Annotated in this window: 104 protein-coding genes, 1 tRNA gene and 1 pseudogene (2 of these 106 cut by a window edge); 41 read left to right on the forward strand and 65 right to left on the reverse strand. The window is 71.8% G+C overall.

Annotated elements, in window-relative coordinates; all coding sequences use genetic code 11:
• Together Sspor_RS15485 and Sspor_RS15490 are read left to right on the forward strand one after the other, a co-directional pair.
• Nucleotides 1–406, forward strand: partial view of an ArsR/SmtB family transcription factor gene (locus Sspor_RS15485; RefSeq protein WP_202199674.1) — the final stretch only. The gene continues 590 nt to the left of window position 1, outside the view; 406 of the gene's 996 nt are visible here — the last part of the coding sequence; the start codon falls outside the window, past its left edge; the stop codon is at nt 404–406.
• 100 nt (nt 407–506) lie between these two features.
• Nucleotides 507–1,547 (forward strand): glycoside hydrolase family 6 protein, encoded by a 1,041-nt coding sequence (locus Sspor_RS15490; RefSeq protein ID WP_202199675.1) that lies wholly within the window; start codon nt 507–509, stop codon nt 1,545–1,547.
• Here Sspor_RS15490 and glxA read toward each other — a convergent pair whose 3' ends face one another.
• The 7 genes from glxA to Sspor_RS15525 form a co-directional block, all read right to left on the reverse strand.
• Entirely contained in the window at nt 1,548–3,539 is a 1,992-nt protein-coding gene (gene glxA, locus Sspor_RS15495) for a radical copper oxidase GlxA (protein WP_202199676.1), read from the reverse strand.
• 2 nt (nt 3,540–3,541) lie between these two features.
• Nucleotides 3,542–5,302, reverse strand: a complete 1,761-nt coding sequence (locus tag Sspor_RS15500) for a glycosyltransferase family 2 protein (RefSeq protein ID WP_202199677.1) — start codon at nt 5,300–5,302, stop codon at nt 3,542–3,544.
• Nucleotides 5,303–5,455: 153 nt separating this feature from the next.
• Complete coding sequence (locus Sspor_RS15505; RefSeq protein ID WP_202199678.1) at nt 5,456–6,085, reverse strand: TetR/AcrR family transcriptional regulator; 630 nt, start codon at nt 6,083–6,085, stop codon at nt 5,456–5,458.
• Nucleotides 6,082–6,771, reverse strand: coding sequence for a DUF4166 domain-containing protein (locus Sspor_RS15510; protein ID WP_202199679.1), 690 nt, complete (start codon nt 6,769–6,771; stop codon nt 6,082–6,084). Before Sspor_RS15510 ends, Sspor_RS15505 begins: the two co-directional genes overlap by 4 nt.
• The gene (locus Sspor_RS15515; RefSeq protein ID WP_202203674.1) at nt 6,768–7,466 is read right to left on the reverse strand and encodes a hypothetical protein; all 699 of its coding nucleotides are present in this window, start codon (nt 7,464–7,466) and stop codon (nt 6,768–6,770) included. The genes Sspor_RS15510 and Sspor_RS15515 overlap by 4 nt, the downstream gene beginning before the upstream one ends.
• 174 nt (nt 7,467–7,640) lie before the next feature.
• Nucleotides 7,641–7,937, reverse strand: coding sequence for an MTH1187 family thiamine-binding protein (locus tag Sspor_RS15520; protein ID WP_202199680.1), 297 nt, complete (start codon nt 7,935–7,937; stop codon nt 7,641–7,643).
• A complete protein-coding gene (locus Sspor_RS15525; protein ID WP_202199681.1) occupies nt 7,934–8,278 on the reverse strand; it encodes a DUF3817 domain-containing protein in 345 nt (114 codons plus the stop codon). Before Sspor_RS15525 ends, Sspor_RS15520 begins: the two co-directional genes overlap by 4 nt.
• Nucleotides 8,279–8,476: 198 nt before the next feature.
• On the opposite strand from Sspor_RS15525, the gene Sspor_RS15530 reads away from it, so the two are divergent.
• The 5 genes from Sspor_RS15530 (at nt 8,477) to Sspor_RS15550 (ending at nt 11,850) form a co-directional block, all read left to right on the forward strand.
• Nucleotides 8,477–9,115, forward strand: coding sequence for an AIM24 family protein (locus tag Sspor_RS15530; protein ID WP_030009698.1), 639 nt, complete (start codon nt 8,477–8,479; stop codon nt 9,113–9,115).
• Entirely contained in the window at nt 9,115–9,765 is a 651-nt protein-coding gene (locus Sspor_RS15535) for an AIM24 family protein (RefSeq protein ID WP_030720825.1), read from the forward strand. The genes Sspor_RS15530 and Sspor_RS15535 overlap by 1 nt, the downstream gene beginning before the upstream one ends.
• A gap of 11 nt (nt 9,766–9,776) precedes the next feature.
• Complete coding sequence (locus Sspor_RS15540; protein WP_202203675.1) at nt 9,777–10,580, forward strand: AIM24 family protein; 804 nt, start codon at nt 9,777–9,779, stop codon at nt 10,578–10,580.
• A 65-nt stretch (nt 10,581–10,645) separates the two neighbouring features.
• Nucleotides 10,646–11,149, forward strand: a complete 504-nt coding sequence (locus Sspor_RS15545) for a MarR family winged helix-turn-helix transcriptional regulator (RefSeq protein WP_202203676.1) — start codon at nt 10,646–10,648, stop codon at nt 11,147–11,149.
• 128 nt (nt 11,150–11,277) lie between these two features.
• Nucleotides 11,278–11,850: a PepSY domain-containing protein gene (locus Sspor_RS15550; protein WP_202199682.1), complete on the forward strand. Its 573-nt coding sequence runs from the start codon at nt 11,278–11,280 to the stop codon at nt 11,848–11,850.
• A gap of 84 nt (nt 11,851–11,934) precedes the next feature.
• Here Sspor_RS15550 and meaB read toward each other — a convergent pair whose 3' ends face one another.
• Together meaB and Sspor_RS15560 are read right to left on the reverse strand one after the other, a co-directional pair.
• On the reverse strand, nt 11,935–12,897 hold the full coding sequence (gene meaB, locus Sspor_RS15555; RefSeq protein WP_202199683.1) for a methylmalonyl Co-A mutase-associated GTPase MeaB: 963 nt from the start codon (nt 12,895–12,897) through the stop codon (nt 11,935–11,937).
• A 60-nt stretch (nt 12,898–12,957) separates the two neighbouring features.
• Entirely contained in the window at nt 12,958–14,157 is a 1,200-nt protein-coding gene (locus Sspor_RS15560) for an acetyl-CoA C-acetyltransferase (protein WP_202199684.1), read from the reverse strand.
• A 135-nt stretch (nt 14,158–14,292) separates the two neighbouring features.
• Between Sspor_RS15560 and mce the strand changes: the two genes are divergently transcribed.
• From mce to Sspor_RS15595, 7 genes are all read left to right on the forward strand, one after another.
• A complete protein-coding gene (gene mce / locus Sspor_RS15565) occupies nt 14,293–14,721 on the forward strand; it encodes a methylmalonyl-CoA epimerase (RefSeq protein WP_008738238.1) in 429 nt (142 codons plus the stop codon).
• Between the two features lie 191 nt (nt 14,722–14,912).
• Nucleotides 14,913–19,469 carry a polarized growth protein Scy gene (gene scy / locus Sspor_RS15570; RefSeq protein ID WP_202199685.1) on the forward strand — a complete coding sequence of 1,519 codons (4,557 nt, stop codon included), beginning with the start codon at nt 14,913–14,915 and terminating at the stop codon, nt 19,467–19,469.
• Nucleotides 19,470–19,664: 195 nt separating this feature from the next.
• The gene (locus Sspor_RS15575) at nt 19,665–20,603 is read left to right on the forward strand and encodes a coiled-coil domain-containing protein (RefSeq protein WP_030386920.1); all 939 of its coding nucleotides are present in this window, start codon (nt 19,665–19,667) and stop codon (nt 20,601–20,603) included.
• Nucleotides 20,604–20,705: 102 nt separating this feature from the next.
• Nucleotides 20,706–21,701 carry an ABC transporter ATP-binding protein gene (locus Sspor_RS15580; protein WP_202199686.1) on the forward strand — a complete coding sequence of 332 codons (996 nt, stop codon included), beginning with the start codon at nt 20,706–20,708 and terminating at the stop codon, nt 21,699–21,701.
• A 2-nt stretch (nt 21,702–21,703) separates the two neighbouring features.
• On the forward strand, nt 21,704–22,480 hold the full coding sequence (locus Sspor_RS15585; protein ID WP_202199687.1) for an ABC transporter permease: 777 nt from the start codon (nt 21,704–21,706) through the stop codon (nt 22,478–22,480).
• A 153-nt stretch (nt 22,481–22,633) separates the two neighbouring features.
• On the forward strand, nt 22,634–23,767 hold the full coding sequence (locus tag Sspor_RS15590) for an ABC transporter ATP-binding protein (protein WP_202199688.1): 1,134 nt from the start codon (nt 22,634–22,636) through the stop codon (nt 23,765–23,767).
• Nucleotides 23,764–24,600, forward strand: coding sequence for an ABC transporter permease (locus Sspor_RS15595; RefSeq protein WP_202199689.1), 837 nt, complete (start codon nt 23,764–23,766; stop codon nt 24,598–24,600). The genes Sspor_RS15590 and Sspor_RS15595 overlap by 4 nt, the downstream gene beginning before the upstream one ends.
• 29 nt (nt 24,601–24,629) lie before the next feature.
• Here the strand turns inward: Sspor_RS15595 and Sspor_RS15600 are convergent, their stop codons facing one another.
• Nucleotides 24,630–24,956, reverse strand: a complete 327-nt coding sequence (locus tag Sspor_RS15600) for an Rv1322 family protein (protein WP_030009607.1) — start codon at nt 24,954–24,956, stop codon at nt 24,630–24,632.
• 229 nt (nt 24,957–25,185) lie between these two features.
• On the opposite strand from Sspor_RS15600, the gene Sspor_RS15605 reads away from it, so the two are divergent.
• On the forward strand, nt 25,186–26,217 hold the full coding sequence (locus Sspor_RS15605) for an LLM class flavin-dependent oxidoreductase (protein WP_202199690.1): 1,032 nt from the start codon (nt 25,186–25,188) through the stop codon (nt 26,215–26,217).
• A gap of 91 nt (nt 26,218–26,308) precedes the next feature.
• Here Sspor_RS15605 and Sspor_RS15610 read toward each other — a convergent pair whose 3' ends face one another.
• On the reverse strand, nt 26,309–26,701 hold the full coding sequence (locus Sspor_RS15610; protein ID WP_030009605.1) for an SCO5389 family protein: 393 nt from the start codon (nt 26,699–26,701) through the stop codon (nt 26,309–26,311).
• Between the two features lie 220 nt (nt 26,702–26,921).
• Here Sspor_RS15610 and nucS point away from each other — a divergent pair, with 220 nt between their 5' ends.
• Nucleotides 26,922–27,593 (forward strand): endonuclease NucS, encoded by a 672-nt coding sequence (gene nucS, locus Sspor_RS15615; RefSeq protein WP_189743080.1) that lies wholly within the window; start codon nt 26,922–26,924, stop codon nt 27,591–27,593.
• Between the two features lie 55 nt (nt 27,594–27,648).
• Here nucS and Sspor_RS15620 read toward each other — a convergent pair whose 3' ends face one another.
• The 3 genes from Sspor_RS15620 to Sspor_RS15630 form a co-directional block, all read right to left on the reverse strand.
• Nucleotides 27,649–30,189 carry a P-loop NTPase family protein gene (locus Sspor_RS15620; protein WP_202199691.1) on the reverse strand — a complete coding sequence of 847 codons (2,541 nt, stop codon included), beginning with the start codon at nt 30,187–30,189 and terminating at the stop codon, nt 27,649–27,651.
• Nucleotides 30,190–30,381: 192 nt separating this feature from the next.
• Nucleotides 30,382–30,705 (reverse strand): STAS domain-containing protein, encoded by a 324-nt coding sequence (locus tag Sspor_RS15625; protein WP_030764081.1) that lies wholly within the window; start codon nt 30,703–30,705, stop codon nt 30,382–30,384.
• Between the two features lie 175 nt (nt 30,706–30,880).
• Nucleotides 30,881–31,729 carry a 3-hydroxyacyl-CoA dehydrogenase family protein gene (locus Sspor_RS15630; RefSeq protein WP_202199692.1) on the reverse strand — a complete coding sequence of 283 codons (849 nt, stop codon included), beginning with the start codon at nt 31,727–31,729 and terminating at the stop codon, nt 30,881–30,883.
• A 321-nt stretch (nt 31,730–32,050) separates the two neighbouring features.
• Between Sspor_RS15630 and Sspor_RS15635 the strand changes: the two genes are divergently transcribed.
• Nucleotides 32,051–32,623, forward strand: a complete 573-nt coding sequence (locus Sspor_RS15635; RefSeq protein ID WP_202199693.1) for a cob(I)yrinic acid a,c-diamide adenosyltransferase — start codon at nt 32,051–32,053, stop codon at nt 32,621–32,623.
• A 17-nt stretch (nt 32,624–32,640) separates the two neighbouring features.
• Here Sspor_RS15635 and Sspor_RS15640 read toward each other — a convergent pair whose 3' ends face one another.
• Nucleotides 32,641–33,210 (reverse strand): hypothetical protein, encoded by a 570-nt coding sequence (locus Sspor_RS15640; RefSeq protein WP_202199694.1) that lies wholly within the window; start codon nt 33,208–33,210, stop codon nt 32,641–32,643.
• Nucleotides 33,211–33,372: 162 nt separating this feature from the next.
• Between Sspor_RS15640 and Sspor_RS15645 the strand changes: the two genes are divergently transcribed.
• From Sspor_RS15645 to Sspor_RS15655, 3 genes are all read left to right on the forward strand, one after another.
• Nucleotides 33,373–34,557: a sensor histidine kinase gene (locus Sspor_RS15645; protein ID WP_237403877.1), complete on the forward strand. Its 1,185-nt coding sequence runs from the start codon at nt 33,373–33,375 to the stop codon at nt 34,555–34,557.
• A complete protein-coding gene (locus tag Sspor_RS15650; RefSeq protein ID WP_202199696.1) occupies nt 34,554–35,207 on the forward strand; it encodes a response regulator in 654 nt (217 codons plus the stop codon). The genes Sspor_RS15645 and Sspor_RS15650 overlap by 4 nt, the downstream gene beginning before the upstream one ends.
• A 124-nt stretch (nt 35,208–35,331) precedes the next feature.
• Nucleotides 35,332–37,233: a glycoside hydrolase family 18 chitinase gene (locus Sspor_RS15655; RefSeq protein ID WP_202199697.1), complete on the forward strand. Its 1,902-nt coding sequence runs from the start codon at nt 35,332–35,334 to the stop codon at nt 37,231–37,233.
• A gap of 97 nt (nt 37,234–37,330) precedes the next feature.
• Here Sspor_RS15655 and Sspor_RS15660 read toward each other — a convergent pair whose 3' ends face one another.
• From Sspor_RS15660 to Sspor_RS15780, 25 genes are all read right to left on the reverse strand, one after another.
• Complete coding sequence (locus Sspor_RS15660) at nt 37,331–37,777, reverse strand: DUF2550 domain-containing protein (protein WP_202199698.1); 447 nt, start codon at nt 37,775–37,777, stop codon at nt 37,331–37,333.
• Between the two features lie 164 nt (nt 37,778–37,941).
• Nucleotides 37,942–38,313 carry a F0F1 ATP synthase subunit epsilon gene (locus Sspor_RS15665; protein ID WP_030008701.1) on the reverse strand — a complete coding sequence of 124 codons (372 nt, stop codon included), beginning with the start codon at nt 38,311–38,313 and terminating at the stop codon, nt 37,942–37,944.
• Nucleotides 38,314–38,478: 165 nt separating this feature from the next.
• Nucleotides 38,479–39,921, reverse strand: coding sequence for a F0F1 ATP synthase subunit beta (gene atpD / locus Sspor_RS15670; protein ID WP_030386949.1), 1,443 nt, complete (start codon nt 39,919–39,921; stop codon nt 38,479–38,481).
• Entirely contained in the window at nt 39,921–40,838 is a 918-nt protein-coding gene (locus tag Sspor_RS15675; RefSeq protein ID WP_202199699.1) for a F0F1 ATP synthase subunit gamma, read from the reverse strand. The genes atpD and Sspor_RS15675 overlap by 1 nt, the downstream gene beginning before the upstream one ends.
• Nucleotides 40,839–40,858: 20 nt before the next feature.
• Nucleotides 40,859–42,454, reverse strand: a complete 1,596-nt coding sequence (gene atpA / locus Sspor_RS15680) for a F0F1 ATP synthase subunit alpha (protein ID WP_030857153.1) — start codon at nt 42,452–42,454, stop codon at nt 40,859–40,861.
• Nucleotides 42,455–42,584: 130 nt separating this feature from the next.
• On the reverse strand, nt 42,585–43,400 hold the full coding sequence (locus Sspor_RS15685) for a F0F1 ATP synthase subunit delta (protein WP_202199700.1): 816 nt from the start codon (nt 43,398–43,400) through the stop codon (nt 42,585–42,587).
• On the reverse strand, nt 43,397–43,942 hold the full coding sequence (locus tag Sspor_RS15690; protein ID WP_030008696.1) for a F0F1 ATP synthase subunit B: 546 nt from the start codon (nt 43,940–43,942) through the stop codon (nt 43,397–43,399). Before Sspor_RS15690 ends, Sspor_RS15685 begins: the two co-directional genes overlap by 4 nt.
• A gap of 40 nt (nt 43,943–43,982) precedes the next feature.
• Complete coding sequence (locus tag Sspor_RS15695) at nt 43,983–44,231, reverse strand: ATP synthase subunit C-like protein (protein ID WP_030008695.1); 249 nt, start codon at nt 44,229–44,231, stop codon at nt 43,983–43,985.
• A gap of 74 nt (nt 44,232–44,305) precedes the next feature.
• Entirely contained in the window at nt 44,306–45,142 is an 837-nt protein-coding gene (gene atpB, locus Sspor_RS15700) for a F0F1 ATP synthase subunit A (protein ID WP_189743241.1), read from the reverse strand.
• A gap of 210 nt (nt 45,143–45,352) precedes the next feature.
• Nucleotides 45,353–45,802: a Cg1360 family ATP-synthase-associated protein gene (locus tag Sspor_RS15705; protein ID WP_202199701.1), complete on the reverse strand. Its 450-nt coding sequence runs from the start codon at nt 45,800–45,802 to the stop codon at nt 45,353–45,355.
• Between the two features lie 275 nt (nt 45,803–46,077).
• Complete coding sequence (locus tag Sspor_RS15710) at nt 46,078–47,412, reverse strand: MraY family glycosyltransferase (protein ID WP_237403878.1); 1,335 nt, start codon at nt 47,410–47,412, stop codon at nt 46,078–46,080.
• A 116-nt stretch (nt 47,413–47,528) separates the two neighbouring features.
• Entirely contained in the window at nt 47,529–48,758 is a 1,230-nt protein-coding gene (gene glyA, locus Sspor_RS15715; protein WP_202199702.1) for a serine hydroxymethyltransferase, read from the reverse strand.
• 94 nt (nt 48,759–48,852) lie between these two features.
• A complete protein-coding gene (locus Sspor_RS15720) occupies nt 48,853–49,509 on the reverse strand; it encodes an arsenate reductase/protein-tyrosine-phosphatase family protein (RefSeq protein WP_181382876.1) in 657 nt (218 codons plus the stop codon).
• Nucleotides 49,506–50,153, reverse strand: a complete 648-nt coding sequence (locus tag Sspor_RS15725; RefSeq protein ID WP_030720925.1) for an L-threonylcarbamoyladenylate synthase — start codon at nt 50,151–50,153, stop codon at nt 49,506–49,508. The genes Sspor_RS15720 and Sspor_RS15725 overlap by 4 nt, the downstream gene beginning before the upstream one ends.
• A 49-nt stretch (nt 50,154–50,202) precedes the next feature.
• The gene (gene prmC, locus Sspor_RS15730) at nt 50,203–51,048 is read right to left on the reverse strand and encodes a peptide chain release factor N(5)-glutamine methyltransferase (protein WP_202199703.1); all 846 of its coding nucleotides are present in this window, start codon (nt 51,046–51,048) and stop codon (nt 50,203–50,205) included.
• Nucleotides 51,049–51,096: 48 nt separating this feature from the next.
• Nucleotides 51,097–52,176, reverse strand: a complete 1,080-nt coding sequence (prfA, locus tag Sspor_RS15735; protein ID WP_030008687.1) for a peptide chain release factor 1 — start codon at nt 52,174–52,176, stop codon at nt 51,097–51,099.
• A gap of 127 nt (nt 52,177–52,303) precedes the next feature.
• Complete coding sequence (rpmE, locus tag Sspor_RS15740) at nt 52,304–52,522, reverse strand: 50S ribosomal protein L31 (RefSeq protein ID WP_030708126.1); 219 nt, start codon at nt 52,520–52,522, stop codon at nt 52,304–52,306.
• Between the two features lie 183 nt (nt 52,523–52,705).
• Complete coding sequence (locus tag Sspor_RS15745) at nt 52,706–53,806, reverse strand: LCP family protein (protein WP_202199704.1); 1,101 nt, start codon at nt 53,804–53,806, stop codon at nt 52,706–52,708.
• A gap of 219 nt (nt 53,807–54,025) precedes the next feature.
• The gene (gene rho, locus Sspor_RS15750; protein WP_202199705.1) at nt 54,026–56,113 is read right to left on the reverse strand and encodes a transcription termination factor Rho; all 2,088 of its coding nucleotides are present in this window, start codon (nt 56,111–56,113) and stop codon (nt 54,026–54,028) included.
• A gap of 432 nt (nt 56,114–56,545) precedes the next feature.
• The gene (thrB, locus tag Sspor_RS15755) at nt 56,546–57,472 is read right to left on the reverse strand and encodes a homoserine kinase (protein ID WP_202199706.1); all 927 of its coding nucleotides are present in this window, start codon (nt 57,470–57,472) and stop codon (nt 56,546–56,548) included.
• Between the two features lie 345 nt (nt 57,473–57,817).
• Nucleotides 57,818–58,888 carry a threonine synthase gene (thrC, locus tag Sspor_RS15760; RefSeq protein WP_202199707.1) on the reverse strand — a complete coding sequence of 357 codons (1,071 nt, stop codon included), beginning with the start codon at nt 58,886–58,888 and terminating at the stop codon, nt 57,818–57,820.
• Between the two features lie 6 nt (nt 58,889–58,894).
• Nucleotides 58,895–60,184: a homoserine dehydrogenase gene (locus tag Sspor_RS15765; protein ID WP_202203678.1), complete on the reverse strand. Its 1,290-nt coding sequence runs from the start codon at nt 60,182–60,184 to the stop codon at nt 58,895–58,897.
• A 127-nt stretch (nt 60,185–60,311) separates the two neighbouring features.
• Nucleotides 60,312–61,703, reverse strand: coding sequence for a diaminopimelate decarboxylase (gene lysA / locus Sspor_RS15770; protein WP_202199708.1), 1,392 nt, complete (start codon nt 61,701–61,703; stop codon nt 60,312–60,314).
• 19 nt (nt 61,704–61,722) lie between these two features.
• Nucleotides 61,723–62,661, reverse strand: a complete 939-nt coding sequence (gene nrtL / locus Sspor_RS15775; protein ID WP_202199709.1) for an ArgS-related anticodon-binding protein NrtL — start codon at nt 62,659–62,661, stop codon at nt 61,723–61,725.
• A gap of 85 nt (nt 62,662–62,746) precedes the next feature.
• Nucleotides 62,747–63,226 (reverse strand): response regulator, encoded by a 480-nt coding sequence (locus Sspor_RS15780; RefSeq protein WP_373318903.1) that lies wholly within the window; start codon nt 63,224–63,226, stop codon nt 62,747–62,749.
• 100 nt (nt 63,227–63,326) lie between these two features.
• On the opposite strand from Sspor_RS15780, the gene Sspor_RS15785 reads away from it, so the two are divergent.
• Nucleotides 63,327–63,398 (forward strand) — tRNA-Arg (locus Sspor_RS15785).
• Nucleotides 63,399–63,587: 189 nt separating this feature from the next.
• Nucleotides 63,588–64,253, forward strand: a complete 666-nt coding sequence (locus Sspor_RS15790; RefSeq protein ID WP_202199710.1) for a DUF4145 domain-containing protein — start codon at nt 63,588–63,590, stop codon at nt 64,251–64,253.
• Nucleotides 64,254–64,476: 223 nt separating this feature from the next.
• Here Sspor_RS15790 and Sspor_RS15795 read toward each other — a convergent pair whose 3' ends face one another.
• The 3 genes from Sspor_RS15795 to Sspor_RS15805 form a co-directional block, all read right to left on the reverse strand.
• Nucleotides 64,477–65,574 (reverse strand): beta family protein, encoded by a 1,098-nt coding sequence (locus Sspor_RS15795; protein WP_237403879.1) that lies wholly within the window; start codon nt 65,572–65,574, stop codon nt 64,477–64,479.
• Nucleotides 65,575–65,715: 141 nt separating this feature from the next.
• Complete coding sequence (locus Sspor_RS15800) at nt 65,716–66,180, reverse strand: hypothetical protein (RefSeq protein WP_202199711.1); 465 nt, start codon at nt 66,178–66,180, stop codon at nt 65,716–65,718.
• A gap of 73 nt (nt 66,181–66,253) precedes the next feature.
• A complete protein-coding gene (locus Sspor_RS15805; protein ID WP_202199712.1) occupies nt 66,254–66,805 on the reverse strand; it encodes a hypothetical protein in 552 nt (183 codons plus the stop codon).
• Nucleotides 66,806–67,120: 315 nt separating this feature from the next.
• On the opposite strand from Sspor_RS15805, the gene Sspor_RS15810 reads away from it, so the two are divergent.
• Nucleotides 67,121–68,107, forward strand: coding sequence for an XdhC family protein (locus tag Sspor_RS15810; protein ID WP_202199713.1), 987 nt, complete (start codon nt 67,121–67,123; stop codon nt 68,105–68,107).
• A gap of 15 nt (nt 68,108–68,122) precedes the next feature.
• Here the strand turns inward: Sspor_RS15810 and Sspor_RS15815 are convergent, their stop codons facing one another.
• Entirely contained in the window at nt 68,123–68,446 is a 324-nt protein-coding gene (locus Sspor_RS15815) for a plasmid stabilization protein (protein WP_202199714.1), read from the reverse strand.
• Between the two features lie 147 nt (nt 68,447–68,593).
• On the opposite strand from Sspor_RS15815, the gene Sspor_RS15820 reads away from it, so the two are divergent.
• Nucleotides 68,594–68,989 (forward strand): DUF6479 family protein, encoded by a 396-nt coding sequence (locus Sspor_RS15820; protein ID WP_202199715.1) that lies wholly within the window; start codon nt 68,594–68,596, stop codon nt 68,987–68,989.
• Nucleotides 68,990–69,032: 43 nt separating this feature from the next.
• On the opposite strand, the gene Sspor_RS15825 is transcribed toward Sspor_RS15820, so the two are convergent.
• Nucleotides 69,033–69,917: an ATP-dependent DNA ligase gene (locus tag Sspor_RS15825; RefSeq protein ID WP_202203681.1), complete on the reverse strand. Its 885-nt coding sequence runs from the start codon at nt 69,915–69,917 to the stop codon at nt 69,033–69,035.
• A complete protein-coding gene (gene ligD / locus Sspor_RS15830) occupies nt 69,917–70,801 on the reverse strand; it encodes a non-homologous end-joining DNA ligase (RefSeq protein ID WP_202199716.1) in 885 nt (294 codons plus the stop codon). The genes Sspor_RS15825 and ligD overlap by 1 nt, the downstream gene beginning before the upstream one ends.
• 31 nt (nt 70,802–70,832) lie before the next feature.
• Between ligD and ku the strand changes: the two genes are divergently transcribed.
• Nucleotides 70,833–71,942, forward strand: a complete 1,110-nt coding sequence (gene ku / locus Sspor_RS15835; RefSeq protein ID WP_202199717.1) for a non-homologous end joining protein Ku — start codon at nt 70,833–70,835, stop codon at nt 71,940–71,942.
• Nucleotides 71,943–72,257: 315 nt separating this feature from the next.
• Here ku and Sspor_RS15840 read toward each other — a convergent pair whose 3' ends face one another.
• Nucleotides 72,258–73,076 (reverse strand): nuclease-related domain-containing protein, encoded by an 819-nt coding sequence (locus Sspor_RS15840; protein WP_202199718.1) that lies wholly within the window; start codon nt 73,074–73,076, stop codon nt 72,258–72,260.
• Nucleotides 73,077–73,262: 186 nt separating this feature from the next.
• On the opposite strand from Sspor_RS15840, the gene Sspor_RS15845 reads away from it, so the two are divergent.
• The 3 genes from Sspor_RS15845 to Sspor_RS15855 all read left to right on the forward strand — a co-directional run bounded on the left by Sspor_RS15845 (nt 73,263) and on the right by Sspor_RS15855 (nt 76,036).
• Nucleotides 73,263–73,940: a hypothetical protein gene (locus Sspor_RS15845; protein WP_202199719.1), complete on the forward strand. Its 678-nt coding sequence runs from the start codon at nt 73,263–73,265 to the stop codon at nt 73,938–73,940.
• Nucleotides 73,941–74,024: 84 nt separating this feature from the next.
• Nucleotides 74,025–74,804 (forward strand): hypothetical protein, encoded by a 780-nt coding sequence (locus tag Sspor_RS15850; protein ID WP_202199720.1) that lies wholly within the window; start codon nt 74,025–74,027, stop codon nt 74,802–74,804.
• Nucleotides 74,801–76,036, forward strand: coding sequence for a histidine kinase dimerization/phospho-acceptor domain-containing protein (locus Sspor_RS15855; RefSeq protein ID WP_202199721.1), 1,236 nt, complete (start codon nt 74,801–74,803; stop codon nt 76,034–76,036). The genes Sspor_RS15850 and Sspor_RS15855 overlap by 4 nt, the downstream gene beginning before the upstream one ends.
• A 352-nt stretch (nt 76,037–76,388) precedes the next feature.
• Here the strand turns inward: Sspor_RS15855 and Sspor_RS15860 are convergent, their stop codons facing one another.
• From Sspor_RS15860 to Sspor_RS15870, 3 genes are all read right to left on the reverse strand, one after another.
• Nucleotides 76,389–76,658 carry a DUF8847 domain-containing protein gene (locus tag Sspor_RS15860; RefSeq protein ID WP_202199722.1) on the reverse strand — a complete coding sequence of 90 codons (270 nt, stop codon included), beginning with the start codon at nt 76,656–76,658 and terminating at the stop codon, nt 76,389–76,391.
• Between the two features lie 10 nt (nt 76,659–76,668).
• Nucleotides 76,669–77,382, reverse strand: a complete 714-nt coding sequence (locus tag Sspor_RS15865) for a TetR/AcrR family transcriptional regulator (RefSeq protein ID WP_202199723.1) — start codon at nt 77,380–77,382, stop codon at nt 76,669–76,671.
• 75 nt (nt 77,383–77,457) lie between these two features.
• Nucleotides 77,458–78,387, reverse strand: a complete 930-nt coding sequence (locus Sspor_RS15870) for an AurF N-oxygenase family protein (RefSeq protein WP_202199724.1) — start codon at nt 78,385–78,387, stop codon at nt 77,458–77,460.
• Nucleotides 78,388–78,555: 168 nt separating this feature from the next.
• Between Sspor_RS15870 and Sspor_RS15875 the strand changes: the two genes are divergently transcribed.
• Nucleotides 78,556–79,671, forward strand: coding sequence for a ferritin-like domain-containing protein (locus tag Sspor_RS15875; protein ID WP_202199725.1), 1,116 nt, complete (start codon nt 78,556–78,558; stop codon nt 79,669–79,671).
• Nucleotides 79,672–79,697: 26 nt separating this feature from the next.
• On the opposite strand, the gene Sspor_RS15880 is transcribed toward Sspor_RS15875, so the two are convergent.
• Together Sspor_RS15880 and Sspor_RS15885 are read right to left on the reverse strand one after the other, a co-directional pair.
• The gene (locus tag Sspor_RS15880; RefSeq protein WP_202199726.1) at nt 79,698–81,158 is read right to left on the reverse strand and encodes a penicillin-binding transpeptidase domain-containing protein; all 1,461 of its coding nucleotides are present in this window, start codon (nt 81,156–81,158) and stop codon (nt 79,698–79,700) included.
• Nucleotides 81,155–82,525: an FtsW/RodA/SpoVE family cell cycle protein gene (locus Sspor_RS15885; RefSeq protein ID WP_237403880.1), complete on the reverse strand. Its 1,371-nt coding sequence runs from the start codon at nt 82,523–82,525 to the stop codon at nt 81,155–81,157. Before Sspor_RS15885 ends, Sspor_RS15880 begins: the two co-directional genes overlap by 4 nt.
• 106 nt (nt 82,526–82,631) lie before the next feature.
• Here Sspor_RS15885 and Sspor_RS15890 point away from each other — a divergent pair, with 106 nt between their 5' ends.
• The gene (locus Sspor_RS15890; protein WP_202199727.1) at nt 82,632–83,039 is read left to right on the forward strand and encodes a DUF6325 family protein; all 408 of its coding nucleotides are present in this window, start codon (nt 82,632–82,634) and stop codon (nt 83,037–83,039) included.
• A complete protein-coding gene (locus tag Sspor_RS15895) occupies nt 83,039–83,515 on the forward strand; it encodes a hypothetical protein (RefSeq protein WP_202199728.1) in 477 nt (158 codons plus the stop codon). Before Sspor_RS15890 ends, Sspor_RS15895 begins: the two co-directional genes overlap by 1 nt.
• 6 nt (nt 83,516–83,521) lie before the next feature.
• Here the strand turns inward: Sspor_RS15895 and Sspor_RS15900 are convergent, their stop codons facing one another.
• Nucleotides 83,522–83,974, reverse strand: a complete 453-nt coding sequence (locus tag Sspor_RS15900; RefSeq protein WP_202199729.1) for a hypothetical protein — start codon at nt 83,972–83,974, stop codon at nt 83,522–83,524.
• Between the two features lie 260 nt (nt 83,975–84,234).
• Between Sspor_RS15900 and Sspor_RS15905 the strand changes: the two genes are divergently transcribed.
• The 4 genes from Sspor_RS15905 to Sspor_RS15920 all read left to right on the forward strand — a co-directional run bounded on the left by Sspor_RS15905 (nt 84,235) and on the right by Sspor_RS15920 (nt 89,563).
• Nucleotides 84,235–85,236, forward strand: coding sequence for an alpha/beta hydrolase (locus Sspor_RS15905; protein WP_202199730.1), 1,002 nt, complete (start codon nt 84,235–84,237; stop codon nt 85,234–85,236).
• An 80-nt stretch (nt 85,237–85,316) separates the two neighbouring features.
• Nucleotides 85,317–85,790 (forward strand): carboxymuconolactone decarboxylase family protein, encoded by a 474-nt coding sequence (locus Sspor_RS15910; protein WP_202199731.1) that lies wholly within the window; start codon nt 85,317–85,319, stop codon nt 85,788–85,790.
• Between the two features lie 77 nt (nt 85,791–85,867).
• Nucleotides 85,868–86,791 carry an RNA polymerase sigma-70 factor gene (locus tag Sspor_RS15915; RefSeq protein WP_202199732.1) on the forward strand — a complete coding sequence of 308 codons (924 nt, stop codon included), beginning with the start codon at nt 85,868–85,870 and terminating at the stop codon, nt 86,789–86,791.
• Between the two features lie 1,539 nt (nt 86,792–88,330).
• The gene (locus tag Sspor_RS15920; RefSeq protein WP_373318784.1) at nt 88,331–89,563 is read left to right on the forward strand and encodes a C40 family peptidase; all 1,233 of its coding nucleotides are present in this window, start codon (nt 88,331–88,333) and stop codon (nt 89,561–89,563) included.
• Here Sspor_RS15920 and Sspor_RS15925 read toward each other — a convergent pair.
• Genes Sspor_RS15925 through Sspor_RS15945 form a run of 5 tightly spaced genes read right to left on the reverse strand, consistent with a single transcriptional unit; the run spans nt 89,488 to nt 95,266 of the window.
• A complete protein-coding gene (locus Sspor_RS15925; RefSeq protein WP_202199733.1) occupies nt 89,488–90,774 on the reverse strand; it encodes a styrene monooxygenase/indole monooxygenase family protein in 1,287 nt (428 codons plus the stop codon). The two genes, Sspor_RS15920 and Sspor_RS15925, sit on opposite strands and share 76 nt — an antisense overlap.
• Nucleotides 90,775–90,800: 26 nt before the next feature.
• Nucleotides 90,801–91,433 (reverse strand): GTP-binding protein, encoded by a 633-nt coding sequence (locus Sspor_RS15930; RefSeq protein ID WP_202199734.1) that lies wholly within the window; start codon nt 91,431–91,433, stop codon nt 90,801–90,803.
• Entirely contained in the window at nt 91,414–91,803 is a 390-nt protein-coding gene (locus tag Sspor_RS15935; protein WP_202199735.1) for a DUF742 domain-containing protein, read from the reverse strand. The genes Sspor_RS15930 and Sspor_RS15935 overlap by 20 nt, the downstream gene beginning before the upstream one ends.
• Nucleotides 91,800–92,285: a roadblock/LC7 domain-containing protein gene (locus tag Sspor_RS15940; RefSeq protein WP_202199736.1), complete on the reverse strand. Its 486-nt coding sequence runs from the start codon at nt 92,283–92,285 to the stop codon at nt 91,800–91,802. Before Sspor_RS15940 ends, Sspor_RS15935 begins: the two co-directional genes overlap by 4 nt.
• Entirely contained in the window at nt 92,282–95,266 is a 2,985-nt protein-coding gene (locus Sspor_RS15945; RefSeq protein WP_237403881.1) for a sensor histidine kinase, read from the reverse strand. Before Sspor_RS15945 ends, Sspor_RS15940 begins: the two co-directional genes overlap by 4 nt.
• A 397-nt stretch (nt 95,267–95,663) precedes the next feature.
• Here Sspor_RS15945 and Sspor_RS15950 point away from each other — a divergent pair, with 397 nt between their 5' ends.
• The gene (locus tag Sspor_RS15950) at nt 95,664–96,455 is read left to right on the forward strand and encodes a protein phosphatase 2C domain-containing protein (protein WP_202199738.1); all 792 of its coding nucleotides are present in this window, start codon (nt 95,664–95,666) and stop codon (nt 96,453–96,455) included.
• Between the two features lie 12 nt (nt 96,456–96,467).
• On the opposite strand, the gene Sspor_RS15955 is transcribed toward Sspor_RS15950, so the two are convergent.
• The 5 genes and pseudogenes from Sspor_RS15955 to Sspor_RS15975 form a co-directional block, all read right to left on the reverse strand.
• Nucleotides 96,468–96,908, reverse strand: a complete 441-nt coding sequence (locus tag Sspor_RS15955; RefSeq protein WP_033218751.1) for a MarR family winged helix-turn-helix transcriptional regulator — start codon at nt 96,906–96,908, stop codon at nt 96,468–96,470.
• Nucleotides 96,909–97,023: 115 nt separating this feature from the next.
• Entirely contained in the window at nt 97,024–99,429 is a 2,406-nt protein-coding gene (lon, locus tag Sspor_RS15960; protein ID WP_202199739.1) for an endopeptidase La, read from the reverse strand.
• Between the two features lie 285 nt (nt 99,430–99,714).
• Nucleotides 99,715–100,290: pseudogene (locus Sspor_RS15965) on the reverse strand (DUF4097 family beta strand repeat-containing protein); the annotation flags it as partial.
• A 91-nt stretch (nt 100,291–100,381) separates the two neighbouring features.
• Nucleotides 100,382–101,263 carry a sulfurtransferase gene (locus tag Sspor_RS15970; RefSeq protein ID WP_202199740.1) on the reverse strand — a complete coding sequence of 294 codons (882 nt, stop codon included), beginning with the start codon at nt 101,261–101,263 and terminating at the stop codon, nt 100,382–100,384.
• A gap of 118 nt (nt 101,264–101,381) precedes the next feature.
• Nucleotides 101,382–102,776 carry a glycosyltransferase family protein gene (locus Sspor_RS15975; RefSeq protein ID WP_202199741.1) on the reverse strand — a complete coding sequence of 465 codons (1,395 nt, stop codon included), beginning with the start codon at nt 102,774–102,776 and terminating at the stop codon, nt 101,382–101,384.
• Between the two features lie 36 nt (nt 102,777–102,812).
• On the opposite strand from Sspor_RS15975, the gene Sspor_RS15980 reads away from it, so the two are divergent.
• A complete protein-coding gene (locus Sspor_RS15980; RefSeq protein WP_202199742.1) occupies nt 102,813–103,436 on the forward strand; it encodes a hypothetical protein in 624 nt (207 codons plus the stop codon).
• On the opposite strand, the gene Sspor_RS15985 is transcribed toward Sspor_RS15980, so the two are convergent.
• Complete coding sequence (locus Sspor_RS15985) at nt 103,433–104,095, reverse strand: TetR/AcrR family transcriptional regulator (protein ID WP_202199743.1); 663 nt, start codon at nt 104,093–104,095, stop codon at nt 103,433–103,435. The two genes, Sspor_RS15980 and Sspor_RS15985, sit on opposite strands and share 4 nt — an antisense overlap.
• Nucleotides 104,096–104,221: 126 nt before the next feature.
• Here Sspor_RS15985 and Sspor_RS15990 point away from each other — a divergent pair, with 126 nt between their 5' ends.
• The 4 genes from Sspor_RS15990 to Sspor_RS16005 all read left to right on the forward strand — a co-directional run bounded on the left by Sspor_RS15990 (nt 104,222) and on the right by Sspor_RS16005 (nt 112,196).
• Complete coding sequence (locus tag Sspor_RS15990; RefSeq protein WP_202199744.1) at nt 104,222–106,036, forward strand: glycoside hydrolase family 3 protein; 1,815 nt, start codon at nt 104,222–104,224, stop codon at nt 106,034–106,036.
• Between the two features lie 166 nt (nt 106,037–106,202).
• Nucleotides 106,203–106,943, forward strand: a complete 741-nt coding sequence (locus Sspor_RS15995) for a response regulator transcription factor (protein WP_202199745.1) — start codon at nt 106,203–106,205, stop codon at nt 106,941–106,943.
• Nucleotides 106,940–108,025, forward strand: a complete 1,086-nt coding sequence (locus Sspor_RS16000; RefSeq protein WP_372499738.1) for a HAMP domain-containing sensor histidine kinase — start codon at nt 106,940–106,942, stop codon at nt 108,023–108,025. The genes Sspor_RS15995 and Sspor_RS16000 overlap by 4 nt, the downstream gene beginning before the upstream one ends.
• 271 nt (nt 108,026–108,296) lie before the next feature.
• Nucleotides 108,297–112,196, forward strand: a complete 3,900-nt coding sequence (locus tag Sspor_RS16005) for a multifunctional oxoglutarate decarboxylase/oxoglutarate dehydrogenase thiamine pyrophosphate-binding subunit/dihydrolipoyllysine-residue succinyltransferase subunit (protein WP_202199746.1) — start codon at nt 108,297–108,299, stop codon at nt 112,194–112,196.
• 184 nt (nt 112,197–112,380) lie between these two features.
• Here the strand turns inward: Sspor_RS16005 and fxsT are convergent, their stop codons facing one another.
• A protein-coding gene (gene fxsT / locus Sspor_RS16010; protein WP_202199747.1) for an FxSxx-COOH system tetratricopeptide repeat protein crosses the window boundary here: on the reverse strand, nt 112,381–114,038 show its 3' portion. It continues 1,366 nt past the right edge of the window; only the last 1,658 of its 3,024 coding nucleotides appear in the window; its start codon lies off the right edge, out of view; its stop codon occupies nt 112,381–112,383.

Genomic DNA, 114,038 nt, shown 5'->3' on the forward strand with positions numbered 1-114,038 from the left:
GCCCAGTCACCACGAGCGCGTCCTGGGCGGCCAGGGGCTGCTCCTGATGCCGAGCGCCTTCATCTGGCCGGGCATCGCGGGCGGCTTCGACCCGCCCTGGCAGCCCACCATCGTCTACCCGGCCCGCGGGATCGGCGCCCTGTGGACCCCGGCCCAGGAGAACACCCCCGACGCGCTGGCCCGGCTGCTGGGCCGGGGCCGGGCCGAGGTGCTGTGCGCGCTGGAGGAACCGGCCTCCACCACGGCGCTGGCCCACCGGCTCGGGCTGGCCCCGTCCACGGTCTCGGCCCACCTGGGGGTCCTGCACGCGGCGGGGCTGCTCATCTCCGCCCGCCACGGCCACCAGGTCCGCTACGAGCGCACCCCGCTGGCGATCGCGCTCACCACGGGCGACCCGGCCCGCTGAACCCGCCGCCCGGTGTCGCACAGCCATGCCAACTGTCCGACATGTCAACATATCCCGGTATCTCGCTCCGCTGCCCGACCCTTCGTCCCGAGGAAGCCGGATGCCCCCCGCCGCTCGCAGGCCGCGTTTTCGCGCCACCGCCCCCGTCCTCGGCCTCCTCGCGCTCCTCGCCGCGGCCCCCGCCTGCAGCGGCGAGCCCACGCCCGAGCCCGGAACCCCCGCCGCCACGACCGCGGCGCCCTCCCCCATCGTCGCGGCCGAGGAGTCCCCGTTCTGGGTGGACCCGCACAGCGACGCCGCCCGGCAGGTCGCCGCCTGGGAGGCGGCGGGCCGCGACAGCGACGCCCAGGTCCTGCGCAGGATCGCGGACCGCCCGCTCACCCTGTGGGGACCCGGCGGCGATCCCGGCCCCGAGATCCGCCGGGCCAGGGCGGGGGCCCGGGCCACCGGGCGGACCCTGCTGCTCGCCGCGTACAACATCCCCTACCGGGACTGCGGGCAGCACTCGGCCGGCGGCGCCCCCGACGCCCAGGCCTACCGCAGCTGGATCGGCGCCTTCGCCGACAACATCGAGGACACCAGGGCCGTCGTGGTCCTGGAGCCGGACGCGATCGCGCACATCGTCGACGGCTGCACCCGGCCCGAGCACCATGCCGAGCGCTACCAGCTCCTCTCCGAGGCCGTCGACCGGCTGAAGAGGAACCCCAACACCAAGGTCTACCTGGACGCCGGCAACCCGGCCTGGATCCCCAACCCGATGGACCTCGTCGAGCCCCTCTTCAAGGCCGGCCTGGACCGCGCCGACGGCTTCGCCCTCAACGTCTCCAACTTCCAGCCCGACGCGGCCACCCGGGCCTACGGCGCCAGGATCTCCCGGGGCACCAGCGGCAAGCACTTCGTCATCGACACCAGTCGCAACGGCGACGGACCGCTGCCCGGCGACCGCGCCCAGGCCTGGTGCAATCCGCCGGGCCGTGCCCTCGGGGCGCCGCCGACCGACCGGACGGGCGACCCGCTCGTCGACGCGTACCTCTGGGTCAAGCGGCCCGGCGAGTCCGACGGGACCTGCCGCGGCGGTCCGTCGGCGGGCACCTGGTGGCCGGACTACGCCCTGGGGCTGGCCCGTCGGGCCAGGGAATGACTACGGGGCCGCCGGCTGCGGCGCCGGTGGCGGCGGGGCCTTGACCCGGAGCCACTTCGCCTCGGAGGGCGTCCCCTCGTCGTCGGTCACGAACAGCATGTACCAGCCCGGCGGCACCAGCGTCGGGTCCTGCGGCACCTCGACCGTGACCGAGCCGTCCGTCCTGGTCAGCCCGAGCTCGATCGAGCGCTGCTCCACGTCCGTGGTGTGCGTGACCGCACTCGGCCGCATCAGGCGGGCCCGCTCGATCCGCTCCGGGTGCGCGGTGGCGAAGGTGGCCCGCCCGTTCGCGTCCGGCTCCTCGGGTCCGGTGCCCAGCACGGGCCGCCGGGCCGGGTCCCGGTAGAGGTACGGCGGCGTGTACACCTCCAGCCGGTGTTCGAACTTGCCGAGCCGGGTGTTGTCCTTGTCCGCGAAGAGCGGGTCCGAGCCGAAGGTCGCCACCCGCCCGTCGGGCAGCAGCAGAGCCTCGGAGTGGTAGTTGCGGCCGACGGTCGGATCGGCGGCGGCCACGAAGGAGTCGGTGCGCGGATAGTAGAACTGCGCCTTGTGGATGTCGCTGGCGCTGCGGCCCCGGTAGTCGGCGGAGCCCCCGGTGGTGAAGACCGAGTCGTCCGGCAGCAGCACGCTGCTCAGGTAGCGGGTGGCGCGCGGCAGCCGCGCCGAGGACCGGAAGACCGGGTTGTCCTCCTTCAGGTCCACGATCGCGGTCCGGCTGGAGGAGAGTGCCGACTCGCCGACCCCGCCGCCGCCGAGGACCATCACCTTCTGGTCCTGGGCGGGCGGGAGCAGGAGCGAGGAGGAGGTCTCCAGCCGGTCCGCCTCCGTGAGCCCGCCCACCTTCTTGAACTCGTTGGTGTCGAGGTCCCACACGCCCGGCTCGCGCCCCTTGGTCTTCGGGCCGTAGCCCGCGTTGGAGCCGGTGTAGAGGAGCTTGCCGCCCTGCATGAGGAAGAGCGCGGGATAGGTCGGGAAGTAGTGGAAGGGGGCCTTCGACCACTTCTTCGTGCGCGGGTCGTAGTACTCGTTGTCGCCGGGCACCACGTCGCCCACGTCGTTGAGCCCGGAGACCGCGAGCACCCGCCCGTCCTCCAGGGTCACGAGCGTCGGGTACCAGCGGGCGTCGCCCATCGGGTCGACGCGGAGGTACTTCTCCGCCTCCGGGTCGAACTCGTACGCGGACTTGATGCCCTGGAAGTCCTGCTTGTCGGCGCTCAGCCGTTCCGCGAGCCCGTAGACGTTGTCGGCGTCCTTGCCCTTCAGACCGACCACCTCGTACTGCGCGGCCTCCGTCGTCAGCCCCTCGGCTCCGGGCTTCACCGCCTCCACGAAGACCCTCGACTCGGCGGCGATCACGGTGGTCTTCCACGGCATGACCTGCCCGCCGCGACCGTAGGTGATCTCGAACTTCTTCCTGGCCTTCGGCACGACCACGTCGAACTTCGCCTCGTACTCCACCCCGGACGGGGACCGGAACCGGGTCCCCTTGCGCAGCTTGACGGCCTTGTCGGGGTTCTCGTTCTTGACCCGCATCCGGCCGCCCGCCCGGGTGACCTTCCCCCGGAGCACCTCGTACCGGGCGGTGCCGCCGGCCACCAGCAGACGCCCGTCGGGGAGTTGGCTGTGCCCGGCGCAGAAGAAGTCCTCCGGCGTCGGGATCTTCTTGAAGCTGTTGTCCTTCGGGTCCCACAGGACGGTGTCGAAGGTGCCCTTGTCGAAGTTCTTCTGGTTGTTGCCGCTGCCGGCGATGAGGAGCACCTTGCCCGTGTGCAGCAGGGCCGCGTGCATGGCGTTGATCCGGTACTCCTCGGGGAGCCCGACCAGGCCCCACGACCCGTACCGGATCCGGTAGCTGGGCTGTCCGATCTTGTACGCGTGGTACTTGTCCTCGGCGAAGGAGATCGCGGCGGGCGCGTTGAGCGCGACGAGCACCAGCACGGCGGCGGCGCCCAGGGCGGTCTTCTTGAACTTCTTCGACGGCCGGTAGCCCATGTTCAGTTCCCTCCTGTCGCCCGGACGTACGCCGGCTCCTCACCCGGCTCGGAGCCGCCGTCCGCTCCGCCCCCGGTGCCCGCCCGGCCGCGCGTCGCACACCACACGGCGACCGGGGCGAGCGCGATGGCCAGGGCCAGCACCGCCCAGACGCGCATGGCGACGTGGGTGTGGTCGAAGCGGACGGACGCGAGGAGCGAGACGATCAGGACGGCTCCCCAGAAGAGGTGGATACGGAAGGTCGCCAGGCGGTCGGGGCTGGCGTCCCCGCCTTTGGGGGTGACGACGAAACGGCCCTCGGTGCGCAGCACCGCCGAGCCGAGTGACCTGAGGTAGACGGGGGCGCAGACCGCGGACAGGGCCATGCCGGCGACACCGCCGGAGCCGGCCGGTTCGTGGGGCGAGACGTTGTGGCGGCGGTTCCACAGGTAGAGGCCCACCTGGAGGGCGGCCGCGTCGGCGTAGAGCATCAGCCAGACCTTGGAGGAGACCTGGGTGCCGGAGGCCCCGAACCACAGGAAGAGGGTGCAGCTGAGGATGCCGAGCAGCCAGTTCACGGCGGTCATCGGGTAGTAGACGAGCATCAGCGTGTAGTTGAGCCGGCGCCCGGCGGGCATCGTGAAGAGGCTTTTGCCGTACTGCTTGAACAGGGTCTCGTAGGTGCCCCGGGACCAGCGCAGCTGCTGGGTGAAGAGGTCGGTCCAGGAGGCGGGCCCCTCACCGACGGCCAGCACGTCGGGGGTGTAGACGGAACGCCAGAACCGCCCCGTGGCCGGGTTCCTGCTGCGGTGCAGCTCGAATCCGGTGGCCATGTCCTCGGTGATGGAGTCGTAGAGTCCGCCGATCTGCCGCAGGGCTCTGATCCGTACGGTGTTGTTGGTGCCGACGAACATGGGGGCGCCGTACCGGTTGCCGGCGCGCTGGATCAGGGCGTGGAAGAGGTACTGCTGGGACTCGGCGGCCTTGGTGACGGCCTCGGTGTAGTTGCCGTAGACCTGGGGGCCGACGACGAAGGCGACGTCGGGGTCGCGGAAGAAGCCGAGCATCCGCTCCAGGTAGTTCGCGAGCGGGACGTGGTCGGTGTCGACGCAGGCGAAGAACTCGTAGTCGTCGCCGTGCCGTGCCAGCCAGGAGTTGTAGTTGCCGTGCTTGGTCTTCGCCCGGTGGGGGCCCTTGGCCGTGTTCCACTCGGGTACGCCCTTGCGGGTGAAGTGCCGTACGCCGAGTCTCGCGCACAGTGCCCGGGCCCGGGGGTCGTCGCCCTCGTCCAGCAGCCACACGTCCAGCGGCCCGTCGTGGCGCACGCGCCGCGCGCCCCGGAGGGTGGCGCTCACCATGGCGAGGGGCTCCTTGCCGGGGACGTAGGTGGTCAGGAACGCGACCCGGGTGCCGGGCTCGGGCGGTACGGGGAGGGGGTCGCGGGCCGCCATCGTGGCGTGCGCGATCGACACCACGTTGACCAGCGTGAACAGCATGATCAGCGCGATGGAGCAGAGCATCGTGGCATCGAGGACGACCAGCCAGCGGGCGGCGCCCTCCCGGACCGTCCAGTGGCTGGGCCAGACCAGGTAGAGCAGCAGTCCCGCCGCGGCCACCGGGGCGAGCGTCATGAGGGCGATCGCCCGTATTCGGGTGCGGACCTCCTCGCGCGAGAGCAGGGAGCGGTACTCCACCCGGTACACGCCGTCGGGGCCGGGGGCCGGCTGCGCGAACGGACCGGCGAGGCGGCTGTGCGTCTCGTAGTCGAAGCCTTCCGGCGCCACGGTCCCTCCCGGTGCTCGATCCCGAGGCCGACATCCCTACGAAAGGCGACAACCCCGGTCGTGTCGAACGGGGCTCGGCCGACCGGGCGGTCCTTCCTCAGGTCGGGCCGCGTAGGGCCGTACGGGTGATGCGCGCGGGCGGCGCGGCCCGGGTCAGCGGGTGCCGCGCCGCAGGCCGTGCCGTACCACGCGCTGGCTCAGGGAGCCGAGCCCTTCCAGCACGGCGGCCAGGCCGGCGAGCTGTTCCAGCGCGGCGAGCGCGCTGCCGGCGCCCTGCGGGTCCACCCCTTCGTACAGTTCGATGCCGATGAAGGAGGCGGCCGTGGCCCGGGCCAGCCCGGCCGGGTCCGCGTACCCCTCCAGCGGGGTCGCCGCCAGCAGCCGGGTGAGGACCTTCTCCAGCTCCTCGATCCACAGCCCGAGTCCGTCGGCGGTGGCGGCGGCGAGGACCGGCGAGCTCTGCCCGGCGGCGAGCAGCTGTCCGAGCAGGGCGACGTTCCCGGCGGCCCGCTCCTCCTCGTGCATCGCGCGGGCGAACTCCAGCAGTTCGGTGAGGCTGCCCAGGGCGGCGAGCCGGTCGCGGTAGCGGGCCACGCGCTGCTCGGCGCCGAACCGGCAGGCCGCGGCGAGCAGCTCGTCCACGGAGCCGAAGTGGTAGAAGATCAGGCCCTGCCCCACCCCGGCGGTGGTCGCGATGGTGCGCGCGGAGGCCTTGGCGATGCCCTGCTCGGCCAGGGTGCGCAGGGCCCCTTCGAGCAGCTTCTCCTTGGTGGCGGCGCTCATGCCCGGACCTCCTCGCGGACCGGCCGCAGGTCGCCGCAGAGGCCTGTGGCCCACCGGTCGCGGGCGTCGACGTACTCCGCGGTGAAGGAGCCCTCGTAGCCGAAGAGCGGTCCGAAGCGGCGGTTGACCACCCGCACCCGGATCCGGAACCGGCCGGTGGCGTCGTCGAAGGACTCGCGGACCTCGGCGTCGCCGCCGATGAGGTCGGGCACGCGGACGTCGACGGGGCCCTCGCGGAAGCGGTGTTCGCCGGAGCGGATGAGCAGCGAGCCGTCGGGCTCGGCGCTCATGTGGAGGTCGCTGGCGAGGTGCTGGTGGGTGCCCAGGTAGTCGAGGACGCAGTCGCGCTCGGGGCTGTGGACCATCGTGGCGTCGAAGCGGTGGGGTCCGCCGGGCAGCTGGAAGGTCCGTACGAAGGTGACGGTCTCGCGCCCGAAGGAGTCGAGGTAGGGGAGGTTCTCGATGACGAAGGGGACGTCGCGTCCCTCGCGCGGCACCAGGATGTTGCGCATACCGCCGAGCCTGAGGAAGGGCTTCACATAGCCGGGGCCGTGCCATATCCGCTCCATGGTGCCGCGGCCGACGCAGCCCTCGCCGCTGGTGAGCCCGACCGAGAAGCGGCGCTGGATCTGCGGGTGCAGCCGGTCGAAGTCGGCGCCCATGTGGGCCCGGAAGATGGAGGTCATGACGGCTCCAGGGTGCTGAGCAGGCGGGGCGCGGAGACGGGGGTGCGGCCGGGCGGGGTGCGCAGGCAGCGGCGGGCGGCCGGGGTGCCGGGCAGCGGCGGCAGCAGCAGGGCGGCGGCCAGTACGAACAGGGCGGCGGGCAGCGGCGCGTACAGCAGGGCGGCCACGGACAGCAGTACGCGCAGGGCGCTCTCGCCGGCCGCGCGGGCGAGGGCGCGGCCCGGGGTGGTCCCGCGCTCGCACCACAGGCGCAGCCGGTCGAAGGACCAGGCGGTGGCCCAGCCCATGAGCGGGCGGAACACCAGCCGGTCGGCGAGGGCCCCGAAGCGGCCCCAGCGCGGGCGGTAGTCGTAGCCGGTGAGGAAGCGGATGCCGTCGGGGCCGGGTACGTAGCGCCAGTAGCCGCTGCCCTCGGCGAGCAGCGACAGCGGGTGCTGCGAGGCGAACCGCAGGGCGGAGACCCGGGTGCCGTCGGCCCGCCGGCGTTCCCCGGCGGAGATCCCGGTCCCGTCGACGGAGAGGAACGGCAGCACGCGGGTCGCGTACCGGAACCGCTGGGGTTCGCCCTCGGCGCGCGGGAGGTAGTCGATGGAGGTGAACCTCAGGTCCCACCGCTGGTGCTGCGCCGGGTCCTGGCTGCGGTCCCAGAGCTCTTCCATGCCGGCCCGGATCCGCGTCTCGACGTACAGGCCCATCTCCACCCCCGTTTCCCGTGTTGAGCGATCGCTCAACCGGCACCTTAGGGGAATTTGAGCGATCGCTCAAACGGGGTCCGCCGGCTCCCCGGGACACGCGAAAGCGCCCCCGGCCGGGTGGCCGGGGGCGCTTTCGGATGAATCGGTGCAAGTCCGGAGGCCGGTGAGGGCGCCTCAGCCCTCGGCGAGGTGCCGGTCGACCGTCTCGACCTTGGAGGTGATCCCGTCGTGGACCCCGGGGCGGATGTCGGCCTTGAGGATGAAGGAGACGCGCGGCGCCCGCTCCTCGACGGCGGCCACCGCACGCCGCACCACGTCCATGACGGCGTCCCAGTCGCCTTCGACGGTGGTGAACATGGCGTCGGTGCGGTTCGGCAGCCCGGACTCGCGGACCACCCGGACCGCGTCGGCGACGTACTCGCCGACCTCTTCCCCGACCCCCAGCGGGGTCACCGAGAACGCGACGATCATGCGTCGGCCGCCTGACGCGCACGGGCCGCGATCACGCTGTCGGCCTCTTCCCGCTTGAGCAGCTTGTCCCCGTACAGGCCGCCGAAGGGCACCACCGCGAGGCCGAAGAACAGCAGGGCCTTCTTGAAGGGCCACTTCGTCTTGTTCCAGACGTCCAGCAGGAAGAGGGTGTAGAGGACGAACAGGATCCCGTGGAGGGCGCCGAGCGGCATCATCAGGTAGTCGATGTCCGAGACCCGGCTCAGCAGCGAGCCGAAGATCAGCAGGGCCGGGAACGACAGCGCCTCCGGTACGGAGACGAGGCGCAGGCGGTGCAGGGCGGAGGCGGTCTTGATGTCCACGTGGAACCTTCGGGGTGGAGGCCAGGGTCCCTCCCAGTGTCTCAGCCGCTTTGCGGGATCTTGACCCGGCCCCTCCCCCCGCCGGGGCCGCGCGGGCGGGCCGGGACCCGCGCGCGGTCGCACCCTTTTCTCCCGGGTGTGGCATATATCGGCCACTGGGCCCTGTTCGGGGTCGCCCGCTGCCGATAACGTCTCCCCGTGGCTCAGTTCCGACTCCAAGGCAGCAAGGTGCTGGCCGTCGACCTGACCGGGGATGCCGTGAAAGCGAAGAACGGCTCCATGGTCGCGTACGACGGGCAGATGGCCTTCAAGAAGATGACCGGCGGTGGCGAAGGCCTCCGCGGCATGGTGACCCGCCGGCTGACCGGCGAACAGATGACAGTGATGGAAGTGCAGGGGCACGGCACCTGCTTCTTCGCCGACCGCGCGAGCGAGATCAACCTGGTCAACCTGCGCGGCGAGAAGCTCTACGTCGAGTCCAGCAACCTGCTGTGCACCGACGCCGGCCTGCGGACCGGCACCACCTTCACGGGCCTGCGCGGTGCGACGACGGGCAACGGCCTGTTCACCACGACCGTCGAGGGCTCGGGCCAGGCCGCGATCATGTCCGACGGTCCGGCCGTGGTGCTGCGCGTGAGCGCCCAGTACCCGCTCTCCGTCGACCCCGGCGCGTACATCGCGCACACGGGCAACCTCCAGCAGTCCTTCCAGTCCGGTGTGAACTTCCGCACACTCATCGGCGAGGGCTCGGGCGAGGCGTTCCAGATCCGCTTCGAGGGCGAGGGCCTGGTCTACGTGCAGCCCAGCGAGCGCAACACGGTCGGGGGCGACATCTGATGCCGTTCCGCGAGATCAACTCGAAGATGGTCGAGGCCCAGGTGATCCCGGGCCAGAAGATGTTCAGCCAGCGCGGCGCGATGCTCGCCTACCGCGGCGAGGTCTCCTTCACCCCGAGCCTGACGGGTGGTCAGGGCGGGGTCATGGGCATGATCGGGCGCCGGGTGGCGAACGAGCAGACCCCGCTGATGGCGGTCGAGGGCAGCGGCACCGTGATGTTCGGCCACGGCGGCCACCACATCCAGGTCATCAACCTGACCGGCGAGACCCTCTACGTCGAGGCCGACCGGCTGCTGGCCTTCGACGGCACCCTCCAGCAGGGCACGATGTTCATGGGCTCCCAGGGCGGGGTCATGGGCATGGTCCGCGGCCAGGTGACCGGGCAGGGCCTCTTCACCACCACCCTCAAGGGCCACGGCTCCGTCGCCGTGATGGCCCACGGCGGGGTCATCGAGCTCCCCATCACCCCGCAGCGTCCGATCCACGTGGACCCGCAGGCGTACGTCGCCCACCACGGTGACGTACGCAACAAGCTCTCCACCGCGCTCGGCTGGCGGGACATGGTGGGCCGCGGTTCGGGCGAGGCGTTCCAGCTGGAGCTGTCCGGCCAGGGCGCGGTGTACGTACAGGCCTCCGAGGAGAAGCTGTGAACTTTGGCCCCGTGACCGGCGGACCGGGCGGCCCGACGGTCTTCGACCCGTACACGCTGCCCTCCGACGACAACGTGAACGCGTACACCTTCTGCGTGGAGCTCAAGGGGAGCCAGTGGTTCCTGCAGAAGGGCAAGATGATCTCGTACTACGGGCACATCGAGTTCAACGGCATCGGCAACGGCCGCTTCGACCGGCTGCTGCGCACCAGCTTCCACTCGCCCCTGCACGCCAGCGACTGGGTGGTCGCCGAGGGCTCGGGCAAGATGCTGCTGGCCGACCGGGCCTTCGACGTGAACTCGTACGACCTGGACAACGGCAACCTGACGATCCGGTCGGGCAACCTGCTCGCGTACCAGCCCTCCCTCGCCCTGAAGCAGTCGATCGTCCCGGGCTTTCTGACCCTGATCGGAACCGGGAAGTTCGTGGCGGCGTCCAATGGACCGGTGGTGTTCATGGAGCCGCCGCTGCGCGTGGACCCGCAGGCCCTGGTGGGCTGGGCGGACTGCCCTTCCCCGTGCCACCACTACGACCACGGCTACATGACGGGCGTGATGGGCGGACTGCGCTCACTGACCGGCATGGGGGGCAGCTCGGGCGAGGAGCACCAGTTCGAGTTCGTCGGCGCGGGGACGGTGCTGCTGCAGTCTTCGGAGATGCTGATGGCGGAGCAGGCGATCGGCGCGGTCGGTGCCGGCGCGGCCACGGGCAATGCCCAGGGCGTCCCGGGGGCCGGTCAGGGTCCGATGGGGCAGCTGGGCGTCCCGCGCATGCCGGGACAGCTGGGTGATCTCCAGCGCCGCCTCGGACTGTGATCCCCCGGACCCCGGAATTTTTGTACGCAATTCAACTTTTTAGGTAGAGTTCATTCATGGAGACCATGGAGACCGAGACGGCCGCCCTCCCCCAGACCCCGTCCGGGGGGGCCCCCTGGCTGACCGACGCCGAGCAGTGCGCCTGGCGCACCCACCTGGACGTCAGCAGGCTGCTGATGCACCAGCTGGAAAAGGATCTCCAGCCCTTCGGACTCACCAACAACGACTACGAGATCCTCGTGAACCTCTCGGAGTCGCAGGACCACCGGATGCGGATGAGCGATCTCGCGACCGCCACGCTGCAGTCCAAGAGCCGGCTGTCGCACCAGATCACACGCATGGAGACGGCCGGCCTGGTCCGCCGGGTGAACTGCGAGTCCGACCGCCGCGGCCTGTACGCGGTGCTCACGGACGAGGGCATGGAGACGATGCGCAAGGTCGCCCCGCACCACGTGGCGTCCGTCCGACGGCATTTCATCGACCTGCTGCCGCCGGAGGCCCTGGCGGCACTGCGCGCCTCGCTGACCCCGGTCGCGGAGCACCTGCGCGACAACCGCGGAAAGGTCTGAGGCCGGGGCCGTCCGGGCAGCGCGGGCCTCACGGGCTCGCCGCGCCCCGGACGGCCGTCGGCCCGACAATGGCTGGGAACGCTCGCTGCCGGCCTTGCCCGTCGGGTCGGCCTGAGGAGGTCCAGCCTATGAAGCGCAACGTGTTCGTCTCAGCCGCCGCGTCCGTGGTCCTGCTGACCGCGGCTCCCGTGGCGACCGCCGCCACGGCGACCGCCGACTCGGCGAGAACCGCCCCCGCGTCCGCCGCCGCCCGAGCCGACGTCTCGACCGAGCAGGTCATCGCCGCCGCCCTCAAGAACTATCCCGGCGTGGTCGAGTCCCTCGACAGGGACGGCAACATCTGGCACGTGGACGTGATCACCAAGGACGGCAAGGGCCACGCCGAGCTGGAGGTCGACGCCGCCACGGGCAAGGTCTCCCGGCAGAACGTGGACAAGGACGAGAACCCGGGCGAACACAAGGGCCTGCTCGCGGCCAAGATCACCGCGGCGCAGGCCGCCAAGGCCGCCGTGGCGGCCCACCCGGGCACGGCCTGGACCGTCGAATGGGACTCCGGTGACAACGGCCAGTCGCCGTACTGGCACGTCGAGGTCAAGAGCTCCGACGGCAAGACGTGGAACGCCTCCGTGGACCCCACGACCGGCAAGGTCACCGCACAGTCGGACTCCGACTCCGACTCCGACTCGGACGAGAACTCCTGACGCACCCGGCCGGCCCCGGCAGCGGCGCCGCACGCGCCCTGCCGGTGCCGGACCCCGGGACCGGCACGATCCGGAAGAGACGGCCTAGGCCTCCGTCAGCGTCGTCAGCAGCGCGTCCGCCGCCGCGTACGGGTCCAGCTCGCCCACGGCCACCCGGGCGGCCAGCGCGTCGAGGTGCGCGTCGCCGTGCACGTCCGCCATCCGCGCCCGCAGCGCCGTCACCGCGATCGTCTCGACCTCACGGGCGGCCCGGGAGGCCCGCCGCTGGGCCAGCACGCCCCGCTCGTCCATCCAGGCCCGGTGCTTCTCCAGTGCCTCGACCAGCTCGTCGATGCCCTGACCGCGGGCCGCGACCGTCTTCACGATCGGCGGCCGCCAGTCGTCCCGGCCCCGGGCCTCGCCCAGACCCAGCATGTGGTTCAGCTCCCGGGCGGTGGCATCGGCACCGTCCCGGTCCGCCTTGTTGACCACGTACACGTCGCCGATCTCCAGGATGCCCGCCTTCGCGGCCTGGATCCCGTCGCCCATCCCGGGGGCCAGCAGCACCACCGAGGTGTCGGCCTGCGAGGCGATCTCCACCTCCGACTGCCCGACCCCGACCGTCTCGACCAGGATCACCTCGCAGCCGGCCGCGTCCAGCACCCGGATCGCCTGCGGGGCGGCCCAGGCCAGCCCGCCCAGGTGACCACGGGTGGCCATGGAGCGGATGTAGACCCCCGGGTCCGAGGCGTGGTCCGACATCCGCACCCGGTCGCCGAGCAGCGCCCCGCCCGAGAAGGGCGAGGACGGGTCCACGGCCAGGACGCCGACCCGCTTGCCGGCCTTGCGGTACGCGGACACGAGCGCCGAGGTCGAGGTCGACTTGCCGACGCCCGGCGACCCCGTCAGCCCCACCACGTACGCCCCGCCCGTCAGCGGGGCCAGCGCGGCCATCACCTCGCGCAGCTGCGGGGACGCCCCCTCGACCAGCGAGATCAGCCGGGCCACCGCTCTGGGCCGGCCCTCACGGGCCTGGGCCACCAGCTGGGGGACGTCCACCGCCGTCATACGTGCTGCGCTCCTCGGTTCTCGTACGGGATACGTGCGGGCCGCCGGGCCCTGGTACGGCTACTTGGCGACGCGGACGATCAGTGCGTCGCCCTGGCCGCCGCCGCCGCACAGCGCGGCCGCGCCGACGCCGCCGCCGCGGCGCTTGAGCTCCAGCGCCAGGTGCAGCACCACGCGGGCTCCGGACATGCCGATCGGGTGCCCCAGGGCGATGGCGCCACCGTTGACGTTCACCTTTTCCGGGGTCACGCCGAGGTCCTTCATTGACTGCACGGCGACCGCCGCGAAGGCCTCGTTGATCTCGATGAGGTCCAGGTCGGAGACCTCCAGGCCCTCCTTCTTCAGGGCGTGCAGGATCGCGTTCGACGGCTGCGACTGGAGCGAGTTGTCGGGGCCGGCCACGTTGCCGTGGGCGCCGATCTCGGCGATCCACTCCAGGCCGAGCTCCTCCGCCTTCGCCTTGCTCATCACGACCACGGCGGCGGCGCCGTCGCTGATCTGGGAGGAGGTGCCGGCGGTGATCGTGCCGTCCTTCGCGAAGGCCGGACGCAGCTTGCCGAGGGACTCCACGGTGGTCTCGGGGCGGATGCCCTCGTCGGTGGAGAAGATCACCGGGTCGCCCTTGCGCTGCGGGATCTCCACGGGGACGATCTCGGCCTCGAAGACGCCGTTCTTCTGCGCGGCCGCGGCCCGCTGGTGCGAGGCGGCGGCGAACTCGTCCTGCGGGGCCCGCTCGATGCCCAGGCGGGTGTTGTGCTTCTCCGTGGACTCGCCCATCGCGATGTTCTCGAAGGCGTCGGTGAGGCCGTCGTAGGCCATCGCGTCCAGCATCTCGACGGCGCCGTACTTGAAGCCCTCACGCGACTTGGGCAGCAGGTGCGGGGCGTTGGTCATGGACTCCTGACCGCCCGCGACCACGATGTCGAACTCCCCGGCGCGGATCAGCTGGTCGGCCAGCGCGATCGCGTCCAGGCCCGAGAGGCACACCTTGTTGATCGTGAGCGCGGGCACGTTCATCGGGATGCCGGCCTTGACGGCCGCCTGGCGGGCGGGGATCTGGCCCGCGCCGGCCTGCAGCACCTGGCCCATGATCACGTACTGGACCTGGTCGCCGGAGATCCCGGCCCGCTCCAGCGCGGACTTGATGGCGAAGCCGCCGAGGTCGGCACCCGAGAAGGACTTCAGCGAGCCGAGCAGCCGCCCCATGGGCGTGCGGGCCCCGGCGACGATCACAGAAGTGGTGTTGTTCGATCCGGACATGAGGCACAGCCCCTTGGATGAGGAGTGAACGAGGGTTTACGTGAATGTACTGGGCGGTACCGCAGCGGTCACCGGGGTGCCGGTGTGATCGCGCGCACGTTGCGTGACGACCCCCTTCGGCGGTGCACTGTCACCATGCTGACAAGAATCGACCACATCGGGATCGCCTGCTTCGACCTGGACAAGACTGTCGAGTTCTACCGTGCCACGTACGGCTTCGAGGTGTTCCACTCCGAGGTCAACGAGGAGCAGGGTGTCCGCGAGGCCATGTTGAAGATCAACGAGACCTCCGACGGCGGCGCCTCGTACCTCCAGCTCCTGGAGCCCACCCGCGAGGACTCCGCCGTCGGCAAATGGCTGGCCAAGAACGGCGAGGGCGTCCACCACATCGCCTTCGGCACCGAGGACGTCCAGGGCGACTCCGAGGCCATCCGCGGCAAGGGCGTCCGCGTCCTCTACGACCAGCCCCGCACCGGCTCCATGGGCTCTTCCATCACCTTCCTGCACCCCAAGGACTGCCACGGCGTTCTCACCGAACTGGTCACCTCGAACCCCGAGCACTGACGGACCACTGATGGCCCGATTCCCCGGCCGGTAGAGTGGCCATGGCTCGGCCGGGGTTCGGTGCGGAGACGGGGTCGGGGCCTGTGACCCCTGCCCCGGTATCTGACACCATTCCCCCGGGGGCGTCGTTCAGCGGGCGAGCGATGCTCATGGGAGTGAGCTTGCGACCAGGGGACGGATGGGACCGCGCTGTGCGGGGCTACGAAAGCCAGGAGAGCCATCAGGCCGAGGCCGACCATCTCTCGCGCTTCGAGGCCGAGATGGAGCGGCTGAAGAAGGAGCGCGGGAAGGCCGTCCAGCACGCCGAGGACCTGGGATACCAGGTGGAGGTGCTGCGCGCCAAGCTTCACGAGGTACGGCGCGCTCTGGCGTCCCGCCCCGCCTACGACGGCGCGGACATGGGGTACCAGGCGGAGCAGCTGCTCCGTAACGCCCAGGTCCAGGCGGACCAGATGCGCTCGGACGCCGAGCGCGAGCTTCGTGACGCCCGGGCCCAGACCCAGCGCATCCTGCAGGAGCACGCCGAGCACCAGGCGCGCCTGCAGGCCGAGCTGCACGCCGAGGCCGTCAACCGCCGCCAGCGCCTGGACCAGGAGCTGGGCGAGCGGCGGCAGACCGTCGAGGCCCACGTCAACGAGAACGTGGCCTGGGCCGAGCAGTTGCGCGCCCGTACGGAGGCGCAGGCCCGCCGGCTCATGGAGGAGTCCCGCGCCGAGGCGGAGCAGTCCCTGAACGCCGCCCGCGCCGAGGCCGCCCGGGTCGCCGAGGAGACCCGGCGCCGGATGGCCGCGGACGCGGAAGCCGCCCGCGCCGAGGCCGAGGCCACGCTGCTGCGCGCCCGCAAGGAGGCCGAGCGGCTGCTGACCGCCGCCTCCTCGCAGGCCCAGGAGGCCAGCGAGCACGCGGAGCGGCTGCGCTCCACCACCACCGCCGAGGCCGAGCACACCCGCCAGCAGACGCTGGACCTGGGCCGGCTGGCCGAATCCCGGGTGCAGGAAGCCGATGCGGCGCTGCGCGAGGCCCGTGCCGAGGCGGAGAAGGTCCTCGCGGAGGCCAAGGAGAGCGCCACCCGGCAGCTGGCGTCGGCGGAATCCGTCAACGAGCAGCGCACCCGCACGGCCAAGGAGCAGGTCGCCCGGCTGGTCGGCGAGGCCACCAAGGAGGCCGAGGCCCTCAAGGCGGAGGCCGAGCAGGCCCTGGCCGACGCCCGCGCGGACGCCGAGCGGCAGCGCACCGTGGCCGGCGAGCAGGCCCGTACGGCCGCGGCCGAGGACATGGCGGCGCAGCTGGCGAAGGCCGCCCGCACCGCCGAGGACGTACTGAACAAGGCCTCGGAGGACGCCCGGGCCACCACCCGGGCCGCGTCCGAGGAGGCCGAGCGGATCCGCCGCGAGGCCGAGACCGAGGCCGACCGGCTGCGCCTGCAGGCGGCGGCCACGGCCGACGAGCTCAAGGGCGCCGCGAAGGACGACACCGAGGAGTACCGGGCCCGCACGGTCGAGCTCCAGTCGGAGGCCCGGCGGCTGCGCGGCGAGGCCGAGCAGCTGCGCGCCGAGGCCGTCGCCGAGGGCGAGCGGATCCGCGGCGAGGCCCGCCGCGAGGCCGTCCAGCAGATCGAGGAGGCGGCCCGGACCGCCGAGGAGCTGCTCGGCAAGGCCAAGTCGGACGCCGACGAGCTGCGCGGCGGCGCGACCGCCGAGAGCGAGCGGGTGCGCGCCGAGGCCGTGGAGCGGGCCGGCACGCTGCGCAAGCAGGCCGAGGAGACGCTGGAGCGGACCCGCGCCGAGGCCGAGCGCCTGCGCGCCGAGGCCGAGGAGCAGGCCGAAGCCGTACGGGCCGAGGCGGACGCGGCGGCCCTCGCCCGGCGCCAGGAGACCGAGCAGGCGCTGGCCGCCAAGCGCGCGGAGGCCGACGAGGAGCTCGTACGGCTGCACACGGAGGCCGAGACCCGGCTGGCGACGGCCGAGCAGACGCTGCGCGACGCCCGCGGAGCGGCGGAGAACATCCGCCGGGAGACCACGGAGGAGAACGACCGGCTGCGCGCCGAGTCGGCGGAGCGGATCCGCACCCTGCAGACGCAGTCGGAGGCCGAGGCCGACCAGCTGCGCACCGACGCGGCGCAGGACGCCGGCCGGGTGCGCGCGGAGGCCGAGCAGTCCGCCGTGCGGTTGCGCGGCGAGGCCGAGGCGGAGGCGGAGCGGGTGCGCTCCGAGGCCCAGGAGACCGCGGACCGGCTGCGCGCGGAGGCGAAGGCCGCCGCCGAGCGGGTCGCCGAGGAGGCCGCGGAGGCGCTGGCCGCCGCGCAGGAGGAGGCCGCCCGGCGCCGCCGGGAGTCCGAGGAGACCCTGGCTTCGGCGCGGACCGACGCGGACAGCGAGCGGGCCCAGGCCCGCGAGCAGAGCGAGGAACTGCTGGCGCAGGCCCGCAAGCGCTCCGAGGAGGCGCAGGCCGAGGCGGTCTGGCTGACCGAGGAGGCCGAGCGGCGCGCGTCGGAGGTCGTGTCGGCGGCCGAGGCCACCGCGCAGCAGGTGCGGGACTCCGTGGCCGGGCTGCACGAGCAGGCCGAGGAGGAGGTCTCCGGGCTGCGCAGCGCCGCCGAGCACGCGGCGGAGCGTACGAAGACGGAGGCCGAGGAAGAGGCGGCCCGGGTCCGTTCGGACGCCTACGCGGAGCGGGAGCGGGCCACCGAGGACGCCAACCGGATCCGCGGCGAGGCGCGGGCCGAGACGGACGCTGCGAAGGCGCTGGCGGAGCGTACGGTCGGCGAGGCGATCGCCGAGGCGGAGCAGCTGCGCGCCGACACCGCCGAGTACGCGCAGCGGGTGCGCACGGAGGCCACGGACGCGCTGGCCTCCTCCGAGCGGGACGCGGCCCGGACCCGGGCGGACGCCCGGGAGGACGCGAACCGCATCCGCGGCGAGGCGGCGGAGTCCCTGGAGGCCTCCCGCGCCGAGGGCGCGCGGATCACGGCCGAGGCGACGGCGGAGGCCGAGCGGCTCACCGAGGAGACCCGCGCCGCGAACGCGGCCACCGTCGGCGAGGCCGAGGCGGAGGCCGGGCGGATCACCGCCGAGGCGGCCGAGGCCGCCGAGGCCACCCGTACCGAGGCCGCGAACGTCCTGGACGAGGCACGGGCCGAGGGCAACCGGCTGCGTACCGAGGCCGCGGAGCAGGCAGACCGGCTCATCACCGAGGCCTCGGCGGAGGCGGACCGGCTCACCGAGGAGACCCGCGCCGCGAACGCGGCCACCGTGGGCGAGGCGACGGTGGAGGCCGAGCGGCTCACCACTGCGGCGGCCCGGCTCAAGGCGCAGGCGGCCGAGACCCTGGCGAGCGCCGAGCGCGACGCCGCACGGATCATGGTCGACTCGCGTGCCGAGGGCGACCGGCTGATCGACGAGACCCGTGTGGCCAACGAGGCCACCGTCGGCGAGGCCGCGGCGGAGGCCGACCGGGTCCGCGCCGAGGCGGCCCTGGTGCTGGAAGAGGCCCGTGCGGAGGGCGGCCGGATCATCGGCGAGGCCACCGCGGAGGCGGACCGGGTCACGGTCGCGGCGAACGAGACCCTGGCGGCCGCCGAGCGCGACGCCGAGCAGACGCTGGACGAGGCGCGCGCCGAGGCGAACCGGCTGCGCACCGAGGCGGCCGAGCAGGCGGACCGGCTCGTCACGGAGGCCGTGTCCGAGACGGAGAAGCTCACCGAGCAGACCCGCAAGGACAACGAGCGCACGGTCGGTGAGGCGGCCGCCGAGGCCGAGCGGCTGCGCGCGGACGCGTCGGAGGCGCTGTCCTCGGCGCAGGAGCACGCGACCCGTACCCGGTCGGAGGCCGAGCGGGTCAAGGCCCAGGCCGCGGCCGAGGCCGAGCGCATCCGCGGGGAGGCCCGTACGGAGTCCGAGCGGCTGCTGGACGAGGCCCGCGAGGCGGCCAACAAGCGCCGCAGCGAGGCCGCGGAGCAGGTCGACCGGCTCATCACGGAGGCCTCGGCGGAAGCCGAGAAGCTCACGGCCGAGGCGCAGAAGCAGGCCCTCGCCGCCACCACGGCGGCCGAGGAGCAGGCCGACGCGATGGTCGACGCGGCCCGCAAGGAGGCCGTGCGGATCACCTCCGAGGCCACCGTCGAGGGCAACTCCATGGTGGAGAAGGCCCGTACGGACGCGGACGAGCTGCTGGTCGGCGCGCGCACGGACGCGGCCGCCATAAGAGAGCGGGCGGAGGAGCTGCGCGGCCGCGTCGAGGGCGAGGTCGAGGAGCTGCACGAGCGGGCCCGCCGGGAGTCGGCCGAGCAGATGAAGTCGGCCGGCGAGCGCGTGGACAAGCTGGTGCGCGCGGCGACGGAGCAGAGCGTCGAGGCCGAGGCGAAGGCCAAGGAGCTGGTGTCGGACGCGAGCAGCGAGGCGAGCAAGGTGCGCATCGCGGCGGTCCGCAAGGCGGAGGCGCTGCTCAAGGAGGCCGAGCAGAAGAAGGCGGAGCTGGCCCGGGAGGCCGAGAGCGCGCTCGCGCAGGCCAAGTCGGAGGCCGAGCAGATCGTCGAGGAGGGGCGCCGTGAGCTGGAGGTCCTGGTGCGCCGTCGCGAGGACATTCAGGCGGAGATCTCCCGTGTCCAGGACGTTCTTGAGGCGTTGGAATCATTCGAGGCGCCTTCGGGCGGCGGCAAGCCGGCGATCGGCGGCCAGGGTGCGGGGGGCGTGAAGGCAGGCGTGACCGCGGGATCCACTCGTTCGGGTGGCAAGGCGTCGGAGGGGTAGCCAAACGCTCCGGAGTGTGTGCACCTGATGAAGGTTCAGGCGAACGGGTGACAAGCATTCTGCCGCCCTGCCACTCAAAAGGGGTGTCATTGTCCAGATCAAACGCGGATTGACTCGATGACACGCCGTCTGGGCGCCTAGGATTCCTCTAACACCTCACGTAGCACCTCATCGGTCTCATTCGACAGGAACCCCATGAGCGACACTTCCTCCCCCTTCGGCTTCGAGCTCGTGCGGCGTGGTTACGACCGTGGTCAGGTGGACGACCGCATTACCAAGCTGGTCTCCGACCGCGACAGCGCCCTTGGACGTATCAACTCTCTGGAAAAGCGGATCGAGGAGTTGCACCTCGAAACGCAGAACGCCCAGGCCCAGGTGAACGACGCCGAGCCGTCGTACGCCGGCCTCGGCGCCCGGGTCGAGAAGATCCTGCGGCTGGCCGAGGAGGAGGCGAAGGACCTGCGCGAGGAGGCCCGTCGCGCGGCCGAGCAGCACCGTGAGCTCGCCGAGTCGGCCGCCCAGCAGGTGCGCAACGACGCCGAGTCGTTCGCCGCCGACCGGAAGTCGAAGGCGGAGGACGAGGGCGTCCGCATTGTCGAGAAGGCCAAGGGTGACGCCTCCACCCTGCGCGCCGAGGCCCAGAAGGACGCGGCCTCCAAGCGCGAGGAGGCCGACGCCCTCTTCGAGGAGACCCGCGCGAAGGCCGCTCAGGCCGCCGCGGACTTCGAGACCAACCTGGCCAAGCGCCGTGAGCAGTCCGAGCGCGACCTGGCCTCCCGTCAGGCCAAGGCCGAGAAGCGCCTCGCGGAGATCGAGCACCGCGCCGAGCAGCTGCGCCTGGAGGCCGAGAAGCTGCGTACGGACGCGGAGCGCCGGGCGCGTCAGACCGTGGAGACCGCGCAGCGCCAGGCCGAGGACATCGTGGCCGACGCCAACGCCAAGGCGGACCGCATCCGCAGCGAGTCCGAGCGCGAGCTGGCGGCGCTCACCAACCGCCGCGACTCGATCAACGCGCAGCTGACCAACGTCCGCGAGATGCTGGCGACGCTCACCGGTGCGGCCGTCGCTGCGGCCAACCCGATCGTGGACGACGAGCCCGTCACCCGCGGCGTCCCGGCGCAGCAGAGCCGCTGATCGCCCACGGGCAGAGCACGGCACCGGGCATCCGCCCGATCGAGGGCCCTATGTCACCCGTTTGAGGTGGCGTAGGGCCCTCGGGCGTTCTAGCGTGGCCGCATGATCGAGCTTGAGGGCCTTACCAAACGATTCGGTACGACGACCGCCGTGGACCACCTCAGCTTCCAGGTCCGACCGGGAGTCGTGACCGGCTTCCTGGGCCCGAACGGCGCGGGCAAGTCCACGACGATGCGCATGATGCTCGACCTCGACAACCCGACCAGCGGCACGGTCCGGGTGTACGGGAAGCACTACCGCGACCTGGCGGAGCCTCTGAAGCACGTCGGGGCGCTGCTGGACGCGAAGGCCATGCACGGTGGCCGGAGTGCGTACAACAACCTTCTCTGCCTGGCCCAGTCGAACCGCATCCCGCGGCAGCGGGTCGACGAGGTGCTGGATCTGGTCGGTCTGACCGCCGTGGCGAAGAAGAAGTCCAAAGGATTTTCGCTCGGAATGAGCCAACGGCTGGGAATCGCCTCCGCATTGCTGGGCGATCCGGAAATCCTGATGTTCGACGAACCGGTCAACGGCCTGGATCCGGAAGGAATTCTCTGGATCCGCAATCTGATGAAGGGCCTCGCGGCGGAGGGGAGGACGATCTTCGTCTCGTCCCATCTGATGAGCGAAATGGCACTGACCGCAGATCATCTGGTCGTCATCGGACGGGGAAAGCTGCTGGCAGACCTGCCGATGGCCGATTTCATCCAGCAGAACTCGCGCAGCTACGTGCGGCTGCGCTCCCCGCAGCAGGAGCGGCTGAAGGACATCCTGCACGAGGCCGGGATCAACGCCGTGAGCGTTCCGGCCACCGGGACCCTGGAGATCGACGACATGAGCGCGGAACAGCTCGGCGAGCTGGCCGCCCAGCACCAGATCGTGCTGCACGAACTCAGCCCGCAACGGGCTTCACTGGAGGAAGCGTTCATGCGCATGACGGCGGACTCGGTCCAGTACCACGCCCACGCACCGGGCATGGCCGCCGACAACCCGGCCCGGCCGGCCGACGTCCCCGCCTGGGGCGCCGGCTTCGAGGCGACCCGCAAGGGCGGTGAGTGAGCATGGCCTTCACCGCCGTCCTCCAGTCCGAGTGGACCAAGATCCGCACGGTCGCCTCCACCAGCTGGACCCTCGCCCTGGCCCTGATCGTCACCGCCGGCTTCGGCGCCCTGATCTCCACCGCGGTCGCGGCGGGCTTCAACGACATGAGCGAGATCGAGCGGGCCACCTTCGACCCCACCCTGGTGAGCTTCGCCGGCATGCAGTTCGGCCAGCTCGCGATGATCGTCTTCGGCGTGCTGGTGGTCAGCACCGAATACAGCACGGGCATGATCCGCACCTCACTGGCCGCCGTACCCGCCCGCGGGGGTTTCCTGTCCGGCAAGCTCACCGTGGCCACGGCGCTGTCCCTGCTGGTCGGACTCCTGACCAGCTTCGTGTCGTTCTTCCTCAGCCAGGCGATCCTGGGCGGCCACGGCACCGGTCTCGGCGGGGAGAACGTCCTGCGCGCGGTGGTCGGCGCCGGCGTGTACATGGCGCTCATCGCCCTGTTCTCCATGGGGGTCGCGACCATGCTGCGCAGCTCGGTCGCCTCGATCAGCATCCTGATCCCGTTCTTCCTGATCGTCACGAACCTCCTCAACGCCTTCGAGGCGACCCGTGAATACGGTCAGTACCTGCCCACCGCGGCCGGGTCGAAGATCATGCAGGTCGTACCGAACGCCATGGGCAGCGCCGAGAGCCCCTACGGTCCGTGGGGCGGGCTCGGGATCATGCTCCTGTGGGTGGCCGCATCGGTACTCGGGGGCTACCTGGTCCTCCGGAAGAGGGACGCCTGACGTCCGGCCCCCTCCTGAAGGACTACGGGTCATGCCAGGGTCGGCCTCGGGGGCGGCTCAGGGATCCGGCCCGGGACGGAACCAGAGGAACCTCGTTATCCTCTTAACCCTTACGCGGGCGAAAGTCGTCCCGGCCTGGTAAGGGGCAGCAAGATGATCGAGGCAGTCGGCCTGACCAAGCGCTTCGGCGCGAAGACCGCCGTCGACCAGCTGTCCTTCCAGGTCAAGCCGGGTCACGTCACGGGATTCCTGGGGCCAAACGGCTCCGGCAAGTCCACCACCATGCGCATGATCGTGGGCCTGGACCGGCCCACGTCCGGCCACGTCACCATCAACGGCCGGCCCTTCCGGGAGCTGCCGAACGCCCAGCGGCACGTGGGGGCGCTGCTCGACGCCAAGGCCGTGCACGGCGGCCGCCGGGCCCGCTCCCACCTGCTGTCCATCGCCCAGCTCTCCGGGATCCCCGAGAAGCGGGTGGACGAGGTACTGGCCGTGGTCGGCCTCCAGGACGCCGCCCGGCAGCGTACGAAGGGCTTCTCGCTCGGCATGGGCCAGCGGCTCGGCATCGCCACCGCCCTGCTCGGCGACCCGCAGGTGCTCCTGTTCGACGAGCCGGTCAACGGGCTCGACCCCGAGGGCATCCTCTGGGTCCGCAACCTCATGCGCCGCCTCGCCTCCGAGGGCCGCACGGTCCTCGTCTCCTCGCACCTGATGAGCGAGATGGCGCTGACCGCCGACCACCTGATCGTCATCGGCCGGGGGCGGCTGCTGGCCGACATGGGTACCCAGGATTTCATCGCGCACAACTCGGCCGGATTCGCTCGGGTGCGCGCGGCCGACACTGATCGCGATGGCCGGGAGACGCTGGGCAAGGCCCTCGCCAAGGCCGGCGGGCGGGTCCTCCAGGAGCCCGGCGGAGCACTCCGCGTGACGGGGCTGGAGCTGCCGCGGATCTCGGACCTCGCGCACGAGGCAGGCGTACGGCTGTGGGAGCTGTCACCGCACCGGGCCTCGCTGGAGGAGGCGTACATGCGGATGACCCAGTCCGAGGTCGAGTACACCTCCACGGACGACCCGCGGGCCGAGCTGTGGGAGCCGGAGCCGTTCGCCCTGCCCGCCTGGGAGGAGGAGGCGGAGGCCACGGCCCCGGAGGTCCCGCAGACCGGCTTCTACGCTCCCCCGCCGCCCGGGGCGGGCGGGCAGCCCTTCCTGATGCCCAGCAAGCCGGGCGAGCTCGCGAGCACCGCCAGGAACACCACCCCGCGCACCCCCGAGGACACCCGATGACCCCGACGACCACGACGGCGGAGCAGCCCGGGGGCTACAGCTCCCCCCTGGCCACGCCGCGGCCGCACCTGGGGCACGCCCTGGCCTCGGAGTGGACCAAGCTGGTCTCGCTCCGCTCCACCCTGTGGACGCTGGGCTCGCTCGTGCTGACCGTGGTCGGTATCGGCCTGCTCGTCGTCAGGCAGACCGCGGACGAGGACTTCGCCCAGATCAACTTCACCACGCCCGCCCTGATCGGCCTGCTGGTGGGCCAGCTCGCGGTGATCGTCCTCGGCGTGCTGACCATAAGCTCGGAGCACGGCACGGGGCTGGTGCGGACCACCTTCACGGCCGCCCCGGACCGGTACCGGGTGCTCACCGCGAAGTACCTCGTCTTCAGCATGACGGCCTTCGTCGCCACCACGCTGTCGGTCTTCGTGGTCGGGGTGACCGCTGCGGTCGCCCGCGGCGGCACCGCCTCCGGCCCGCACGCGGCCGACGAGTGGTTCGGGGCGCTGCTCGGCTGCGGCTACGTCACGCTGCTCGGCGTGCTCGCGCTCGCGATCGGCGCGCTGGTGCGGCACTCGGCCGGGGGGATCGCCGTGATGCTGGGCCTGGTCACGCTGCCGCCGGTGATCGGGGCCATGCTCAGCATGTGGCCGTCCGTCGAGCCCGTCGGGCGGCTCGTCCTGCGGCACAACGTGCCGGTGGCGATGATGCAGCTGTTCGGCCTGCCCGAGGGCGGCGACCTCGGCCCGTCGCCGAGCAACCTCTCGCACCTGGCACTGATCGTGCTGGTCACCGGCGCCGCGGTGACCGCCTCGTACGTGATCGTCGGCCGCCGGGACGTGTAGGGGTCCCCGGCCGGGGAGGTGGCGCCGGTTCAGTACCGGGGAGCGTTGCGGGACCGCTGCACCTTCGAGGTGCGGCGGTCCTTCGCGTTCCAGCAGGCCTTGTGCCAGTGCCGGCGGTCGTCCACGCCGCCGTACTCGGGCCAGGCCACCAGGTGCGGGGTGCCGGAGGGGATCTCCTGGTCGCAGCCGGGGCAGCGGTAGCGCTTGCCGGCCGCGCTCGCGCCGGCCACGTGGCGGACCTTCCAGTCCTCGCCCTGGTACTCCTCCGTGCGCTCCAGCCCGTAGCGGTCGAGGCCGGTGCTGGGGCGTTCGTCCGGGGTCTCGCCGCCCCTGGGGCGGTTGTTGCGCGGTGACACGTATACCTCACGGATGGGCGGACGGCAGTGACTTTCTCCCAGACTACGCGCAGCGAGGCCGGGTACCCGCAGGGTTGCCGGGGAAGGGGGCCGCGCGAAACGCAGTGGCCCGACAATCCCAATAACTTTCCTGTCAGCCCGTGCCTTTGGCACGTGTCAGACGTTGTTGCCATAGGAAGAACCGGTCCACCTGGGGGAGGCCGCGTCAGCCGCGAGGAGGCTAAAGGCGATGCGCGTAGGAGCGTTTGTACTGGCGGCCCAGTTCCCGGGCCAGGGACAGGGCGAGGCACTGCACCGGGCGGTGCGGACCGCCGAAGTGGCCGAGGAGGCCGGGCTCGACTCGGTCTGGCTCGCCGAGCACCACTTCGTCCCGTACGGGGTCTGCCCGTCGGCGGTGACCCTGGCGGCCCTGCTGCTGGGCCGGACCCGGCGCCTGCGGGTGGGCACGGCGGTGAGCGTGCTGCCGAGCACGCACCCGGTGGCGCTCGGGGAGCAGGCGGCCCTGCTGCACATGACCTCGGGCGGCCGGTTCACCCTCGGGGTGGGCCGCGGCGGGCCGTGGGTCGACCTGGAGGTGTTCGGGGGCGGCCTGGAGAGTTACGAGAACGGCTTCCCGGAGGCCCTGGACCTGCTGCGGCGCTGGCTGACGGAGGCGCGGGTGGGCGCCGCCGGCGAGCGGTACGGATTCCGCGAGGTGGCCGTCGTACCGCGCCCCTCGGAGTCCCTGGACGGGGACACGGCCGGGCCCGAGGTGATCGTGGCCTGCACCTCGCCGTCGTCGGTGCGGATGGCCGCGGAGCGCGGGCTGCCGATGCTCCTCGGCATGCACTGCGGGGACGAGAGCAAGGCCGAGATGGTCGCGCTGTGGCGCAGCACGGCGCTGGCGGCAGGCCACTCGCGCGAGCACGTGGCCGGCGCGGGCCACGTGTCGGCCGGGGTGTGCCAGATCGCGGACCGTACGGCGGACGCGCGCGAGACCCTGCTGAAGGCGATGCCGGGCTGGCTGAGGCAGGGCCTCGACGCGCATGTGACCGTGGACGGCCGGGCCCGCGCGATGCGGGATCCGGTCGCCTACACGGAACTCCTGTGCGACCTGCACCCGGTGGGCACCCCGGAGGTGGCGGCGGACCGGCTGGCGGCCACGTCGGCACGGACGGGCATCACGCGCTTCGCCCTCCTGACGGAGGGCTCCGGTGATCTCGCCGCGACGGAGGAGAACGTACGCCGGCTCGGCGCCGATGTCCTTCCCCGCCTCGGCTGAGACCTCCCGGCTCGACACCCGGGCCGCTTCATCCGGACCACGCCCAGGCGGCATGATCCGGAAGAGGCGGCCGGGACACGGCCGGCACGGCCTAGCAGTCCCGCAGCTCCGGCGACTGGTTGAGCAGCTGACCACGGATCGAAGTGAACTTGGCCAGCCGGTCGTCCACCGAGGGATCCAGCGGGAACACCGCCACCCGGTGACAGTTCTGGAATGCCAGGCGCACTCCGAAGTGCCGCTGCAGCGCACCGCGTATCGCGTCACTCGCGAGAGCGCGCAGCAGCTGCCCTCGCGCCTGCTCGTCCGGCGGCGGCGTCTGGTTGTCGGCGAACTCTCCGCCGTCCACCTTCAGCTGAGCCACCAGCGAGCTGATCATCTCCCAGGCGAAGGGCAGGGAGGTCCGGACGCAGTCGACGAAAGCGGCTTCGTCGACCTCGCCTCGCTCGGCCTGTTCGAGTAGGGCCGGTGAGACGTCGAGCGACATGGGTTCTCCTCTCGCGACCCCGGCTGTTTGGGTTGCCGGAGTCTTACGGGCAGGGAAGGAGATCGCGACGCAGAGTGCACGCTCGACAACCTCCCGCTCACCACGGTAGGCGTCCCATCGGTGACGCACCAGGAGAATGCGCATACAACGCGCCATCGGCGAACGGGGCTTTCAGGGGCGAATCGCGTGAAGGCCTTCTCGTCGAGTAGCGTTGCCGACCATGCGTCTCGTCATTGCCCGCTGCTCCGTCGACTACGCGGGCCGGCTCACCGCCCATCTGCCCTCGGCACCCCGTCTCATCCTCGTGAAGGCCGACGGCAGTGTCTCGATCCACGCGGACGACCGAGCGTACAAACCGCTCAACTGGATGTCCCCGCCGTGCACCCTCAAAGAGGGGAGCGGCGATGAGGCCAACATCTGGACGGTCATCAACAAGGCGGGCGAGAAGCTCATCATCACCATGGAGGAAGTCCTCCACGACTCCTCCCACGAGCTCGGCACCGACCCGGGGCTCATCAAGGACGGCGTCGAGGCGCACCTCCAGGAACTCCTCGCGGACCGCATCGAAACGCTGGGCGAGGGCTACACGCTGATCCGGCGCGAGTACATGACGGCGATCGGCCCGGTGGACATCCTGTGCCGGGACGCCTCGGGCGCGACGGTGGCCGTGGAGATCAAGCGCCGCGGCGAGATCGACGGTGTCGAGCAGCTGACCCGCTACCTCGAACTCCTCAACCGCGACCCGCACCTGGCCCCCGTCCGGGGCATCTTCGCGGCCCAGGAGATCAAGCCGCAGGCGAAGGTCCTGGCGACGGACCGCGGCATGGACTGCGTGGTCCTGGACTACAACGCGCTGCGCGGCATCGAGGACGACAAGCTCCGCCTGTTCTGATCCCCCGCTCCGCACCGTACGACGGCTCCGTCCCCAGGGACGGAGCCGTCGGCGTTCACCGGTCCGTGGCCGGTGAGACGGCCGTACCCGACTGGGTGGCGGTGGTCGTCGTCGGCGACGGCACGACGCTCTCCGACGGCGAGGGCGAGGTGTCGGTGCCGGTCGGCGTGGGCGAGGCGGACGTGGTCGTCGGCGGCGTCGAGTGGGCCGGCGGCGTCGAGGACGGGCGGCGCGACGGGGTCCGGGCGGGGCTGCGGCCCGGGGTCGGGGCGACGCTCTGCCCGGGCTCCGGGGTCTGTGCCGGCGGGGCCGATACGGGCGGCTCCGGTGCAGGATCGTTCCCGCTGGTCACCCCGGTCGTGGCCGGGTCCGTCGCCGTGGAGGTGGTGGACACCGCCGGTGCCTGCGTCGGCGGCGGCGCGGTCTCGTCCGGGGAGCTCATCGCCAGGCTCACCACCGTGCCCAGCGCCACCACGGTCAGCGCGCCCGCGCCGGCCAGCAGCACGGTCCGGCGGCGGCGGCGGGCCGGAGCCGGTGCGGCGGCGGGAAGGGGCCCCGTGGGCGTGGCGGGCTTCGGGTTCAGCGGGAAGGCGTCCTCGAAGACCTCGGACAGCGTCGTGGGTGCCGCCGTGCGGGCGGTGACCGGTACGACCGGGGTCATCCGGGTCACCGCCTCGGCGGAGACCGGACCCACCGCGGCCACCGGGGGCACACGGGTGGTGGCTGCCTCGGAGGCCTCCCCTGCGGGCGGGGTGGCCGGAGCGCCCGGGGTGGCCGTGACGGCCCGGGGGGCGGAGGCGGCCCGGGGGGCGGAGGCAGCCAGGGGGGTGGAGGCGGCCGGTGCGGCCGGGAGGGCCGCCGTCTCGGCCTCCGGGGCGGCCGCCAGGGCGGCCGGTGCCTCCAGGCGCAGCGGCGGCGATCCGGCCGCCCCCGCCGTCTCCCGGTCGACGACCAGTGCCAGTGCCCGCCGCCCCGCGACCGTGCCCCGCTTGTCCGCCAGGGCGCCCTTCAGCCCGATCGAGGTCTCCAGTTCGGCCCGCGCCCGGTCCAGGCGGTCCTCGCACAGGGCCAGTACACCGAGCTCGTGGTGGAAGTACGCCTGCTCGGCGACCTCCCCGGCCTTACGCGCGGCCTCCGCTCCCGAGCGCAGCACCCGCTCCCAGGCCTCCCAGTGCAGCGAGGCCGCGAAGGCCGCAGCCGCCGTGCGGGCCAGCAGCACCGCCGCGACCACGTCCGCGCCGGCCAGCGCCGCGAGCACCGCGTCCGCCTCCGCCGCGACCCGCTCCGGAACCACCGAGGCGTGCCCCGTCCACCAGGCGTAGTGCCGGGCGGCCGTACGGGCCTCCTCCGACACGGTCTCCCCGTAGCCGACCTCCTCCAGCTGCCGTGCGACGCCCGACGCCAGCCGGTACCGCGTCCCGACGGGCGTCAGCAGCCCGCAGGCGAGCAGCTCCGCCACCGCGGTGTCGGCGTGGGTGTCCCCCACCAGCGCGGGCAGGTGCGCGTGGTGCGGCAGTTCACCGCCCAGCGCGCACGCGATCCGCAGGGCCGCGCGCGCCGACTCGCTGACCCGCGAGGCCAGCAGCTCCGCCGGGGCGGCGCCCTCGGCGAGGGTCGGCAGCGGTACGTGCACGGCGTCGCGCGGGCGCTCCTCGAAGACGCCGGGCTCCTCCTCCTCGTCGTCCTCGTCGCTGTGGTTGAGCTCGTCGCGCTGCCGCAGCAGTGCGGCGGCCTGTACGAAGCGCAGGGGCAGCCCCTCGGAGGCGAAGCGCAGGTCGCCCGCCCAGGCGGTCTCCTCGTCCGTCAGCGGCCGTCCGACGCCCGCTTCCAGGAGTTCGAGGCAGTCGGCCTTGCCCAGTCCGGCGAGGAAGACCTCCTCGATGTGCGAGTCGTCGGAGGGGGCCCTGGTGTCGGGGGTCGCGGCCAGCAGGTAGGCGCATTCGGGGGTGGCGCGCATCAGCTCGTCGAGGGCGGGCCCGCCCATCTCCAGGTCGTCCAGGAGGACGACGGCGCCTATCTCCCGTACGCGGGCCAGGAGCTCGGCCCGTCCGGGCCGCTGCCGCTCGGCCTCGTACACGGTCGCGTAGAGGGCGTGGAGCAGTTCCCCGGGCTGCTGGTGCCCGTAGCCGCAGAGCCGCACGACGCCGTCGGGCGCGAGGCCCTCGCACCGGTCGGCGACCGCGTCGAGCAGCACGCTGCGGCCGGATCCGGAGGGCCCGGTCAGCCGTACGGAACGGCCCCGGCCCAGCAGCCGGACGAGCCGCTCGCGTTCCTCCTCGCGCTCCAGCAGGGGGCGGGCGGTGACGGCGGGGCCCGGCAGTACGGGCGGCCGGGCCGCGGCGGCGCGGGCCGCGCGGGCGGCGGCGTCGCGCTTGGCGGGGCGGGCCGGCTCGGTGCCGGGGCGCAGCGGTTCGATCTCGCTGCCGTCGACGGGGTTGACGGTGAGGCTGAACTCGCCCGCGGTCAGGCTGACGACCCGCGCGGGCCCGGCCGCCGCGGGTGTCCTGGCCGCCACGGGTGCCTTGGCCGCGGTGGGCGCCGCGGGACCGCCCGTGGGCTGCTCGTTCTGCTCGCCCTGCCCCTGTGTACGGTCCATGACCCAGTCCCCCGATCGCGGGCCGCGCGCCTCGCCGTCGTACCGCCCGGCCTTGGCGCACCCGCTGTCGCTACCGGTCCGGTTTCCGCCCGAACCCTAGACCGTGGCCGGTCGTGCGGGAAACCGCAGGGGGGCGATCACCACCGGACCGTTACGTTTCCGCGGGGAACGCGGAGGTCAGCGGTCTGCCGGTCAGACGCGGGGCAGGGACTCGGCTTCCAGGCCGCCCTCGATCGCGAGGATCCGGTGCAGCCGGGTCGCGACGAGCAGCCGCTGCATCTGCGGCGGCACCCCGCGCAGGACCAGGCGCCGGCCGGTCCGGCCGGCCCGGCGGTGCGCTCCCATGATCACGCCGAGACCGGTGGCGTCCCAGGAGTCGAGCCCGGTGAGGTCGAGCACGAGATCGCCCTGGCCGTCGTCGAGGGCGGAGTGGAGGGCCGTACGGGCGTCCGCCGCGCTGCGCACGTCGAGGCGGCCCCCGACAGCGAGTTCGGCGTGGTCGCCCCTGATGTGCATGTGTACTCCCGGCGGTACTGCGTACGTATGGTCCGACAGGTCCGTGGTCGGCAACTCTCACTGCAACTGACTGCCGCACGGGCAGGGAAGTTGCCGACCGTGAGCGAACCGATACCTAATTCACCCTGAGGGGTGACGGCATTCGAACGGTGGTGCTCCGTGGCAGGGTCAGGCCTCAGTGCTTGTAGAAGCCCTGGCCGCTCTTGCGGCCGATGTCCCCGGCGTCCACCATCCGGCGCATGAGCTCCGGCGGGGCGAACTTCTCGTCCTGGGACTCGGTGTAGATGTTGCTGGTGGCGTGCAGCAGGATGTCGACGCCCGTGAGGTCGGCGGTGGCCAGGGGGCCCATCGCGTGCCCGAAGCCGAGCTTGCAGGCGATGTCGATGTCCTCGGCGGAGGCCACGCCCGATTCGTACAGCTTGGCCGCCTCGACGACCAGCGCGGAGATCAGACGGGTCGTCACGAAGCCGGCGACGTCGCGGTTGACGACGATGCAGGTCTTGCCGACGGACTCGGCGAACGCCCGGGTGGTGGCGAGGGTTTCGTCGCTCGTCTTGTAGCCGCGCACGAGCTCGCACAGCTGCATCATCGGGACGGGCGAGAAGAAGTGGGCGCCGACGACGCGCTCCGGACGCTCCGTCACGGCCGCGATCTTCGTGATCGGGATGGCGGAGGTGTTGGAGGCGAGGATCGCGTCCTCACGGACGATCTTGTCCAGGGCGCGGAAGATCTCGTGCTTGATCTCGATCTTCTCGAAGGCCGCCTCGACCACGATGTCGACGTCGGCGACCGCGTCGAGGTCCGTGGTGGTGGTGATGCGCGCGAGCGCCGCCTCGGCGTCCTCGGCCGTCAGCCTGCCCTTGGAGACGAACTTGTCGTAAGAGGCCTTGATCCCGTCCGTACCGCGGGTCAGCGCGGCCTCGGTGACATCGCGGAGTACGACGTCCCAACCCGCCTGAGCGGAGACCTGCGCGATTCCGGAACCCATGAGTCCGGCACCGATGACGGCGAGCTTCCCAGCCACTACACACCCCTCGTTTCCCTACGGCTCAGTCACGTAGCCACTCCGGCGGAGACTAGCGCCCGGGCGGTGCGGTGTGACCGTGAAGTAACACGCGTCACGTCTCAGATGACGGACATCACACCGGTACGGCCCAGCACCCCTGCCCGGCCCTCCAGTTCACCCGCCGTCCGCGGCGCACCGCTCGGCCGGGCGCCGGAGGCAGTACGTATCGGCCACGGCGCGGCTCCTCGGTTCCGGGGTTCGCGCGCCCCCGGCGGACCGTACGCGAGCGGCGGCGACCTCGCCCGGATTTTCCCCCGCGGGCCCGTCTACCCTGGCCGCATGGTGAACCTCACGCGCATCTACACCCGTACCGGCGACCAGGGCACGACCGCCCTCGGCGACATGAGCCGCACGGCCAAGACCGACCTGCGGATCTCCGCGTACGCCGATGCCAACGAGGCCAACGCGGCCATCGGGACGGCGATCGCGCTCGGCGGGCTGTCGCCGGAGGTCGTGAAGGTCCTGGTCCGCGTGCAGAACGACCTGTTCGACGTCGGCGCGGACCTGTGCACCCCGGTGGTCGAGAACCCGGAGTACCCGCCGCTGCGCGTGGAGCAGTTCTACGTGGACAAGCTGGAGGCCGACTGCGACCTCTTCCTGGAGCAGGTGGAGAAGCTGCGCAGCTTCATCCTCCCCGGCGGTGCTCCCGGCGCGGCCCTGCTGCACCAGGCCTGCACGGTGGTCCGGCGCGCCGAGCGCTCCACGTGGGCGGCGCTGGAGGTGCACGGCGAGGTGATGAACCCGCTGACCGCCACCTACCTGAACCGGCTCTCCGACCTCCTGTTCATCCTGGCCCGGGTGGCCAACAAGGAGGTCGGGGACGTGCTGTGGGTGCCGGGCGGCGAACGGTAGCCCGCCCGGCGGCGCGCTCACCCGCTCTTCGCCGGTACGGGCCGCTCCTCGGCGCCCTCGGGGGCCTTTTTCGGCCAGATCGTGTATCCGACGGCGATCAGGCCGTGGATGCCGGCCACCCGCAGGGCGCTGGACTGCCAGGCCCGGAGCGAGCTGACGTCGCCCGCGTCGCCGACGTACCAGATGGCCATCTGGAGCAGGGCCAGGGCGACGGCGGCGGCGATCACGGTGCGGACCCACAGCTTCCACTCGTGCACGGCCCGCGCCTTCCCGTACCCGGCGCCGGCCGGCTTCGGCCCCCCGGCCAGCCGGTACGCGGCGTGCCCGTCGAGCCACGTGACCGTGTAGTGGCCGTAGGCGACGGTGTAGCCGATGTAGAGCGCGGCCAGACCGTGCTTCCAGTCCGGCTCGGCGCCGTTCTTGAGGTCGAGCGTGGTAACCACCAGCAGCACCAGCTCCATCAGCGGCTCGCACAGCAGGACCGCCGCGCCCAGCGCGGGCTTCTTCGCGAGGTAGCGAAGGCCGAGGCCGGCCGCCAGCAGCACCCAGAAGCCGACCTCACAGGCGATGATCAGCGCGACGATCACGGGACTCTCCCTCCGCCAGGTTTCCGTTTCCCTCCCAGGCTCCCGTCCCGCCGGGCCGCCCGCGTCGTCGCCACTGACGACCTCTGCCTGCACCTTTCGATGTAGCCGCGCCTCGGCCCCTCCGCCGACGTGTGCGGCCCGCGCACCCTGTTGGATGGGACCGTGACCACGAAGAGCCTGCGTCCCCACCGCCACGACGTCCTCCTGGCCGTGCTCAGCCTGCTCGTGGGCCTCGTGTTCTGGTCGCTGGGGATCTACAGCAACGGCAGCCGGCACTTCCTGCCCGACTGGGCGGCCCTGGTCCCCCTCGTGGCCCTCTCCTCGATGGAGCTGCTGCGCCGCACCCGGCCGGGGCTGACCCTGACCGTCGGCACCGTCGGGGTGGTCGCCGACCAGTTCACGGTCGGCAGTCTCGCCACCATCGTCATCTTCACCGATCTGATGTACGCCGCCGTCGTGTACGGCACACCGGCCTCGGCGCGTCGGCTCCCGGTCCACACCGGCCTGCTCACCGTCATCGTCACCATCGTCTCCGTGGCCTGGCTGCGCACCCCGCAGGCCCTGCTGATCGGCGTGATCACCGGCATCGTGAGCTTCGCCCCGGCACTGACCGGCGCCACGCTGCGCAACCACCGCGAGGCCGCCGTGGCCGCCCGGCTGCGCGCCGAGCAGACCGCGCTGCTGGCCGAGATGGACCGCAGCCAGGCCGTGGCCGCCGAGCGCGCCCGGATGGCCCGGGAGCTGCACGACATGGTGGCCAACCACCTCTCCGCCATCGCCATCCACTCCACCGCCGCGCTCTCCATCGACACGGCGGCCACCAGCCGGGACGCGCTCGGGGTGATCCGCGAGAACAGCGTGCAGGGACTGGCCGAGATGCGCCGCCTAATCGGACTGCTGCGGGATGCCGGCGGTGACCAGGAGCCGGTCGCCGTGCCCTCGCTGGACGGCCTGGACGCCCTGATCGCCCAGGCCCGGACCAATGGCTCGGCGAGCGGGCTGACCTTCGTACTCCACGACGACCGGCCGTCCGGGGAACCGGCGGCGGCCCCGGTGGAGCTGGCGGCGTACCGGATCGTCCAGGAGTCGCTGACCAATGCCCTCAAGCACGCCGCCCCGGGCAGGGTCACGGTCCGCGTGGCGCACACGGACGGGCTGCTGACCGTGGGGGTGGACTCGCCCTTCGGGGACCGGCCGGGTCCCCGCGCACCGGGTTCGGGGGCCGGGCTGGTCGGCATGCGGGAGCGGACGGAGCTGCTGGGCGGAGAGTTCACGGCGGGGCGGTCCGGTGCGGTGTGGCAGGTACGGGCGACACTGCCCGCGGAGGAGAAAGCGGTGGAGGCATGACCATTCGGGTAGTGGTGGCGGAGGACCAGGGCGCGGTCCGGGCCGGGCTGGTGCTCATCCTGCGCAGCGCGGGTGACATCGAGGTGGTGGGCGAGGCCGGCGACGGGGAGGAGGCGGTGCGCCTGGCCCGCGAGCTGCGGCCGGATCTCGTCCTCATGGACGTGCAGATGCCCCGGCTCGACGGGGTGTCGGCCACCCGCCAGGTGGTGTCGGAGGGCCTGGCCGACGTCCTGGTGCTGACCACCTTCGACCTCGACGAGTACGTCTTCGGGGCGCTGCGGGCGGGCGCCGCGGGCTTCCTGCTGAAGAACGCGGACGCGGCGGAGCTGATCGCGGCGGTACGGACCGTCGCGCGCGGGGAGGGGCTGATCTCCCCGGCGGTCACCAGGCGGCTCATCGCCGAGTTCGCGGCGCCCCGTCCGGCGCGGCCCGCTCCGGCGCCGGAGCACGCCTCGGCGGTCGCCTCTCTCACCCGGCGGGAGCGGGAGGTGCTCAGCGCGCTGGGCGAGGGGCTGTCGAACGCGGAGATCGCCGTGCGACTGGAGATGGCGGAGGCCACGGCCAAGACGCACGTCAGCAGGCTGCTCGGCAAGCTGGAGCTGCGCAGCAGACTCCAAGCGGCCGTGCTGGCACAGGAGTTGGGGATATAGGCGCACAGGCGGCCACCGGTCTGGACCTCTTGACGGTTGGTCCAGACCTTTCTACGCTCGCCGCAACACTGTGGTGAGCGTGCCATGACAAAGCGTGCTCACGGGCGGCGCAGGTCCCACCCCCATGTCGCGGTCGTCCCCACGACCGCGACGGACCTACGGAGGATCACCCTTGAGCACAGCATCCCCACCCCGCACCAGGCGCACCCGGTTCTTCAGCCGAGTCGCGGCGATCGTGGCCGCGCTCGCCCTGCCCGTCACCGGCCTCGTCGCGCTGGCCGGCCCGGCCCAGGCAGCCGCCTCCGCGACGGCGACGTACACCAAGGTCTCCGACTGGGGCTCCGGCTTCGAGGGCAAGTGGGTGGTGAAGAACACCGGCACCACCACCCTCAGCAGCTGGACCGTGGAGTGGGACTACCCGGCGGGCACCTCGGTCACCTCGGCCTGGGACGCCACCGTCACCAGCTCCGGCACCCACTGGACGGCCAAGAACGTCGGCTGGAACGGCACCCTCGCCCCCGGGGCGTCCGCCAGCTTCGGCTTCAACGGCGCGGGCGGCGGCGCCCCCGGCGGCTGCAAGATCAACGGGGCCTCCTGCGACGGCGGCACCCAGCCCGGCGACACTCCCCCCACCGCTCCCGGCGCCCCCACCGCGAGCAACGTCGCCGACACCTCGCTCACCCTGACCTGGAGCCCGGCCACGGACGACAAGGGCGTCAAGAACTACGACGTCTACCGGGGCTCCGCCAAGATCGCCACGGTCACCGGGACCAGCTACGCCGACTCCGGCCTGACCAAGGGCACGACGTACACCTACAGCGTCACCGCCCGCGACACCGCCGACCAGACCGGCCCCTCCTCCGGCTCCACCACGGTGACCACGACCGGGGGCGTCATCCCCCCGGACCCGGGCGGCAAGGTCAAGCTCGGCTACTTCACCGACTGGGGCGTCTACGGCCGCAACTACCACGTCAAGAACCTGGTCACCTCCGGCACCGCGGCCAAGATCACCCACATCAACTACGCCTTCGGCAACGTCCAGAACGGCCAGTGCACCATCGGTGACGCCTACGCCGACTACGACAAGGCCTACACCGCCGACCAGAGCGTCGACGGCGTCGCCGACACCTGGGACCAGCCGCTGCGCGGCAGCTTCAACCAGCTGCGCAAGCTGAAGAAGGCCTACCCGAACATCAAGATCCTTTGGTCCTTCGGCGGCTGGACCTGGTCCGGCGGCTTCCCGCAGGCCGCCGCCAACCCGACCGCCTTCGCCCAGTCCTGCTACAACCTGGTCGAGGACCCGCGCTGGGCCGACGTCTTCGACGGCATCGACCTGGACTGGGAGTACCCGAACGCCTGCGGCCTGTCCTGCGACACCAGCGGAGCGGCCGCCTTCAAGAACCTGCTGCAGGCGACCCGCGCCAAGTTCGGCGCGAACAACCTGGTCACCGCGGCCATCACCGCCGACGCCTCCGACGGCGGCAAGATCGACGCGGCCGACTACGGCGGCGCCGCGCAGTACGTCGACTTCTACAACGTCATGACGTACGACTTCTTCGGCGCCTGGGCGGCCCAGGGGCCGACGGCCCCGCACTCCCCGCTCACCTCCTACGCGGGCATCCCGCAGGCCGGCTTCAACTCGGCCGACGCCATCTCCAAGCTCAAGGCCAAGGGCGTCGCCGGCGCCAAGCTCAACCTCGGCATCGGCTTCTACGGCCGCGGCTGGACCGGAGTGACCCAGGCGGCCCCCGGCGGCACCGCCACCGGACCCGCGCCGGGCACGTACGAGCAGGGCATCGAGGACTACAAGGTGCTCAAGACCAGCTGCCCGGCCACCGGGACCGTCGCTGGCACGGCCTACGCCAAGTGCGGCAGCAACTGGTGGAGCTACGACACCCCCGCCACGATCGCCGGGAAGATGACCTGGGCCAAGCAGCAGGGCCTCAGGGGAGCCTTCTTCTGGGAGTTCAGCGGCGACACCGCGAACGGTGAGCTCGCGAACGCGATCCACACCGGGCTGCAGTAAAGACCGAAGCCGGGGAGACGGGTCCGCCCCCGTCTCCCCGGCTTCTCGGCTTCTCGGCTTCTCGGCTTCTCGGCTTCTCGGCTTCTCGGCGTACCGGCTAGGCCACGTTCACCCGCTGGCCGGGAGGCGCCGCCTCCAGCCAGGCGAGGAAACCGGTCAGCGCGTCCTCGCTCATCGCCAGCTCCAGGCGGGTCCCCCGGTGGACACAGCCGAGCACGACGGCGTCGGAGAGCAGAGCCAGCTCCTCCTCGCCCTCCGGGGCACGGCGGGCGACGACCTCGATGGAGGACCGCTCCAGCAGCCGCCGCGGGCGCGGGGAGTACGAGAACACCCGGAACCACTCGATCCGGTCACCGCTGTAACGCGCGACCCCGTACACCCAGCCCTTGCCGGAGACGTCGGGCTCCTCGGACACGGCCCAGCGCATGCTGCAGTCGAAGGTGCCGCCGGACCGCTGGATGAGTCTGCGGCGCAGTCCGAAGACAAACAGCCCGATCACCACCAGGGTTACGACCAGGCCGCTCACAAGCAGAGCGAGGAGCATCTTCACCGACCTCCTCGCTCATCGAATACACATGAGAAAAAAACGGACCTGCATCGCCTCAGCCGCGACCCGGTCTGGAAAATTCCAGCACGGACCGCGGCTGAGGTCTGCTGAGTCCCGGCGGTCGCCCCCCGGGACTCAAACGATCAAACTCCGACGGGCATTCAGCCCGTTACGGCGCGCAGCCGGACATCAGCGCGACGCTCGGCGGCCGCGTCGGCCTCCGCCTTCGCGCGCTCCAGTGCCCGCTCCGCACGCTGGACGTCAATCTCGTCCGCGAGCTCGGCGATCTCGGCCAGCAGGGACAGCTTGTTGTCCGCGAACGAGATGAAACCGCCGTGCACCGCGGCGACGACGGTGTTGCCGTCGCTGGTACGGATGGTCACCGGGCCCGATTCCAGCACACCGAGAAGCGGCTGGTGACCGGGCATGACGCCGATGTCGCCGGACGTGGTGCGGGCGACAACAAGGGTGGCCTCGCCGGACCAGACATTGCGGTCCGCCGCGACCAGCTCGACGTGCAGCTCAGCAGCCAAGGTGGCTCCTCGGGTCACCACCCGGCGGGTCGGCCGGGTGTTGGGTCAAATTCTAATGGGCGTGGAGAGAGGGACGGGACACACCCGCCCCTCTCCCAGTACAGACACGGTCGGCGTGCGCCGGCGGCCTGCGAACCGGATGCGCTCCTCGCGGAGCGCGCCGGATCAGGAGACGCCCAGCTCCTTGGCGTTCGCCTTCAGGTCCTCGATGCCACCGCACAGGAAGAACGCCTGCTCGGGGAAGTGGTCGTAGTCACCGTCGCAGATCGCGTTGAACGCGGTGATCGACTCGTCGAGCGGAACGTCCGAACCGTCCACACCGGTGAACTGCTTCGCCACGTGGGTGTTCTGCGACAGGAAGCGCTCGACACGACGGGCACGGTGGACAACGAGCTTGTCCTCCTCGCCCAGCTCGTCGATACCGAGGATCGCGATGATGTCCTGGAGGTCCTTGTACTTCTGCAGGATCCCCTTGACGCGCATCGCCGTGGCGTAGTGGTCCGCCGCGATGTACCGCGGGTCGAGGATGCGGGACGTCGAGTCCAGCGGGTCCACGGCCGGGTAGATGCCCTTCTCGGAGATCGGACGGGAGAGAACCGTCGTCGCGTCGAGGTGGGCGAAGGTGGTCGCCGGCGCCGGGTCGGTCAGGTCGTCCGCGGGGACGTAGATCGCCTGCATCGAGGTGATCGAGTGACCGCGCGTCGAGGTGATGCGCTCCTGGAGGAGACCCATCTCGTCGGCCAGGTTCGGCTGGTAACCCACCGCGGAGGGCATACGGCCGAGCAGGGTCGACACCTCGGAACCCGCCTGGGTGTACCGGAAGATGTTGTCGATGAAGAAGAGCACGTCCTGCTTCTGCACATCGCGGAAGTACTCCGCCATGGTCAGACCGGCAAGGGCGACGCGCAGACGGGTGCCCGGGGGCTCGTCCATCTGGCCGAAGACAAGCGCCGTCTTGTCGATGACGCCGGAGTCGGCCATTTCCTCGATGAGGTCGTTGCCCTCACGGGTACGCTCACCGACGCCCGCGAACACCGACACACCGTCGTGGTTGTTGGCGACGCGGTAGATCATTTCCTGGATCAGAACGGTCTTGCCGACACCGGCACCACCGAACAGACCGATCTTTCCACCCTTGACGTACGGGGTGAGAAGGTCGATGACCTTGACGCCGGTCTCGAACATCTCGGTCTTCGACTCAAGCTCGTCGAAGCGAGGGGCCTTGCGGTGGATCGGCCAGCGCTCGGTGACGTTGGCGTTCTCCTCCGGGTAGTTCAGCACCTCACCGAGGGTGTTGAACACCTTGCCCTTGGTGAAGTCGCCGACGGGGACGGTGATGCCCTCGCCCGTGTCGGTCACCGGGGCCTGGCGGACCAGACCGTCGGTCGGCTGCATCGAGATGGTACGGACGAGGCCGTCACCCAGGTGCTGCGCGACCTCGAGGGTCAGGGTCTTCAGCGCGCCGTCCTCGGCCGGGTCGGCGACCTGGACCTTGAGGGCGTTGTAGATCTCGGGCATGGCGTCGACGGGGAACTCCACGTCGACGACCGGGCCGATGACCCGGGCGACGCGGCCCGTGGCGGCGGCCGTCTCAACAGTGGTCGTCATTACTTGTCACTCCCCGCGGTCGCGTCAGCCATGGCGCTCGCGCCACCGACGATCTCGCTGATTTCCTGGGTGATTTCGGCCTGGCGGGCCGCGTTGGCAAGCCGGGAGAGGCTCTTGATGAGGTCTCCGGCGTTGTCGGTCGCCGCCTTCATCGCACGGCGGCGGGCGGCGTGCTCGGAAGCGGCCGACTGCAGCAGTGCGTTGTAGATGCGGCTCTCGACGTAGCGCGGCAGCAGGGCGTCGAGGACGTCCTCCGCCGACGGCTCGAAGTCGAACAGCGGAAGGATCTCGCCCTTCGCACCGGTCTCCTCCGGAGCCTGGTCAAGGCTGAGCGGCAGCATCCGGCCGTCGACCGGGTTCTGCGTCATCATCGACACGAATTCCGTGTAGACGATGTGCAGCTCGTCGACGCCACCCTCGGCCGTCTCCGTCTGGATGGCTTCGATCAGCGGCCCGGCGACGCGCTTGGCGTCGGCGTAGGCCGGGCTGTCGGTGAAGCCGGTCCACGAATCCGTGACCTTGCGCTCACGGAAGCCGTAGTAGGCCAGACCCTTGCGGCCGACGATGTAGGTGTCGACGTCCTTGCCCTCAGCGCGCAGCCGCTCGGTGAGCCGCTCCGCCTGCTTGATGGCGTTCGAGGAGTAGCCGCCGGCCAGACCGCGGTCGCTCGTGATGAGCACGATCGCGGCACGGGTCGGCTGCTCGACCTCGGTCGTCAGGGCGTGCTTGGTGTTCGAACCGGTCGCCACCGCGGTCACCGCACGGGTGAGCTCGGTCGCGTACGGCATCGACGCCGCCACCTTGCGCTGCGCCTTGACGATGCGCGAGGCGGCGATCATCTCCATCGCCTTGGTGATCTTCTTGGTCGCCGTGATGGCACGGATGCGACGCTTGTAGACCCGGAGCTGCGCTCCCATGAGTCAGGTCCCTTCCGTCGTCACTTGGAGACGTTGACGGCCGGTGCGTCCTCGCCCAGGAGCTTGCCGTCCGAGGTCTCGAACTGGCGCTTGAAGCCGGCGATGGCGTCCGCGATGGAGGACAGGGTGTCGTCCGACATCTTGCCGCCGTCCGCGATGGAGGTCAGGAGGTCCTTGCGCTCGCGGCGCAGGTGCTCCAGCAGCTCCGACTCGAAGCGACGGATGTCGTTCACCGGGACGTCGTCCATCTTGCCGGTGGTACCGGCCCAGACGGAGACGACCTGCTCCTCGACGGGCATCGGCTGGTACTGGCCCTGCTTCAGCAGCTCGACCAGACGCTTGCCGCGCTCCAGCGAGGCCTTCGACGCGGCGTCCAGGTCGGAACCGAAGGCGGCGAACGCCTCCAGCTCGCGGTACTGGGCCAGGTCCAGGCGCAGACGGCCGGAAACCTGCTTCATGGCCTTGTGCTGGGCGGAGCCACCGACGCGGGAGACCGAGATACCGACGTTCAGCGCCGGGCGCTGGCCCGCGTTGAACAGGTCGGACTCAAGGAAGCACTGGCCGTCGGTGATGGAGATGACGTTGGTCGGGATGAACGCCGACACGTCGTTCGCCTTGGTCTCGACGATCGGCAGACCGGTCATCGAACCGGCGCCCATGTCGTCGGACAGCTTCGCGCAGCGCTCCAGCAGACGGGAGTGCAGGTAGAAGACGTCACCCGGGTAGGCCTCACGGCCCGGCGGGCGGCGCAGCAGCAGCGACACGGCGCGGTAGGCGTCGGCCTGCTTCGACAGGTCGTCGAAGATGATCAGGACGTGCTTGCCGGCGTACATCCAGTGCTGGCCGATGGCGGAACCGGTGTACGGCGCCAGGTACTTGAAGCCGGCCGGGTCGGACGCCGGGGCGGCGACGATCGTCGTGTACTCGAGCGCACCGGCGTCTTCCAGGGCGCCGCGAACGGACGCGATGGTCGAGCCCTTCTGGCCGATGGCGACGTAGATGCAGCGAACCTGCTTGTTCACGTCGCCCGAGCGCCAGTTGTCGCGCTGGTTGATGATCGTGTCGACGGCCAGAGCGGTCTTACCCGTCTGACGGTCGCCGATGATCAGCTGACGCTGGCCGCGGCCGACGGGCACCATGGCGTCGATGGCCTTGTAGCCGGTCTGCATCGGCTCGTGGACCGACTTACGGACCATGACGCCCGGAGCCTGCAGCTCCAGGGCGCGACGGCCTTCGGTCGCGATCTCGCCGAGACCGTCGATCGGGTTGCCGAGCGGGTCGACGACGCGGCCGAGGTAGCCCTCGCCGACGCCGACCGAGAGCACCTCACCGGTGCGCTGCACCGGCTGGCCCTCCTCGATACCGCTGAACTCGCCGAGGACGACCGCACCGATCTCGCGCTCCTCGAGGTTGAGGGCGAGACCGAGGGTGCCGTCCTCGAACTTCAGCAGCTCGTTCGCCATGGCGGAGGGCAGACCCTCCACCTTCGCGATGCCGTCGCCGGCAACGCTGACCGTTCCGACCTCCTCGCGCGAGGCCGCGTCCGGCTGGTACGACTGGACAAAGTTCTCCAGTGCGTCCCGGATCTCCTCCGGCCGGATCGTGAGCTCCGCCATCTGGGTTCCCTGCTCTCCTTGTTGGGCCTGAAGCTTCTTAGGGGTCTGGGGGCGACCCCCAGGAATCTTCTGCAAGTTCTGCACGGCCCAACCGGGCCGCTAGGAATGCTTCTGTTCTATTGGTGGCTGGTCAGCCGGCCATGCGGCGCGACGCCTCGGCGAGGCGGTCCGCGATGGTGCCGTCGATGACCTCGTCGCCGACTCGCACCGAGATCCCGCCGAGGACCTCGGGGTCCACGTCGAGGTTCAGGTGCATCTGTCGGCCGTACAGCTTGGCCAGCACAGCGCCGAGACGCGACCGCTGCACGTCGCTGAGCGGAACCGCGCTGGTCACCGTGGCGACCATGCGGTTGCGGCGCTCGGCGGCGAGCGTGGAAAGGGACTCCAGTCCCGCTTCCAGGCTACGTCCACGCGGCTGCGTGACAAGACGGATCACCAGGCGCTCGGTGACGGCGTTCGCCTTGCCGCCGAGCAGGCTGCGCAGCAGCTCGCTCTTGGCGGAGGCGGAGGCCGCACGGTCGGTCAGCGCGGAACGCAGCCCGGTGTTCGAGGACACGATCCGGCCGAAGCGGAAGATCTCGTCCTCGACGTCGTCGAGCGCGCCACCCTGCTGGGCCGCCGTGAGGTCGGCGGTGGCCGCCAGCTCCTCCAGCGCGTCCACCAGGTCGCGGGACTGCGACCAGCGCGACCGGACCATGCCGGACACCAGGTCGAGGGTTTCCCCGCCGACCTGGCCGCCGAGCAGCCGACCGGCCAGCTCGGCCTTGGCCTCGCCGGACTGCGCCGGGTCCGTGATGACCCGACGCAGCGAGACCTCACGGTCGAGCAGCGCGGTGACGGCAGCCAGCTCACCGGCGAGCTTCGCCGCGTCGACGGACGTGTTGTCCGTCAGCGCGTCGAGACGCTCACGCGCGGAGGCCAGCGCCTCGCGGCTCGCTCCGTTCATCGGGCCGCCTCGGCCTTCTCCTCAAGCTCGCTGAGGAAGCGGTCGATGGTGCGGCTCTGCCGGGCGTGGTCCTCGAGGGACTCGCCGACGAGCTTGCCGGCCAGGTCGGTGGCGAGCTTGCCAACGTCCTGACGCAGCGCCTGAGAGGCGGCCTTGCGGTCCGCCGCGATCTGGGCGTGGCCGGCAGCGATGATCTCCTCACGCTGCCGCTGGCCCTCTGCGCGCAGTTCTTCCTTGAGCGCAGTGCCCTGCTCCAGCGCTTCCTGGCGCAGGCGCGCGGCCTCGTGCCGGGCTTCGGCGAGCTGGGCCTTGTACTGCTCCAGCACGCTCTGGGCCTCGGTCTGAGCGGCCTCAGCCTTCTCGATACCGCCCTCGATGGCCTCGCGACGCTCGTCCAGAACCTTGTTGATGTTCGGGAGGAGCTTCTTCGCGAGGAAACCGAAGACGATGACGAAGGCGATCAGACCGATGACGAGCTCGGGGATCGGCGGGATGAGGGGGTTTTCCGCCTCTTCGGCCGCGAGCTGAACCAGAGGGTTCACATCAGTGCCTTCCGACTAAAGGGTCTGTTCGCTACCGGGATCAGGAGGTCGGGTAGACGAACGGCATGACCAGACCGATGAGGGCGAGCGCCTCACAGAAGGCGAAGCCGAGGATCTGGTTGGCGCGGATCAGGCCGGCGGCCTCGGGCTGGCGGGCCAGGGCCTGGGTGCCGTTACCGAAGATGATGCCGACGCCGACGCCGGGGCCGATGGCCGCGAGGCCGTAACCGATGGAGCCGAGGTTGCCCTTGATTTCGACGCCAGCAGCGAGGGTCTGGAGAGCGGACATGCCGGTTCTTCCTTCTCTTTCATGGACCGGTGGGGGTTGGCCACCGGACGACTGGTGGTTTGGGGGTGGGGCGGTCAGTGGTGCTCGGCGACGGCGCCCTGGAGGAAGCTGCAGGCCAGCAGCACGAAGACGTAGGCCTGGACAGCCTGGATGAAGAGCTCGAACGCGGTCATCACGATGACCATCACGAAGGACACGCCCGCGTAGGCGATGCCGATGCCGTTCAGCAGGTACCAGCTGGCGATCGTGAAGAGCAGCAGCAGCGTGTGACCGGCGAACATGTTCGCGAAGAGACGGACCGCGTGGGTGAAGGGGCGGACGATCACGTTCGAGAAGAACTCGATCAGCATGACCAGCGGCAGGATGCCACCCAGCGACTTGTCGTAGCCCGTGAGGTTCTTCAGGCCGCCGACGAAGCCGTGGCGCTTGAAGGTGACCGACATCCACATGAAGTAGATGACCAGGGCCATACCGGCCGGGTACGCGATGACCGCGGTCACCGGGAACTGGGCGACCGGAATGATCGACCAGAGGTTCAGGATCCAGACGAAGAAGAACGTCGCGACCATGAAGGGGACGTACTTCTCGCCCTCCTTCTTGCCCATCGTTTCGTAGACGATCCCGCGGCGGACGAAGTCGTAGCCGGCTTCGGCAACCATCTGGAGCTTCCCCGGAACCAGCTTCGGCTTGGCGAAGGCGGCCCAGAAGAATCCGACGATGATGACGGACCCGAGCAGGGCCAGGAGCATCGTCTTGTTGAAGTAGACGGCTCCGTCCATGTCGCCGAAGATCGGCTCGAACAGGAACGAGTGCAGGCCAGGAGCCGGGAAACCACAGCCGTCGAAGATGTGGCAATCGGTCTCGAAGGCGAGCACCTGCGTCGGGTCAGCACTCACCGCGGGCTCCTTCAGCGTGGCGCATAGGTACGGCAACCTCGTTGTGTCGGCGCGGCGCACAGCCGCGGTTCGGCACGGGACTGGTCTTACGGATGTGGGGGCGGCTTGCAGGCAGTGAGCCTCGCGATTGAGCAGGCGTCAGCTCAGATGCCTGCGCCCGCGATGCCGCATATGGCACCGGACGATAGCAGCATCTCGAACGCGCACTTATTCCGCCCCTACCGTTCACGACGAGGGCCCCGTGTTTTCAGGCTTCTCACCCTTGCCACCACGCTTGGTGGACTCGGGCTCGACGTAAAGGATCTTGGCCTTCATGTGCGCGCGCGTCTGCGCGGCGATCCAAGCAAGGGTCGCCGCGACGATGGTGATCGCGAATGCCCTGGGATTGAACAGCGTCGTGTCCTTGAACACGGCGACGAAGACGAAGAGCAGCAGGATCTGGGTCGTGTAGAGCGCCAGACCCATCATCTGGAACAGATGCGGCAGCGATCGGGCCGTCCGCTGCAGGATGACGAATCCGATACCCATGAACAGAATCACGACGACCGTGGCCGCGATCGCCCCGATCGCCCCCTTACCGCCCGCGACCACGCCACTGACGATGGCGGCAACAGCGCCGACGGCAGCGGTGGGTACGGCGGTGTGCAGAAGGGTTCGGGCGTCATCGGACAGCATGGCGCATGGCTCCGCGTGATGGTGGGGGTAACGGGACTCGTACAGGACGAGCGTAAGCCCGGTCCGAGAGAGGACCTCGGGCCAAGGGACCGTCGCACTACGGTCCTTCGGCTCTGTCGCCGGGTTTAGTGAACGGTATCACAAACTATTTGATGAGAGCTTTACCTGTCCGGTGTGCCGACTGTCACACATGAGAGTGACCCTGCGCGTGTGTGCGCGACGGGGAAGTGGCTTGTCTGGTAAAGGACATCCATGTCCGACATGCGCATCGGCCGTCAGTGGGTGGATTCAGCCTTACGCCGCTCGGGAAAGCGCGAACGGGGGCCCACGGCGGTCGCTCCGTTGACGCCGGAGACGCCAGCGGCGATCGGCCTGGCGGGCTGCGGCTCCGCGCCCGAGGCATCCTGGGCCGCCGCCTCCGCGGCGGCTTCGGCCGCGCGTGCGGCATGGCGGTAACGCGGCGGAACCAGACCCTCCGCCCAGCGCGGGGCGCGCGGCGTGAAGCGCGGCAGGAGCAGCAGGATCAGGCCGACCGCACTCAGTGCGGCGATCGCCATCACGATCCACATCGTGGCGGAATGCACCGAGTAGGCCACCGTGCCGAAGGCGATCAGCCCCGACCAGAAGTACATGATCATGACCGCGCGGCTGTGCGAATGGCCGAGTTCCAGCAGTCGGTGGTGGAGGTGCCCGCGGTCGGCGGCGAAGGGCGACTGGCCCTTCCAGGTACGCCGGACGATGGCCAGGACCAGGTCCGCCATCGGGATCGCGATGACCGTCAGCGGAAGGATCAGCGGAATGTAGGCCGGGAGCATCGCGTGCGTCGCGTTGCGCTCACCGCCCGCGAACAGGGCCAGCGCGTCCGGGTCGACCTGCCCGGTCAGGGAGATGGCCGAGGCGGCGAGCACCAGGCCGATGAGCATCGAGCCGGAGTCGCCCATGAAGATGCGGGCGGGGTGCATGTTGTGCGGCAGGAAGCCCAGGCACATGCCCATCAGGATCGCGGCGAAGAGGGTCGCGGGCGCGGCCGACTCGATGCCGTAGCCGAACCAGATCCGGTACGCGTAGAGGAAGATCGCGGCGGCGGCGATGCAGACCATGCCGGCGGCGAGGCCGTCCAGGCCGTCCACGAAGTTCACCGCGTTGATGGTGATCACGACGAGCGCCACCGTGAGCAGGTTGCCCTGCCACTGGGTGAGCGGGACCGTACCGATGCCCGGCACGGGGATCCACAGGATCGTCAGACCCTGCATGACCATCACACCGGCGGAGATCATCTGCGCGCCGAGCTTGATCAGGGCGTCGAGCTCGAACTTGTCGTCCAGGACCCCGACCAGCCAGATCAGGGCCGCACCGGAGAGCAGTGCGCGTGGCTCGTTCGACAGCTCGAAGACGCCGTTGAGGTTGCGCAGGTGGTCGGCGACCAGCAGTCCCGCACACAGTCCGCCGAACATGGCGATGCCGCCCAGTCGCGGTGTGGGCTCGCGGTGCACGTCGCGGGCGCGGATCTCCGGCATGGCCCCGGCCGCGATCGCGAACTTCCGCACGGGCCCGGTCAGCAGGTAGGTCACCGCGACCGTGACGCAAAGCGTCAGCAGATATTCACGCACGGGCTGCCCCAGATGTATCGCCGGCCATCTCAGCCCCACACATTAGCTGCGATGTCACCTCCATCGAGGACGCGAGGGGGCGGTATCCCGGTTCCACTACGCCCCGCTTGTCCCGCTTACTCCCCGTAAGGGGGAAATCCCGTCGTCAGCTCGCCGACCTCCGTACGTGTTTTCACGCCATCCCCGCCGACCGCCGCGGCGAACAGCGCCGCGATCCGGACCATCTCCTCCTCCCCCATCCCCTGGGTGGTCACGGCGGCCGTTCCCAGCCGGATGCCGCGCTGGTCCCCGTACGGGAGGGCGCAGGTGTCCAGCACGATCCCGGCGGCGGCCAGCCGGCCGCGGGCGGTCGGCCCGTCCACACCGAGCGGCGCCGGATCGGCGGTGATCAGATGGGTGTCGGTGCCGCCGGTGGTGAGGGTGAACCCGTGCTCCTGGAGCGCGCCCGCCAGCGCCCGGGCATTGGCGACGACCCGGTGCGCGTACGTACCGAAGGCCGGCCGGGCCGCCTCGCCGAAGGCCACGGCCTTGGCGGCGATGGTGTGCATCTGCGCTCCGCCCTGCGTGAAGGGGAACACCGCCCGGTCGATGCGCTCCGCGAGCTCGGCGCCGCACAGCAGCATGCCGCCGCGCGGCCCGCGCAGCACCTTGTGCGTGGTGGCGCAGACGACGTCGGCGTACGGGACGGGGCTGGGCGCGGCCCCGCCGGCCACCAGGCCGATCGGATGGGCGGCGTCCACGATGAGGTAGGCCCCGACCTCGTCGGCGATCTCCCGGAAGGCCGAGTACTCGGGGTGGCGCGGGTAGGAGATGGAGCCGCACACGATCGCCTGGGGCCGGTGCGCGTGCGCCAGGCGCTGCACCTGGCGGTAGTCGATGAGGCCCGTCCCGGTGTCGACGCCGTACCCGACGAAGTCGAACCACCGCCCGGAGAGGTTCGCGGGCGACCCGTGGGTGAGGTGCCCGCCGTACGGGAGCCCCATGGCCAGCACGGTGTCCCCGGGGCGCAGCAGTGCGGCGTACGCGGCCAGGACGGCGGAGGAGCCGGAGTGCGGCTGCACATTGGCGTGCTCGGCCCCGAAGAGCGCCGTGGCCCGCTCCATGGCGGTCCGCTCGGCCAGATCGGCGTACTCGCAGCCGCCGTGGTGCCGGGCGCCGGGGTACCCCTCGGCGTACTTGTTGGCGAGCGCGGAGCCGAGCGCGGCGAGGACGGCGGTCGAGGTGAAGTTCTCCGCGGCGCTCATCTGCAGCGTGTCCGCCTGCCGCTGCCGCTCCCCGGCCAGTACGTCGGCCATCTGCGGGTCCTGCATGCGCAGCAGGTCCGTGGGCTGGGTGATGACGCTCATGGCGGCGCTCCAGGGGTACCGGGTACCAGCCACTGTAGGCCCGCGGACCCCGCGATGCCCTGTCAGCGCGCGGCCACGACGCCCGTCCGGGCCGTCAGCGGGCCGCCGTCACGCCCGTCAGGGCCGTCACCACGGGGTCCAGCGCCTGGTTGATCTCGTCGCCGATGGAGCGGAAGAAGGTGATCGGGGCGCCGTACGGGTCGTACACCTCGTCTGCGTCGGGCGACGGCGCCAGCAGCCAGCCGCGCAGCGCCGCGGCGGCCCGGACCAGTGCCCGCGCCCGTTCCGCCATGCCGTCGTCCAGCGGCGGCAGCGTGGCCGGATCTATCGCCCGCACCAGCCGGGTGAACTCCTTCAGCGTGAAGGTGCGCAGACCCGCCGAGTGGCCCATCGAGATGACCTGGGCCCGGTGGTCGCGGGTGGCGGTCAGCACCAGGTCGGCGCGTATGACGTGCTCGTCCAGCAGCTCCCGCCCGGTGAACCCGGACGCGTCGGCCCCGAAGTCCGCCAGCACGGCGGCCGCGTTCGCCTCCATCGGGGCGCCCTCGTGGCCCCAGGTGCCGGCGCTCTCCACGATGAGGTCGCCGGTGACCAGGCCGCCGAGGCGGTGCGAGAGGGCATGCCGCGTCAGCCGCTCGGTGATGGGCGAGCGGCACACGTTCCCGGTGCTGACGTGGAGTATGCGGAAAGTGTTTCCCCCGGCCACCGGCGGGCGGTACCCCCCTGCTATGCCACGCCCCTCAGGGCTCACGGGGCGACCTCAAGGTCGGGTACGACCTCCCGCAGCTGGTCTGCGGTGAGCGCCCCCTCGCGCAGCAGGACGGGAACCTTCCCGGTGACGTCGACGATCGACGACGGCTGGATACCGGGCGTCGGGCCGCCGTCCAGGTACACGGACACGGAGTCCCCGAGCATCTCGCGCGCGGCGTCGCAGTCCTCGGGCGCCGGGTGCCCCGACAGGTTGGCCGAGGACACCGCCATCGGGCCGACCTCGGTCAGCAGCTCGATCGCGACGGGGTGCAGGGGCATGCGTACGGCCACGGTGCCCTGGGTGTCGCCCAGGTCCCACGCCAGCGAGGGCTGGTGCTTGGCGACCAGCGTCAGCGCACCCGGCCAGAAGGCGTCGACGAGCTCCCAGGCCTGCTCGGAGAAGTCCGTGACGAGGCCGTGGAGGGTGTTCGGCGAGCCGATGAGCACCGGGGTGGGCATACCGCGCCCGCGGCCCTTGGCGGCGAGCAGGTCGTGGACGGCCTCCGGGCTGAAGGCGTCCGCGCCGATCCCGTACAGGGTGTCGGTGGGCAGCACGACGAGCTCGCCGCGGCGCACGGCGGATGCGGCTTCACGCAGACCCGTCTTACGGTCCGTCGCGTCGTTGCAGTCGTATCGCCGGGCCATCAGCGCGTCTCCTCGTGCAGCAGGGGGGTGGCGGGAATCGTCGCGCCGGTCACGGCATGGCCTTGCGGGCGGTCGCGAAGCGCGGGCGGTTGTTGAGGTCCGGGTGGTCGGCCGCGTCGGCCCAGCCCCGTTCGTCGGCGAAGATCCACGGGACCTGGCCGCCCTGGGTGTCGGCGTGCTCGATGACGACGATGCCGCCGGGCCGCAGCAGCCGGTGGGCGGTGCGTTCGATACCGCGGATGGTGTCGAGGCCGTCCTCGCCGGAGAAGAGCGCCATCTCCGGATCGTGGTCGCGGGCCTCGGGGGCGACGTACTCCCACTCGGTGAGCGGGATGTACGGCGGGTTGGAGATGACCAGGTCGACCTGGCCGTCGAGCTCGGGCAGCGCGCTCAGGGCGTCGCCCTGGTGGACGGTGACCCGGGAGCCCTCGGCGTTCTTGCGGGTCCACCGCAGGGCGTCCTCGGAGAGCTCGACCGCGTGCACGCGCGAGCGCGGCACCTCCTGGGCCATGGCCAGCGCGATGGCGCCGGAGCCGGTGCACAGGTCCACGATCAGCGGCTCGACGACGTCCATCGCGCGCACGGCGTGTATGGCCCAGTCCACGACCGACTCGGTCTCGGGCCGGGGCACGAAGACCCCGGGCCCGACCTGGAGCTCCAGGTACCGGAAGAAGGCGCGCCCGGTGATGTGCTGGAGCGGCTCGCGCGCCTCGCGGCGGGCGACGGCCTCCCAGTAGCGGGCGTCGAAGTCCGCGTCCTTGACGTGGTGCAGTTCCCCCCGTTTGACGCCGTGCACGAAGGCCGCGAGCTCCTCCGCGTCGAAGCGCGGTGAGGGCACGCCGGCGGCGGCCAGCCGCTGGGTGGCCTGGGCCACCTCGGCAAGCAGCAAGTTCACGCTGGTCCTCCGGGCTGCTGTCGTACGGGGGGTGATGCAGGGGTCAGATCAGTGCGCGGCCGCGAGCTTGGCCGCGGAGTCCGTGTCGACACAGGCCTGGATGACGGCGTCGAGGTCACCGTCGAGCACCTGGTCCAAGTTGTACGCCTTGAAGCCGGTCCGGTGGTCCGAGATCCGGTTTTCCGGGTAGTTGTACGTCCGGATCTTCTCGGAACGGTCCACGGAGCGCACCTGGCTGCGGCGCACGTCCGAGGCCTCCTGCTCGGCGGCCTCCTGGGCGGCGGCGAGGAGCCGCGAGCGCAGGATGCGCATGGCCTGCTCCTTGTTCTGGAGCTGGCTCTTCTCGTTCTGGCAGGAGGCGACCACACCGGTCGGGATGTGCGTGATGCGCACGGCCGAGTCGGTGGTGTTGACGGACTGGCCGCCGGGGCCGGACGAGCGGTACACGTCGATGCGGAGGTCGTTCATGTTGATCTCGACCTCGACCTCCTCGGCCTCCGGGGTGACGAGCACGCCGGCGGCGGAGGTGTGGATGCGGCCCTGGGACTCGGTGGCCGGAACCCGCTGGACGCGGTGCACGCCGCCCTCGTACTTCAGGCGGGCCCACACGCCCTGGCCGGGCTCGGTGGCGCCGTTGCCGCCCTTGGTGCGGACGGAGACCTGGACGTCCTTGTAGCCGCCGAGCTCGGACTCGGTGGCGTCGATGATCTCGGTCTTCCAGCCCACGCGCTCGGCGTAGCGCAGGTACATGCGCAGCAGGTCGCCGGCGAAGAGCGCCGACTCGTCGCCGCCCGCGCCCGCCTTGACCTCCAGGAGGACGTCCTTGTCGTCGCTGGGGTCACGGGGAACGAGCAGCAGGCGGAGCTTCTCGGTGAGCTCCTCGCGCTGTGCGGTCAGTTCCTTGGCCTCGGCGGCGAAGTCGGGGTCGTCGGCCGCGAACTCCTTGGCCGTCTCGATGTCCTCGGCGGACTGCTTCCAGGCACGGAAGGTCGCGACGATCGGGGTCAGCTCCGCGTAGCGCTTGTTCAGCTTGCGCGCGTTGGCCTGATCCGAGTGGACCGAAGGGTCGGCGAGCTTCTTCTCAAGATCGGCGTGTTCGCCGACCAATTCCTCGACCGCTTCGAACATCGGGGGACTCCTGGGGTGAAAGTGCGAGGGGACTGCACGGGGCGACTGGGCGAGACGACGACAAAGGCGCCGGTCCGGCCGCCCCCGAGTGGACAGGGGGCGGCCGGAGACCGGCGCCTGGGTCGCGCTACTTCTTGGCCGCGCCCTTGCCGAAGCGCGCCTCGAAGCGGGCCACACGGCCACCGGTGTCGAGGATCTTCTGCTTGCCCGTGTAGAACGGGTGGCACTCGGAGCAGACCTCGGCTCGGATGGAGCCCTCGGTCAGGGTGCTACGGGTGGTGAACGACGCGCCACAGGTGCAGCTGACCTGGGTCTCGACGTACTCGGGGTGAACATCGCGCTTCAAGGTGTCTCCTAGATTCGGGAGGGCGCCGGGTCGCAGGAGCCGAATTGCGCACTGCGTGAACCGGGGCCGACAGACCAGTCTGCCAGGACCGGGCTGCCTGTCAAAATTCTGAGGACGCTTCCCTCAACGGCAGGGGGTCGCCATCTATTCCGGACCGGCCCCCGGGCCCTGCCGGGAGGGGCACTACTGGACGATCGCCCCGGCGGCGCTCTTGTCCCCGGAGGAGTTCACGGTGGCCTCGGCCGGGATCGGCCGGTCCGCCAGCAGGGCGTCCCAGACCATCTTCGTCTCCTTGGTGAGCGGGACCACGCGGTTCGCGTCGCGGGGGTCCGTGGTCACCGGCAGCGTGATCATCTGCATGTCCTGGGAGTCGATGCCCTGCAGCCCCTGGGCGAAGCCCATGAGGGACTTCACATCGCCGAGCGCCTTGTCGGTGGTGATCGCCTTGGTCGCGGAGTCGGCGAGGCCGAGCAGCTTCTTGGGGTTGTCGAACAGCCCGACGCCCTTCACCTGCTTGATGAGCGCCTTGATGAAGGCCTGCTGGAGCTGTATTCGGCCCAGGTCGCTGCCGTCGCCGACGCTCTTGCGGGTGCGTACGAGGCCGAGGGCCTGCTCACCGTCGAGCCTGTTGGTGCCGGCCGCGAGGTCCAGGTGGCTGGACCCGTCCTTGATCGGCTTGGTGGTGGTCACCTCGACGCCGCCGAGGTTGTCGATGATCTTCTTGAAGCCGGTGAAGTCGACCTCTATGTAGTGATCCATGCGGATCCCCGACATCTTCTCGACGGTCTTGACCGCGCAGGCCGCCCCGCCGACGGTGAAGGCCTCGTTGAACTGCGTGCGCTGCCCGCCGGGGTCGGTCTTGCCGCCCGCGGTCGCGCAGGAGGGCCGGGAGATCATGGTGTCGCGCGGTATGGACACCACGCTGGCCTTCTCGTGGCCCTCGTAGAGGTGGATGATCATCGCCGTGTCGGAGCGGGCGGAGCCGCCGTCGTCCTGGCCGTACTCACCGTTGGCGCCGCCCCGGGAGTCGGAGCCGAGGACGAGGATGTCCATCGAGCCGTTGTCGACGTTCTGCGGGCGGTCGGTGCCGAGCGCCTGGTCGATGTCGACGGTCTTCAGGTTGCCGTTGAACTTGAAGTAGAAGTAGCCGAGGCCCGCTCCCCCCAGCAGGACCACCCCCGCGGCGCTCCAGGCGACGACGGCGAGTGCCTTGCGGCGCTTGGCCGGCTTGCGCCGGCGCCGGGCCTCGGCACGTCCGCCGTGGCCCCTGCTCTCCTCGGTCATGCTCTCCTCAGTCCTGTGTCCGGTCTCCGGTCGTTCCGGACCGCCGTCCACCCCGCGGTTCCTCTGACACAGACGGGCGTACGCCGCGCAGGGTTCCATTCCGGCCCGAACCGCCCGCCTGCGGCGCTCGTACGCGTGTACCCCGAAGTGGCGCCCTTACGCGCGACAGCCCCCGCCGCGGGTGCGGCGGGGGCTGTCGGGTGATGCGCGGGCGGGACGTCAGTCGTCGTTCTTGCCCGACGGGGTCGTCTTCGCGATCTGCATCAGGAACTCGGCGTTCGACTTCGTCTGCTTCATCTTGTCGAGCAGCAGCTCGATCGCCTGCTGCGAGTCGAGCGCGTGCAGCACCCGGCGCAGCTTCCAGACGATGGCGAGCTCCTCCGCGTTGAGGAGGATCTCCTCCTTGCGGGTGCCCGACGGGTCGACGTCGACGGCCGGGAAGATGCGCTTGTCGGCGAGCTTCCGGTCGAGCTTGAGCTCCATGTTGCCGGTGCCCTTGAACTCCTCGAAGATCACCTCGTCCATGCGCGAGCCGGTGTCGACGAGCGCGGTGGCCAGGATGGTCAGCGAGCCGCCGTCCTCGATGTTGCGCGCGGCGCCGAAGAAGCGCTTCGGCGGGTACAGCGCGGTCGAGTCGACACCACCGGAGAGGATGCGGCCGGAGGCGGGCGCCGCGAGGTTGTACGCGCGGCCCAGACGGGTGATGGAGTCCAGCAGGACGACCACGTCGTGACCCAGCTCGACGAGACGCTTGGCGCGCTCGATGGCCAGCTCGGCGACGGTGGTGTGGTCCTCGGCCGGGCGGTCGAAGGTCGAGGAGATGACCTCGCCCTTGACCGACCGCTGCATGTCGGTGACCTCTTCCGGACGCTCGTCGACCAGGACGACCATCAGGTGGCACTCGGGGTTGTTGGTGGTGATCGCGTTGGCGATCGCCTGCATGATCATGGTCTTACCGGTCTTCGGCGGGGCCACGATCAGGCCTCGCTGACCCTTGCCGATCGGCGACACGAGGTCGATGATGCGGGTCGTCAGCACGCCCGGGTCGGTCTCCAGACGGAGCCGGTCCTGGGGGTACAGCGGGGTCAGCTTCTGGAACTCCGGGCGTCCACGGCCGGATTCGGGCGCCATGCCGTTCACCGAGTCCAGACGCACCAGGGCGTTGAACTTCTCGCGGCGCTCGCCGTCCTTGGGCTGGCGCACGGCACCCGTGGTGTGGTCGCCCTTGCGCAGGCCGGCCTTGCGGACCTGGGCGAGGGAGACGTACACGTCGTTGGGGCCGGGCAGGTAGCCCGACGTCCGGATGAACGCGTAGTTGTCGAGGATGTCGAGGATGCCCGCGACGGGGATCAGCACGTCGTCGTCGGCGACCTGCGGCTCGCTCGGCGCGAACTCGTCGCGGCCGCGGCGGCCACGGCGGTCGCGGTAGCGGCCGCGACGGCCACGACGGCCGTCCTCACCGTCGAAGTCGTCCTGGGGACCGTTGTCCTGGCGGTCCTGACGGCCCTGCTGACCCTGGCCCTGGCCACGGCCGCCCTGCTGCTGGCGGTCGGCGCGGTCCTGACGGCCGCCGCCCTGTCCGCCCTGGCCACCCTGCGCGCCCTGGCCCTGACCCTGGCCGCCCTGGCCCTGGTCGTCGGCCTTGGCGCCGCGGTCACGGCGGTCGCGCTGACGGTCGGTGCGCTCGGCGCGGTCACCGCGGTCACGGCGGTCGCGACGGCCACGGCCCTCGCCGTCCTGGCCCTGCGCCTGGCCGGCGGAGACCGCGGTGGCGGCCTCGGCCTTGGCCTCGGAGGGGGCGGTGGCGGCGGGCGCGGTCTCGGTCTTCTGCTCGACCTGCACGGCGACGGGGGCCGAGGCCTCCGGGCTGCCGGAGGGGGCCGTGGCGCGACGGCGGCGGCGCTCGCCGACCGGGGCGTCGTCGCTGGCCGGCTGGCCGGGGATCTCGATCTGCGCCTGCGCGGCAGGCTTCTCGGCAGGCGCCTCGGCGGCGGCCTCACCCGTGCGGGCCTTGCTGGTGGCGCGGCGCTTCGGCTTGGCCTCGGCGGTGCCCGCGGCTGCGGAGGCGGCGGCCTTGGGGGCGCCGCTGCCCGCCTGCGCCTCCTTGATGACCTCGATCAGCTGGCTCTTGCGCATCCGCGCGGTGCCCCTGATCCCGAGGCCCGACGCGACCTGCTGCAGCTCGGCCAGGACCATGCCGTCAAGGCCGGTGCCGGTGCGTCGACGCTTGGGTGCGGCGCCCGCGGCGGGGGCACTGGTGTCGACAGAGGTGTCGGCAGCGCCCATCAGATCGGTGGTGTCGCTCACGAAGGGTCCTTCCCTGGAGCGGACGTCGGCCTGTCTGGCTCGGCGACCGGTTGTGCTGTCCGACAACGGTCCTAGGTGTGGACCGTGCCGGGGCGGTGGTCCGCCGGTAGAAATACGGCGGAAGAAACGTGCATGGCTGGTTCCGGCGAGAAGCCCCCGAGCTGAAAGCGTGGGAATGTCACGCCGATTCCGGAGCGTGCTCGAAACTGCTGGAAGTGATCAAAGCAGTCGGGGAGGCTCCCGGAAGAAATGTGGTCCCGTATGGGGACACTGAGCACCGAGCCATGACGGCTTCCGATGCGCACTTGAGACTAACACTACCGGATCCAATAGATATTCCCCCTCTCAATCACCGGCAATCGCGCCCTTCCGTGCGGGCGGCCTGCCCTGGCCGCCCGCCCCTGACCGGCTGTGCACTCCGGGAAAGCGGGTCTAGCCGCCCTGAGTGCCCAGCGGAAGTACGCTCGCGCCCGCGGCGTCGAGTGCCAGCCGGTTGGCTGCCCACCCCTCGCCCGCGAGCTGCGCGACCTTGTCGGCCGCGCCGTTGTCGACCAGCGCGAGGACCGTGGGGCCCGCGCCGGAGATGACCGCGGGGATCCCGTCCGCCCGCAGCCTGTTGACGAGTGCCACGCTCTCGGGCATCGCCGGGGACCGGTACTCCTGGTGGAGCCGGTCTTCGGTGGCCGGCAGGAGGAACTCGGGACGCCTGGTCAGGGCTTCCACGAGCAGGCCCGCGCGACCCGCGTTCACGGCCGCGTCCACGTGCGGGACGCTGCGCGGCAGCAGGCCGCGCGCCGTCTCGGTGAGGACCGGCCTGGAGGGTACGAAGACCACCGGAACGATGGATTCGGCGGGCTCCATCCGGATGGCCTTGGCGCTGCCGCCGTCCATCCAGGCAAGGGTGAACCCGCCGAGCAGACAGGCCGCGACGTTGTCGGGGTGCCCCTCGATCTCGGTCGCGAGCTCCAGCAGCGCCGCGTCGTCGAGCTTGGCCTCGCCGCCTATGGTCACGGCGCGGGCGGCGACGATGCCGGCGCAGATCGCGGCGGAGGAGGAACCGAGGCCGCGGCCGTGCGGGATGCGGTTCGCGCAGACGACTTCGAGTCCGCGCGGCTGGCCGCCCAGCAGGTCGAAGGCGGTGCGCATGGAGCGTACGAGCAGGTGGCTCTCGTCCCGCGGGAGGGTGTCGGCGCCCTCACCGGCGATGTCGATGTTCAGGCCGGAGTCGGCCACCCGGACGACTACGTCGTCGTAGAGCCCCAGGGCCAGACCCAGGGCGTCGAAGCCCGGGCCGAGGTTGGCACTGCTGGCGGGGACGCGCACCCGTACGGCGGCGGCGCGGAACGCTGGACCGGCCATCGTCCGATGACACTCCTTGTGACTGTGCGAGATCTTCGCTCTTCGCTGGCTCGCTGCGAATGTACTGGAGAACGTACGACACCCGAAGGCCCTCGGGGCAGCACCGCAGTCATATGCGCGGTGGCGGATGTAGGTACAGCGTATCGAAGGAAGGTTCTCTCGCGACATAGGGCGCACAGGAGGCGCACGATGCGTGTCGCGGACTTCGACCGACTTCGACCGACTTCGGCTGCGTTTTTGTTGTCGTACGGGGTGAGTTGCCGGGTTCCGAAGGATCTCGGGAAGCCTCTGCGGGTCTTCACGAGCCCTCCGGGACCCGGCTCACACGGTGCTGCGGTACCGCTGTCAGACCAGGCCGAGGCGCACGGCGGCGGCTTCGGCGTCCACCGGAACGGTGACCGGCTGCGGAGCGCCGGCGATCGCCCAGTCGGGGTCCTTCAGGCCGTTGCCGGTGACGGTGCACACGATCTTCTGACCGGGGTCGACCAGGCCCAGCTCGGCGGCCTTGAGCAGACCGGCCACCGAGGCGGCCGAGGCGGGCTCGACGAAGACGCCCTCCTGCGCGGCCAACAGGCGGTAGGCGGCGAGGATCTGGCGGTCCGTCACCTCGTCGATGAAGCCGCCCGACTCGTCACGCGCGGCCAGCGCGTAGTCCCAGGACGCCGGGTTGCCGATCCGGATCGCGGTGGCGATGGTGTGCGGCTCCTTGACGATCTCGCCGCGCACGATGGGCGCGGAGCCGGAGGCCTGGAAACCCCACACGCGGGGCGTACGGGTGGACAGGCCGTCGGCCTTGTACTCCTTGAAGCCCTTCCAGTACGCGGTGATGTTGCCGGCGTTGCCGACGGGCAGCACGTGGATGTCGGGCGCGTCACCGAGCGCGTCGACGATCTCGAACGCGGCCGTCTTCTGGCCCTCGATACGTACCGGGTTGACCGAATTGACCAGCGCGACCGGATAGTTGTCGGAGAGCGCGCGGGCCAGGTTCAGGCAGTCGTCGAAGTTGCCGTCCACCTGAAGGATCTTGGCGCCGTGCACCAGCGCCTGGCCCATCTTGCCGAGCGCGATCTTGCCGCGGGGCACGAGCACCGCGGAGACCATCCCGGCGCGCACCGCATACGCGGCGGCGGAGGCGGAAGTGTTGCCGGTGGAGGCGCAGATGACCGCCTTCGCACCCTCTTCCTTGGCCTTGGTGATCGCCATGGTCATGCCGCGGTCCTTGAAGGACCCGGTCGGGTTCGCACCCTCGACCTTCAGGTGCACCTCGCAGCCGGTGCGCTCGGAGAGCACCTGGGCGGGGACGAGGGGAGTACCGCCCTCACGGAGCGTCACCACGGGAGTCGTGTCCGTCACCGGCAGGCGGTCCCGGTACTCCTCGATGATGCCGCGCCACTGGTGGGTGCGATTGCTGCTCATGGGTCCTTACTCCCCTTCAACACGCATGATGCTGGCGACACCGCGGACGGTGTCCAGCTTCCGCAGCGCCTCGACGGTCCCGGAGAGGGCGGCGTCGGGTGCGCGGTGGGTGACGACGACGAGGGAGGCCTCGCCGTCCTTGCCCTGCTGCCGCACGGTGTCGATCGAGACACCGTGCTCCGCGAAGGTGGTCGCCACCTGGGCGAGGACGCCCGGCTTGTCCGCCACATCGAGGCTGATGTGGTAGCGGGTGACGACATCCCCCATGGGGCTGACCGGCAGCTGGGTGTACGCCGACTCGCCGGGCCCCGTTGCCTCGGCGAGCTTGTTGCGGGCGACGGCGACGAGGTCGCCGAGGACCGCGGACGCGGTCGGCGCGCCGCCCGCGCCGGGCCCGTAGAACATGAGCCGCCCGGCGGCCTCCGCCTCGACGAAGACGGCGTTGTACGCCTCGCGGACGGAGGCGAGCGGGTGGCTGAGCGGGATCATCGCCGGGTGGACGCGGGCGGTGACGGACTCGCCGTCGGCGGCGCGCTCCAGGATGGCGAGGAGCTTGATGGTGCAGCCCATCCGCTTCGCGGAGGCGAAGTCGGCGGCGCTGACCTCGGTCATGCCCTCGCGGTACACGTCGTCGAGGCGGACGCGGGTGTGGAAGGCGATGCCGGCCAGGATCGCGGCCTTGGCGGCGGCGTCGTAGCCCTCGACGTCGGCGGTCGGGTCCGCCTCGGCGTACCCGAGCGCGGTGGCCTCGTCGAGCGCCTCCTGGTACCCGGCGCCGGTGGAGTCCATCTTGTCGAGGATGAAGTTCGTCGTGCCGTTGACGATGCCCATCACCCGGTTGATCTTGTCGCCGGCGAGCGACTCGCGCATCGGGCGGACCAGCGGGATGGCGCCGGCGACGGCGGCCTCGTAGTAGAGGTCCCTGCCGTGCTGCTCGGCCGCGGCGTGCAGCGCGGCACCGTCCTGGGCGAGCAGCGCCTTGTTCGCGGAGACCACGGAGATGCCCTGCTCGAAGGCGGTGGTGATGAGGGTGCGGGCGGGCTCGATGCCGCCGATGACCTCGATGGCGATGTCGATGTCACCGCGTTTGAGGAGGGCGGTCGCATCGGTGGTGACCAGCGCGGGATCGATGCCCTCGCGGACCTTGGAGGGGCGGCGCACGGCCACGCCGGCGAGCTCGACGGGCGCGCCGATCCTCTGCGTGAGGTCGTCGGCGTGCGTCGTCATGATGCGAGCCACTTCCGAGCCGACCACTCCACAGCCCAGCAGCGCCACCTTCAGCGGACGCGTACGCATCATTCGACCTACGCCTTTCGATCTTCCATCAGTCCCCGTGCGGGCGGTTTGCCCGCCGGGTGGAACAAGTCTCACTCAATGGACAGCAGTTTCCATCCTCGGTCCATTGAGTGAGACACCTATTTCATCATCCGAGGTCGAGACGCAGGAGATCTTCCTCCGTCTCCCGGCGGACGATCACTCGGGCCTGCCCGTCACGCACGGCGACGACGGGCGGGCGGAGCGCGTGGTTGTAGTTGCTGGCCATGGAGCGGCAGTACGCGCCGGTGGCCGGGACGGCGAGGAGGTCGCCGGGCGCGAGGTCGGCGGGCAGGAACGCGTCCTTCACGACGATGTCCCCGCTCTCGCAGTGCTTGCCGACGACGCGTACGAGCATGGGCTCGGCGTCCGACGTGCGGGAGACCAGGGAGATGGAGTACTCCGCGTCGTACAGGGCCGTCCGGATGTTGTCCGACATCCCGCCGTCGACGCTGACGTACGTACGGAGCCCCTCCAGCGGCTTGATCGTCCCCACCTCGTACAGGGTGAACGCGGTCGGGCCGACGATGGCGCGGCCCGGCTCCACGGAGATCCGGGGGGCGCGCAGCCCGGCGCTCTCGCACTCCCGGGCCACGATCTCGTGCAGGGCCTTGGCGATCTCGTGGGGCTCGCGCGGGTCGTCGTTCGAGGTGTACGCGATACCGAGGCCACCGCCGAGGTCGATCTCGGGCAGCTCCACCCCGTGCTCGTCCCGTACGGCGGCCAGCAGCCGCACGACGCGCTTGGCGGAGACCTCGAAGCCGGCCATGTCGAAGATCTGCGAACCGATGTGGGAGTGGACGCCGAGCAGCTCCAGCGAGTCGTGCCCGAGCGCCCGGCGCACGGCCTCGGCGGCGGACCCGTCGGCGACCGCGATGCCGAACTTCTGGTCCTCGTGCGCGGTGGCGATGAACTCGTGGGTGTGCGCCTCGACGCCGACGGTCACACGGATCTGGACGGGCTGGCGTACGCCCAGCTCGCGAGCGATGTGCGCGACGCGGGCGATCTCCTGGAAGGAGTCGAGCACGATCCGTCCGACCCCGGCCCCGACGGCCCGGCGGATCTCGCCCTCGGACTTGTTGTTGCCGTGGAAGGCGATCCGCGCGGCGGGCATCCCGGCGGCGAGCGCGGTGGTCAGCTCCCCGCCGGAGCACACGTCGACGTTCAGCCCCTCCTCCTTCAGCCACTTCACGACGGCCTTGGACAGGAACGCCTTGCCGGCGTAGAAGACGTCGGCGTCGGGGCCGAAGGCGTGCGCCCAGGCCCGGCAGCGCTCCCGGAAGTCCTCCTCGTCGAGGAAGTAGGCGGGCGTCCCGAACTCCTCGGCCAGCCGGGTCACTTCGATGCCGCCGACGGAGACGACGCCGTCGGCGCCGCGGGTGACGGTCCGGGCCCAGACCCGCTCGTCCAGCGCGTTCAGGTCGGCGGGCGGCGGGGAGTAGTGCCCCTCGGGCAGGACGTCGGCGTGGCGGGGCCCGGCGGGGTGCGCGGAACGGCTCATCGGTATCTCTCTTCGCGGGTCACAGGCGTGTCGGTGCGTCTATGCCGAGCAGGGCCAGGCCGCCGGCCAGCACCGTCCCGGCGGCTTCGGCAAGAGCCAGCCGGGCGCGGTGGGCGGCCGAGGGTTTCTCGTCACCCTTGGGCAGGACGCGGTACTGGAAGTCGAGCAGCGCGTCGGCCAGCTCGACGAGGTGCCGGGCGAGCCGCTCGGGCGCGCGGTGGTGCGCGGCGGCTTCGAGGACGACGGGGTGGTCGGCGAGGGCGCGCAGCAGCCGGGGCGCGTCGGGCACCTCCCCCGCCTCGGGCCGGAAGCCCAGCTGATCGGCGTTGCGTACGAGCGCGTGGGCGCGGGCGTGGGCGTACCGCACCCGGAAGAGCTCGTTGTCCTCCCCCTGTACGAGCAGCGCGTCGGAGAACTCCGGGGTCTCGCGCGCGGGGGTGGTGAGGACGGCCCAGGCGACGGCGTCGGCCCCGTACCGCGCGAGCACGTCCCCGTCCCGGCGCGCGACGGGCGCGACGGCCACCGGCTCCGGGCCGGGCGGGACGCCCTGCTGGGCCTCGATCCGCGCGACGGCGGCCCGTACGAGCCGCTCGCGGGCCGGCGTGCCGGGAACTCCGGCCTCGACGTCGGTGACGATCACCGGACGCACGTCACGCACCAGCCGGGCGGCGGAAAGGGGGCTCAGCGCGAAGTTCAGGAACCCGGCCCCGGTGACGTCGACCCGCTCGATCCCGGCCACGCCGCCCAGGCGCCGGGCCAGCACCTCGGCGACCTCGGCCGGCCGCCGTCCGGCGCCCTTCGCGATCTGGAAGGCGACGGGCGTGGCGTACTCCCCCACCCCACCGGGCCGGGTCCGCTCGATCACCACCCGCGCGGGCACCGCCCCGCCCAGCTCCCCGTCCTCGACGGCGCGGCGCACGGCGCTTACGACGTAACGGGAGAGGTCTGCGGGGGTCACGGGACCCAGCCTAGGGGAGACGCACCGTCATCAGCCGAAGGGTTTCGCCATGTGAACAGAGCACGGCGCGCCCTACTGGAGGGGACTACCCCCTCCCCCTCCCGGCAGGCGCCCCTTTCCACCCGTCACGCCGGTCCCTGCCCTCGACCAGCCTGCGCACGACCTGCACCAGCTCGGTGGGCTCGAACGGCTTCGCGAGAAAGGCGTCCACCCCGGCCGCGATCCCGGCCTCCACCTCGTGCTGCGTACAGGCGCTGACGATGGCGACGGGCACGTGCCTGGTCCGCGGATCGGCCCGCAACTGCGCGGCGGCCCCGAAACCGTCCAGCCGCGGCATGACCACATCAAGGGTGATCACATCGGGACACACCTCATGCACGACGTCCAGGCACTCGGCACCATCGTTCGCGGTCACGACCTCGAAGCCCTCCAGCTCGAGATTGACCTTGATCAGCTGCCGGATGACCTTGTTGTCGTCGACAACAAGCACCCGGCCTGAGACGCCTGGCACAACTCGAGAGTAGGTCCGCGCGGGCCCCCGCGTCCGGGTTTTCGCCACTTCCACCCCCTGCGGGCGAACCACCCCCTCGTCCCCCGCAAACCCGTTCCTGATCACCCCGCGGAAGCTGGTAGTGTTCAACCCGTCGCCGCAACACCAACGACGCGCCCCCGTAGCTCAGGGGATAGAGCAACGGCCTCCGGAGCCGTGTGCGCAGGTTCGAATCCTGCCGGGGGCACTCCAGCAGAGACAGCGCGATCACGCCGCTGACCAGCTGAAGTGCCAAGCATGAAGGCCCGAACTCAGTCCCACTGAGTCCGGGCCTTTGTCGTTGTTACGCACTGGTCGCGATACAGCTGCGATAGGGCCCTGCCCGTTGCGTCAATCGCCCACAACGACATCAGGCACACCGCTAGCGTGCAGTCATATGAGCGACGCAACCCGAGTTGGGATGACTCATCCACTGATGTGCCCGCACTGCGAAAAGCCGACGCTGGCCAGGATCACCAGTGAAGCCTACGGGGGTGGCCACATCGAACCGCCGTACGTTCTGGAGCTGGCCGTTTGCGGCGTCTGTGCCGACCCCTTCCTGATGGTCGAAGAGGACTTCGGGCAGGGGTGGGACGGCGAGCCGGGGGTCATCTGGCCCAAACAACAGAGGGCTCTGAGCCCGAAGGTCCCCCAAGCTCTTCGTCGCGAGCACGAGGAGGCACGCCAGTGCTTCTCGTCCAAGGCATACACGGCAACGGCAGTCATGGTCCGCCGCACTCTTGAGGGCGTATGCATTGACCAAGGAATTTCCAGTGCCGGGAGCCGGCCCAAGCCTCTGTTCAAGATGCTTGAGCAGATGAAGGACGACGGGAAGATCGACGGCCGGCTCTTCGAGTGGGCACAAGAGCTGCGCGTCCTCGGCAACCAAGGCGCGCACTTCACCGGCACCTCGGTAAGCCGCGAAGACGCCGCCGACGGGCTCGCCCTGGCTGAAGCGCTGCTCGACTACCTGTACGTTCTCTCGGCACAGTTCGATGCCTTCAAAGCCCGGCGAGCCACGGCTGAGCAGAACAGCACGGACGAAGACGAATCCAAGGACTAGCAAAGACTCGGTGGACCACCTCGGGTGAGTTGCCGCCCCTCCGAGCGAGACCGGAACATGCCGGCCAGGGGTGGCGGAATCGGGACCGGTCGGTCGTCCGTGGCCTCCCGAGACTCTCGGCGCCTGCGGCGGGAAGTCTCCCCCGCCCCAGGCGTCCCGTTTGTCTTGAATGAAAGCCGGCCCTTTTGCGCCAACGCCAGGGGGACCGCTCCCTTCGCGGAGCTCACGGGTGTTCGAGCTGGTCGAGGCTGGATGTAACCACTGCCAGGTGATGCGAAGTTGCCCACGCCCGCCACTCCGTACCACCGCCGGCTTTGGACCTCTGTCGCATGGCGCACTCACTCAGACGTGCGTCGCCCCATGAAGTTCGCGCCCCTGTCGTAGGCCAGTACGGAGACGCGACCAGGTCAGCGCTCAGGGTGAAGAAATCATCGTTGCCGGAGCGGACTCGCGGATAGACGTAGACCTGCCAGGCATCTGGGGTCGTGTAGCGCATGTTGGGATCCGGCGTCCCACGGGATTTCGTCGGGATCCGGGGATGCGTCACACCGTAGTCGCCGAAGTCTGGCAACTTCCCATGACATCCGTTCAGGACTCGCCGCCAGAGCTGCGCATCACGCCGGGCCACCGGCGTCGCCCGCCCCCTCGGGAACCCGGTCAGGTTGACGGGAAACGCTCCGGCGGCAACACACTCACGCCGCCAGCGCCACGGCGAGAGTGCCGTGAGCGCAGCCAATGCGCGGTCGGCCAATTGATCTCTCACGATGCTGGAATCCACCGGCCCCGCATCAATGAGCAGGTCGACCTCTTCCGGATCCAGGTTCAGCACCTTGAGCAGCCCCCGGATCTGTCCGCGACCAGGAAGGCAGTTCGGCCTGTCGGCGGCAACGGACACACGCAGGCAGACGCCTCTCTGGTGCTGGGCGATCGCCTGTGAGGCCTCCACCAGGACGTCTCGGGAATCCGTGTGCCTGATAACCGGGCACATCGCCACGCCACGGAGGCCGAGAGACTCGCTGAGGCGAGCCACAGGGCCACCGGCATCGCCCTCAAGTACTCGTGCCGTGGGCAGGGCTCCACAGTCCACCGTCAGAACAGCGCCCTTCGGTACCGCGTCCATTGCGCGGTCACAGAAGGTCTCGAGAACATTCCGCACGTCCGGGTCAGGGACCAGCTCCATGACGGGGCGGATGCGTGATCGAACCGCCGGCGTGACGTGCTCAAGGGCCGAGAACTCCCCCGCCTTGCCTTTGAGTATCGGAACGTATGCCAACGGCTTCCCCCAGCGCACTCGGCACCAGCCAATGGATATCTCGCTCACTCCAAGCAGAGTGTGACGAGAACCCGCCATCTCAGATAGAGATGCAAATGGGCCATAAGGCTGATTCTCACCCAAGAGCGATGGCTCGGGCCCCGGATCACGCCCTCCGGAGTCGTGTCCGCAGATCCTCCTGGGGCGCTCTCAGTCACGGGTCAGCGAGGATCGGATGGCAGCCATGAGTTTCTGGCGGGCCTCCCGGAAGGCGCGTCGTACCTGCGCGCACTCGGCATCGTCGCGCGTGTGGCCCGCGACCACCACGTCCCGGTAGAGGAGTAGCTGGTAGGCGGCATCGCCGGCCAGCTGGGCGACCTCCGGTGTGGCCAACAGCTCCAGCTGGTACTGCTTCGCGTGCACTCCGTGGGTCAGGATGCTGCCGCGGGCAAGCTGGGCCCGTTCGTCCACCGGGAGGTGCTCCGAGCGGCTGGCGTCGCTTATGGCGTCGCGCGCCTCCGTCAGTGCTTCCAGGAACTGGGCGGACACCGTACGCAGCGTCTCCCTGTCGCGCTCACCCGTGTCCCGTCGCCAGCGCAGCCGGTCCGTGGCGAGGGTGCTGCCCACGCCGATGACCGCGCCCACCACCGTGGCGACCAACGATGTCCATTCCATGGGGTGGGAGACTACGAGCCCGCCGGGCCCGGCGGCAGAGCTCTCGCGGGTATGCGCCGGATGCGGCGGTCCTTCAGTTGTCCCGTCGGCGTCCGAGCAGGCGGCTCTGTTCCCGCTTCAGGCCCGCGAACCCGTCGCGCGCGTAAGCGGCTATCTCCTCGCTCGGGAAGGGCACCACCGACTCGTGCTGGTCGTAGTTCCCCCGCTCCCACCGGGCGGCCGTGATCTCGTAGCCGGAGACGTGTGCGCACAGTTGCAGCAGGATCGGCGGCATCTCCGGTTCGCTCAGCAGGTCGGCGTGCTTGATGACGAGGTCGCGCATCGCCTGGATGTTCGGGAGGAAGACGGTCCCGACCCACAGCCGCCACTCGGCGAGTTCCTCGTCGGAAGGCGGTGTCTCGTGCGCGAAGGGCGACCTGCCGTCAGGGCGGGCGTTGCGCTCCGTGAACGCGCCGAAGATGCGGCTGTTGGCTTCCGTGAGGGCGAACAGCCGTCCGTAGAAGTCGCCGAGTTGGTGATTCAGGCGATTCAGGCGCGCTTGGCGCTGCGCCAGGCGCAGGCCGTTGAGATAGGTGACCGCATAACCGGCGAACGCCAGCGCGATGGTGGCGACTGCTGTGGTCATGGGAGGCGATGCTACTGAGCGCGACCTCCGGGAGGGTGGGGTCTCGCGCGCGCTGATCGTGTACGCGGCCGGCGGCGGCTGATGCCGTGGCGCGAGGCGGCGCGGTGTTCGATGCCAGGAGCCGGGGCGGGCCGCCGCCCCTGCCCCCTCCCGTGCCGGATCCGGTGGTCCGTACGAGGGAGGTGGGGCGGGGTCTGTGGGATTTGGGGGGTGGGGCGGTGCGGGGTGCGTGCGTACGTTGGAGGGTGAGGCCCCATGGCACCGCTCGGCGGGTGCTCCGGGGCGGGCTCTGGCGATCGAGAAGGGGCGGCGCGGATGCGTGAGCTGGTGGAGACGGCGCGGCAGTGGGTGGCCGAGGGGCGGGCCGGGTACCTGGCCCGGCCCGTGACCGAGCAGGGGTTCGGGCCGCGGGATCCGGCCGGGGCCGTGCTCATCGATACGCGGGGGGAGTGTGTCGGCACGCTCTACCGCGGGGTCTTCGACGCCGAACTCGCCGCCGAGGTCGCCGCCCTGCCGCCCGGGGTGTCGGCCCGGGTGTGCGAGGTGTCCGTACGCGCGGCCGAGGCCGTCGAGGCGAGGCTGACCTGCGGCGGGCAGGCCGAGGTGCTGCTGCAGCCGCTCGCCGCGATCCCGGCCGAGTGGTGGGAGCTGCTGGCCGACGGGGTCGGGGTGGCGTTGGTGACCCGGCTGAACGAGGCCGCGGACCAGGCCGTCAGCGAGGTCGTACGGGCTACGGAGGCGCCCGCCGACGATGCCGGGCGGCGGGCGGGCGAGCTGCTGGCCACCCGGCGGGCCGGGCGGGACGCGCTGTACGCGGAGTCGGCGCTGGTGCTGGTCGAGGCCTTCCCGTCGGACCCGTACGTGGTCATCGGCGGCGGCGGTGAGCTCGCCGAGATCATCGAGAGGCAGGCGCTGCTGCTCGGCTGGGAGGCCGTACTGGTCACCGGCCCGGAGGAGGCCTGCAAGGCGCTGGAGGCGCGCCGGGACGCCGCGTGCCTGGTGATGCTGAGCCACGAGGAGTCGTTCGACGTGCCGACGCTGCGGGTGGCGCTGGCCCAGGAGGTGCCGTACGTCGGCGCGCTGGGCTCCCGCAAGACCACGGCCCGGCGGCGGGAGGGGCTGCTCGCGGCCGGGGTGCCCGAGGCTCTGCTGGCGCGGGTGCACGGGCCGATCGGGCTGGACCTCGGCGCCCGCACCCCGGCGGAGACCGCGCTGGCGATCTGCGCCGAGATCCTGGGGGCCCTCGGGGAGCGCACGGCCGCCGGCGCGCTGCGCGATGCCGACGGTCCCATCAACGCCTAGCGGCCGGAGGGGATTTCACATCCCGAGGGCCCGCTTGAGCTGGGTCTTGTTCATGTCGGAGCGGCCGTGGACGTTGCGGCGCCGGGCCTCGGCGTAGAGCTGTTCGAACGTGGGTCCCTGCGCGCCCGAGTGGGAGTGCAGGCCCCCGCGGCGGGACGAGGAGATGTCCTCGACGGACTCCCTGCTCGCGGTCCGGGATTCGCCGGCCCGGGCGCGTTCCTTGTTGACCGTCCGGGCGGCGATCTCCTTCGCCTTCTCCTCGGGCTCTCCGCGCTGTTCCAGGCCTTCCTTGATGTGTTCGTACTGTCGTTCGCGCTTCGGGGAAGATCCGCGGGGCATGGCCTGCCTCCTGTTCGCTCCGGCTCGTCTTCGTTGTCGTTCTCGGTTGCGTTCTCGGTTGCGTTCGAACAGGCGCCTACCCCGGATGGCCCAAGGTATCCGGGCACAGCGGCGCATACAGGACACGGGTGAGCGAAAATGGTCGGTATGGACACGACCCTGAGCGTGGACGCGACCCTCGCCGATATCGCATGGTTCCTGGTCGTCGGCATCCTCGTCGCCGGCTTCCTGCTGGGCGGCTTCCTGCTGGGCAAGAAGGTACGGGCGAAGGAGCCACCCCCGCCCACCGCCGAGAGCCAGCCTCACCTGCCGGAGGGTGGGGCCGTCTACGAGGTACGCGAGGAACGCGACTCCGTGGAGATTCCCGAAGGCGGTCTGCGGCCGCACGAGATGCAGGGCTACGGGAACTTCGGCTCCACCACCTCCACCCACCCGGACGAGGTCCGGGCGGAACGCGAGTCCGGCTACAAGCTGCCGGAGGGGCCGGGGCCGCATCCACAGCCGGGGGCTCCGCCGGACGCCGGGCGTGGCGCACACTCCTGAGGCGACCACCCCCTCGCCCTCTGACCCGTGCCTCCCGCGCGGGTCAGAGGTCCGTCCGCAGCCGGAGCACCTCCGGGGGCGGATGCCGGGTCGAGGTGTGCCGGACCTCCGCCGTGAGCGGGGGGTCGAGCGCGCGGAAGGGGACCTCCCCGAGCCCGATCGCCGTGACCGTGGCCAGGGACGGCGCGGCCGCCCCGCGGGCGGCCACCTCGGCCGCCACCTCCGCGCGCAGGGGCGCGCTGAGCGGGCTCGACACCAGCGGGGTCTCGTCCCCGACCGGCAGGACGAGCACCAGGGCGAGCGGGCGCCGCGGGGTACCGGTGTAGCCGACCACCGCCGCGTCCCGCACGTCGGTGTGCCGCAGCTTCTGCCAGCCGCGCCGCCCGGCCGGGTAGGCCTGGTCCAGCCGCTTCACGACGAGGCCCTCGATGCCGCTGGCCGGCAGGGTCTCGTACCAGGTGGCGGCCAGTTCCGGATCGGTCGTCATCGGCACCGGCTGGAGCGGCGGCCCCAGCGGTAGCAGCAGGTCGACGAGGAGGGCCCGGCGGCGCTCGTACGGGCGCGCGCGCAGGTCGAGTCCGGCCAGTTCCAGTACGTCGAAGGCCGCGTACGAGGCGGGCAGGCGCTGCGCGAGTACGGCGGCCCGTGCGGCGGTGGCCGCCGCCCGCCGCTGCACCAGGGCGAAGTCCGTGCGCCCCTCGTGCCAGACCACGACCTCGCCGTCGAGGACCGTGTCGGCGGGCAGCAGCAGCGCGGCCGCGGACAGGTCGGGGAAGGCGCTGGTCACGATCCGGCCGGAGCGCGCCTGGAGCGTCACGCCGGTCGTCGAGCGCAGCACGACGAGCCGGTGGCCGTCGAACTTCGGCTCGTACGCCAGTCCCGCCCCGCGCGGCAGGGTGCGTACGGCGGCGGCGAGCGCGACGCGGATCACGGCAGCCGCCCCGCCCGCCCGGGGTCGGTGAGCGGGCCGAACAGGTCCCCGTCGCGGGCGAGCCTCGGGGCGATGTCGTCGGCGAGGAAGACGAGCCCGGCGGCGCTCCGGCAGGACTCGACCTCCGCCCAGGACACGGGCGCGGAGACGGTCGGCCGTGCCCGGGCGCGCAGGGTGTAGGGGGCGGCGGTGGTCTTGGCGGCGGCGTTCTGGCTGTGGTCGACGAAGACCTTGCCGGGGCGGAGCGCCTTGGCCATGCGGTGGACCACCAGGTCGGGGAGCTCGCGCTCGGCCTCCTGGGCGAGCTGCTTCGCGTACGCGGACACCCGCTCGGACGGGGTCGGCTCCAGCGGCACGGCCAGGTGCAGGCCCTTGGAGCCGGAGGTCTTGGCGTAGGCGGGCAGGCCGTCGGCCGCGAGCCGCTCGCGCAGCCAGAGCGCGGCGGCGCAGCACTCGACGACGGTGGCGGGCGGGCCGGGGTCGAGGTCGAGGACCATCCGGTCGGCGCGGGCGGGGTGCCCGGCGGTCCACTGGGGGGTGTGGAACTCCACGACGAGGTTGGCGGACCACATGAGGGTGGCCAGGTCGGCGACGACCACCTGGGCGGCGGAGAGGTCCTCGGAGCGCGGCACGGGGGTGGTCCTCACCCAGTCGGGCGTGCCGGGCGGCGGGTTCTTGGTGAAGAACAGCTGGCCGTCCGGTCCGTCGGGATAGCGCAGGAAGGACACCGGCCGGTCGTGAATGTGGGCGAGCAGCGGGTCCGCGACGGTGGCGTAGTAGTGCAGCACCTCGCCCTTGGTGAAGCCGGTCTCCGGGTACAGGACCTTGTCGAGATTGCTGAGCGCGATGCGACGGCCCTCCACCAACGTGATCGGCGTCATACGATGAGACTGCCACGAAACAGGAGGAACCGTGCGATCCATTTGGAACGGGGCGATCTCCTTCGGCCTGGTCAGCATCCCGATCAAGCTCGTGAACGCCACCGAGAGCCACTCGATCTCCTTCCGCCAGATCCATGTGAGCGACGGCGGACGCGTCCGCTACCGCAAGGTGTGCGAGCTGGACGGGGAGGAGGTGCCGAGCGCCGAGATCGGCAAGGGGTACGAGGAGGCCGACGGGTCGATCGTCCCGATCACGGAGGAGGACCTGGCGCAGCTGCCGCTGGCGACCGCGAAGACGATCGAGATCATGTCGTTCGTACCGGCGGAGGAGATCGATCCGCTGCAGATGGACGCGGCGTACTACCTCGCGGCGAACGGGGCGACGGCGGCGAAGCCGTACACGCTGCTACGGGAGGCGCTCAAGCGGAGCCAGAAGGTCGCGATCGCCAAGTACGCGCTGCGGGGGCGGGAGCGGCTGGGCATGCTGCGGGTCGTGGACGACGTGATCGCGATGCACGGGCTGTTGTGGCCGGACGAGATCCGGGCGCCGGAGGGGGTGGCTCCGGAGGCCGAGGTGTCCGTGCGGGAGGCCGAACTCGACCTGGCGGACGCGCTGATGGCGACGCTGGGGGACGTGGAGATGACCTCGCTGCACGACGACTACCGGGAGGCCGTGGAGGCGATGATCGTGGCGAAGTCGGGTGGGGCGTTCGAGCCGACGGAGGCCGTGGTCGAGCCGGCCGGGGGCCAGGTGATCGACCTGATGGCGGCCTTGGAGAAGAGCGTGCGGGCGGCGAAGGCTTCCCGGGGGGAGGCCGATACCTCCGGTGAGGCGGAGGCTGAGGTGACTCCGATTCGCCGGAAGGCCGGAGCGGGAGCGAGGGCCGGGGCGGGAGCGGGCGCGGGGGCGGCCGCGCCGAAGGCGGTCGGCGGGAAGAAGTCGACGGCGGCTTCGGCCAAGAAGACGGCGGCTTCGGCCGGGACGAAGAAGAAGACCACCAGCACCGCCGGCAAGTCGGCGGCGGGTAAGTCGAGTTCGAAGAGCACGGCGAAGAGCACCGCCAAGACGGCGGCGGCGAAGAAGACCGGTGCGGCGGCGGCCAAGAAGGCGGCGACCCCGCGGAAGCGGACCTCCGCCTGAGCCGGGGGGAACGGCACGGCGAAGCGCCGCGCCGCGCGGGCGGAACCGAGCGGCGCGGGCGGAACGGCGCGAGCGGGGCGAGCGGGCGGGCCGGCGCGAGCGGACGGAGCCCAGCAGCGCGGACACCCAGCGGCGCGGGCAGAGCCCAGCGGCGCGGGCAGAGCCCAGCGGCGCGGGCAGAGCCCAGCGGCGCGGGCAGAGCCCAGCGGCGCGGGCAGAGCCCAGCGGCGCGGGCAGAGCCCAGCGGCGCGGGCAGAGCCGAGGCCTGCTGCCCGCGTCTTCCCGGGGCCCTGGCTTCGCCCCGGGCTCCGTGCCTCACACGTCGGCTCGGCTGCGGCGGGGGAGCCAGGTTGTGGTGTCGCGGGCCTGGGCGAAGAGGGCTTCGACTTCCGGGGGTTTGAGCGTCGTGGGGGATGCCGTGAGGCTCGGGGTCGCCGTCGGGGGCTGGAGGACCCGGATGTCACGGACCGTCGGGGCCGTCTCGACCCGCGAGGCGTCGACCACCGCCAGCGCCGGGGTGACCTTGGCGCCCAGGGCGGCCGTCGCGGAGGCCGCCGCGCGGCGGATCCAGCGGGGGTCCGGGCGGGGTTCCGCGCGGCCCACCGTGAGCAGGAGGTCGCCGATTGCCGCGCGCTGGCGGCGGCCCGGGACCGTACGCACGCAGAAGATCCCCGCGGGGCCGATCAGCAAGTGGTCGATGCGGCCCAGGCCCGGGAGCGGGACGCAGTGCAGGATCCGCCAGCCCTCGGGTTCCAGGGCGTCGAAGGCGTCGCCCATCCGCTGCTGCGCGGTCAGGTCCTGGCGCAGCCGGTGCCGGGCCCTGGTACCCGCCGGGCCGTGTTCCAGTTCGCCCAGCAGGGTCTCCCCCGGGCGGTTCGGTGCCAGGTCCGCGTCCGGTGGCAGCGCGAGACGGCGCAGGTCGGCGGCGGTGGGGACCGGGGGCGGGCCGATCGAGACGGTCCCGCTCAGATAGGGGCGGAGCACCGCCACTATCGCCTCGCGGTGGTCGTCCGCGAGGACGCTGATCCGGTTGGCCTGCCGGTCGTACCAGCCCACCGCCTGGCCGTCGGGCAGGTTGACATACAGTCGGCCGCGGCCGGGCCGGCCGCTGGGCAGTACCTTGAGTCCGCGCATCGCCCTCACCCCCGCCGTCCATGGGAGCAGCCGGGGCGCCGCAGGGCAATCCCTCGGATGTGTAACGACTCCGACGGAACGTTGCGACTCTGCTGTTACACGAACGGGGGGCTGCCGCAACGGCCGGGCCCTAGGTTTGATCCACCTGGATGGCCCAGGCCCTGACCGGCATCGAAGGACTTCCCCGTGAGCACCGTCAGCCGCCGCACTCTCGTTCGCGCCGCCGCCGTGACCGCATGCGCCGGAAGTCTGCTGGCGCTGCCCACCGCCGCCGCCCTGGCCGAGGGAGTGCCCGCGGCCTCGTCCGCGCACTCCGCGCACTCCGCGGCCCCGCGGTCGATCCTCCTCAAGAGCCTCTCGCTGGCGGACGGGGTCTCGACGGCGAAGCTCTACCGCATGGCCGACGGCGCCTACCGGGCCGAGATCCTGGCGGCCGACGGCACCAAGGCGGCCACCCTGACCAGCCGTGACGGGGTCACCGCCGTCGGCGGCTCCGGGGACCTGCACGCCTCGCTGGACTCATCCGGCCGCCTGTCCTCCTGGATGGGCGGCGTCCCGGCCCACGGCGCCGACCACACCGTGGCGGGCGACGGCCACAAGACCGGGACCCGTACCGAGGCCCGTACCGAGGCCAGCGGCGACGCCCGCGCCGGACATGTCGTCCCGGCCTCCGTTCCGCGGAACGCGGCCACCGGGGACTCCCGCGTCGTCGCCGACGGCTCCAGCGGCGGCCGTCGGCTGAGTACGCTGGCCGACGGTCCGGGCGACGGTGTGCTGCTGCTCGCCGCGGCCGGCGGCATCGCGGCCGTCGGCGCCGCCGGGCTCGGCTTCGCCATGCTGCGCCGAGGCCGCACGGACAGCTGAGACCGCAGGTGAAACGGATGTACCTCCGCATATGGTTGACGTGATCGGCCGTCGGCGTAGCGCGGGCAGAAGGGCACAGGGGTGGTGAACACGTTGCGCTTGCGTACGGCTGCGCGCACGCTGCTTCCCCTCTTCCCGCTGGGTGCGCTGCTCGCGGGCTGCGGGGACACCGGTGGGCTGGTGAGCGCCGGGTCCACGCCGACCGCGAGCGGGCCCGTACATCTGTGGCCCGACCGCCGCGGGGCCTCCGTACCGCCCGCGGATCCGGGTGGGGCCCCGCCCGAGTACGTCAAGGGGATCCCGCCGGTCCGCGACCAGGACGTGCACGCCGTCGACCCCGTCGCCCTCGTCCAGGCCGAGCTGCGCGCCCATCCGGACACCGAGGTCGGCGCGGACGGGATGCCGCCCCGGACGGCGGCCGCGATCCAGGAGTGCGCAACGGACCAGGCCGGGCAGGCGGAGCAGGACCCGGAGGCGTGCCCGGTGCTGAAGCCGTACTACCGGGACCTCACGGGCAACGGCAAGGACGAGCTGATCGTCGGCATCGAGTTCCCGGACAAGATGATGTCCGTACGGGTGTACACGACCGACCCCGGCGGGCGGCTCAACCGGATCATGGCGACCACGGAGACCGTCATCTCGGTGGAGCTGGCCGGGCGGGACGTGATCCTCAAGGTGCCCAGCGGCAACCGCGGCTACGAGCTGATCACCGCCTGGTCCTGGGACGAGAGGCAGCTGACCATGCTGCCGACGCGCGAGCAGATCGTACGGGTGCCCGGCAGTCCGGCGCCCGGCAATCCGGCCCCCGGAAAATCGCAGGCCCCGGGCGCCCGGGAGCCCGCTCCCGGGCCGGGCCGGCCATGAGACCCGTGCGGCTGCCCTCCTGGACGGCCACGCTGACCTGGAAGTCGGCGTGCTTCATCGTGGTGATGTGCTGCTCGCTGGCGGCCGTGCTGGGCGCCCTCGTCCATGTGGAGGTGACCCGGCAGACGGTGGCCACGGCGCGGGAGAAGGCCCTCGGCAGACTGCTGGAGGTCTCGCGCGCGTACGAGGCGGGCGAGCCCCTGCCGCGCGGTGCCTGGCTGGATCCCGTCGGGCTGCCGCCGGAGCTGCGGGCGCTCGCCGTCAGCGGGCGCCGGGGCACTCTGGTGGCGGACCACCGGGGCCGCCCGACCATGTGGGCGGCGGGACCGGCGGACGGCCGGGCGCTCGCGACCGTGGTCGACTACGGGCAGAGCGCCCGCACGATCAGCGGGCTGGACAACGCGATCATCGGGTCCTCGCTGCTGGCGATCGGCGGCACGCTGCTGGTGGGCGCGTTCGCGGTGACCCGGGTGACCCGGCGGCTGCACCTGACGGCGGCCGTGGCGCGGCGGATCACCCAGGGCGACCTCGACGCGCGGGTGGACGACCCGCGGACGAGGACCCCGGCGCGGCACCAGGACGAGGTGGCGACGGTGGCCGCGGCGCTGGACACCATGGCCGGGAGCCTGCAGTCGAAGCTGGAGAGCGAGCGGCGGTTCACCGCGGACGTGGCGCACGAACTGCGCACACCGCTGACGGGGCTGCAGGCGGCTTCGGAACTGCTGCCGGAGTCGCGGCCGACGGAGCTGGTGCGCGAGCGGGTACGGACGATGCGGCAGCTGACGGAGGACCTGCTGGAGATCTCCCGGCTGGACTCGGGCAGCGAGGTGGTGGAGAGCGACCTGCACCAGCTGGGACGGCTGGTACGGCGGGTGGTGCGGGCGTCCGGGACGGACACGGAGGTGGTGGTCGTCCGGGACGCGCATGTGGAGACGGACCGGCGAAGGCTGGAGCGGGTGCTCGGAAACCTGGTGGCCAACGCCCACAAGCACGGGCGGCCGCCGGTGGTACTGACGGTGGACGGGCCGGTGGTGACCGTACGGGACCACGGGGACGGGTTCCCCGAGTACCTGGCCGCGCACGGCCCGCAGCGCTTCCGCAGTGGGGGCAAGGGCCATGGTCTGGGGCTGACGATCGCCGTGGGTCAGGCGAGGGTGATCGGGGCGCGGCTGGAGTTCCGCGCGGCGGAGGGCGGCGGCGGCCTGGCGGTCCTCACCCTGCCGGGCCACTGACCGCGGACCCGGTGCCGACCCGGCCGGTCGGCCGCGGTGCCTACCCGACCGGGCGCGGCCGGGCCGCGGCGCATGCCGGGGGCGCGGCCGGGCGGGACGCACACCCGGGGCCGCGGCGCATGCCGGGGCGCGGAGGCGGCAGCGTGCCGCGCGGGCCGCGGCCGGGACCGGGCGCGCGCCGGGGCGTCTCCTCGGACGCCGAACGCGACGAGGCGTCGGACTGCCGGGCGGCAGTGCGTTCGGCGCCCTGCGGGGAGCGCCCCGGCACACACCCGGCCCCGGCCTCCCCACCCCGGGTATGACACCCACCCGGCCGGGGGCACGAAAGTCGGGCCATGCTCGCCTCGACGGCTCAGGGGCGTGGGGGCCTGGTCCAGGGCCAGCGGATCCTGGGCTTGGTGCCTTCGGGGAGGTAGGTGTACTTCCAGCCCTTGTGGAGGCCGAGCCGCTTGGTGTGGCCCGCTGTGACGCGTTCGTACAGCAGTACCGTCGGCGGGCCGCCGTCCGGGGCCGGGACGGGGATCTCGTACCACTTCGGGGGGTGTCCGGTCGGGCCGAGATGGACGGGGAGGACCTGGCCGTCCATCGGGCCGCCCTCGAACGGGGTCGGTTCGCTTCTCACCTCACCAGTGTCACAGCAGGTGGACGGCCTCGGACACCACCGGGATCACACGGCGGGCCAGGACCCCGACCGGGCCGTCCGCCGCTTCCAGGGCGAGCGCGGCCCTGGCGGCCGCGGCCGTTTCCGGGTCGGTGGCCGCGGTGGCCGTCAGCAGGGCGATGAACTGGTCCAGCAGCCAGTCCCGGAGGTGCTCCACCTCGGGCTGCTTGCCCTCGTCGATCCATATGAGGGAGGCCGCCTCGACGGCGGTGATCCAGGTGCGGACCATCATGCGCAGCCGGGGGCCGGGGGCCGGGACGCCCAGGTGGAGGAGGATCTGCTCGGCCGCGGCCCGCCGGATGCCGTCGACCGTCGCCGTCGTGCGGGAGGTCTCCACGACGCTGCCGCCCTGGAGGAGGGCGGCGAAGCCGGCGTCGTGTTCGTCGACGAAGGCGAGGTAGCGGTCCAGGGCCCGGGACAGGCGGCGGGTCAGGGGCCCCTGCTGGGGTTCGGCGAAGCACAGTTCGAGGACGTCGGCGGCCGAGCGGAGGGCGGCCTCGTAGAGCTGCTGCTTGCCGCCCGGGAAGTAGCGGTAGACGAGCGGGCGGGACACCCCGGCGGCCTCGGCGACTTCGTCGAGCGAGACGTCCTCCGGTGCCCGGTGCGCGAACAGCGAGAGGGCGGCGTCGAGGAGTTGGGCTCGCCGCTCCTCGACGCTCAGCCTGCGGTACGCGCGTACGGTCATGTCCGCAGGGTAGCCCCGCGGGCGCCGCACGAGTGGGTCTCCTGTGGATCAGGCCCGGTCCGGATGCGGGGTGCCCTACGCCAGCAGCCCCGAGCTCTGCCAGAGCCTGCGGCCGACACCGCGCAGCACGCCGATGTCGTCGAGGAAGTCGGTGAGCCGCTTCGCGCCGCTCTGCATGACCTCGCGGCGGTGGCCGCTCGCCTTGACCTGCGCGACGGCCTCGCGGCGGTCCAGGCCGATGTTGTCGTAGACGGCCGGGTTCACGAAGGCGAGCGAGAAGACGCGGGCGGCCTCGCCGCAGCTGATCCGGGTGAGTTCCTGCTCCCAGCGCGGGGCCGTCAGCATCTGGCGGCGCAGTTCCTCGCGGGCGTACCGGACGTGCCGGGCCTCCTCGATGACGTGGATCCGGGTGACGCCGCGGACCAGCGGCTGGACGCGCTCGTCCGGGAAGGTCAGGCGCTGCATCCAGTCGAGGATCTCCTCGCCGAGGAGGGTGCAGGCGAAGGAGCCGGGGGTGGTGGAGACCGTCTTCAGGATCCGCGCGAGGTTGTGGTTCAGGCGGGAGACCGGGTACTCGGGGGCGCCGGCCTTCTTGATCATGCGGGCGAACATCATCGAGTGGCGGCACTCGTCGGCGATCTCGGTGAGCGCGTAGCGGACGTGGTTGCTGGTCAGGGACTTGTCGTAGATGTGCCGGACCATGAGCTGCATGAGGATGATCTCGAACCAGATGCCGAGCGAGCCGAGCGCCGCCGCCTCGTGGCGGGAGAGGTCGATGCGCTGCTCCTCCCCCATCTTCTTCCACAGCGGGGTGTCGTAGAGGGAGAGAAGTTCCGGCGGCCAGTAGTACTTGCCCTCGATCGCCGGGGCGTCCCAGTCGAGTTCCTTGTCGGGGTCGAAGGAGTGCTTGGCCGAGGATTCGAGCAGTCGCTCGGCTATCTGCTCGCGGTCCTTGAGCGGGCCGAGGGCGTCCTCCAGCGCAGCGCGTTCGGTCACGGTCGTCATGGGTTCGGACACCTCGTGGTCGGGTTGCCGGCGGTCGTCTCTTATGAGACTGCCTGTCAGCAAGGTCGTCAATCCCTCGCGCACGACTTGTTGACCCCGTGTCTACCAACGTGTGACGCTGCCAACTGTCCGGTCCCACACGGCAGTACGTGCGACGAGGGGGCGTCAGTGTCGACGCATGAGCTCTACACCGCGCATCCGGGCGAGCCGCTCTGGCAGATCCCCGCCACCGGCTCGGCCCGCTTCAACTGGGAGTACGCCGAAGGCCGCGAGCGGCTCCTGGCCCTGTACCAGAAGGGCAAGGACAAGCAGTGGGACGGCGGCAAGCGCATCGACTGGGACATCGAGGTGGACCCCTACGATCCGCTCGGCACCCCCGAAGAGACCCTGCCGCTGTACGGGACGCGGCACTGGGCCAAGCTGACCGCGAAGGACAAGGGCGAGCTGCGCCGGCACTACGCCTCCTGGAACTTCAGCCAGTTCCTGCACGGCGAGCAGGGCGCGATGGTGTGCGCGGCGCGCATCGTGGAGTCGGTGCCGGACCTGGACGCCAAGTTCTACTCCGCCACGCAGACCATGGACGAGGCCCGGCACGCCGAGATCTTCGGGCGCTTCCTGCACGAGAAGATCGGGATGCTGTACCCGATCAACGACAGCCTCCAGGGGCTGCTGGGCGACACCCTGCGCGACTCCCGCTGGGACATGCCGTACCTGGGCATGCAGGTGCTCATCGAGGGGCTGGCCCTGGCCGCGTTCGGGATGATCCGCGACACGACCACCAAGGCGCTGCCGAAACAGCTCCTGGCGTACGTGATGCAGGACGAGGCCCGGCACGTGGCCTTCGGGCGGATGGCGCTGCGCGACTACTACAAGCAGCTCACCGACGCCGAGCTGCGCGAGCGCGAGGAGTTCGTGATCGAGGGCTGCTACCTGATGCGGGACCGGCTGCTGGGGGTGGAGGTGCTGCAGAACTTCGGCATCGCGCCGAAGGAGGCGCAGCTGCTGAGCGAGCAGTCGGAGTTCCTGCACCTGTTCCGCAGGCTGCTGTTCAGCAGGATCGTGCCGTGCGTGAAGGACATCGGGCTGTGGGGCGAGCGGCTGCAGCGGGCCTACCTGGACCTCGGCGTCTTCGACATGGGCGACTCCAACCTGGACCTGCTGATGAGCCAGGACGAGGAGATCGCCGAGGCCCTCGACCGCGAGCGGTTCGCGCAGGAGGAGTCGGCGCGGGTGGCGGAGGTCGAGGCCGCCATCTCGGACGGGGCGGACACGGACGCCCCCTGAGCGCCGTCCGGGCGGCGCGGCAGGCCTCAGCCCGTGGCCAGCGCCGCCTCCATCACCGCCCGCGCGATCGGCGCCGCCGCGCCGTTGCCGCTGATGTCGCCCCGGTCCGCCGACGCGTCCTCGACCACCACCGCGACCGCCACCTGCGGCAGCGCCGTGCCCTCGGCCCTGGCCCAGGAGATGAACCAGGCGTACGGGGTCCCCGCGTTGCCCACCCCGTGCTGGGCGGTGCCCGTCTTGCCGCCGACCACCGCGCCCGGGATCGCGGCGTTGCGGCCCGTCCCGTTCTCCACCACCTTGACCATCAGCTCCTGCAGCCGGAGGGCGGTGGCCGGGTTCATCGCCCGGCCCAGGCTGCGCCGCTCGCCGCGCCGGACCTGGGAACCGTCGTCCTGGGTCGTCCGTTCCACCAGGTAGGGGCACGCGAGCTCGCCGCCGTTCGCCACCGCCGCCGCCACCATCGCCATCTGCAGCGGTGTCGCCGTCGTGTTGAACTGGCCGATGGAGGAGAGGGCCAGCTGGTCCTGGCTCATGTCGGTGTCGAAGTTCGACCGGGACACCCATGAGGGCACCTTCAGCCCCTCGGAGTTGAAGCCGAAGCGGCGTGCCGCGTCCACCATCCCGCGCAGCCCGACCTGCACCCCGATCTTCGCCATCACCGTGTTGCAGGACCACTGCACCGCCTCCGCCATCGAGGCGTCCTCGCAGCCCGTGCCCGCGTTCGGCAGCAGGGTGCTGGTACCGGGCAGCGGGTAGGGGTCGGGGGTCCTGGTCGGCGCGTCGACATCGGTGACCACGCCCGCGTCGAGGGCTGCCGCCGCCGTCACGATCTTGAAGGTGGAGCCGGGCGGGTACGTCTCGCGCAGCGCCCGGTTGAGCATCGGCCGGGCGGGGTCCGCGTTCAGGGCGGACCAGGCCGCTTTGACCTTCGTACCCGTGCCGGAGAGCGCGGCAGGGTCGTACGAGGGGCTGCTGACCAGCGCGAGGATCCTCCCGGTGGCCGGCTCCACGGCGGCCACCGCACCGCGCTTGCCCGCGAGCCCGGCGTACGCGGCCCGCTGCATGCCGGAGCGCACGGTGGTGGCGGCGTTCCCGCCGGCGGGGCGGCCGCGGGCCAGCTCGTACCAGAGCGGGAAGGCCGAGAGCCCCGGGTCGGTTCCCGACAGGACCGCGTCCTCGGCGCGTTCCACGAAGCTGGTCCCGTAGATCTGGGAGGAGAAGCCGGTGACGGGCGCGTAGAGCGGGCCGTTCGTGTAGGTGCGCTCGTAGCGCAGCAGCTGGCCGCTGTCGCGGGAGCCGGTGACGGGACGCCCGTCGACCAGGATGTCCCCGCGGGGCTCGGCGTAGCGCTCGATGGCCGGACGCTTGTTGGCCGGGTTCGCACCGTAGGCGGCGGACTCCCAGACCTGTACGCGGGCGAGGTTGACCAGCAGGGCGACCAGCAGGAGGGCGCAGAAGTACGCGCACCAGCGGATGTAGCGGATCACTCGGCCGGCTCCTTCGCGGGGCGGGGTCTGCGGGCGCTGTCGCTGAGCCGGACCAGCAGGGCGACGATGATCCAGTTGGTGACCACGGAGGAACCGCCCTGCGCCAGGAAGGGCATGGCCATGCCGGTGAGCGGGATGAGGCCGGTGACGCCGCCCGCGATGACGAACACCTGGAGCGCGACGATCGAGGCCAGCCCGGTGGCGAGCAGCCGCCCGAAGGGGTCGCGCAGGGCGAGACCGGCACGGAAGCCGCGGGCGACGAGGAGCCCGTAGAGCAGCAGGATCGCGGCGAGGCCGACGAGGCCGAGCTCCTCGCCGGCGGTGGCGAGGATGAAGTCCGACTTGGCGGCGAAGCCGATGAGGAAGGACTGGCCGTGGCCGAGTCCGGCACCGAGGAGGCCTCCGGCGCCGAAGGCGAAGAGGGACTGGGCGAGCTGGCCGGGGCCTTCGCCGCGCTCGATGGAGGCGAAAGGATTCAGCCAGTCGTTCACCCGGCTGTGCACGTGCGGTTCGAAGGTCTCGACGGCGTACGCGCCGAGGCCGGCGAGCAGGAGTCCGATCGCGATCCAGCCGATTCGCCCGGTGGCGGTGAACAGCATGATCACGAACAGTCCGAAGAAGAGCAGCGACGTGCCCAGGTCGCGCTCCAGGACCAGCACGCCGACGCTGATCAGCCAGATGGCGAGGATCGGGCCGAGGACACGGCCGGGAAGCAGGCGCAGTTTCCAGAAGAGCCGGCGCCCGGTGAGGGCGAGCGCGGTGCGGTTCGCGGCGAGGTACGAGGCGAAGAAGACCGCGAGCAGGATCTTGGCGAACTCCCCCGGCTGGAAGGAGAGCCCGGCGAACCGGATCCAGATGTGCGCGCCGTTGACCGCCGGGAAGAAGACGGGGACGAGCATCAGCGAGAGGGCCACCGCGACGGAGAGGTACGCGTAGCGCTGGAGCACCCGGTGGTCCCGGAGCAGCGCGACGGCCAGCACGAACAGCGCCACGCCCAGTGCGGACCACAGGAGTTGGTCCCCGGCGGTGAGGTGTCCCGGGGTGGTCACGTCGAGGCGCTGGATCAGGACGAGGCCGAGGCCGTTGAGGAGGACGGCGATGGGGAGCAGGAGGGGATCGGCGTACGGGGCCCGCAGGCGGACGGCGAGGTGCGCGAGGAGGGCGGCGGCGCACAGGCCGGTGGCGTAGCGCGCGGCGGTGCCGGGGACGTGGCCGGTGGTGGTGAGGCCGACGTGGAGGTGACCGAGGACGGAGATCAGGACGGCTCCGGCGAGGAGCGTCAGCTCGGTGCCGCGCCGCTTGGGGGCGCCGGCGGCGGGGGGTGGGGGCGGGGCGGGCTCCGCCACCTTTGCCGTCAGAGCGGTCATACACGGAAACGTAGCAAGCAGACGGATGATATGTCCGCTTATGTCATAGTGTGCCGAAGAGTCGTCAAAAACGGTCGGAACTGTCGAAAGTAAGGAGCCGAGGGGCATGGGACCTGTGGAATTCATCGTCCTCGCCTTCCCGGAGGAACAGCTGCGGGCCCCGGCGGTCGAGGCCGTGATGGGACTGCGCAAGACCGGGGCGGTCCGGCTGATCGACGGGATCGTGGCGACGAGAACGGCGTCGGGGGACGTGCTGGCGGCCGAGTTCGACGAGTACGTGGAGCTGCACGGCCTGCTGACGGGCCGTGACGTGGCGCGGCTGATCGGACCCGAGGACATCCAGGAGGCGGCGGGGCTGCTGGAGCGCGGGAGCTGCGCGCTGCTGCTGGTGGTCGAGCACCTGTGGGCACAGGACGCGGCCGTCGCGGTACGGGCCGCGGGCGGCCGGATCGTCGGCTCGGTCCGCATCCCGCCGGACCGGGTTCCCGAGGACCCGCGGGCGGGGGTGGTCTGATGTTCATCCGCCCGATGGGAGTAACGGTCCGCCCGGCGGACCGGCCGGCGGGGCACCCGCTGCTGCGGGGCCTGCTGGCACGGGCTTCGGGAGCCGCGGAGCCGGCGACGGCCGACGCCGCGGGGGCCGTGTCCCCGGCGGCCCCGGCGGCCCCGCCACCGCCGGGCCCGGTGCGACCGCCGGGCCCGGTGCGACCGCCGGGCCCGGTGTACCCGGCCGAGCCGCCGTCCGGGGCCTCCCAGGAACCCCCGGACCTGCCGGAGCCGGCCGAGCCGGAGCCGGCGGCCGCGGCGGCGGAGGCCCTCGCACCGGACCACACCGCGGCGGCCGGGGCCGCCGGAGCTGCCGGGGCTGCCGGAGTGGCCGCCCCGGCCGGTCTGGTGGCGGAGCTCACCCAGCTGGCCGGCCTGGCCCGCGAGGGCCTGCTGACCCCCCAGGAGTTCACGACGGCCAAGGCCCGCCTGCTGCGCGGCTGACCCGCGTCAGCCGGGCGGATCCGTCCGTGCCCGGCGCCGCGCCTCGGCCGCCCCGGCGCCGGCGCACACGGCCGCGGCCAGCGCGAAGCCCAGTACGGCCGGGTTGACGTATCCGGGAACGGACTCGGCGGCGTAGCTCCCGCCGCCCGTCATCTCGCAGACGAACCGCAGCGGTACGTAGTCGACCGTGTAGTCCACGACGTGCGACGCGCGCTCGTCCTGGCCCGGGGTGCGGCAGGGCAGGATCGGCGACGACCCGGCGCCGCCGTCCTCGGCGGCCAGGACCGCACCCGCCACATGCAGCAGCCCCCAGGCGTAGAGGCCGACCGCGCAGGCGCCGAGGAGGACGGCCAGGGTCCGGTGCCACCTCAGCCTGCCGAGGGTGGCGATGCCGTAGCCGAGCAGCCCGAGCGCCAGCAGGGGCAGGATCGGGAGCAGCGGGAGAAGCAGGAGCGCCATCCGCGCAGTCCAGCAGCGCGTGAGCGCGACTGCCGTGACGGAGCCCACAGTTCCCTCAACAGCACTGTCACAACGCCCGCGTGGCTGGCGGCCGGGGCCCTGACCGCGCGGACATGCGTCCACGAGGACGGGTTCGACGTGGCCAACGTCCGCGCGACGGGGCGGCCGGAGCGCGTGGCCTTCGAACAGCCGCGGGCCGTGGGCCGTTCGGTTCGGCCGTAGCGGCCCGCGGCCCCGCGGCGGCTGGTTGACTACGGCGCATGGAACTTCCCCGTACGGAAGGCGCGGCGCCCCCCTTCGACCCCGAACTGGGCCGCGTACTGGCCGCTCTGGGCGGCGCCGTCCACGATCCGCTCACCCCCGCCAACCTCGCCGCCCGGCAGGAGCAGGACGCCGCGACCCGGCCCCGGCCGACGGCCCACGACCTGCGCGCCGACGGCCTCTTCGAGGTGGCCGAGCTGCGCGTACCGGGGCGGGACGTCACGCTCGTGAGCGCCCGGCCCGCCGGAGCCGCGGGCCCGCTCCCCCTGCTGTACTACATGCACGGCGGCGGCATGGTCATGGGCAACGCCCCGTCCGTACTGCCGCAGCTGCTGCGGGAGTGGGCCCTCCCGCTCGGCCTGGCCGTCATCTCCGTCGAGTACGGCCTGGCTCCCCGGGCGCAGTACCCCGAACCGGTCGAGGACTGCTACGCCGGCCTCGTCTGGGCGGCCGGGCACGCGGCCGAACTCGGTATCGACGCCGACCGGATCGTCATCGGCGGCAAGAGCGCGGGCGGCGGCCTCGCCGCGGCGCTCGCCCTCCTCACCCGCGACCGCGGCGGCCCCGCCCCGATCGGCCAGCTGCTCCTTTGCCCGATGCTCGACGACCGCGGCACCAGCTTCTCCAGCCGTCAGATGGACGGCATCGACGTCTGGGACCGCACCTCCAACGCCACCGGCTGGAAAGCGCTCCTCGGCGACCGGTTCGGCGCCGAGGACCTGCCGGCGTACGCCGCCCCCGCCCGCGCCACGGATCTGTCCGGGCTCCCCCCGGCCTACATCGACGTCGGGTCCGCCGAGACCTTCCGGGACGAGGACGTGTCCTACGCCGACGCGATCTGGAGGGCCGGAGGCCAGGCCGAACTCCACGTATGGCCCGGCGCCTTCCACGGCTTCGACAGCCTCGCCCCCGAGGCGGCTCTCAGCCAGGACGCGCGCGACGCCCGTACCCGCTGGCTCCGGCGCGTCCTCACGCAGCCCGCGAAGAACGAGGAGACGTAGGTCACACACGCCGGTGTCACAGGCGGTCGGGCCACCTCGTCTCAGGGGTACAGCCAACGACGACCACCGAGGAGCACACCATGGCCGCGCGACGTGACCTTTTCGCCGACCCGACCACCGGCAAGGCCCTGAAGCACCTGATGTCGGCCGGCAAGGTGATCAAGGAGTCGCCGCTGCCGGCCGCGACGCAGGAGCTGGTGTCGCTGCGCGTGAGCCAGATCAACGGCTGCGCCGTCTGCCTCGACATGCACACCAAGGAAGCCACCGCCGCCGGTGAGACCCCGGTACGGCTGCACCTGGTGGCGGCGTGGCGGGAGGCGACGGTCTTCACCGAGGCCGAGCGCGCCGCGCTGGAACTGGCGGAGGAGGGCACCCGGACCGCGGACGGGGCGGGCGGGGTGGCCGACGAGGTGTGGGCCCGGGCCGCCAAGCACTACGACGAGGGGGAACTCAACGCCCTGGTGCTGCTGATCGCCCTCATGAACATGGCCAACCGGATCAACCTCATCACCCAGCAGCCGGGCGGCGACTACGTGGCCGGGCAGTTCCGCTGAGCGGCACCGGTGAAGGCTTGCCCTTCCCCACCGTCATGCCGATGATCATTTAGGGCCACCCGGGGAGGGAAGCCGACGTGAACAAGGTCGAGGAGTTCGAGGACCTGCGGTCACTGCTGTTCTCGATCGCATACAGGATCCTCGGCAGCGTGAGCGAGGCCGAGGACGCGGTACAGGAGACCTGGCTCCGCTTCGACGCCTCGACCACCCGGCCCGAGTCCACCAAGGCCTTCCTGTCGACGACGATCACCCGGCTCTCGATCGACGTACTGCGCTCCGCGCGGGTGCGGCGCGAGGCGTACGTCGGGCCGTGGTTCCCCGAGCCCCTGCTGAACGATCCGTACCAGGACCCGGCGCGGTCGGTGGAGCTGGCGGACTCGGTGTCGATGGCCGCGCTGCTGCTCCTGGAGCGGCTCAGCCCGCTGGAACGCTCGGTGTTCGTCCTGCGGGAGGTCTTCGCCTTCGGCTTCGACGAGGTCGCCACGGCGGTGGGCCGCTCGGAGGCCGCCTGCCGACAGCTGCTGGTCCGGGCACGGCGGCACATGGAAGCCGGAGAGCCGCGGTTCCGGGCGGACCGTCAGGAACGGCGCGAACTGGCGACGCGGTTCCTGGACGCGATGAAGGACGGCGACGTCGGCGGGCTGCAGCGGCTGCTGGCGGCCGACGTCCAACTGGTCGGGGACGGCGGCGGCAAGGCCCCGCAGCTCGCCAAGGCCATCGTCGGCGCGCAGAACGTGGCTCGCCTGCTCACCTCGGTCTTCCCGTGGCTGATCCGGCTCGGCGTGACCACCGAACCGCACGACGTGAACGGCGAGCCGGGCGCGATCGCTCGCGACCCGGACGGCAAGGTGCTCCACGTCCTGGCCTTCGAGTTGCTCGACGGCCGCGTCCGGACCATCCGCTCAGTGGTCAACCCGGACAAACTGGCCCACCTGGGCCCGGTGGCCGACGCCTGGGCGATCGACCGCACCCTCCGCGAGGCCCGCCGCGGGGGACGGTAGCGGGGGCGGGGGGCGGGGGCGCGGGCGCGGCTTCGGGGCTGATCCGCGCGTGCGGGGTCGGTTGGTGGGGCGGTGGCTGCGGAGGGGCTGTTCCGCTGGGGCGGTGGTCAGTGATGTGTATGGGGGTTTCCCGTCAGTCTCATCGTCTCTCCGTGTCGGGCCGGTCCCTCAAGGGCGCTCGTTCCTCGCGTCGCTTCGCGATGGCCTGACGGCCACCCTTGACCGACCGTCCCGCCACGGAAATCCGAAGACTGCCGAGAAGCCCCCAAAAGAACGAGCCGGTCCAGGCTTTGAAGGACGGGGCGGCCAGAGACCCCCTGCCCGGACGGGGGCAGGCACGCTCCCGAGGCGGGGCCCATGGCAGCGGCCTGCCGGGTCGGGGGAAGCGCCCCACATCGCTACGCACTCCCCATCTCTCAGCGTCTCCAGTCCGTCTTGGGCTGGACATAGGCCGCCCACAACCTCGATCCGACACTCGACGCGCGTCCGACGACCGGCCGGGGCTGGGCATAAGCCGCCCACCACCCATTCGCTTCTCCCAGACTGCGACCGACGGCCGGTTTGGTGCTGAAGAGAGCTGCTGAGAGGGACTGACGGCCGGTACCTCGCCTATTCCGTCGTGGAACTGGGTCAGTGAGACCACGACACCACAAACCCACCCCCAAACAGGGGCAATTGGGGCAAGCTGGCGGCCTTCTGGGCCACTCATGTGCGCTGACCTGTATCCACGACGAAATAGCCGCAGTCCCACGCCTTTTCACCCCGGACGACGGCCAGACGCAGCCAAAGAGGACCCTCATGCGCCTGGGCGGCTCATGACCAGCCGCATACGGTCGTCGGACGCCGTCATCGAGAGACCCGTGAGTGGTGGGCGGCCTATGCCCAGCCCAACTCGGTCGTCGGACGCCGAGACTGGGGAGTCAGTGGGGGTGGTGGGCGGCCTATGTCCAGCCCAAGACGGTCGTCGGACGCTGCGACTGGGGAGTCAGCGGGGGTGGTGGGCGGCCTATGTCCGGCCCAGGACGGGCTGGAGACGCTGAGACGTGGGGAGCGCGTAGCGATTTGGGGCGCTTCCCCCGGTCCGGGTCTCGGTCTGGATGGGCCCCGCCTCGGGAACGTGCCCACCCGGGACCGGGCAGGGGGTCTCTGGCTGCCCCGTCCTGATCCTTGAGTGCCCGGCTCGTTCTTTTGGGGGCTTCTCGGCAGTCTTCGGATTTCCGGGGCGGGACGGTCGGTCAAGGGTGGCCGTCAGGCCATCGCGAAGCGACGCGAGGAACGAGCGCCCTTGAGGGACCGGCCCGACACGGAGAGACGATGAGACTGACGGGAAACCCCCATACACATCCCTGACCACCGCCCGAGCAGCTCCCGCACACCGAAGCCACCGCCCCGCCACCCGACCCCGCCCGCGCGGATCGGCCCCACCGGAGCCCCCGCCCCGCCCCACCCCCATCCGGGTGATGGGCGGCGACCGGCCGACTCCGTTGGGGGATTTGTCATACCGGGCGTGGCAGCATCGGCCGTCTCGGAGGTGATCCCATGTCACATCGGCTGCCCTGTCGGCTGTCGTACCGGCTGTCGTACCGCCCGCTTCGCGCCGTCTGCATCGCCGCAGTGCTCGTCGTCGCCGGGCCGGTCCCGGGGGCCGGGGCCGAGCCCGGGCTGCCCGAAGGGGAGTCCGTCGGGGTGCTGCTCACGCGCCTGCAGGGTTTGTACCAGAAGGCCGAGGAGGCCGCCGAGGCGTACAACGCCACCGACGAGGCCCTCCGGGCCGGCCAGGCCGAGGAGCGGCTGCGCGCCGCCGCGCTCGGCAAGGCCCGTACGGCGCTCGACTCCGAGCGGGCCGTCGCCGGGCGGCTGGCCCGGGAGCAGTACCAGGGCGGCCAGGGGTTGTCCCCGTACGCCCGGATGCTGCTCGCCGGGAGCCCCCAGGCCGCCCTGGACCAGCGGCGGCTCGCCGCCCGCGAGGGCGCCCGGCGGGCGGCCGTACTGGCCCGGCTCGCGCGGGGCGAGAAGGAGGCCGACGCGCTCGCCGCACGGGCCCGTGCGGCCCTGGACACCCGGCAGACCCTGGCCGCGCGGCAGAAGATCCACAAGGACGAGGTCGCGGCGCAGCTCAAGGAGGTCGAGCGGGTGCTCGCGGCCCTGACCCCGGATCAGCTCGCCCGGCTCGGCGCGCAGGAGGCCGAGAACACGGCCGTCGCGCAGCGGGACCTGCTCGGTTCGGGCCGGCTCCCCGCTCGTACGGGCACTCCGACGGCGGCCGGTGGTGCCGCGCTCACCTATGCGGCGGCGCAGATCGGCAAGCCGTACATGTGGGGCGCCGAGGGTCCGGGGTCCTTCGACTGCTCCGGGCTGACTTCGCAGGCCTGGGCGCACGCCGGGCGGGTGATCCCGCGGACGAGTCAGGAGCAGTGGGCCCGGCTGCCGAAGGTTCCGCTGGACCAGCTGCGGCCCGGGGACCTGGTGGTGTATTTCCCCAAGGCCACGCATGTGGGCCTGTACGTCGGCGGGGGCAAGGTGATCCAGGCACCGCGGCCGGGGGCCCGGGTCAAGGTCTCGCCGATCGCCGCGAACCCGCTGCTGGGCGCCGTCCGGCCGGACCCGGACGGCGCTCCGCTCGCCGAGTTCACCCCGCCCGAGCTGCCCGAGGCAACGGCGGGCGGGGCGACGGGCGAGGCGGGGGACGATACCGGCTACTCCGCCGAGGAAGCTCCGGACGCCACGGACGCCTCAGACGCCCCGGACGCCGACGCGACCTCCGCCAGGTAGTCGGCGGTGTCCTCGGGGTCGTAGAAGTACGAGTCGAAGTCGGCCGGGTTGTCGAAGCCGTTGGCGAATCGATTCGCCACCGGCTGGAGCTGCCCGGCCGCGCCGATCAGGTTGAGTACGTGCTCCGGCGGGACGCCCAGCATCGCGTTCGTCCACTGGGTCACCGGCTTGCCCGTGGTGAACCAGTACTTGTCGAAGGTGGCCTTCATCCACGCCTCGTCGAACGGCTTGTCCCCGTGCATCAGGATCGACGACAGGTAGGAGGCGGCGCACTTCGCGGCGGAGTTCGAGCCCTGCCCGGTGATCGGGTCGTTCGCGACGACCACGTCCGCGACGCCCAGCACCAGGCCGCCGCCCGGGAGGTGGCCGATCGGGTTGCGTACGACCGGCGCGTAGCGTCCGGCCAGTGTGGCGCCCGCGTCCGTCAGCTCCACCTTCTTCGCCCGGGAGTACTCCCACGGCGTGAACTTCTCCATCAGCTCCAGCGTGAGAGCGAGGTGCTCCGCCGGGTCCTTGACGCCGTTGAAGACGTCGAGCGGGCCGCCGGGGATGCCCTCCCAGAACAGGATGTCCGCCCGGCCCGAGGTGGTCAGGGTCGGCATGACGAACAGCTCGCCGACGCCCGGGACCAGGTTGCAGCGGACGGCCTCCGTCTCCGGGTGCTCCGGGCGCGGGCCCAGGCCGTGCACGTAGGCGACGGCGAGCGAGCGCTGCGGTGCGTCGTACGGGGAGCGGGCCGCGTTCCGCCCGAACATCGAGACCAGTTCTCCCTTGCCGGCGGCGACCAGCACCAGGTCGTACGCACGGGAGAAGTAGTCGAGGTCGGCGACCGAGGCGCCGTGGATGACCAGCTGTCCGCCCCGCTGCACGAAGACGTCGAGCCAGCCGGCCATCTTCACGCGCTGGTCGACGGACTGCGCGTACCCCTTGAGCCTGCCGAGCCAGTCGATGGCCCGGCCGGCGTCGGGGGTGGCGACGGAGACGCCGAGGCCCTCGATCTTCGGGGCCTGCTGCTCCCAGAAGTTGATCTGGAGATCGCGTTCGTGCTGCAGGGCCGTGTCGAACATGCACTGGGTGGACATGACCCGCCCGGTGCGGATCTCGTCCGCCGTCCGGTTCGACATGAGGGTGACCTCGTACCCCTTGGACTGGAGTCCGAGGGCGAGCTGGAGACCGGACTGGCCGGCTCCGACGACGAGTATCTTGCGCATCTCTCACGCTCTCTGTTCGAGGGGCTCTATTCGGGCGTGCTGTCGAGGGCGTGGCCCACCAGGGCGAGCAGCGATTCGACCACCGTGTCGCGGCGCCTCGCGTCCATGATCACGACCGGTACGTGGGGCGGGACGCTGAGCGCCTCGCGCACGTCCTCGGGCTCGTACGACTGCGAGCCGTCGAAGTGGTTCACGGCGACGGCGTACGGCAGCCCGCAGGTCTCGAAGTAGTCGAGGGCCGGGAAGCAGTCGCGCAGGCGGCGGGTGTCGGCCAGGACGAGGCCGCCGATGGCGCCTCGCACCAGGTCGTCCCACATGAACCAGAACCGTTCCTGGCCGGGGGTCCCGTACACGTAGAGGACGAGGTCGTCGTCGAGGGTGACGCGGCCGAAGTCCATGGCGACGGTGGTGGTGTTCTTGTCCGGGGTGCCGGACAGGTCGTCGGTCGGGACGCTGGCCTCGGTCATCACCGCCTCGGTGCGCAGCGGGGTGATCTCGGAGACGGAGGAGACGAAGGTGGTCTTGCCGACGCCGAAGCCGCCCGCGACGAGCACCTTGACGGCGACGGGTGCGCGGGAGCGGTCGTACTGCCAGGGCTGGGCCGGCTCGTCGTCCGACTGCGGCAGCACCACCGGGTTGTCAGAGACGGCGAAGACCACTGAGCACCCTTTCCAGCAGCGCGCGTTCGGGACGGCCGCTGCCGTGGCCCGTGCCGTAGACGCGGATCCTTCCCTGGTCGGCGAGGTCGCTGACCAGGACGCGGACCACGCCGAGCGGGAGCTTCAGCAGCGCGGATATCTCGGCGATCGTGCGCATGCGGCGGCAGACCTCGACGATGGCGGGCATCTCGGGCATGCGGTCGGGCTTCTGCGGTTCCGAGACCTTCGTGTCCAGGGTGGCGACGAACGTCTCGACGTGCAGGACCTGGGTGAAGCGGGTGCGGCCGCCCGTGAGCGAGTACGGGCGGACGCGGGCGGGGCGGCGGTCGGCGCCACGTATCGGCAGCCGTTCGGAGGCCGTACTCCTCACGGGGTGTTCTCCATCGACTGGCGCAGCTCGCTGCGGACTTCGGGGGTCAGTACGTGGCCGGCCCGGCCGACGAACAGGGCCATGTGGTAGGCGACGACACTCATGTCGCAGTCGGGGGTGGCGTGCACGCCCAGCAGCGAGCCGTCGCTGATGGCCATGACGAAGACGGAGCCGTGCTCCATCGCCACCATGGTCTGCTTGACCGCGCCGGTCTCCATGAGGGCGGCGGCGCCGGTGGTGAGGCTGCCGAGGCCGGAGACGATGGTGGCGAGGTCGGCGGACGCGCCGCGCGGGCCCTTGGCCCGGGGTTCGGTGCGCGGCTCGGCCGTGCCCGCTCCCGGGTCGGAGGACAGGAGCAGCAGCCCGTCCGAGGAGACGACGGCGACGGAGTTGACGCCGGGTACCTCCTCGACCAGGTCGGTCAGCAGCCACTGCAGGTTGCGGGCCTGGGTGCTCAGTCCGTACGTACTGGGCGCGGTCATGTGCGTGCCTCCTGTGCGGTGTCCCCCCGGTCGGTCTTGCTCTGGCCCTGCCTCCGCGGCTGCCCCTGGTCGAACGCCTGGTCAGGGGCTTGGTCGGACCCCTGTTCCTGGGCGAGTTCGGCGGCGACGACGCGCCGGCCGTCCTGGGCTCCCTGGTAGAAGCCTCCGAGCCGGCGCCGCAACTCCTCGGCGTCGACCCGGCGCGGCGGCTCGGGCGGTCCGTCGGCACGGGCCTCGCGCTTGGCGGGGACGGTGCGCGGGGTCCGCCTGGGCAGGCCCTTGTCGGTGACGGCGCCTTCGCCCTCGGCCTGGTCGGCCGGGTGGCTGCCCTGGCGGGGGAGCCAGTTGCCCTCGGCCGGGGCATGGGTGTGCGGCTCCGTCTCCGGTGCGGCTTCCTGTACGTCGGCCACGGGTGCGGCGGTGTGCGGCGCGGCCGGGATCTCCTCGGCGGGGTCCGGCACGCCCGGGGCGGCCGGCTCCGCGTCGGGGACGACCCGGGCGAGCAGCTGCTCCTCAGGGGTGGGCCCGTCCGCTGCCGGGGGCCCGGCGACGAACACCTGGTCGGCGGACGGCAGTCCGGCCGTGGCGGGTGCGTCGACGAGCGGCTCGGCCTCGGCGGGCACCGGGTGCGGCTCCGCCGGGACCTCGGTGACGACGGCGGGGCCCGCCAGTGCCTCGGCGAGGGTGATCGGGACCGCCGCGACGGCGGGCTCCGGCTCCGGCTCGGCCGCCTCGACCGGCTCGACAGCGGCCGGCTCGACAGCCTCGGCCGGCTCGGCCGGCTCCTCGGCGACGACCTCGGCAGCAGCCTCGGCATCGGCTTCCGCGGCCGCGTCCATGTCCGGCTCCGGAGCGGCATGCGCGCCCCGGCGCCGCTTCGGCAGCGTGTTCTCGTTCGCCTCCGCTATCACACCGGGCAGCCGCAGCTCGGGCGCGCCCGGCATGGCCAGGGTGTGCACCGGGGAGACCGTCGGGCCGTCGGGCAGCAGCGCCGCCGGGACGACCACCAGGGCTTCGGTCCCGCCGTGCCGCGGGGTGCGCAGCTCGGCGGTCACCCCGTGCCGGGCCGCGAGCCGCCCGGCCACGTACAGGCCGAGGCCGAGGCCGTGTTCCGCCTCGGGTTCCTCGTCGTAGGCCTCGGGCGTGGACAGCCGGGCGTTCAGTGATTCCAGGCGGTCCTCGGTGACGCCGATGCCCTCGTCCACGACGGACAAAACAACGTCGCCGGTGCCCTGCAGCCAGCCGGACACCTTCACCTTGACGTCCGGCGGGGAGAACGTGGTCGCGTTCTCCAGCAGCTCGGCCAGCACGTGCGAGATGTCGTCGGCCGCGTGCCCCGCGACCTGGGTGTACGAGGGCAGCGCGGCGAGTTCGACGCGCTCGTAGCGCTCGATCTCGCTGACGGCGGCCCGCATCACGTCGACCAGCGGCACCGGCAGGCCCTGCCCGTGACCGTGTTCCTGCCCGGCCAGGACCAGCAGGTTCTCGTTGTGGCGGCGCATCACGGTCGCCAGGTGGTCCAGCTTGAAGAGGGTCGCCAGCCGGTCGGCGTCCTGTTCCTTGGACTCCAGTTCCTCGATGACCGCGAGCTGGCGCTCCACCAGGCCCAGGGTCCGCAGCGACAGCGAGACGGAGGTCGTCGACATGATGCGCCGGTGCTCCTCCAGCCCCGCCCGCAGCGTCGTCAGTTCTTCCTCCAGCGCTTCCCGGCCGGCGGCCAGCACCTCGTTGCGGCCGATGATCCGGCGCCGGTCGGCGTCGAGCCCGGCGATCCGGGTGTGCAGGGAGACCGTCTGGTCGCGCACCGCGTTCAGGTGGCGCACGACCTCGGCGAACTCGTCGTTGCGGCCCGTGAACCGCACCGGTTCCACCGAGCCCTCCGGTGTGGCCAGCCGCTGCGCGCCGCGGCGCAGGACCGACAGCGGCCGGGTCAGCGACCGCGCCACGGCGGTCGAGAAGCCGACGGCGAGCAGGAACAGCAGGCCCAGCAGGGCGATCACGATTTCGAGCCGGGTCACGTCGTCGTCGCGCAGCGCGGCCAGGGCGGAGGCCCGTTCACTCGCGAGGGTGGCTTCCACGGTGCGCATGCGGTCGATGCGGGCGGTGAGCGCGGTGCCGACGGTGGCCCCGTCGGTCTTGCGGTCGGCGGGCGTCAGGGTGGGCCGGTCGGTGAGCCGCTTGAGGAAGTCGTCGGCCGTCTTGACCTCGGGGCCGGTGACGGTGGCGGCCAGGGTCTGGCGTACGTCGGGCCGCGCGGCCCGTGCGAAGTCGTCGAGGGCGGCCTGCTCCCGTACGCGCGCACGCTGGGCGGCGGTGGTGAGTTCGTCGACCACGGCGGCGTTGGGGGGCTGATCGCCGCGGGGGACGGCCAGGGCGGCGAGCAGGAGTCCACGGGTGGCGGAGGCCTGTTCCACGGCCTGGCCCAGCGGGGCCAGCGGACGGGTGGTGGTCAGGGCGGCCTCGGCGCGCGGCGGGGTGAGCTCGGCGAGCCGGCGGCCGGGGGCGAGGAGTTCCGCGATGACTCCGGCGTAGGCCTGTTCGGCGGCGAGGGCGCTGCCCTTGCCGTCGACGGCCTCGGCGCGGACGGTCCGTACGCGGGCGAGGGCCTGGGCGGTCGCCTCGTCGGCCTCGGCCTGGACCTCGGCGAGCTGCCGGTCGGTCCCGGCGATGCGCTCCTGGACGGGGCCCTTGGCTGCGCCGGGCCGGCCCTTGGCGGCGTACTCGACGACCGCGTCGCGCTCGTCACCGAGGAGGTGCGCGAGGGTGAGGGTCTGCCGGGTCTGGTCCGCGAGGGTGACCAGGCGCTGGGAGTCGTTCAGTTCCCTCGACGCGGAGACGACGGCGGGCGCGCCTGCCGCGAGGACGGTGAGGCCGGCGACGGCAACGCCGACGACCAGCCTGCGGCGCACGCGGACGCGGCGTCCTGCGGGGGCCGGGCCGTCGGCGGCGGTGCCGTTCTTCCGAGACCGCTTCTTCTGCACCGGTGCTCGCAATCCTGTACGTGTGCTCTTGCTCGTCTACTCGTGTGGCCGAGGTAACGGCCGGTCAACAAGTAAACGCCCCCTGCCCCCTCGTACCGCCTCAGACCTTTGCAGCGTGCTGGGGAGAGAGCCGCACATCACCCAACCGGCCACTCGAACGAGTGAACATCACGGATGAGTTGCCGACCAACTCGGGCACCCTGTGCCGGAGCGCCCGCATGGACAGGTGGTTGAAAGATCGATGCGGGCTTTGGCAGGATGCCCGCCCACATGACCGGCCCGCGGCCCCCGGCCCGTGCGGTCCGCCCGGCCGGTCCGGGCGCGGGGCCTGCCGGGCGCGCCCGATTTGGTACGGACCTGCCCGCGTCCGCCGTCCTCCGCGCGGCAGAATGCGGGGATGCGCATCGACCTCGCCTCGGCCCCCGGCCACCAGGAACGCCCCAATGAGGACTGGGTGTCGGCGGCGATCCCCGCTTCGGGCGGCGGCGTCCTGGTCCTCCTGGACGGGGTCACCCCTCCGGCCGGGGACGACGGATGCGTGCACGGAGTGCCCTGGTTCGCGGCACGCCTCGGCGGCCGATTGACCGAACTGTCCGGATCGCGGCGGGACATGCCGCTCGATCAGGTTCTGGCCGAGTCCGTCCGCGCCACGGCCGACGCCCACCGCGACACCTGTGACCTTTCTCACGTGCGGACCCCGCAGGCGACGGTCGTCGTGGTCCGCTGGGACTCCCGGTACGTGGAACACCTCGTCCTCTCGGACTCCGTACTGCTCCTGCAGGCGCCCGGCGGCGCGGTGACGGCGGTGCTCGACGACCGGCTGGACCGGATCCCGCCGGAGGTGCTGCGCTCGGTGGCGGCGACGGACGCCCTGCGCAACGCGGAGGGCGGCTTCTTCACGGCGGCCGCGGACCCGGCGGTGGCCGCCCGGGCGGTGACGGGGCGCACGCCGCGCGGGCTGGTGCGGGCGGTGGCCGCGCTCACGGACGGCGCGAGCCGGTGGACGGACACGTTCGGGCAGGGCGACTGGGCCGGGTGTCTGGCGGTGCTGCGGAAGGAGGGTGCGCAGGGCCTGATCGGGCGGGTGCGCGCCATCGAGTCCGCCCCCGACTCCGCCCCCTACTCCGCCGCCGCGTCGCCCCGGCACAAGCGGCATGACGACGCGTCGGCGGTCTACGCGGAGCTCTGAGCGGGCGGTGGACTACTCCCCGCCCGCGTTCAACTGGTTCAGCAGCCGGGCCAGTTCCGCCACCTCGCCGCGGTCCCAGTCGGCGAGCTTGCGCATGTACTGCTCGCGGCGCGCTCCCCGGACCCGCAGGAACCGTTCCCGGCCCTCCTCGGTGAGGCCGACCAGGGAGGCCCGGCCGTCGGCGGGGTCCGGCTCGCGGGCCACCAGGCCGAGGACCTCCAGGGCCCGCAGCTGCCGGCTCATGGTGGCCTTGCCGACGCCGAAGTAGGCGGCGAGCTCAGTGGCCCGCTGCCGGCCGGCCGCCTCCAGGCGTACGAGGAGCCCGTACGCGGCCGGCTCCAGCTCGGGGTGGAGCTCGCGGGCCATCTCGCCCGAGGAGGCGCGGGCCCGCCGGAGGAAGACGGACAGCTCCCGCTCCAGGGCAAGGAACTCCTGGTCTTCACTCCCGTGCACGTCCCGCTCCTTCGATGATGTGTGACACCCCGGTGGGTGGGGGCCAGTATTTCGCAGCGGGTGCGCCGACGGCCCGGTACCCCGCCGGAGCGGGACACCGGGCCGTGTGCACGCGTCAGGCAGCGGCGACGGCCGGAGCCTGCGCCCGGGCCAGGGCGAGCTCCAGGACCTGGCGCACGTCCGTCACCGGGTGCACCTCCAGCCTCTCCAGCACCTCCGCCGGGACGTCGTCCAGGTCGGCCTCGTTCCGCTTGGGGATGATGACGGTGGTCAGCCCGGCCCGGTGCGCGGCGAGCAGCTTCTGCTTGACCCCGCCGATGGGCAGGACGCGCCCGGTCAGCGAGACCTCGCCGGTCATGGCCACGTCCGTGCGCACCTGCCGTCCGGAGAGCAGGGAGGCGAGGGCGGTGGTCATGGTGATGCCCGCGCTCGGGCCGTCCTTGGGCACGGCGCCCGCGGGGAAGTGGATGTGCACGCCCCGGTCCTTCAGGTCGGCGACCGGGAGCTCCAGTTCCGCGCCGTGGGAGCGCAGGAAGCTCAGCGCGATCTGCGCCGACTCCTTCATGACGTCGCCGAGCTGGCCGGTGAGGGTCAGGCCGGCCGCGCCCGTCTCCGGATCGGCCAGCGAGGCCTCCACGAACAGCACGTCGCCGCCCGCGCCGGTCACCGCGAGGCCGGTGGCGACGCCGGGTACGGCGGTGCGCCGCTCGGCCGGGTCCTGGGCGGACTCCGGTACGTGGTGCGGGCGTCCGATCAGGGCCCGCAGGTCGTCGGCGCCGATGCTCAGGGGCAGCTCGCGCTCCCCCAGCTCGTGCTGCGAGGCGACCTTGCGCAGCAGGCGTGCGAGGGACCGCTCCAGGGTGCGTACGCCCGCCTCGCGGGTGTACTCCCCGGCCAGCCTGCGCAGCGCGTCCTCGCCCAGGACCACCTCGTCGGAGCCGAGCCCGGCGCGCTCCAGCTGGCGCGGGAGCAGGTGGTCGCGGGCGATGACGACCTTCTCGTCCTCGGTGTACCCGTCGAGACGGACGAGCTCCATCCGGTCGGCCAGGGCCTCGGGGATGGCTTCCAGGACGTTGGCGGTGGCCAGGAAGACGACGTCGCTGAGGTCGAGTTCGACCTCCAGGTAGTGGTCGCGGAAGGTGTGGTTCTGCGCCGGGTCGAGGACCTCCAGCAGGGCGGCCGCCGGGTCGCCGCGGAAGTCGGAGCCCACCTTGTCGATCTCGTCGAGGAGGACCACGGGGTTCATCGACCCGGCCTCCTTGATGGCCCGGACGATCCGGCCGGGCAGGGCGCCGACGTAGGTGCGGCGGTGGCCGCGGATCTCGGCCTCGTCGCGGACGCCGCCGAGCGCGACCCGGACGAACTTGCGGCCCATGGCGTGCGCCACGGACTCACCGAGCGAGGTTTTTCCGACACCGGGCGGGCCGACGAGGGCGAGCACGGCGCCGCCGCGCCGTCCGCCGATGACGCCCATGCCGCGCTCGCCGCGCCGCTTGCGGACGGCGAGGTACTCGGTGATGCGGTCCTTCACGTCGGCGAGGCCCGCGTGCTCGGCGTCGAGGACGGCCCGCGCGCCCCGGATGTCGTACTCGTCCTCGGTGCGCTCGTTCCAGGGCAGTTCCAGCACTGTGTCCAGCCAGGTCCGGATCCAGGACCCCTCCGGGCTCTGGTCGCTGGACCGCTCCAGCTTCTCGACCTCCTTGAGGGCGGCCTCCCGTACCTTCTCGGGGAGGTCGGCGGCCTCGACGCGGGCGCGGTAGTCGTCGGACTCCTCGCCGTCCTTCTCGCCGTTCAGCTCGCGCAGTTCCTTGCGTACGGCCTCCAGCTGCCGCCGGAGCAGGAACTCGCGCTGCTGCTTGTCGACGCCGTCCTGTACGTCCTTGGCGATGGACTCGGCCACGTCCTGCTCGGCGAGGTGGTCGCTGAGCGCCTTGACGGCGAGCTTGAGGCGCGCGACCGGGTCGGCGGTCTCCAGCAGTTCGACCTTCTGCTCGACCGTCAGGAAGGGCGAGTATCCGGAGTTGTCCGCGAGGGCGGACACGCCCTCGATCTGCTGGACCCGGTCCACGACCTGCCAGGCGCCGCGCTTCTTGAGCCAGCTGGTGGCGAGGGCCTTGTACTCCTTGACGAGCTCGGTGACCGCCCCGGGCAGCGGATCGGGCACCGACTCGTCGACGGTCTCGCCCTCGACCCAGAGCGCGGCCCCGGGCCCGGTGGTCCCGGCCCCGATCCGGACCCGGCCGAGGCCGCGGATGAGCGCCCCGGGGTCCCCGCCGGAGAGCCGGCCGACCTGCTCGACGGTGCCGAGCACACCGGTCCCGGCGTACGTGCCGTCGATGCGCGGTACGAGCAGGACCCGGGGCTTCCCGCTGCCGCTCTTCCCGGCGGCTGCCTGTGCCGCCTCCACGGCGGCGCGCACCTCGGTGTCGGACAGCTCCAGCGGTACGACCATTCCGGGCAGCACGACCTCGTCGTCGAGCGGCAGCACGGGCAGGGTGAGTGTGACGGACGTCGAAGCCATGATCTTCCCTCCGGCAGTGAAGTTGAGCTCTGCCGACTCAATGCATGTGCGCCTCCCGATGTTCCCCAAGGCCCGTTCGCCCGGGGCGAACGCGTCAGGGCGCGGAGATGCGGATGTCGCCGGAGCTGGTCTTGACCGAGATGCGGGAGGAGGCGGAGGCGTCGTCGGGAAGGGAGATGTCGCGGTCGCCGGAGTCGGTGGAGACCTCGATCCGGTACGGGGCCGCGGGGTCTTCAGCGTGACGTCGCCCGAGGAGGTCTCGGCGAGCACCGACGACGGAGCGTCCGTGAAGTCCAGGTGCGCGTTGCCCGAGGCGGACCGGACCTCGGCGCTCGGGCCGGACAGCCCGGTGGCGGTGATCTCACCGGAGGAGGTACGGACCTTCAGCGGGCCGCCGATCCGCTCGGCCGTGACCGCCCCGGAGTCGGCCTCCACCGCGGCCCCCGCCACACCCGTCACCGTGATGTCGCCGCTGGAGCTCTCCAGGTCGACCGTGGCCGCGGCCGGGACCTCCAGCCGGTAGTCGACGTAGCAGTTCCCGGAGCAGCTCTTGCTGAAGGTCAGGACACCGCCGGTGACCTGCTGGCCGGTCTCCGGGACGGTGTCCCCGCGGTAGTGGACGGTGCGGTGGATCGTGACACCGGGGCCGGTGCCGGGGGCGACCTCGATCGAGCCGGCCCGGGTCCCCGTCAGCTTCACCGCCGTGACCGCCTCGGTGACCGCGGCGTCGGCGGTCGCCTTCTTGTAGGCGCCATCCCCGAAGGCGCCGCCCGCGAAGGAGCAGCCGGCCAGGAGGAGGCCGGCCCCGAGGGCGGCGATCGCGGTACGGGCCGTGCGGGCTGACGTGGTGTGAGTGGTCATGGCCCGAGTCTGGCGCGGAGGGTGCCCCGGGCCGATGGTGCACGTACCCGGACCTCCGGTGGGGCTAACCCCCGTCCCCCGCTCACGCCCGCTACCGGTCGGTGGTCACGGGGAGTTCAGAGGGCATGCCCCACTCGCTCCAGGAGCCGTCGTACACCGCGATCTCCCCGTACCCGGCGAGGTCGGCGCCGAGGGCCAGTACGCAGGCGGTCACCCCGGAGCCGCAGCTGAAGTAGAGCCGCTCCCGCTCCCCCGCCAGGGCCCGGAAGGCGGCGCGCAGTTCCCCGGCCGGGCGCATCAGGCCGTCCCGGTCGCAGAGTTCGACGAACGGCAGGTTGAGCGCGCCCGGCATGTGGCCGCCGCGCAGGCCCGGCCGGGGTTCGGGGGCGGTGCCGGCGAAGCGTTCGCGGGTGCGGGCGTCGAGGACGGCCGCGGCCGGGTCGGTCAGGGCCCGCGCGACGGTGGCGCTGTCGACCAGCAGCCCGGGCCGGGGCCGGGCGGTGAAGGAGCCGCGGGGGCCCTCGTACGCCGGGGCGGTGGCCGAGACGGGCAGGCCGGCGGCCGTCCAGGCGGGCAGTCCCCCGTCCAGGACGGCGGCACGGTCGAAGCCCATGGCGCGCAGCATCCACCAGGCGCGGGCGCTGGAGTAGACGCCGGCGCCGTCGTAGACGACGACGGTGTCCTCGTCCCCGACGCCGAGGGCCCGCATCGCCTCGGTGAACTCCGGGGCGCCGGGCATGGTGTGCGGGGCGGGCGCGGTGTGGTCGGACAGGGCCCCGTCGAGGTCGAAGGGCCGGGCGCCCGGGATCCGGTGGGCCGCGGCGCGGTGGGCGCCGACGGAGGCGTCGAAGAGGACCAGGCCGGGCGCACCGAGCCGCCCGGCGAGCCAGTCCACGCCGACGAGCGGCCCGGGCAGGGCCCCGGAGCCGGCTTCGGGCAGGACTTCGAGCGGCGCGTTCTGGGGTGTGGTCATGCGGGACGGAACCTCCGGCTGGACGACACGGGTCGCCCCATCCTCCGACGCGCCCCGCCCCGGTTCGCGGGGCGGGGGCCGGACCGGCCGGGGGCCGGACCGGCCCCCGGCGGCGGTGTCAGCCGCAGCCGCCCGGCCGGGCGTAGACCGCGACCCGGGCGCCGCGCACCCCGGTCATCGAGCACAGGTCGAAGCGGGCGGCCAGTTCCTCCCGCTTGACCACCTCCCGCGGGTACGGGTCCAGCGGCTGGCCGACCGGGTCCATCAGGGCGATCACCCGGGGCGAGGCCAGCAGGGCCGCGCGGATCCGGTCCGGGGGCAGCTCGGTGCCCTGGAGGCTGTGCGAGGCCGCCGGGGTGCGGTCCAGGGCCACGTCGCGCAGCTCCCCGTAGAGCTCGGGCGAGGACAGCAGCCACTCGCGCCTGCGCGCGGGCATGAACACCACCGCGTCCCCCGGCCGGGCCCGCTCCCGCACCGCGGCGGCCACCGCGAGCACGTCGTCCTTGCGGCTCTCCGGCGTACGCAGCCACACCGACCAGATGCCGAACGGCACCAGCAGCGCGGCCGCGAGCAGCCACGGCCACCCTCCGCGGGCCCGCGCGAGCCGCACTCCCGCCAGCAGGGCGAGCCCGGACAGCGCGTAGAGCACGTACCGGTCGACGTACCAGGGGTTGATCAGTGAGATCACCATCAGCACCCCGGGCGGCAGCAGGACGAGCGGGAGCGCCACCCGTACGAGGTCCCGCGGAGCGTCCCGGGCGAGCAGCAGGGCCGCGCCGCCGACCACCGCGTACGCCACCCAGTCCTGCCAGCTCGGCCGGCCGAGCCAGCCGAGCTGCTGCTCGGCCTGCCGGGCGCTCACCACGCCCAGCGGCAGCAGCAGCACCGCCACGACCGCGGCGCTCAGGCGCCAGCCGCGCGTGCGCCACGCGGTGAAGGCGTGGGCGAGCAGGGCCAGCGCGGCGAACTCGTGCAGCCAGCAGCCGAGCAGCAGTACCGCCGCGTAGGCCGGCCACCGCTCGCGCAGCATCAGGTACGTCGCCCACGCGACGGCGGCCGCGACCAGGGCGTACGAGCGGCCCTCCTGGGCGTACATCTGTACGGGGGGCAGTACCGCGTACACGCAGCCCGCGAGCAGCGCGGCCCGCTCCCCCGCGAGCCGGTGGGCGACCGCGGCCACCCCGGCGGCCGCGAGGGCGGTGGCGGCGACGGAGGGCAGCCGCAGCGCCCACAGGCCGCCGTCCCACGCCTGGAACACCCCGTGCATGAGCGCGTAGTGCAGGCCGTGGACGGCGTCGACCCGGCCCAGCAGCTCCCCGATCGCGCCGAGCGGCCGGTGGGCCACCTGCCAGGTGACGGACTCGTCGCGCCACATGCTGCCGCCGCGTTCGAGGCCCCACAGGCCGAGGACCGCGGCGAGCAGCGGCGGGAGCAGGCGCCAGGGGGCGATCCGGCTGATGGCGGCCTCCGCGTTCGGTCGGGACGGGTGTCGGAACGGGTGTGCGGACTCCATACTCGGGGTTGGACACGAGTCCCCGCGGAGGTGGGTGTGCGCGCGTTACGAGCGGTGGCGGTGGCGGTGCTGAGCGCGGCGGCCCTGGCGGGCTGCGGGCCCGCGGGCGCCGGGGGTGACGGCGACGCGGCCCCGAAGGGCTCCACGGCGCCGGGTACGAGCGCGAGCGCCGGTGCCGGCGCGCCGGCGGACCCGGGCACGGGTGCGACCACGAGCCCGACGGCCGCCCCGGTTACGAGCCCGGTGACGAGCCCGAGCGCGGGCACGGGCGGGAGTACGAGCCCCACGGCGGGCCGGGTCCCCGCCCCCGGCGAGACCCTGGTCCGGGTCACCCGGACCGGTGGCTTCGCCGGGCGGACCCACACCCTCGTCGTGAAGGGCGACGGCTCCTGGACGCAGCTGGACGGCGAGGCGCGGCCGAAGGGCACCGGAAAGCTGTCCGAGGCGGGGCTCACCGGCCTGCGCACCGCCCTCCGGGAGGCCGACTTCGCGCGGCTGCCCCGGATCGCGACGGGCGGCCCCACGATCTACGACGGGTACTCCTACGTCTTCGTGCACGACGGGCACGAGGTGTCCCGCGACCAGGGTTCCCTGCCGGCTTCCCTGACGAAGGTGCTGGACGCGCTGCCCCCGTTCACCGGCGGCCAGGACGCCCCCTAAGGAGTGCCGGTGGCCGCGATGTCGCGCAGCAGCCGGTCCAGGAATCCGCGCAGCCGGGCGGGCATGTCCACGTTGGCGGGCGCCAGTACCCACTGGATCTGCAGGCCGTCCATGACGGCGAGGATCTCCCGGCCGACGCCCTCGCAGTCGGTGTCCGGACGCAGTTCGCCGCGAGCGACGCCCGCCTCCAGCAGTTCGACGGTGTAGCCGAGCACCCGGGTGTAGCGCTGGGTGAAGTACGCGTGCGCCGGGTGGTCCGGGTTGCCGGACTCGCCGACGAGGGTGTTGAACATCCGGACGATGCCGGGCCGCCGCTCGTTGTCGGCGGCGAGGTCCACGACGGTGGCGAAGTGGGCGGCGACCGATTCGGCGGGCACGCTGAAGAGCCGCTCCACGTCGTGCCGTTCGCTCTGGGCGAGGACCGACAGCAGCAGGTCCTCCTTGCCCCGGAAGTGGTGCAGCAGTCCGCCCTGGGTGATCCCGCAGTCGGCGGCGATGCGGGCCAGCGAGGACGCGTTGAAGCCCCATTGCGCGAAGTGCTCGACGGCCGTGTCGAGGATCTTCTGCCGCCGGGCGTCGCCCACCGCGTAGGTGCCCCGGGCCGTGCCCTTCGACCCCTTCGCGACCTTCGCGCCCTTCCGCTCCGTGTCCTGTGCCATGCGGAACACCCTAGGCGCCCCGCCCGCGTGACCCAGCTCACATTTTGAAAACCTAGCAGGTGCATGGTTTTCGGCTCTACCTTGGCCGTGCCGATCCGCCCGGTCACGTGCTCCAGGAGCCCCGCCATGAACGCGACGCCCGACTACAAAGACGCTGCGCTGCCCGTCGGCCGCCGCGTGGAGGACCTGCTCTCCCGGATGACCCTGGAGGAGAAGGCCGGCCAGCTCTTCCACTCGATGCTGATGATGAATCCGGACGGCACGCCGGTCACCGAGACCGACGGCTCGATGCTCCCGTTCACCACGCCCGAGCTGATCGAGGACCGCTTCCTCACCCACTTCAACCTGCTCGGCACCTACGGGCCCCGCGAGATGGCCACGTGGCAGAACGCCGTCCAGGAGATGGCCGCGGCCACCCGCCTCGGCATCCCGGTCACCCTCTCCACGGACCCGCGCCACACCTTCACCGACAACATCGGCGCCTCCTTCAACTCCGGCGCCTTCTCCGCCTGGCCGGAGGCCCTGGGCCTGGCCGCCATCGGCGACCCGGAGCTGGTCTTCCGCTTCGCCGACACCGTCCGCCGCGAGTACCTCGCCGTCGGCTTCCGCGTCGCCCTGCACCCGCAGATCGACCTGGCCAGCGAACCCCGGTGGGCCCGCCAGTCCGGCACCTTCGGCTCCGACGCGCGGCTGACGGGCGAGCTCGTGGCGGCGTACGTGCGCGGCCTGCAGGGCCCGGCCCTCGGGCCCGGCTCGGTGTCCGCGATGGTCAAGCACTTCCCCGGCGGCGGCCCGCAGAAGGACGGCGAGGACCCGCACTTCGCGCACGGCAGGGAGCAGGTCTATCCGGGCGGCATGCGCGAGCACCACCTGGAGCCGTTCAGGGCCGCGATCGCCGCCGGGTGCGCGCAGATGATGCCGTACTACGGCCAGCCGGTCGGCACGGACTGGGAGGAGGTCGGCTTCGGCTTCAACAAGGGCGTGGTCACGGGCCTGCTCCGCGAGGAGCTCGGCTTCGAGGGCATCGTCTGCAGCGACTGGGGGCTGCTCAACGACGCGACGATCTTCGGGCAGGTCCATCCGGCGCGCGCCTGGGGCCTGGAGCACCTGAGCGTGGCCGAGCGGACGGCCCGCGCCCTGGAGGCCGGCTGCGACCAGTTCGGCGGCGAGCAGTGCCCCGAGGTCGTCGTGGAGCTGGTCCGCTCGGGCCGCGTCGCCGAGTCCCGGATCGACGGCTCGGTACGCCGCCTGCTGCGCGAGAAGTTCACGCTCGGCCTGTTCGAGGACCCGTACGTGGACCCGGACGCGGCGGCCGGGACGGTGGGCCGGGCCGACTTCACGGCCCTGGGGGCCGCGGCCCAGCGCCGCTCCCTGACCGTCCTCACCAACCACGGCGGCCTGCTCCCGCTGCCGGCGCGGCCGAAGCTGTACGTGCGCAACGTGGACGAGGCCGTCGCCGCCGCGTACGGCGAGGTCGTCGCCGACCCGGCCGGCGCGGATCTCGCCGTGCTGCGGCTGCGGACCCCGTACGAGCCGCGCGAGAACGTCTTCGAGTCGTACTTCCACTCGGGTTCGCTGGCCTTCCCCGAGCCCGAGCTGGCGGAGATCCTGGCCCTCCTGGACCGCGTACCGACCCTGGTCTGCATCAATCTGGAGCGGGCCGCCGTCATCCCGGAGATCGCCGAGCGCGCCGCGGCCCTGATCGCGGACTACGGGGCCGCCGACGCCGCCCTGCTGGACGTGGCCTTCGGCCGCGCCGCCCCCGGGGGCCGGCTCCCCTTCGAGCTCCCGCGCTCGATGGAGGCCGTGGAAGCCTCCCGTCCGGATGTGCCGAACGACACGTTCGACCCGGTCTTCCCGCACGGTCACGGACTGACCCTCCAGGTCCCCCCGGGCACCCCCCGGGCACCCCTCGGAGGCCATGAACGGCGGGGCACCTGACCGGTCCCGCCCGCCGGGTGCCGGTCCCGTGGGGGGGCCGGCACCCGGTACATCACATTCCGCTTACTGTGGTCCAGCACATATGCCATGTCCGAACCCCACGTAGCCGCAGGCCGACGCCTCCTCTACGCTGCACCCCATTCACGCGGGATCTTCAGGGGCGGACATGGAACAGACACACACCACCCATCAGAGCGCCGCGGCGACACCCGGCGCCCAGCGGCGTGTGCTGGTCGTCGAGGACGACCACACCATCGCCGAGGCCATCGCGGCCCGTCTGCGCGCCGAGGGCTTCCAGGTGCAGACCGCGGGCGACGGCCCCTCGGCCGTCGCGGCGGCCGAGAGCTGGCTGCCCGAGCTGCTGGTCCTCGACATCATGCTGCCCGGCTTCGACGGCCTGGAGGTCTGCCGCCGGGTCCAGGCCCAGCGGCCCGTTCCGGTCCTCATGCTCACCGCGCGGGACGACGAGACCGACCTGCTGGTCGGGCTCGGGGTCGGGGCGGACGACTACATGACCAAGCCCTTCTCGATGCGCGAGCTGGCCGCCCGGGTCCACGTACTGCTGCGGCGCGTGGAGCGGGCCACCATGGCCGCGCACACCCCGCGCGGGGCCACCCTGCGCCTGGGCGATCTGGAGATCGACCACGCGCAGCGCCGGGTCCGGGTGCAGACCGAGGACGTGCACCTGACCCCCACCGAGTTCGACCTGCTGGTGTGCCTGGCCGGCACCCCGCGGGCGGTGCTCTCCCGGGAGCAGCTGCTGGCCGAGGTGTGGGACTGGGCCGACGCGTCCGGGACCCGTACCGTCGACAGCCACATCAAGGCCCTGCGCCGCAAGATCGGCGCGGAGCGGATCCGTACGGTCCACGGCGTCGGGTACGCCCTGGAGACCCCGGCCCAGGCGTGAACGGCCCGCCGAACCGGCAGCGGCAGCGGCCCCCGGTGGGGCTGCGGCCCTTCTCGCCCTTCTCGATCAAGACCAAGCTGGGCACGCTGGTGGTGGTCTCGGTCTTCATCACGACGGGTCTGCTGCTGGTGGCCCTGCGTACCGACACCGAGCTGCGCTTCATCACGGTCTTCTCGGTGATCGCCTCGATGCTGATCACCCAGTTCGTGGCGCACAGCCTGACGTCGCCGCTGGACGAGATGACGAGGGTGGCCCGGGCGATATCCCACGGCGACTTCACCCGGCGGGTGCGCGGGGCGGGACGCCGCGACGAGCTGGGCGACCTGGCCGCCACCATCAATCTGATGGCGGACGACCTGGAGGCCGTGGACCGGCACCGCAAGGAGCTCGTCGCCAATGTCTCGCACGAGCTGCGCACGCCGATCGCGGCCCTGCGCGCGGTGCTGGAGAACGTGGTGGACGGGGTCTCGGCCGCCGATCCGGAGACCATGCGCACGATGCTGAAGCAGACCGAGCGGCTCGGCGGGCTCGTGGAGACCCTGCTGGACCTGTCCCGCGTGGACAACGGCGTGGTCCCGCTGCGCGCCCGCCGCTTCGAGGTGTGGCCGTACCTGTCGGGCGTGCTGAAGGAATCGCGGCTCGCGGCCGCCGGCCGGCCGGGGCTGCTCTCCGGTTCGGGCGGGCACGCCCGCAACGACGTGCACCTGCACCTGGACGTCTTCCCGCCCGAGCTGTGGGCGCACGCGGACGCCGAGCGCCTGCACCAGGTGGTGGCCAACCTGATCGACAACGCGGTGAAGCACAGCCCGCCGCACGGCCGGGTCACGGTCCGGGCCCGGACCGGCGACGCGCCCGGAAGTCTGGTGCTGGAGGTACGGGACGAGGGCCCCGGCATCCCGGAGGCCGAGCGCCACCGGGTCTTCGAGCGGTTCAACCGGGGCAGCGCCCGCGGCGGCGACGGGGGCACCGGACTGGGCCTGGCGATCGCCCGCTGGGCCGTGGAGCTGCACGGAGGGCGGATCGGAGTGGCCGAATCGTCACGCGGCTGCCGCATCCTCGTCACGCTTCCGGGCAGCTCATAGGTCGCGTGTTGACGTAGGGTTCGAGTGGGAAGGACATGATCTCGGCCACACGTACCCGGGGTCCGTCAGGGGTGCGAAGCCAAGGGGGCCGCAACCTCGGTGCCCCCTACCCGAACCAGGCTCGTTTCCCGCCATTCCACGTGCCGAAACCCGCCGTTCGATGTGACCTGCGCGACGTAAGTCCCGCCCGGCCTGCATGCAGCGCCCGAGGAGGCGTAGCCTTTATTCCCGCTGTCCATACCTTGTGAAGCGGAAGAGGGCGGTTGCCGCCGTGTCGCCACAGTCCCCCAGTAACTCGACCACCACGACCGAAGCAGCAGAGGGCGGGAAGAACCCTGCCTCAGGCTTCGGCGCGAATGAGTGGCTCGTCGACGAGATCTATCAGCAGTACCTCCAGGACCCGAACTCGGTCGACCGGGCCTGGTGGGACTTCTTCGCCGACTACAAGCCGGGTGGCGCTGTCGCTCCGGTGAAGTCGGACGGTCCCCAGAAGGCCGCGACGACGGACGGCGCCTCCGCACAGGCCGCCACCACCGTCACCGCCGCGCCGCAGGCCACCGACGCCGCCGCCACGGGGGCGGCGCGCGCCGCGGCCTCCCCGACTCCCGTCGCGAGCACCGGAGCGGCTGCCGCCGCGCCGAGTCCTGCGCCGGTGACCGCTCCTGCCCCTGCTCCTGCCACCCCCTCTGGTGCCCCTGCTGTGACTGTCACCTCCCAGGCCCCGGCCGCCGCACCGGCCGCGCCCGCCCCCTCCTCCGTAGCCCCGCAGAAGGCCGCGCCCGCCACCGAGGCCCCCGCGGGCCCCGAGCTGGTGACGCTCCGCGGCCCGGCGGCTGCCGTCGCGAAGAACATGAACGCCTCCCTCGACGTGCCGACGGCCACCTCCGTCCGCGCCGTCCCGGTGAAGCTGCTGTTCGACAACCGCATCGTCATCAACAACCACCTCAAGCGCGCCCGGGGCGGGAAGATCTCCTTCACGCACCTGATCGGCTACGCGATGGTGCAGGCGATCAAGGCCATGCCGGCCATGAACTACTCCTTCGCGGAGAAGGACGGCAAGCCGACCCTGGTCAAGCCGGAGCACATCAACTTCGGTCTCGCGATCGACCTGGTGAAGCCCAACGGCGACCGTCAGCTCGTCGTCGCCGGCATCAAGAAGGCCGAGACCCTCAACTTCTTCGAGTTCTGGCAGGCCTACGAGGACATCGTCCGCCGCGCCCGTGTCGGCAAGCTGACGATGGACGACTTCACCGGCGTCACCGTCTCGCTGACCAACCCCGGCGGCCTGGGCACCGTGCACTCCGTGCCCCGCCTGATGCCCGGACAGTCGGTCATCATGGGCGTCGGCTCCATGGACTACCCCGCCGAGTTCCAGGGCACCTCGCAGGACACCCTGAACAAGCTGGGCATCTCCAAGGTCATGACCCTGACCTCGACCTACGACCACCGGGTCATCCAGGGTGCGGCCTCCGGCGAGTTCCTGCGCATCGTCGCGAACCTGCTGCTCGGCGAGGAGGGCTTCTACGACGCCGTCTTCGAGTCGCTGCGCATCCCGTACGAGCCGGTCCGCTGGAACCGCGACATCGACGCCTCGCACGACGACGACGTCACGAAGGCCGCCCGCGTCTTCGAGCTGATCCACTCCTACCGGGTCCGCGGCCACGTCATGGCCGACACCGACCCGCTGGAGTACAAGCAGCGCAAGCACCCCGACCTCGACATCACCGAGCACGGCCTCACCCTGTGGGACCTGGAGCGCGAGTTCGCGGTCGGCGGCTTCTCCGGCAAGTCGATGATGAAGCTCCGCGACATCCTCGGCGTGCTGCGCGACTCGTACTGCCGCACCACCGGCGTCGAGTTCATGCACATCCAGGACCCGAAGCAGCGCCGCTGGATCCAGGACCGCATCGAGCGCCCGCACTCCAAGCCGGAGCGCGAGGAGCAGCTGCGCATCCTGCGCCGCCTGAACGCGGCGGAGGCCTTCGAGACCTTCCTGCAGACGAAGTACGTCGGCCAGAAGCGCTTCTCCCTGGAGGGCGGCGAGTCCGTCATCCCGCTGCTCGACGCCGTCATCGACTCGGCCGCCGAGGCCCGCCTCGAAGAGGTCGTCATCGGCATGGCCCACCGCGGCCGCCTGAACGTCCTGGCGAACATCGTCGGCAAGTCGTACGCGCAGATCTTCCGCGAGTTCGAGGGCAACCTCGACCCGAAGTCCATGCACGGCTCCGGCGACGTCAAGTACCACCTGGGCGCCGAGGGCACCTTCACGGGCCTGGACGGCGAGCAGATCAAGGTCTCGCTCGTCGCGAACCCCTCGCACCTGGAGGCCGTCGACCCGGTCCTGGAGGGTGTCGCCCGCGCCAAGCAGGACGTCATCAACAAGGGCGGCACGGACTTCACGGTCCTGCCCCTCGCGCTCCACGGCGACGCGGCCTTCGCGGGCCAGGGCGTCGTCGCCGAGACCCTGAACATGTCGCAGCTGCGCGGCTACCGCACCGGCGGCACCGTGCACGTGGTCATCAACAACCAGGTCGGCTTCACCGCCGCCCCGGAGTCCTCGCGTTCCTCGATGTACGCGACCGACGTGGCCCGCATGATCGAGGCGCCGATCTTCCACGTGAACGGTGACGACCCGGAGGCCGTGGTCCGCGTCGCGCGGCTCGCCTTCGAGTTCCGCCAGGCGTTCAACAAGGACGTGGTCATCGACCTCATCTGCTACCGCCGCCGCGGCCACAACGAGTCGGACAACCCGGCCTTCACGCAGCCGCTGATGTACGACCTGATCGACAAGAAGCGCTCGGTGCGCAAGCTGTACACCGAGTCCCTCATCGGTCGCGGCGACATCACGCTGGAAGAGGCCGAGCAGGCGCTGCAGGACTTCCAGGGCCAGCTGGAGAAGGTCTTCGCGGAGGTCCGCGAGGCCGCCACGCAGCCCGCGGTCGCCGCGCCGGCCGCTCCGGCCACGTCCGCCGTCTTCCCGGTCGCCGTGAACACCGCGATCTCCCAGGACGTCGTCAAGCGGATCGCCGAGTCCCAGGTCACCATCCCCGAGGGCGTCACCGTCCACCCGCGTCTGCTGCCGCAGCTGCAGCGCCGCGCGGCGATGATCGACGAGGGCACCATCGACTGGGGCATGGGCGAGACCCTCGCCTTCGGCTCGCTGCTGATGGAGGGCACCCCGGTCCGGCTGTCCGGCCAGGACTCGCGCCGCGGCACCTTCGGCCAGCGCCACGCGGTCCTCATCGACCGGGAGACGGGCGAGGACTACACCCCGCTCCTCTACCTGTCGGAGGACCAGGCCCGCTACAACGTCTACGACTCGCTGCTCTCCGAGTACGCGGCCATGGGCTTCGAGTACGGCTACTCGCTGGCCCGCCCGGACGCGCTGGTCCTCTGGGAGGCCCAGTTCGGTGACTTCGTCAACGGCGCGCAGACCGTCGTCGACGAGTTCATCTCCTCGGCCGAGCAGAAGTGGGGCCAGACCTCCGGCGTCACGCTGCTCCTCCCGCACGGCTACGAGGGCCAGGGCCCGGACCACTCGTCCGCCCGCCCGGAGCGCTTCCTCCAGATGTGCGCGCAGGACAACATGACGGTGGCCATGCCCACCCTGCCGTCGAACTACTTCCACCTGCTGCGCTGGCAGGTCCACAACCCGCACCACAAGCCGCTCATCGTCTTCACCCCGAAGTCGATGCTGCGTCTGAAGGCGGCGGCGTCGAAGGCGGAGGAGTTCACCACCGGTTCGTTCCGTCCGGTCATCGGTGACAGCACGGTGGACGCGAACGCGGTCCGCAAGGTCGTCTTCTGCGCCGGCAAGGTCTACTACGACCTGGAGGCCGAGCGCGAGAAGCGCGGCATCACGGACACCGCGATCATCCGCATCGAGCGGCTGTACCCGCTGGCGGGCGCGGAACTCCAGGCGGAGATCGCCAAGTTCCCGAACGCGGCGAAGTACATCTGGGCCCAGGAGGAGCCGGCGAACCAGGGTGCGTGGCCGTTCATCGCGCTGAACCTGATCGACCACCTCGACCTGGCGGTCGGCGCGGACGTCCCGGCAGGCGAGCGCCTGCGGCGCATCTCGCGCCCGCACGGCTCGTCCCCGGCGGTCGGCTCCGCGAAGCGCCACCAGGCGGAGCAGCAGCTCCTGCTGAACGAGGTCTTCGAGGCGTAACCCTCGCAGCACCCGGAAGGCCCGGCCCCCCCCCCCACGGGGGCCGGGCCTTCCGGCGTAGCGGGCCGCCCCCGCGCGGGCCGATCCGCCCGGCCCGATGCGGGCCGGGGGCGGGTGGGCGGCCGTCGGCCGCGAGCGGTGGGGCCGAGGGGGTGAAGGCCCCGCACGCGTGGTCCCGTACCCCCTACGGCTGCGGCTCGAAGTCCCAGTACGGCCTCGTCTGCTGCTTCGCCGAGACCGTGTGGACGTGTTGCGGGCCCAGGGTGCGGGTGAGGCCCTTGATGCCGGCGTCCTCGTGTTTCGCCGCCTCCTCGTGCTCCCGTACCGACCGGAGGTCCGCCGCCAGGGCGATCTGGGCGCTCAGGGACATCGGGTGGTCCGGGCCGAGCACCTGCTCGGCGGTGCGCAGCGTCTCCCGGCTCAGGTCCAGCGCGTCCTCCAGGCGCCCGGTGATGTTGCGGTGCCCGGTGGCGTTCAGGGCGCAGCCCAGCGTCCAGGGGTGCCGGTCGCCGAGCGCGCCGCGCATGCCGACCAGCGCCTGTTCCGCGAGGGAGAGCGCCGCCGCGCGTTCGCCCTGCGCCCGCAGGACGAGGCCGAGGTTGCCGACCGTGCCGATGCTGTACGGGTGGGCGAGGCCGAGCTGGGACTGGTAGCCGCGGACCACGTCCTCGGAGATGCGGCGGGCCTCGCCGATGTCCCCGTACTCCCTGAGGTAGGTGGCGTAGTCGGAGGCGACCATCAGGGTCCAGGGGTAGTCGACGCCGAAGACCCTGGTGGCCCGCTCCCACACGGTCCGCAGCCGCAGGCCGGCTCCGGGGATGTCGCCGGAACGGCGCAGGCACATGCCGAGGTTGTGCTCGGCGCGCAGGGTCTGCGGGTGTTCCAGGCCCAGCACCTGGGTGTTGATCTTCACGCCCTGTTCCTGCCGGGTCTGGGCCTCGTGGTAGCGGCCCATCAGCCGCAGTCCCATGGCGCAGGCGATCCCGGAGGACAGCGTGGAGATGTGATGGGTCCGCAGGACCCGTTCGCGGCGGCGCAGGGTGTCCAGGTCGAGGTCGTAGGCGTCCTGGTAGCGGCCGAGGAGGCGGTAGGTGGCGGCCAGGTTGTTCTGGGCGGCGAGGGTGGTGGAGTCGTCCTCGCCGAGCAGTTCGCGGTAGGTGGCCAGGCAGTGCTCGAAGATCTCGCGGGCCGGTTCGAAGCGGGCGATGCACAGCAGGACCCCGCCGTACGAGCTGGTGGCGCGCAGGGTCTCCAGGTCGCGGTCGCCGCGTTCCCTGGTGAGCTGGGCGGCGCGGGCGCGGGTGAGGGTCTCGGCGCGCCGGAACAGGCCGAGGTTGCGCAGGGCTCCGCCGTACTGGTAGCTGAGTTCGCGGACCTTGGGGTGGTCCTCGCCGAGCAGGGCCCGCCAGATGAGGTCGGTCTCCTCGGAGAGCCGCAGGCAGGTGCGGTACTCGCCGGCGAGGATCAGGTAGCGCAGGCAGTGCAGCAGGAAGTTCTGGATGCGCGGGTTGCTGCTGGTGAGGACCCCTGAGGTGGCCAGGTGCGGGATGAGCTCGGCGTACCGGGGCCACAGGCGGGAGTCGGAGGGCCGTCCGGGGTCGGCGGCGGCGAGGACCTGGCGTACGGCGCGTGCCAGCGGTTCGGCCTCCTCCTCGGAGAGGTTCTCGCGGACGATGCCGTGGACCATGCGGTGCAGTTGTACGGTCTCCAGTCCGCCGCCGCCCTCTTCCACGGCCAGGTCGGAGTACTCCAGCCGGACGACGGAGAACTGGACGAGTTTGTTGAGGGCGGCGTTCCACCGGATCTGGTCGTTGATCAGCCCGGCGAGCTGTTCGGGCACGT

It is taken from the genome of Streptomyces spororaveus (genome assembly GCF_016755875.1).
GTDB classification, from domain to species: domain Bacteria; phylum Actinomycetota; class Actinomycetes; order Streptomycetales; family Streptomycetaceae; genus Streptomyces; species Streptomyces spororaveus.

Coding starts and splice junctions, on each gene's coding strand:
- Sspor_RS15550 (WP_202199682.1), top strand. CDS start 11,278: ATGAAGCGCAACGTGTTCGTCTCAGCCGCCGCGTCCGTGGTCCTGCTG.
- Sspor_RS15800 (WP_202199711.1), bottom strand. CDS start 66,180: ATGGAATGGACATCGTTGGTCGCCACGGTGGTGGGCGCGGTCATCGGC.
- Sspor_RS15575 (WP_030386920.1), top strand. CDS start 19,665: ATGAGCGACACTTCCTCCCCCTTCGGCTTCGAGCTCGTGCGGCGTGGT.
- Sspor_RS15685 (WP_202199700.1), bottom strand. CDS start 43,400: ATGAACGGAGCGAGCCGCGAGGCGCTGGCCTCCGCGCGTGAGCGTCTC.
- lysA (WP_202199708.1), bottom strand. CDS start 61,703: ATGAGCCGTTCCGCGCACCCCGCCGGGCCCCGCCACGCCGACGTCCTG.
- Sspor_RS15970 (WP_202199740.1), bottom strand. CDS start 101,263: ATGACCACACCCCAGAACGCGCCGCTCGAAGTCCTGCCCGAAGCCGGC.
- Sspor_RS15905 (WP_202199730.1), top strand. CDS start 84,235: ATGGAACTTCCCCGTACGGAAGGCGCGGCGCCCCCCTTCGACCCCGAA.
- Sspor_RS15940 (WP_202199736.1), bottom strand. CDS start 92,285: ATGACCGCGCCCAGTACGTACGGACTGAGCACCCAGGCCCGCAACCTG.
- Sspor_RS15890 (WP_202199727.1), top strand. CDS start 82,632: ATGGGACCTGTGGAATTCATCGTCCTCGCCTTCCCGGAGGAACAGCTG.
- Sspor_RS15790 (WP_202199710.1), top strand. CDS start 63,588: ATGAGCGACGCAACCCGAGTTGGGATGACTCATCCACTGATGTGCCCG.
- Sspor_RS15765 (WP_202203678.1), bottom strand. CDS start 60,184: ATGCGTACGCGTCCGCTGAAGGTGGCGCTGCTGGGCTGTGGAGTGGTC.
- Sspor_RS15515 (WP_202203674.1), bottom strand. CDS start 7,466: ATGGGCCTGTACGTCGAGACGCGGATCCGGGCCGGCATGGAAGAGCTC.
- glxA (WP_202199676.1), bottom strand. CDS start 3,539: ATGGGCTACCGGCCGTCGAAGAAGTTCAAGAAGACCGCCCTGGGCGCC.
- Sspor_RS15695 (WP_030008695.1), bottom strand. CDS start 44,231: ATGTCCGCTCTCCAGACCCTCGCTGCTGGCGTCGAAATCAAGGGCAAC.
- Sspor_RS15560 (WP_202199684.1), bottom strand. CDS start 14,157: ATGTCCGGATCGAACAACACCACTTCTGTGATCGTCGCCGGGGCCCGC.
- Sspor_RS15995 (WP_202199745.1), top strand. CDS start 106,203: ATGGAACAGACACACACCACCCATCAGAGCGCCGCGGCGACACCCGGC.
- Sspor_RS15990 (WP_202199744.1), top strand. CDS start 104,222: ATGAACGCGACGCCCGACTACAAAGACGCTGCGCTGCCCGTCGGCCGC.
- Sspor_RS15985 (WP_202199743.1), bottom strand. CDS start 104,095: ATGGCACAGGACACGGAGCGGAAGGGCGCGAAGGTCGCGAAGGGGTCG.
- thrC (WP_202199707.1), bottom strand. CDS start 58,888: ATGAGCAGCAATCGCACCCACCAGTGGCGCGGCATCATCGAGGAGTAC.
- Sspor_RS15815 (WP_202199714.1), bottom strand. CDS start 68,446: ATGCCCCGCGGATCTTCCCCGAAGCGCGAACGACAGTACGAACACATC.
- Sspor_RS15535 (WP_030720825.1), top strand. CDS start 9,115: ATGCCGTTCCGCGAGATCAACTCGAAGATGGTCGAGGCCCAGGTGATC.
- prfA (WP_030008687.1), bottom strand. CDS start 52,176: ATGTTCGAAGCGGTCGAGGAATTGGTCGGCGAACACGCCGATCTTGAG.
- Sspor_RS15590 (WP_202199688.1), top strand. CDS start 22,634: ATGATCGAGGCAGTCGGCCTGACCAAGCGCTTCGGCGCGAAGACCGCC.
- Sspor_RS15840 (WP_202199718.1), bottom strand. CDS start 73,076: ATGCGCGGACTCAAGGTACTGCCCAGCGGCCGGCCCGGCCGCGGCCGA.
- Sspor_RS15490 (WP_202199675.1), top strand. CDS start 507: ATGCCCCCCGCCGCTCGCAGGCCGCGTTTTCGCGCCACCGCCCCCGTC.
- Sspor_RS15545 (WP_202203676.1), top strand. CDS start 10,646: ATGGAGACCGAGACGGCCGCCCTCCCCCAGACCCCGTCCGGGGGGGCC.
- Sspor_RS15610 (WP_030009605.1), bottom strand. CDS start 26,701: ATGTCGCTCGACGTCTCACCGGCCCTACTCGAACAGGCCGAGCGAGGC.
- Sspor_RS15925 (WP_202199733.1), bottom strand. CDS start 90,774: ATGCGCAAGATACTCGTCGTCGGAGCCGGCCAGTCCGGTCTCCAGCTC.
- meaB (WP_202199683.1), bottom strand. CDS start 12,897: ATGACGGCGGTGGACGTCCCCCAGCTGGTGGCCCAGGCCCGTGAGGGC.
- Sspor_RS15520 (WP_202199680.1), bottom strand. CDS start 7,937: ATGATCGTCGCGTTCTCGGTGACCCCGCTGGGGGTCGGGGAAGAGGTC.
- lon (WP_202199739.1), bottom strand. CDS start 99,429: ATGGCTTCGACGTCCGTCACACTCACCCTGCCCGTGCTGCCGCTCGAC.
- Sspor_RS15900 (WP_202199729.1), bottom strand. CDS start 83,974: ATGGCGCTCCTGCTTCTCCCGCTGCTCCCGATCCTGCCCCTGCTGGCG.
- Sspor_RS15635 (WP_202199693.1), top strand. CDS start 32,051: ATGGTGAACCTCACGCGCATCTACACCCGTACCGGCGACCAGGGCACG.
- Sspor_RS15745 (WP_202199704.1), bottom strand. CDS start 53,806: ATGACCGAGGAGAGCAGGGGCCACGGCGGACGTGCCGAGGCCCGGCGC.
- Sspor_RS15660 (WP_202199698.1), bottom strand. CDS start 37,777: ATGCTCCTCGCTCTGCTTGTGAGCGGCCTGGTCGTAACCCTGGTGGTG.
- nucS (WP_189743080.1), top strand. CDS start 26,922: ATGCGTCTCGTCATTGCCCGCTGCTCCGTCGACTACGCGGGCCGGCTC.
- Sspor_RS15870 (WP_202199724.1), bottom strand. CDS start 78,387: ATGACGACCGTGACCGAACGCGCTGCGCTGGAGGACGCCCTCGGCCCG.
- Sspor_RS15605 (WP_202199690.1), top strand. CDS start 25,186: ATGCGCGTAGGAGCGTTTGTACTGGCGGCCCAGTTCCCGGGCCAGGGA.
- Sspor_RS15920 (WP_373318784.1), top strand. CDS start 88,331: ATGTCACATCGGCTGCCCTGTCGGCTGTCGTACCGGCTGTCGTACCGC.
- Sspor_RS15725 (WP_030720925.1), bottom strand. CDS start 50,153: ATGGCCCGGCGATACGACTGCAACGACGCGACGGACCGTAAGACGGGT.
- Sspor_RS15580 (WP_202199686.1), top strand. CDS start 20,706: ATGATCGAGCTTGAGGGCCTTACCAAACGATTCGGTACGACGACCGCC.
- thrB (WP_202199706.1), bottom strand. CDS start 57,472: ATGGCCGGTCCAGCGTTCCGCGCCGCCGCCGTACGGGTGCGCGTCCCC.
- Sspor_RS15510 (WP_202199679.1), bottom strand. CDS start 6,771: ATGACCTCCATCTTCCGGGCCCACATGGGCGCCGACTTCGACCGGCTG.
- Sspor_RS15625 (WP_030764081.1), bottom strand. CDS start 30,705: ATGCACATCAGGGGCGACCACGCCGAACTCGCTGTCGGGGGCCGCCTC.
- Sspor_RS15620 (WP_202199691.1), bottom strand. CDS start 30,189: ATGGACCGTACACAGGGGCAGGGCGAGCAGAACGAGCAGCCCACGGGC.
- Sspor_RS15705 (WP_202199701.1), bottom strand. CDS start 45,802: ATGCTGTCCGATGACGCCCGAACCCTTCTGCACACCGCCGTACCCACC.
- Sspor_RS15655 (WP_202199697.1), top strand. CDS start 35,332: ATGTCGCGGTCGTCCCCACGACCGCGACGGACCTACGGAGGATCACCC.
- Sspor_RS15505 (WP_202199678.1), bottom strand. CDS start 6,085: ATGAGCGCCGCCACCAAGGAGAAGCTGCTCGAAGGGGCCCTGCGCACC.
- Sspor_RS15975 (WP_202199741.1), bottom strand. CDS start 102,776: ATGGAGTCCGCACACCCGTTCCGACACCCGTCCCGACCGAACGCGGAG.
- mce (WP_008738238.1), top strand. CDS start 14,293: ATGCTGACAAGAATCGACCACATCGGGATCGCCTGCTTCGACCTGGAC.
- Sspor_RS15885 (WP_237403880.1), bottom strand. CDS start 82,525: ATGACCGCTCTGACGGCAAAGGTGGCGGAGCCCGCCCCGCCCCCACCC.
- Sspor_RS15910 (WP_202199731.1), top strand. CDS start 85,317: ATGGCCGCGCGACGTGACCTTTTCGCCGACCCGACCACCGGCAAGGCC.
- Sspor_RS15585 (WP_202199687.1), top strand. CDS start 21,704: ATGGCCTTCACCGCCGTCCTCCAGTCCGAGTGGACCAAGATCCGCACG.
- atpD (WP_030386949.1), bottom strand. CDS start 39,921: ATGACGACCACTGTTGAGACGGCCGCCGCCACGGGCCGCGTCGCCCGG.
- Sspor_RS15805 (WP_202199712.1), bottom strand. CDS start 66,805: ATGACCACAGCAGTCGCCACCATCGCGCTGGCGTTCGCCGGTTATGCG.
- Sspor_RS15595 (WP_202199689.1), top strand. CDS start 23,764: ATGACCCCGACGACCACGACGGCGGAGCAGCCCGGGGGCTACAGCTCC.
- Sspor_RS15895 (WP_202199728.1), top strand. CDS start 83,039: ATGTTCATCCGCCCGATGGGAGTAACGGTCCGCCCGGCGGACCGGCCG.
- glyA (WP_202199702.1), bottom strand. CDS start 48,758: ATGAGCGTCATCACCCAGCCCACGGACCTGCTGCGCATGCAGGACCCG.
- Sspor_RS15865 (WP_202199723.1), bottom strand. CDS start 77,382: ATGACCGTACGCGCGTACCGCAGGCTGAGCGTCGAGGAGCGGCGAGCC.
- Sspor_RS15855 (WP_202199721.1), top strand. CDS start 74,801: ATGAGACCCGTGCGGCTGCCCTCCTGGACGGCCACGCTGACCTGGAAG.
- ligD (WP_202199716.1), bottom strand. CDS start 70,801: ATGACGCCGATCACGTTGGTGGAGGGCCGTCGCATCGCGCTCAGCAAT.
- Sspor_RS15810 (WP_202199713.1), top strand. CDS start 67,121: ATGCGTGAGCTGGTGGAGACGGCGCGGCAGTGGGTGGCCGAGGGGCGG.
- Sspor_RS15675 (WP_202199699.1), bottom strand. CDS start 40,838: ATGGGAGCGCAGCTCCGGGTCTACAAGCGTCGCATCCGTGCCATCACG.
- Sspor_RS15820 (WP_202199715.1), top strand. CDS start 68,594: ATGGACACGACCCTGAGCGTGGACGCGACCCTCGCCGATATCGCATGG.
- atpA (WP_030857153.1), bottom strand. CDS start 42,454: ATGGCGGAGCTCACGATCCGGCCGGAGGAGATCCGGGACGCACTGGAG.
- Sspor_RS15950 (WP_202199738.1), top strand. CDS start 95,664: ATGCGCATCGACCTCGCCTCGGCCCCCGGCCACCAGGAACGCCCCAAT.
- Sspor_RS15650 (WP_202199696.1), top strand. CDS start 34,554: ATGACCATTCGGGTAGTGGTGGCGGAGGACCAGGGCGCGGTCCGGGCC.